General features: G+C 72.9%; 100 protein-coding genes, 1 tRNA gene, 2 pseudogenes and 1 riboswitch (1 of these 104 running past the window's edge). Of the genes and pseudogenes, 45 read left to right on the top strand and 58 right to left on the bottom strand.

Features of this window, described 5'->3' with window-relative positions; genetic code table 11:
- Both QP089_RS26645 and QP089_RS26640 read left to right on the top strand, forming a co-directional pair.
- Window positions 1-429: the 3' portion of an ABC transporter permease gene (locus QP089_RS26645; protein WP_285914920.1), read on the top strand. 390 nt of this gene lie to the left of the window's left edge; only the last 429 of its 819 coding nucleotides appear in the window; its start codon lies off the left edge, out of view; the stop codon is at window positions 427-429.
- Window positions 429-1,397, top strand: coding sequence for a glycine betaine ABC transporter substrate-binding protein (locus QP089_RS26640; protein ID WP_285914919.1), 969 nt, complete (start codon window positions 429-431; stop codon window positions 1,395-1,397). The genes QP089_RS26645 and QP089_RS26640 overlap by 1 nt, the downstream gene beginning before the upstream one ends.
- Here QP089_RS26640 and QP089_RS26635 read toward each other — a convergent pair.
- The 3 genes from QP089_RS26635 to QP089_RS26625 are packed head-to-tail and all read right to left on the bottom strand — an operon-like array spanning window position 1,390 to window position 4,551.
- Complete coding sequence (locus QP089_RS26635) at window positions 1,390-2,886, bottom strand: cobyric acid synthase (protein ID WP_285914918.1); 1,497 nt, start codon at window positions 2,884-2,886, stop codon at window positions 1,390-1,392. The two genes, QP089_RS26640 and QP089_RS26635, sit on opposite strands and share 8 nt — an antisense overlap.
- On the bottom strand, window positions 2,883-3,785 hold the full coding sequence (locus QP089_RS26630; RefSeq protein WP_446474086.1) for a cobalamin biosynthesis protein: 903 nt from the start codon (window positions 3,783-3,785) through the stop codon (window positions 2,883-2,885). Before QP089_RS26630 ends, QP089_RS26635 begins: the two co-directional genes overlap by 4 nt.
- Window positions 3,760-4,551, bottom strand: coding sequence for a phosphotransferase (locus QP089_RS26625; protein WP_285914917.1), 792 nt, complete (start codon window positions 4,549-4,551; stop codon window positions 3,760-3,762). The genes QP089_RS26630 and QP089_RS26625 overlap by 26 nt, the downstream gene beginning before the upstream one ends.
- 128 nt (window positions 4,552-4,679) lie before the next feature.
- Here QP089_RS26625 and QP089_RS26620 point away from each other — a divergent pair.
- Window positions 4,680-4,756, top strand: a tRNA-Arg gene (locus tag QP089_RS26620).
- A 190-nt stretch (window positions 4,757-4,946) separates the two neighbouring features.
- Here the strand turns inward: QP089_RS26620 and QP089_RS26615 are convergent.
- Both QP089_RS26615 and QP089_RS26610 read right to left on the bottom strand, forming a co-directional pair.
- Entirely contained in the window at window positions 4,947-5,555 is a 609-nt protein-coding gene (locus tag QP089_RS26615; RefSeq protein ID WP_285914915.1) for a cysteine dioxygenase family protein, read from the bottom strand.
- Between the two features lie 14 nt (window positions 5,556-5,569).
- Window positions 5,570-6,220: a dihydrofolate reductase family protein gene (locus QP089_RS26610; RefSeq protein WP_285914913.1), complete on the bottom strand. Its 651-nt coding sequence runs from the start codon at window positions 6,218-6,220 to the stop codon at window positions 5,570-5,572.
- Between the two features lie 67 nt (window positions 6,221-6,287).
- Between QP089_RS26610 and QP089_RS26605 the strand changes: the two genes are divergently transcribed.
- The gene (locus QP089_RS26605; RefSeq protein WP_285914911.1) at window positions 6,288-7,157 is read left to right on the top strand and encodes a LysR family transcriptional regulator; all 870 of its coding nucleotides are present in this window, start codon (window positions 6,288-6,290) and stop codon (window positions 7,155-7,157) included.
- 50 nt (window positions 7,158-7,207) lie between these two features.
- Here QP089_RS26605 and QP089_RS26600 read toward each other — a convergent pair whose 3' ends face one another.
- Window positions 7,208-8,155, bottom strand: a complete 948-nt coding sequence (locus QP089_RS26600; RefSeq protein ID WP_285914909.1) for a MerR family transcriptional regulator — start codon at window positions 8,153-8,155, stop codon at window positions 7,208-7,210.
- A gap of 40 nt (window positions 8,156-8,195) precedes the next feature.
- Complete coding sequence (locus QP089_RS26595) at window positions 8,196-9,116, bottom strand: LysR family transcriptional regulator (RefSeq protein ID WP_285914907.1); 921 nt, start codon at window positions 9,114-9,116, stop codon at window positions 8,196-8,198.
- Between the two features lie 71 nt (window positions 9,117-9,187).
- Between QP089_RS26595 and QP089_RS26590 the strand changes: the two genes are divergently transcribed.
- The 3 genes from QP089_RS26590 to QP089_RS26580 are packed head-to-tail and all read left to right on the top strand — an operon-like array spanning window position 9,188 to window position 11,710.
- Window positions 9,188-10,384: a thiolase family protein gene (locus QP089_RS26590; RefSeq protein ID WP_285914905.1), complete on the top strand. Its 1,197-nt coding sequence runs from the start codon at window positions 9,188-9,190 to the stop codon at window positions 10,382-10,384.
- Window positions 10,381-11,076 carry a 3-oxoacid CoA-transferase subunit A gene (locus QP089_RS26585; protein ID WP_285914903.1) on the top strand — a complete coding sequence of 232 codons (696 nt, stop codon included), beginning with the start codon at window positions 10,381-10,383 and terminating at the stop codon, window positions 11,074-11,076. Before QP089_RS26590 ends, QP089_RS26585 begins: the two co-directional genes overlap by 4 nt.
- A gap of 1 nt (window position 11,077) precedes the next feature.
- A complete protein-coding gene (locus QP089_RS26580; protein ID WP_285914901.1) occupies window positions 11,078-11,710 on the top strand; it encodes a 3-oxoacid CoA-transferase subunit B in 633 nt (210 codons plus the stop codon).
- Here the strand turns inward: QP089_RS26580 and QP089_RS26575 are convergent.
- Window positions 11,697-12,358, bottom strand: a pseudogene (locus QP089_RS26575) (cupin domain-containing protein); the annotation flags it as partial. The gene QP089_RS26580 and the pseudogene QP089_RS26575 overlap by 14 nt on opposite strands.
- Here QP089_RS26575 and QP089_RS26570 point away from each other — a divergent pair.
- On the top strand, window positions 12,344-12,562 hold the full coding sequence (locus tag QP089_RS26570) for an IclR family transcriptional regulator domain-containing protein (protein ID WP_285914897.1): 219 nt from the start codon (window positions 12,344-12,346) through the stop codon (window positions 12,560-12,562). The pseudogene QP089_RS26575 and the gene QP089_RS26570 overlap by 15 nt on opposite strands.
- A 29-nt stretch (window positions 12,563-12,591) precedes the next feature.
- On the opposite strand, the gene QP089_RS26565 is transcribed toward QP089_RS26570, so the two are convergent.
- From QP089_RS26565 to QP089_RS26525, 9 genes are all read right to left on the bottom strand, one after another.
- On the bottom strand, window positions 12,592-13,623 hold the full coding sequence (locus QP089_RS26565) for a saccharopine dehydrogenase family protein (RefSeq protein WP_285914896.1): 1,032 nt from the start codon (window positions 13,621-13,623) through the stop codon (window positions 12,592-12,594).
- Between the two features lie 175 nt (window positions 13,624-13,798).
- The gene (locus QP089_RS26560) at window positions 13,799-14,203 is read right to left on the bottom strand and encodes a hypothetical protein (protein ID WP_285914895.1); all 405 of its coding nucleotides are present in this window, start codon (window positions 14,201-14,203) and stop codon (window positions 13,799-13,801) included.
- A gap of 106 nt (window positions 14,204-14,309) precedes the next feature.
- Window positions 14,310-19,790 carry an ATP-binding protein gene (locus tag QP089_RS26555; protein ID WP_285914893.1) on the bottom strand — a complete coding sequence of 1,827 codons (5,481 nt, stop codon included), beginning with the start codon at window positions 19,788-19,790 and terminating at the stop codon, window positions 14,310-14,312.
- A gap of 179 nt (window positions 19,791-19,969) precedes the next feature.
- A complete protein-coding gene (locus QP089_RS26550) occupies window positions 19,970-22,018 on the bottom strand; it encodes a SpoIIE family protein phosphatase (protein ID WP_285914892.1) in 2,049 nt (682 codons plus the stop codon).
- Window positions 22,019-22,087: 69 nt separating this feature from the next.
- A complete protein-coding gene (locus QP089_RS26545) occupies window positions 22,088-22,744 on the bottom strand; it encodes a GntR family transcriptional regulator (RefSeq protein ID WP_285914890.1) in 657 nt (218 codons plus the stop codon).
- A 132-nt stretch (window positions 22,745-22,876) separates the two neighbouring features.
- The gene (locus QP089_RS26540; protein ID WP_285914888.1) at window positions 22,877-23,707 is read right to left on the bottom strand and encodes an ABC transporter ATP-binding protein; all 831 of its coding nucleotides are present in this window, start codon (window positions 23,705-23,707) and stop codon (window positions 22,877-22,879) included.
- A 1-nt stretch (window position 23,708) separates the two neighbouring features.
- Window positions 23,709-24,482, bottom strand: coding sequence for an ABC transporter permease (locus QP089_RS26535; RefSeq protein WP_285915000.1), 774 nt, complete (start codon window positions 24,480-24,482; stop codon window positions 23,709-23,711).
- A gap of 5 nt (window positions 24,483-24,487) precedes the next feature.
- On the bottom strand, window positions 24,488-25,318 hold the full coding sequence (locus QP089_RS26530; RefSeq protein WP_285914887.1) for an ABC transporter permease: 831 nt from the start codon (window positions 25,316-25,318) through the stop codon (window positions 24,488-24,490).
- A complete protein-coding gene (locus tag QP089_RS26525) occupies window positions 25,315-26,271 on the bottom strand; it encodes an ABC transporter substrate-binding protein (RefSeq protein ID WP_285914885.1) in 957 nt (318 codons plus the stop codon). Before QP089_RS26525 ends, QP089_RS26530 begins: the two co-directional genes overlap by 4 nt.
- 320 nt (window positions 26,272-26,591) lie before the next feature.
- Between QP089_RS26525 and QP089_RS26520 the strand changes: the two genes are divergently transcribed.
- Together QP089_RS26520 and QP089_RS26515 are read left to right on the top strand one after the other, a co-directional pair.
- Entirely contained in the window at window positions 26,592-28,403 is a 1,812-nt protein-coding gene (locus QP089_RS26520; protein WP_285914883.1) for a tannase/feruloyl esterase family alpha/beta hydrolase, read from the top strand.
- Between the two features lie 178 nt (window positions 28,404-28,581).
- Window positions 28,582-29,376 (top strand): SAM-dependent methyltransferase, encoded by a 795-nt coding sequence (locus QP089_RS26515; protein WP_285914881.1) that lies wholly within the window; start codon window positions 28,582-28,584, stop codon window positions 29,374-29,376.
- 14 nt (window positions 29,377-29,390) lie between these two features.
- Here QP089_RS26515 and speB read toward each other — a convergent pair whose 3' ends face one another.
- A complete protein-coding gene (speB, locus tag QP089_RS26510; protein WP_285914879.1) occupies window positions 29,391-30,416 on the bottom strand; it encodes an agmatinase in 1,026 nt (341 codons plus the stop codon).
- Window positions 30,417-30,502: 86 nt separating this feature from the next.
- A complete protein-coding gene (locus tag QP089_RS26505) occupies window positions 30,503-31,423 on the bottom strand; it encodes an SDR family oxidoreductase (protein WP_285914878.1) in 921 nt (306 codons plus the stop codon).
- A 187-nt stretch (window positions 31,424-31,610) separates the two neighbouring features.
- Here QP089_RS26505 and QP089_RS26500 point away from each other — a divergent pair, with 187 nt between their 5' ends.
- Window positions 31,611-32,324 (top strand): TetR/AcrR family transcriptional regulator, encoded by a 714-nt coding sequence (locus QP089_RS26500; protein ID WP_285914877.1) that lies wholly within the window; start codon window positions 31,611-31,613, stop codon window positions 32,322-32,324.
- A gap of 101 nt (window positions 32,325-32,425) precedes the next feature.
- Entirely contained in the window at window positions 32,426-32,830 is a 405-nt protein-coding gene (locus tag QP089_RS26495) for a hypothetical protein (protein ID WP_285914876.1), read from the top strand.
- Between the two features lie 107 nt (window positions 32,831-32,937).
- Here the strand turns inward: QP089_RS26495 and QP089_RS26490 are convergent, their stop codons facing one another.
- Both QP089_RS26490 and QP089_RS26485 read right to left on the bottom strand, forming a co-directional pair.
- A complete protein-coding gene (locus tag QP089_RS26490; protein ID WP_285914874.1) occupies window positions 32,938-33,654 on the bottom strand; it encodes a response regulator in 717 nt (238 codons plus the stop codon).
- A complete protein-coding gene (locus tag QP089_RS26485) occupies window positions 33,651-34,919 on the bottom strand; it encodes a sensor histidine kinase (RefSeq protein WP_285914872.1) in 1,269 nt (422 codons plus the stop codon). The genes QP089_RS26490 and QP089_RS26485 overlap by 4 nt, the downstream gene beginning before the upstream one ends.
- A 225-nt stretch (window positions 34,920-35,144) precedes the next feature.
- On the opposite strand from QP089_RS26485, the gene QP089_RS26480 reads away from it, so the two are divergent.
- Both QP089_RS26480 and QP089_RS26475 read left to right on the top strand, forming a co-directional pair.
- Window positions 35,145-35,837 carry an ABC transporter ATP-binding protein gene (locus QP089_RS26480; protein ID WP_285914870.1) on the top strand — a complete coding sequence of 231 codons (693 nt, stop codon included), beginning with the start codon at window positions 35,145-35,147 and terminating at the stop codon, window positions 35,835-35,837.
- On the top strand, window positions 35,834-38,233 hold the full coding sequence (locus tag QP089_RS26475) for an ABC transporter permease (protein WP_285914868.1): 2,400 nt from the start codon (window positions 35,834-35,836) through the stop codon (window positions 38,231-38,233). The genes QP089_RS26480 and QP089_RS26475 overlap by 4 nt, the downstream gene beginning before the upstream one ends.
- Window positions 38,234-38,299: 66 nt before the next feature.
- Here QP089_RS26475 and QP089_RS26470 read toward each other — a convergent pair whose 3' ends face one another.
- Window positions 38,300-39,232 (bottom strand): oxygenase MpaB family protein, encoded by a 933-nt coding sequence (locus QP089_RS26470; RefSeq protein WP_285914866.1) that lies wholly within the window; start codon window positions 39,230-39,232, stop codon window positions 38,300-38,302.
- 84 nt (window positions 39,233-39,316) lie between these two features.
- On the opposite strand from QP089_RS26470, the gene QP089_RS26465 reads away from it, so the two are divergent.
- Complete coding sequence (locus QP089_RS26465) at window positions 39,317-39,934, top strand: TetR/AcrR family transcriptional regulator (protein WP_285914864.1); 618 nt, start codon at window positions 39,317-39,319, stop codon at window positions 39,932-39,934.
- On the opposite strand, the gene QP089_RS26460 is transcribed toward QP089_RS26465, so the two are convergent.
- Window positions 39,931-40,593, bottom strand: coding sequence for a phosphatase PAP2 family protein (locus QP089_RS26460; RefSeq protein ID WP_285914862.1), 663 nt, complete (start codon window positions 40,591-40,593; stop codon window positions 39,931-39,933). The genes QP089_RS26465 and QP089_RS26460 overlap by 4 nt on opposite strands.
- Window positions 40,594-40,767: 174 nt before the next feature.
- On the opposite strand from QP089_RS26460, the gene QP089_RS26455 reads away from it, so the two are divergent.
- A complete protein-coding gene (locus QP089_RS26455; protein WP_285914860.1) occupies window positions 40,768-42,021 on the top strand; it encodes an extracellular catalytic domain type 1 short-chain-length polyhydroxyalkanoate depolymerase in 1,254 nt (417 codons plus the stop codon).
- 42 nt (window positions 42,022-42,063) lie between these two features.
- Here the strand turns inward: QP089_RS26455 and QP089_RS26450 are convergent, their stop codons facing one another.
- Both QP089_RS26450 and QP089_RS26445 read right to left on the bottom strand, forming a co-directional pair.
- Entirely contained in the window at window positions 42,064-42,984 is a 921-nt protein-coding gene (locus tag QP089_RS26450; protein ID WP_285914859.1) for an NADP-dependent oxidoreductase, read from the bottom strand.
- A gap of 29 nt (window positions 42,985-43,013) precedes the next feature.
- Window positions 43,014-44,219, bottom strand: a complete 1,206-nt coding sequence (locus QP089_RS26445) for an MFS transporter (RefSeq protein WP_285914858.1) — start codon at window positions 44,217-44,219, stop codon at window positions 43,014-43,016.
- 61 nt (window positions 44,220-44,280) lie between these two features.
- On the opposite strand from QP089_RS26445, the gene QP089_RS26440 reads away from it, so the two are divergent.
- A complete protein-coding gene (locus QP089_RS26440) occupies window positions 44,281-45,306 on the top strand; it encodes a transcriptional regulator (RefSeq protein WP_285914857.1) in 1,026 nt (341 codons plus the stop codon).
- Here the strand turns inward: QP089_RS26440 and QP089_RS26435 are convergent.
- Both QP089_RS26435 and QP089_RS26430 read right to left on the bottom strand, forming a co-directional pair.
- Complete coding sequence (locus QP089_RS26435) at window positions 45,281-45,715, bottom strand: hypothetical protein (protein WP_285914856.1); 435 nt, start codon at window positions 45,713-45,715, stop codon at window positions 45,281-45,283. The genes QP089_RS26440 and QP089_RS26435 overlap by 26 nt on opposite strands.
- A gap of 202 nt (window positions 45,716-45,917) precedes the next feature.
- Window positions 45,918-46,535, bottom strand: a complete 618-nt coding sequence (locus tag QP089_RS26430; RefSeq protein WP_285914855.1) for a TetR/AcrR family transcriptional regulator — start codon at window positions 46,533-46,535, stop codon at window positions 45,918-45,920.
- Between the two features lie 152 nt (window positions 46,536-46,687).
- Here QP089_RS26430 and QP089_RS26425 point away from each other — a divergent pair, with 152 nt between their 5' ends.
- Window positions 46,688-47,857: an acyl-CoA dehydrogenase family protein gene (locus QP089_RS26425; RefSeq protein WP_285914853.1), complete on the top strand. Its 1,170-nt coding sequence runs from the start codon at window positions 46,688-46,690 to the stop codon at window positions 47,855-47,857.
- Window position 47,858: 1 nt separating this feature from the next.
- Entirely contained in the window at window positions 47,859-49,964 is a 2,106-nt protein-coding gene (locus QP089_RS26420) for an acetate--CoA ligase family protein (RefSeq protein WP_285914852.1), read from the top strand.
- A 58-nt stretch (window positions 49,965-50,022) separates the two neighbouring features.
- Here the strand turns inward: QP089_RS26420 and QP089_RS26415 are convergent, their stop codons facing one another.
- Together QP089_RS26415 and QP089_RS26410 are read right to left on the bottom strand one after the other, a co-directional pair.
- The gene (locus QP089_RS26415) at window positions 50,023-51,162 is read right to left on the bottom strand and encodes a thiolase C-terminal domain-containing protein (protein WP_285914851.1); all 1,140 of its coding nucleotides are present in this window, start codon (window positions 51,160-51,162) and stop codon (window positions 50,023-50,025) included.
- Complete coding sequence (locus tag QP089_RS26410) at window positions 51,159-51,626, bottom strand: Zn-ribbon domain-containing OB-fold protein (RefSeq protein ID WP_285914850.1); 468 nt, start codon at window positions 51,624-51,626, stop codon at window positions 51,159-51,161. Before QP089_RS26410 ends, QP089_RS26415 begins: the two co-directional genes overlap by 4 nt.
- 134 nt (window positions 51,627-51,760) lie before the next feature.
- Between QP089_RS26410 and QP089_RS26405 the strand changes: the two genes are divergently transcribed.
- Window positions 51,761-53,269 carry an MFS transporter gene (locus QP089_RS26405; protein WP_285914849.1) on the top strand — a complete coding sequence of 503 codons (1,509 nt, stop codon included), beginning with the start codon at window positions 51,761-51,763 and terminating at the stop codon, window positions 53,267-53,269.
- A gap of 49 nt (window positions 53,270-53,318) precedes the next feature.
- On the opposite strand, the gene QP089_RS26400 is transcribed toward QP089_RS26405, so the two are convergent.
- Both QP089_RS26400 and QP089_RS26395 read right to left on the bottom strand, forming a co-directional pair.
- Entirely contained in the window at window positions 53,319-56,117 is a 2,799-nt protein-coding gene (locus QP089_RS26400; RefSeq protein ID WP_285914847.1) for a hypothetical protein, read from the bottom strand.
- Between the two features lie 60 nt (window positions 56,118-56,177).
- On the bottom strand, window positions 56,178-57,335 hold the full coding sequence (locus QP089_RS26395; RefSeq protein WP_285914845.1) for a M20/M25/M40 family metallo-hydrolase: 1,158 nt from the start codon (window positions 57,333-57,335) through the stop codon (window positions 56,178-56,180).
- Between the two features lie 155 nt (window positions 57,336-57,490).
- Here QP089_RS26395 and QP089_RS26390 point away from each other — a divergent pair, with 155 nt between their 5' ends.
- Window positions 57,491-58,279: a GNAT family N-acetyltransferase gene (locus QP089_RS26390; protein WP_285914843.1), complete on the top strand. Its 789-nt coding sequence runs from the start codon at window positions 57,491-57,493 to the stop codon at window positions 58,277-58,279.
- Window positions 58,279-59,397 (top strand): o-succinylbenzoate synthase, encoded by a 1,119-nt coding sequence (menC, locus tag QP089_RS26385; protein ID WP_285914842.1) that lies wholly within the window; start codon window positions 58,279-58,281, stop codon window positions 59,395-59,397. The genes QP089_RS26390 and menC overlap by 1 nt, the downstream gene beginning before the upstream one ends.
- Before the next feature lie 59 nt (window positions 59,398-59,456).
- On the opposite strand, the gene QP089_RS26380 is transcribed toward menC, so the two are convergent.
- From QP089_RS26380 to QP089_RS26365, 4 genes are all read right to left on the bottom strand, one after another.
- Window positions 59,457-60,269 carry a serine hydrolase gene (locus QP089_RS26380; protein WP_285914840.1) on the bottom strand — a complete coding sequence of 271 codons (813 nt, stop codon included), beginning with the start codon at window positions 60,267-60,269 and terminating at the stop codon, window positions 59,457-59,459.
- A gap of 72 nt (window positions 60,270-60,341) precedes the next feature.
- Window positions 60,342-61,748, bottom strand: coding sequence for an SLC13 family permease (locus tag QP089_RS26375; RefSeq protein WP_285914838.1), 1,407 nt, complete (start codon window positions 61,746-61,748; stop codon window positions 60,342-60,344).
- A 49-nt stretch (window positions 61,749-61,797) separates the two neighbouring features.
- The gene (locus tag QP089_RS26370) at window positions 61,798-63,429 is read right to left on the bottom strand and encodes an N-acyl-D-amino-acid deacylase family protein (RefSeq protein ID WP_285914837.1); all 1,632 of its coding nucleotides are present in this window, start codon (window positions 63,427-63,429) and stop codon (window positions 61,798-61,800) included.
- Complete coding sequence (locus tag QP089_RS26365) at window positions 63,426-64,148, bottom strand: MurR/RpiR family transcriptional regulator (protein WP_285914836.1); 723 nt, start codon at window positions 64,146-64,148, stop codon at window positions 63,426-63,428. Before QP089_RS26365 ends, QP089_RS26370 begins: the two co-directional genes overlap by 4 nt.
- A 257-nt stretch (window positions 64,149-64,405) precedes the next feature.
- On the opposite strand from QP089_RS26365, the gene QP089_RS26360 reads away from it, so the two are divergent.
- The gene (locus tag QP089_RS26360) at window positions 64,406-65,653 is read left to right on the top strand and encodes an acyltransferase family protein (RefSeq protein ID WP_285914834.1); all 1,248 of its coding nucleotides are present in this window, start codon (window positions 64,406-64,408) and stop codon (window positions 65,651-65,653) included.
- Between the two features lie 63 nt (window positions 65,654-65,716).
- The gene (locus tag QP089_RS26355) at window positions 65,717-66,646 is read left to right on the top strand and encodes an SLAC1 family transporter (RefSeq protein WP_285914833.1); all 930 of its coding nucleotides are present in this window, start codon (window positions 65,717-65,719) and stop codon (window positions 66,644-66,646) included.
- A 2-nt stretch (window positions 66,647-66,648) separates the two neighbouring features.
- On the opposite strand, the gene QP089_RS26350 is transcribed toward QP089_RS26355, so the two are convergent.
- From QP089_RS26350 to QP089_RS26320, 7 genes are all read right to left on the bottom strand, one after another.
- Window positions 66,649-68,058, bottom strand: coding sequence for an MFS transporter (locus tag QP089_RS26350; protein WP_285914832.1), 1,410 nt, complete (start codon window positions 68,056-68,058; stop codon window positions 66,649-66,651).
- Between the two features lie 127 nt (window positions 68,059-68,185).
- Window positions 68,186-69,766 (bottom strand): DHA2 family efflux MFS transporter permease subunit, encoded by a 1,581-nt coding sequence (locus QP089_RS26345; RefSeq protein ID WP_285914831.1) that lies wholly within the window; start codon window positions 69,764-69,766, stop codon window positions 68,186-68,188.
- Between the two features lie 222 nt (window positions 69,767-69,988).
- Window positions 69,989-70,114, bottom strand: a complete 126-nt coding sequence (locus tag QP089_RS26340; RefSeq protein WP_285914829.1) for a hypothetical protein — start codon at window positions 70,112-70,114, stop codon at window positions 69,989-69,991.
- A gap of 11 nt (window positions 70,115-70,125) precedes the next feature.
- Window positions 70,126-70,677 (bottom strand): MarR family winged helix-turn-helix transcriptional regulator, encoded by a 552-nt coding sequence (locus QP089_RS26335; protein ID WP_285914828.1) that lies wholly within the window; start codon window positions 70,675-70,677, stop codon window positions 70,126-70,128.
- A gap of 34 nt (window positions 70,678-70,711) precedes the next feature.
- Window positions 70,712-71,416 (bottom strand): hypothetical protein, encoded by a 705-nt coding sequence (locus QP089_RS26330; protein WP_285914826.1) that lies wholly within the window; start codon window positions 71,414-71,416, stop codon window positions 70,712-70,714.
- A complete protein-coding gene (locus tag QP089_RS26325) occupies window positions 71,413-72,012 on the bottom strand; it encodes an ATP-binding cassette domain-containing protein (RefSeq protein ID WP_285914824.1) in 600 nt (199 codons plus the stop codon). The genes QP089_RS26330 and QP089_RS26325 overlap by 4 nt, the downstream gene beginning before the upstream one ends.
- A complete protein-coding gene (locus QP089_RS26320) occupies window positions 72,009-72,446 on the bottom strand; it encodes a hypothetical protein (protein ID WP_285914822.1) in 438 nt (145 codons plus the stop codon). The genes QP089_RS26325 and QP089_RS26320 overlap by 4 nt, the downstream gene beginning before the upstream one ends.
- Window positions 72,447-72,509: 63 nt before the next feature.
- On the opposite strand from QP089_RS26320, the gene QP089_RS26315 reads away from it, so the two are divergent.
- Window positions 72,510-75,191, top strand: coding sequence for an ATP-binding protein (locus QP089_RS26315; RefSeq protein ID WP_285914821.1), 2,682 nt, complete (start codon window positions 72,510-72,512; stop codon window positions 75,189-75,191).
- A gap of 4 nt (window positions 75,192-75,195) precedes the next feature.
- On the opposite strand, the gene narI is transcribed toward QP089_RS26315, so the two are convergent.
- Window positions 75,196-75,939: a respiratory nitrate reductase subunit gamma gene (narI, locus tag QP089_RS26310; RefSeq protein ID WP_285914820.1), complete on the bottom strand. Its 744-nt coding sequence runs from the start codon at window positions 75,937-75,939 to the stop codon at window positions 75,196-75,198.
- Window positions 75,936-76,655, bottom strand: a complete 720-nt coding sequence (narJ, locus tag QP089_RS49060) for a nitrate reductase molybdenum cofactor assembly chaperone (protein ID WP_446474088.1) — start codon at window positions 76,653-76,655, stop codon at window positions 75,936-75,938. The genes narI and narJ overlap by 4 nt, the downstream gene beginning before the upstream one ends.
- Window positions 76,656-77,085: 430 nt before the next feature.
- Here narJ and QP089_RS26295 point away from each other — a divergent pair, with 430 nt between their 5' ends.
- Window positions 77,086-77,715, top strand: a complete 630-nt coding sequence (locus tag QP089_RS26295) for a nucleoside/nucleotide kinase family protein (protein ID WP_285914818.1) — start codon at window positions 77,086-77,088, stop codon at window positions 77,713-77,715.
- On the opposite strand, the gene QP089_RS26290 is transcribed toward QP089_RS26295, so the two are convergent.
- A complete protein-coding gene (locus QP089_RS26290) occupies window positions 77,712-78,101 on the bottom strand; it encodes a DUF6221 family protein (protein ID WP_285914816.1) in 390 nt (129 codons plus the stop codon). The two genes, QP089_RS26295 and QP089_RS26290, sit on opposite strands and share 4 nt — an antisense overlap.
- A 63-nt stretch (window positions 78,102-78,164) precedes the next feature.
- Between QP089_RS26290 and lipB the strand changes: the two genes are divergently transcribed.
- Window positions 78,165-78,875 carry a lipoyl(octanoyl) transferase LipB gene (lipB, locus tag QP089_RS26285; RefSeq protein WP_285914815.1) on the top strand — a complete coding sequence of 237 codons (711 nt, stop codon included), beginning with the start codon at window positions 78,165-78,167 and terminating at the stop codon, window positions 78,873-78,875.
- 52 nt (window positions 78,876-78,927) lie between these two features.
- Here the strand turns inward: lipB and QP089_RS26280 are convergent, their stop codons facing one another.
- Together QP089_RS26280 and QP089_RS26275 are read right to left on the bottom strand one after the other, a co-directional pair.
- Window positions 78,928-80,196, bottom strand: a complete 1,269-nt coding sequence (locus QP089_RS26280) for a lipase family protein (protein WP_285914812.1) — start codon at window positions 80,194-80,196, stop codon at window positions 78,928-78,930.
- A gap of 152 nt (window positions 80,197-80,348) precedes the next feature.
- Window positions 80,349-81,182: an SAM-dependent methyltransferase gene (locus QP089_RS26275; protein WP_285914810.1), complete on the bottom strand. Its 834-nt coding sequence runs from the start codon at window positions 81,180-81,182 to the stop codon at window positions 80,349-80,351.
- A gap of 139 nt (window positions 81,183-81,321) precedes the next feature.
- Here QP089_RS26275 and QP089_RS26270 point away from each other — a divergent pair, with 139 nt between their 5' ends.
- The 11 genes from QP089_RS26270 to QP089_RS26220 all read left to right on the top strand — a co-directional run bounded on the left by QP089_RS26270 (window position 81,322) and on the right by QP089_RS26220 (window position 95,583).
- Window positions 81,322-82,767 (top strand): type I restriction-modification system subunit M, encoded by a 1,446-nt coding sequence (locus tag QP089_RS26270; RefSeq protein ID WP_285914808.1) that lies wholly within the window; start codon window positions 81,322-81,324, stop codon window positions 82,765-82,767.
- Between the two features lie 4 nt (window positions 82,768-82,771).
- Window positions 82,772-83,845: a restriction endonuclease subunit S gene (locus QP089_RS26265; protein WP_285914806.1), complete on the top strand. Its 1,074-nt coding sequence runs from the start codon at window positions 82,772-82,774 to the stop codon at window positions 83,843-83,845.
- Window positions 83,842-84,636, top strand: a complete 795-nt coding sequence (locus QP089_RS26260; protein WP_285914804.1) for a class I SAM-dependent methyltransferase — start codon at window positions 83,842-83,844, stop codon at window positions 84,634-84,636. Before QP089_RS26265 ends, QP089_RS26260 begins: the two co-directional genes overlap by 4 nt.
- A 134-nt stretch (window positions 84,637-84,770) precedes the next feature.
- Window positions 84,771-87,002 (top strand): transcriptional regulator, encoded by a 2,232-nt coding sequence (locus QP089_RS26255; RefSeq protein WP_285914803.1) that lies wholly within the window; start codon window positions 84,771-84,773, stop codon window positions 87,000-87,002.
- Window positions 87,003-87,212: 210 nt separating this feature from the next.
- Entirely contained in the window at window positions 87,213-87,725 is a 513-nt protein-coding gene (locus QP089_RS26250; RefSeq protein WP_285914801.1) for an ATP-binding protein, read from the top strand.
- A complete protein-coding gene (locus QP089_RS26245) occupies window positions 87,722-88,549 on the top strand; it encodes an SAM-dependent methyltransferase (protein ID WP_285914798.1) in 828 nt (275 codons plus the stop codon). Before QP089_RS26250 ends, QP089_RS26245 begins: the two co-directional genes overlap by 4 nt.
- A 167-nt stretch (window positions 88,550-88,716) precedes the next feature.
- Entirely contained in the window at window positions 88,717-89,715 is a 999-nt protein-coding gene (locus tag QP089_RS26240) for a hypothetical protein (protein WP_285914797.1), read from the top strand.
- Window positions 89,716-89,817: 102 nt separating this feature from the next.
- Window positions 89,818-90,591, top strand: a complete 774-nt coding sequence (locus QP089_RS26235; protein WP_285914795.1) for a class I SAM-dependent methyltransferase — start codon at window positions 89,818-89,820, stop codon at window positions 90,589-90,591.
- A 9-nt stretch (window positions 90,592-90,600) separates the two neighbouring features.
- Window positions 90,601-91,245 carry a class I SAM-dependent DNA methyltransferase gene (locus QP089_RS26230; RefSeq protein WP_285914794.1) on the top strand — a complete coding sequence of 215 codons (645 nt, stop codon included), beginning with the start codon at window positions 90,601-90,603 and terminating at the stop codon, window positions 91,243-91,245.
- Between the two features lie 187 nt (window positions 91,246-91,432).
- Entirely contained in the window at window positions 91,433-92,569 is a 1,137-nt protein-coding gene (locus tag QP089_RS26225) for an FKBP-type peptidyl-prolyl cis-trans isomerase (RefSeq protein WP_285914792.1), read from the top strand.
- 263 nt (window positions 92,570-92,832) lie between these two features.
- On the top strand, window positions 92,833-95,583 hold the full coding sequence (locus QP089_RS26220) for a transglycosylase domain-containing protein (protein ID WP_285914789.1): 2,751 nt from the start codon (window positions 92,833-92,835) through the stop codon (window positions 95,581-95,583).
- A gap of 66 nt (window positions 95,584-95,649) precedes the next feature.
- On the opposite strand, the gene QP089_RS26215 is transcribed toward QP089_RS26220, so the two are convergent.
- Window positions 95,650-96,030 carry a DUF8711 family protein gene (locus tag QP089_RS26215; protein ID WP_285914786.1) on the bottom strand — a complete coding sequence of 127 codons (381 nt, stop codon included), beginning with the start codon at window positions 96,028-96,030 and terminating at the stop codon, window positions 95,650-95,652.
- Window positions 96,031-96,080: 50 nt separating this feature from the next.
- Window positions 96,081-96,197: riboswitch (SAM riboswitch) on the top strand.
- A gap of 44 nt (window positions 96,198-96,241) precedes the next feature.
- On the opposite strand from QP089_RS26215, the gene QP089_RS26210 reads away from it, so the two are divergent.
- The 4 genes from QP089_RS26210 to QP089_RS26195 all read left to right on the top strand — a co-directional run bounded on the left by QP089_RS26210 (window position 96,242) and on the right by QP089_RS26195 (window position 102,979).
- Entirely contained in the window at window positions 96,242-97,531 is a 1,290-nt protein-coding gene (locus QP089_RS26210) for an aminotransferase class V-fold PLP-dependent enzyme (protein WP_285914783.1), read from the top strand.
- 148 nt (window positions 97,532-97,679) lie between these two features.
- Window positions 97,680-101,450, top strand: coding sequence for an SseB family protein (locus QP089_RS26205; protein WP_285914781.1), 3,771 nt, complete (start codon window positions 97,680-97,682; stop codon window positions 101,448-101,450).
- Window positions 101,447-101,815 (top strand): UCP033725 family protein, encoded by a 369-nt coding sequence (locus tag QP089_RS26200; RefSeq protein WP_285914780.1) that lies wholly within the window; start codon window positions 101,447-101,449, stop codon window positions 101,813-101,815. Before QP089_RS26205 ends, QP089_RS26200 begins: the two co-directional genes overlap by 4 nt.
- A 273-nt stretch (window positions 101,816-102,088) precedes the next feature.
- The gene (locus QP089_RS26195) at window positions 102,089-102,979 is read left to right on the top strand and encodes a hypothetical protein (protein ID WP_285914779.1); all 891 of its coding nucleotides are present in this window, start codon (window positions 102,089-102,091) and stop codon (window positions 102,977-102,979) included.
- 389 nt (window positions 102,980-103,368) lie between these two features.
- Here QP089_RS26195 and QP089_RS26190 read toward each other — a convergent pair.
- A pseudogene (locus QP089_RS26190) lies at window positions 103,369-103,806 on the bottom strand (TrmH family RNA methyltransferase); the annotation flags it as partial.
- Window positions 103,807-103,836: 30 nt separating this feature from the next.
- Between QP089_RS26190 and QP089_RS26185 the strand changes: the two are divergent.
- Window positions 103,837-105,336 carry a recombinase family protein gene (locus QP089_RS26185; protein WP_285914777.1) on the top strand — a complete coding sequence of 500 codons (1,500 nt, stop codon included), beginning with the start codon at window positions 103,837-103,839 and terminating at the stop codon, window positions 105,334-105,336.
- A gap of 318 nt (window positions 105,337-105,654) precedes the next feature.
- Here the strand turns inward: QP089_RS26185 and QP089_RS26180 are convergent, their stop codons facing one another.
- The 6 genes from QP089_RS26180 to QP089_RS26155 form a co-directional block, all read right to left on the bottom strand.
- Window positions 105,655-107,475: an FtsK/SpoIIIE domain-containing protein gene (locus QP089_RS26180; RefSeq protein WP_285914775.1), complete on the bottom strand. Its 1,821-nt coding sequence runs from the start codon at window positions 107,473-107,475 to the stop codon at window positions 105,655-105,657.
- A gap of 11 nt (window positions 107,476-107,486) precedes the next feature.
- Window positions 107,487-107,819, bottom strand: coding sequence for a hypothetical protein (locus QP089_RS26175; protein ID WP_285914773.1), 333 nt, complete (start codon window positions 107,817-107,819; stop codon window positions 107,487-107,489).
- A gap of 51 nt (window positions 107,820-107,870) precedes the next feature.
- A complete protein-coding gene (locus QP089_RS26170) occupies window positions 107,871-108,065 on the bottom strand; it encodes a hypothetical protein (protein WP_285914772.1) in 195 nt (64 codons plus the stop codon).
- A gap of 20 nt (window positions 108,066-108,085) precedes the next feature.
- Window positions 108,086-108,817: a DUF2637 domain-containing protein gene (locus tag QP089_RS26165; RefSeq protein WP_353070621.1), complete on the bottom strand. Its 732-nt coding sequence runs from the start codon at window positions 108,815-108,817 to the stop codon at window positions 108,086-108,088.
- A 149-nt stretch (window positions 108,818-108,966) separates the two neighbouring features.
- Complete coding sequence (locus tag QP089_RS26160; protein ID WP_285914770.1) at window positions 108,967-109,191, bottom strand: hypothetical protein; 225 nt, start codon at window positions 109,189-109,191, stop codon at window positions 108,967-108,969.
- A gap of 3 nt (window positions 109,192-109,194) precedes the next feature.
- A complete protein-coding gene (locus QP089_RS26155) occupies window positions 109,195-109,542 on the bottom strand; it encodes a hypothetical protein (protein ID WP_285914769.1) in 348 nt (115 codons plus the stop codon).
- 139 nt (window positions 109,543-109,681) lie between these two features.
- On the opposite strand from QP089_RS26155, the gene QP089_RS26150 reads away from it, so the two are divergent.
- Window positions 109,682-110,575, top strand: coding sequence for a GntR family transcriptional regulator (locus QP089_RS26150; RefSeq protein WP_285914767.1), 894 nt, complete (start codon window positions 109,682-109,684; stop codon window positions 110,573-110,575).
- A gap of 175 nt (window positions 110,576-110,750) precedes the next feature.
- Here QP089_RS26150 and QP089_RS26145 read toward each other — a convergent pair whose 3' ends face one another.
- The 3 genes from QP089_RS26145 to QP089_RS26135 all read right to left on the bottom strand — a co-directional run bounded on the left by QP089_RS26145 (window position 110,751) and on the right by QP089_RS26135 (window position 112,660).
- Window positions 110,751-111,509, bottom strand: coding sequence for a GntR family transcriptional regulator (locus QP089_RS26145; RefSeq protein ID WP_285914765.1), 759 nt, complete (start codon window positions 111,507-111,509; stop codon window positions 110,751-110,753).
- 117 nt (window positions 111,510-111,626) lie between these two features.
- Window positions 111,627-111,821 (bottom strand): DUF397 domain-containing protein, encoded by a 195-nt coding sequence (locus tag QP089_RS26140; protein WP_353070623.1) that lies wholly within the window; start codon window positions 111,819-111,821, stop codon window positions 111,627-111,629.
- An 11-nt stretch (window positions 111,822-111,832) separates the two neighbouring features.
- Window positions 111,833-112,660: a helix-turn-helix domain-containing protein gene (locus QP089_RS26135; RefSeq protein ID WP_285914763.1), complete on the bottom strand. Its 828-nt coding sequence runs from the start codon at window positions 112,658-112,660 to the stop codon at window positions 111,833-111,835.
- Window positions 112,661-112,886: 226 nt separating this feature from the next.
- Here QP089_RS26135 and QP089_RS26130 point away from each other — a divergent pair, with 226 nt between their 5' ends.
- Complete coding sequence (locus QP089_RS26130) at window positions 112,887-113,282, top strand: ATP-binding protein (RefSeq protein WP_285914762.1); 396 nt, start codon at window positions 112,887-112,889, stop codon at window positions 113,280-113,282.
- The last annotated feature ends 335 nt before the right edge of the window (window positions 113,283-113,617 follow it).

Below are 113,617 nucleotides of genomic sequence, written 5' to 3'. Positions count from 1 at the left end.
GTGGTCGTGCTGCTCGCCGTCATCTGGGGCATCGGCTTCTGGACGGCCGTCGTCGCGCTCGTCGCCTACGGCGTGCTGCCCGCGCTCCGCAACACCATGGTCGGGCTCCAGCAGGTCGACCCGACCCTCACCGACGCCGGCCGGGGCATCGGCATGCCGCCGGCGACGGTGCTGCGCCGCGTCGAGCTGCCGCTGGCCGCGCCGGTCATCCTGGCCGGCATCCGCACCACGCTCGTGCTGATGGTCGGGACGGCCAGCATCGCCGCGTTCATCAGCGGCGGCGGGCTCGGCGACCTCATCACCAGCGGCGTCAGCACCCAGCGCACCCCTGTGCTGCTGACCGGCTGCGTCCTCATCGCGCTGCTCGCCCTGCTGGTCGACTGGCTCGGCGGGATGGCGACCCGGCTGCTGGTGCCGAAGGGGCTGTGATGCGGCGGAGGTTCCTCGCGGCGGCGCTGGTGCCGGTCCTCGCGCTCGCCGGGTGCGGGCTGAAGCCGGCGTCGGCGTTCATCCCGCACATCGAGCCCGCCGGCATCCGTCCCATTCCGGGCCTCAAGGACGCGACGATCCGGGTGACCTCCAAGGAGTTCACCGAGCAGATCATCCTCGGCAAGATCGCGGTGCTGGCGCTCACCGCCGCCGGCGCGAACGCCGAGGACCACACCAACGTCCAGGGCAGCGTCACCGCCCGCAAGTCCATCACCAGCGGCGACAACGACCTCGCCTGGGAGTACACCGGCACCGGCTGGATCACCTACCTCGGTGAGGAGAACCCGATCGCGGACCCGCAGAAGCAGTTCGAGGCCGTCCGCGACCTGGACCTGAAACGCAACCGCATCGCGTGGCTCGCGCCTCCGGCGCCGCTCAACAACACCTACGCGATGGCCGTGACGACCGCGACCCAGAAGAAGTACGGGCTGTCGGACCTCTCCGACATGAGGAAGGTCCCGGCGGGGCAGCGGACGTTCTGCGTCGACCCCGAATTCTTCACCCGCAATGACGGGCTGCGCGGAATGCTCAAGACGTACGGGCTCTCCTACGGGTCGAGCGTCGCCGCCACGAACGTCCGGCAGATGTCGTCCGGCGTCGTCTACAACGCCACCTCCGGCGGGAAGTGCACCTTCGGCGAGGTGTTCACGACCGACGGCCGCATCGAGGCACTGCACCTGCACGTGCTCAGCGACAGCAAGCACTTCTTCCCGAACTACAACCCGGCCATCACCGTCCGCGAATCGGTACTGCGCGCGCATCCCGAACTCACGGCCCTCTTCGCGAAGATAAGCCCGAAGCTCACGACGAACGTCATGCGGGGCCTCAACAGCAAGGTCGACGTGAACGGCGACGACCCCGTCTTCGTGGCCCGCGACTGGATGCGCGAGCAGGGGCTCATCAAATAGCCGGGGCACCGCCCGGCGGCACGACCGGCAGGTCCTTCGGCGCGCCCTTCTCGATGAGCCGCCACACGGCGTCGGTGTCGAGATGCTCTTCGACGAGGTCGCCGAGCGCGTCCATCGTCGCCTCCCGCAGCGCGGCGAACTCCACGTCGGGGGCGGGGGTGAAATCCCGTCCGGCCGTTTGCGCGATGTCCTTCAGGAAGGCCCGCCTGAATCCGTCGCTCTCCATGGCGCCGTGCCAGGTCGTGCCCCAGACGGCGCCGACGCGGCAGCCGTCCAGGAATGGCTCGCCGCTCTCGACGGTCACGATTCCGTGGTGGATCTCGTAGGCCTCGACGTCCTCGCCATAGGCGCTGCCGCGCGGCCGTCCGAGCGTCTTGTCACCCTCGAAGACGGCCCGCGCGGGCAGCAGTCCGAGCCCTTCGACGCGTCCGGTCTTCGATTCGACGTCGTCCACGATCTCGCGGGCCAGCATCTGGTGGCCGCCGCAGATGCCGAGCACCGGAAGCCCTTCCCGGGCCCGCCGCACGATCTCGTCGGCCATTCCGCGCTCGCGCAGCCACGCCAGATCGCTGACCGTCGCCCGCGTCCCCGGCAGCACGACCAGATCGGCCTCCGCCAGGTCTCCGGCGCTCGCGGCATAGCGCACCACGACGCCGGGTTCGCAGGCCAGCGCGTCCAGGTCGGTGAAATTCGAGATGCGCGGGAAACGGACGACCACCACCCGCAGCGTCTGCCTCCCGTACGGGCCTCTCGCCTCGGGACGCGGCGCGTCGAGCGCGAGCGTGTCCTCGGAATCCAGATAGAGCCCCAGCGTCCACGGCAGGACACCCAGCACCGGACGCCCGGTCAGCTTCCTCAACTGTTCGAGGCCCGGCTCCAGCAGTTCCTTGGCGCCGCGGAACTTGTTGATGACGAATCCCGCGATGAGCGCCTGATCGGCCGGCTCCAGAAGGGCGACCGTCCCGAACAGCGAGGCGAACACCCCGCCCCGGTCGATGTCGCCGACCACGATGACGGGCAGGTCCGCCATTCTCGCCAGCCCCATGTTGACGATGTCCCCGGCCCGCAGGTTGATCTCCGCCGGGCTTCCGGCGCCCTCGCAGACCACCACGTCGTATTCGCTCCGGAGTTCGTCCAGGCTGTCCTTCACGACGGTGCGGAGCCATTCCTTGTGGTCGCCGTACTGGAGCGCGTCCACCTCGGCGACCGGCCGCCCCAGCACCACGACCTGGCTGCGCCGGTCGCTGCCCGGCTTCAGCAGCACCGGGTTCATCACCGCGCGCGGCTCCACCCCGGCCGCCTGCGCCTGCATGTACTGCGCCCGCCCGATCTCGGCGCCGTCCGCCGTCACCATCGAGTTCAGCGACATGTTCTGCGCCTTGAACGGCGCCACCTTCACGCCCCGCCGCGCCAGCCACCGGCACAGTCCGGCGGTCACCACGCTCTTTCCGGCGTCGGACGTCGTCCCCGCGACCAGCAGACCGCTCACCGCGCACCCCACACCAGCGCCGCCGCCGCGAACGTCACCGCCGCCGACAACCGCACCGCCCGCCCGATGTCGCGGACCTCCGGAGCCCGTCCGTCGCCCATTCCCGGCCGCCGCTCCACCGAACCTCCGTACGAATTCGTCCCGCCGAGCCGGACGCCCAGCGCGCCCGCGAAAGCGGCCTCGCACCGTCCGGCATTCGGGCTCGGGTGATTGCCTCCGTCACGTCGCAGAACGCGCCAGGCGTCCCGTCCCGCGCACAGCGCGACGAGCATTCCGGTCAGCCGCGCCGGCACCCAGTTCGCCGCGTCGTCGAGCCGGGCCGCGGCCCATCCGAACCGCTCATAGCGCGCGTTCCTGTATCCGACCATCGCATCGAGCGTGTTCACCGCCCGGTAAGCGAGCAATCCCGGAACACCACCGATCGCTCCCCACACCAGCGGGGCGATCGCGGCATCGGACGTGTTCTCCGCGACCGACTCGACGGTCGCCCGCGCCAGTTCCGCCTCGTCCAAACCCTTGGGATCGCGCGCGCACAAATGCGAAAGCCTTCCCCGCGCGCCCTCCAGATCCCCGTCCTCCAAAAGCCGCTCCATGGCGAGCCCTTCGCGTCCCAAAGACGTCCCGCCCAGAACGGCCCACGTGACTCCCGCGGTGAGAGCGACCCGCCAGGGCCCCCGCGCGACCTTTTCCAGGATCACGCCCGAAGCCACGGCACCGCCCACGAGAACCCCGGCATAAAGGACGCCCGCCGCCCGCGAATCCCGGTAGACGAGCCGTTCGAGCCTCGACGCCAGCCTCCCGAACCCCGCGACGGGATGCCCCCTCCTCGGATCCCCGAGAAGCGCGTCCAGCGCCACCCCCAGAACCAGCCCCTCAGCAGAGCCGCGCATCAAGCTCATCCCAGTGACGCTCCAACCAGTCCTGCGCCCGCCGGATCCGCGGGCCCGCCCCACCCTGCCAGATGCGCGCCCAGCCGCCGCCGCGGGCCGCCCGCGCCCGCATCGCCTCGTACGACCGCTCGAACCGCACCCGCGCCGCAGGCAGCAGCTCCCGCCGCCGGTCCGGGTCCAGCCCGTACGCGTCGCAGAAGATCCGCACCCTGCGCGCGACGTCCGCCTGGTAGAGCAGCGCGTCCCGGTCGGCCGGATCGGCGATCGGCGCCCAGTGCCGCAGCGCCGTCACCACGTCGTACAGCCGCGTCGTCGGCCGCGCCAGATCGAAGTCGATCAGCGCCGCGGGCGCCCCGTCCCGGAACACCACGTTCTCCGGCGTCACGTCGCAGTGCCCGATCAACTCAGGAGGCCCGTCCAGGTTGGACGCCTCCCGGTCCCAGCCGCCCTCGGGCACCCCGTACGAGACCACCGCGTCGTGGTACCGCCGCAGCAGCGCCCCGACTCCCCTCAGCGCGTCCTCCGACACCGCGTACCTCGGCAGCGGCCGGTGCGGCACGTCCCCCGGCACCCAGCTGAGGACCTCCCGCCGCTGCTCGTCCACCCCGAGCACGCGCGGCGCGCCGTCGAACCCGGCCTCCTCCAGATGCCGCAGCAACCCGTGCACCGCCGCGCTGTGCGCCCGAAGCGGCCTGCGCACCGTGTCCCCCACCCGCACCAGGCCCTCCGTCACGTCCCCGCCGGAGAGCGGCACCTCGTCGTACTCCACCGCCACAACACCACAAGATATGACCCCGCGCCCACCGCCGCGGCCCGACGCGTCGCCTGGTAGCACCGTTATGGATGTGGAGCCGGAGGACGCTCCGCCTTACACTGTGTCCCGGCGTCCCGCCGGGCCGCCGAGCGCCCGTAGCTCAGCTGGATAGAGCATCGGTCTTCTAAACCGACGGTCGCGGGTTCGAATCCTGCCGGGCGCGCCACCCCTGACCAGGGTAAACGTATGCTTACAGGCTAAGATCCGCGCCCGGAACGACCTCGTGTCCGCTCGGATTTCGCCTCCGTGTCGTCAGCCGACTCCAGGCAGGCCCCGATCTGGCCGTCGTCGTTCACGCGGCCCAGCCCCACTCATCGACCGGCACCGCATGTCCGGCCGCCCCCTGGACCAGCCGTTCAAGGGCGTAGACGGCGTCGAGCCGGACCTCCATTAACTCCGGGATCTGGGGCGTCCCAGTCGGAGACGAACCAGGTGGCCGCTCCGGTCGCCGGGTCGTAGGAGCGCCGTTCGATGGCGCAGATGTCGGCTCCATAGACGTGGATCCCGACGGTGGGCACATCGCCGACGGCCGCGACGGCGTGGACGTCGTCGTCGGTCGTGCAGCAGACGGTGACCTGGCCGGGCTCCCACACGTTCTCCCCGGCGGGCTTGAGAGGGCGGCCCGCATCGGCGGCCGTGGGCTTGTGGTAGCGGAACTCGTGTTCGGATCCCGAGTAGATTCCGGCCACGCCCCACGTCTGGTGTCCGTGCACGGGCGTGCGTTGACCGACGTTCCAGACGACTGCGGCCAGGCACCAGCCGTGATCGGGAGCGATGTAGAGCGGGTAGTTGACGTGGTGATCGTTCGAGGGCCGTGTGACCTCGGGTGGGAGCCGGTAGTCGCCCGCCAAGAGGGCGGACAGCAGGTCCGCGACCCGCTTGACGATCTCGTGCTCGTCATCGGTGCCGGCGACCACGGACTCCACATCGTCGATGAAGGTCTGCAGGGCGCCATCGGGTCTCATGGTGATCTCCCTTGTCACGCCAGCACGCGATAGGTCAGGTGCGTGATCGGGCCTGGCGCTCGCGACTCCACCTGCTCGAGGTTCAGCGACCGAACGCCGTCGAACAGCCGCGTGCCGGCGCCGAGCGTGATCGGCATGATGCGCAGCCGCAACTCGTCGATCAGGCCGGCGGCGAGGTACTGATTGATGGTGGTCGCACCGCCGTGGATGGAGATGTTGCCGTCCCCCGCCGCCTCGCGCGCCCGTTCGAACGCGGCCTTGATCCCGTCGGTGACGAAGTAGAAGGTGGTGCCGCCCTCCATCGGCTGCGGGTCGCGCGGGTAGTGGGTGAGCACGAAGACCGGGCCGTGGTAGGGCGGGTTGTCCCCCCACCAGCCCTTCCACAGCCGATCCCACTCGCCGCGCACCGGGCCGAACATGTTGCGGCCCATGATGAACGCCTTGGACTCGGCCAGCCAGTCGGCCTGGAGCCGGGCCTCCTGCGGATCATCCATCCATGAGTGGAGCTTGGAGCCCCAGCCGTCGCCGCCGTCGTCGCCGAACGGGCGTTCCTGGGTCTGGTTGAGCCCGGCCGAGTATCCGTCGACCGAAATCGAGAGATCACAGGTCACCTTGCCCGAACGTGTGGTCATCGCTTCGTCCTCCTCGTGCTGGATCTCGCTCAAGGATGGAGCAGGCAAGACATGACGTCTAATGGCAATTCTGCGGGAATCGCATCGATATTCTCGATCAATGCTCAACCTGGTCCACCTGAAGGTCCTGTCCGCTGTGGCCCGGCACGGCTCGGTGACCGAAGCGGCGAAGCACCTGCACTACTCCCAGTCCTCGGTGAGTCACCACCTGTCCCGCCTGGAGGCAGCCACCAGCGCCAAACTCGTTCAGCGGATCGGCCGCGGGATCCGGCTGACACCCGAAGGCCACCTACTGGCCAACCGCGCCGCCGAGATCCTCGGACGCGTCGACGCGGCGACCAACGAGCTGGCGGCACAGGTCGGCCTGCAGTCCGGCCGGGTCCGCCTGGCCGCCAACGCCTCCACGCTGAGCACGATCGTGCCGAAGGCGCTCGCCTCACTGACCGAGGCGTACCCAGGAATCGAGCTGAGCCTCTTCGACCGCCACCCCGTCGAAGCGCTGCAGATGCTGCGGCACGGCGAAATCGACGTCGCGCTCGTCTTCCGCCACGCCGACGGCCCGGTCCAAGACGAGGGATTCCGCCTCGTCCACATCGGCGATGACGCCATCTACCTCATCAGCCGGCAACCAGACGACAGCCTCGCCAGCCACCGCCTCTCCTCCTGGATCGGCGGTTGCAGCCGGTGCCAGGCCGAGCTGAACGCGATGTGCCGGCACGAGGGCTTCACCCCCCGCATCGGCTCGCACAGCGACGACATGGTCGTCGTGCAGTCCCTCGTCGCCGCCGGCGCGGGCGTCACCACCCTGCCCGGCTATGCGCTGCAAGCCCACCGTCGCGAGGACATCCACGCCACCGACACCGGCTTCCGCCGACAGATCCACGCCGCGACCTACGGCGACCCACCCGACCCACCTGCCGTGGCCGCCGTCCTGACCGCCCTGACCGAGGCGGCCAACCCACCCGAGTAGGGCCACTCCGCCGGGGCAGGAGGATCCCGGGCGGACCGATCGCCAGCGGTTCAGTGTTGGGCCGATTGCAGGGTGGCGAGTGCTTCGCACATGGACGTGGCGAAGGAGGTTTCGGGCGGGAGGCGTTCGCGGTCCCAGCCGGGGCCGCCGACCACCACCCGCAGCGGAGGGCGCGGGGCGGGCAGGTCGGCGAGCCAGGACGGGTCGCCGGTTTCGGTGGTCTGCGACCAGACGAAGACCGTGTGCGCCGCAGCCCGGCGGATCGCCGCGGCGAGGGCCGAGGCCGGGACGCGCGCCCCCAGCATGAGCCTCGGGGCGCCGGACTCCGCCAGCGCGGCGGACAGCGCGAGGATCGGCAGGCTGTGCTGCTCGTCGGGGGCGCACGCCAGCAGGACGGGGCCGCGGCCCTGCCGGCCCGGGGTCACGGCCTCGGGCGGCGACACCGCGACCAGGCAGCGCGACACCACCGCCGACAGCAGGTGCTCCACCTCCACGTACTTGCCGGTGGCCGCGTGCTTGCGTCCGATCCCGACCAGCACCGGCACCAGCACCTGGTCCCACGCCTCCGCGACGCCCTCCTGCCGCAGGGCGGAGCGCACCGCCTCGGTCATCGCGAGCTCGTCCAGCGCCATCGCCGCGCGTGCCAGCCCGTTGATCTGCGCGGCTCGTTCGGGGTCGCGCTCGGCGGCCGGGGCGTCCAGGGGGATGTCGTCGGCTCCGGCCTCGTGGCCGCGCGGCGCCGGGGGCTCGCCGGGCGGCGCGTCCAGGGCGGCTCCCGCGGCCTCGGCGGGCGGCGTCCCGTCAAGGATCAGCCGCTGCATCCGCTCGAGCCGGGCGAGGTCGGCGGAGGTGTAGCGGCGCTGCCCGGCGGGGTCGCGGCCGGTCGGGCCGACGCCGTGCCGGCGGTCCCAGGCGTGCAGGGTGGAGGCCGCCACGCCCAGCCGGCGGGCCACCTCGTCCGCCCCGAGCCCGGTCTCTTCGCCTGCCGCGTCCCCCATGCTCACCCAATACCCTCGTCCGGCCGGTCCATTAACGGCTTCACCAGGGCTTTCGTCCACCGTCCACAGCCGGCGCGCCGTGCACGATCCGCTGGACGACGGAGACGGCGCGGACGAGGTGGGGTTCCGTGCGGTCGGTCCGGTGGGCGATCGCGAGGTCGACGCCCGCGGCGGGGCGCACCAGCGGGCGGAAGGCGACGCCGTCGAGGGCCAGGGCCGTGACGGGTTCGGGGACGACGGCCACGCCGAGCCCGCCCGCGACGAGGGTGACCAGCGTGGAGGTCTCGCCGACCTCGTGCCGGATCCGGGGTTCGACGCCGGCGTCGCGGAAGAGCCCGAGCACGACGTCGTACATCACCGAGCGGCGGTCCGCGGAGTGCACGATGAGGTCGGCGTCCGCGATGTCGGTGATGCCCACCCGCGGGAGGGTGGCCACGGGGTGGTCGGCGGGGACGGCGACGACGAGCCGGTCCCGGCGCAGCGGCAGGACGGTCAGGGACAGGTCGGCGATCGGGGGGCGCAGCAGCGCGAGGTCGATCTCGCCGGTGCGCAGCGCGGCGGCCTGATCGGGCACCAGCATCTCGCCGCGGAAGGAGAAGTCGACACCGGACAGCTCGCGGGACAGACCCCGGGAGAGGGCGGGCAGCAGGCTGTAGGTCGCCGAGCCCACGCAGCCGATCGTGAGGTGGCCGACCGCGCCGGCCGCGATCCGGCGGGCCTCGTGCGCCGCCTCGTCCACCTCGTCGAGGATCTTCCGGGCGCGCGCGAGGTAGCCGCGGCCCGCGTCGGTGAGGTCGACCCGGCGCGTGCTGCGGTGGAGCAGTTCGACGCCGAGGTCGGCCTCCAGGCGGCGGATCGCCTGCGACAGCGGCGGCTGGGCCATGCTGAGCCGCTCGGCGGCGCGGCCGAAGTGGAGTTCCTCGGCGACGGCGACGAAGTACCGCAGCTGACGTAGATCCATATGGAGCGCGTATCAATCGGAGCGAATATTGATACTTCACTGTATCAAGGGAGGTCACCTAGCCTCGGGGCATGAGCTCCTTCCTGTACTCGGCCGTCCGGACGCCGTTCGGGCGGTTCAACGGCGCCCTGGCGGGCGTCCGGCCCGACGACCTCGCGGCGGGCGTGATCACCGCGCTGCTGGAGCGGGCGCCCGGGCTGGACCCCGCGGCGGTCGGCGAGGTCGTCTGGGGCAACGCGAACGGCGCGGGCGAGGAGAACCGCAACGTCGGCCGGATGGCCGCGCTGCTCGCCGGGCTGCCGACGAGCGTGCCCGGCACGACCGTCAACCGGCTGTGCGGGTCCAGCCTCGACGCGGCGATGATCGGGTCCCGGACGATCGAGACCGGCGACGCCGGCGTGGTGCTGGCCGGCGGGGTCGAGTCGATGACCCGGGCGCCGTGGGTGCTGCCGAAGCCGCCCAAGGGCTTCCCGGCCGGCGACCTCACCGCCGTGTCGACCACGCTCGGCTGGCGGCTGGTGAACAAGCGCATGCCCAAGGAGTGGACCGTCTCCCTGGGCGAGGCCAACGAGCTGCTCCAGGAGAGGTACGGCGTCGGCCGGGAGCGGCAGGACGCGTTCGCCCTGCGCTCGCACCGGCTCGCGGCCGCCGCCTGGGACGAGGGCTTCTACGACGACCTGGTCGTCCCGGTCGAGGGGCTGAAGCGCGACGAGGGCATCCGCGCCGACACCTCGCTGGAGAAGCTGTCCGGGCTCAAGCCGAGCTTCCGCGCGGACGGCACCATCACCGCGGGCAACGCCTCGCCGCTGAGCGACGGCGCGTCCGCCCTGCTGCTCGGCTCCGCCGAGGCCGCCGACCGGATCGGTCTGGAGCCGATCGCGCGCATCGCCGGACGGGGCGCCTTCGCGCTCGACCCGCAGGACTTCGGCTACGCCCCGGTCGAGGCGGCCAACCGCGCCCTCGCACGGGCCGGGATCGGCTGGGACCAGGTGGGCGCTGTCGAGCTGAACGAGGCCTTCGCCGTCCAGTCGCTGGTCTGCGTCGACGCCTGGGGAGTCGATCCGGAGATCGTCAACACCAAGGGCGGCGCGATCGCGATCGGCCACCCGCTCGGTGCCAGCGGCGCCCGCGTCCTCGGCACGCTGGCCAAGGTGCTGCGCGAGCGCGGTGAGCGCTGGGGCGTCGCCGCCATCTGCATCGGCGTCGGGCAGGGCCTGGCGGTCGTCCTGGAGAACACGAGCCCGACGAACAAGGGGGCGGGAGCGTGAGCCGCGCGGAGATCTTCGAGAGCGTCGACGAGGCCGTCCGCGGCATCGAGGACGGCAGCACCGTTCTGGTCGGCGGCTTCGGCTTCGCGGGCATGCCGTTCGACCTCGTCGACGGGCTGATCCGGCAGGGCGCGAAGGACCTCACCATCGTGTCCAACAACGCCGGCAACGGGGACGTCGGGCTGGCCGCGCTGCTCAAGGCCGGACGCGTCCGGAAGGTGATCTGCTCGTTCCCCCGGCAGAGCGACTCCTACGTCTTCGACGAGCTCTACCGGGCCGGGAAGATCGAGCTGGAGGTCGTCCCGCAGGGCAACCTCGCCGAGCGGATGCGCGCGGCCGGCGCGGGCATCGGCGCGTTCTACTGCCCGACCGCCGTCGGCACGCCGCTGGCCGAGGGCAAGGAGACCCGGACGATCGACTGCCGCGTCCACGTGCTGGAGTACCCGATCAAGGGGGACGTGGCGCTGATCAGCGCGCACCGCGCGGACACGATGGGCAACCTCGTCTACCGCAAGACCGCCCGCAACTTCGGTCCCGTGATGGCCACGGCCGCGACCACCACGATCGTGCAGGTGGGCGGGGTCGTCCCCGCCGGTGACCTGGACCCGGAGGCGGTCGTCACGCCCGGCATCTTCGTCGACCGCGTGGTGCGGGTCGAGGAACGCCACTACACCGTCCAAGGAGCGCGCTGACATGTCCCTCACCCCGGACGAGCTCGCCGCGGTCGTCGCCCGCGACATTCCGGCCGGCTCCTACGTCAACCTCGGCATCGGCCGTCCGACCAAGGTCGCCGACCACCTCCCGGACGGCTCGGGCGTCGTGCTGCACACCGAGAACGGCATGCTCAACATGGGGCCCGCCGCGACCGGCGACGAGATCGACCCGGATCTCACCAACGCCGGCAAGGTCCCGGTGACCGAGCTTCCCGGAGCGTCGTACTTCCACCACGCCGACTCCTTCGCCATGATGCGCGGCGGCCATCTCGACGTGTGCGTGCTGGGCGCGTTCCAGGTGTCGGCCACCGGCGACCTCGCCAACTGGAGCACCGGCGCGCCCGGCGCGATCCCCGCCGTCGGCGGCGCGATGGACCTGGCCATCGGCGCCAAGCAGGTCTTCGTGATGATGACGCTGTTCGACAAGGAGGGCCGGTCGAAGCTGGTGCCCGAGTGCACCTACCCGCTGACCGGCGTCGGCTGCGTCAGCCGCGTCTACACCGACGTCGCCGTCATCGACGTGGGCCCGGACGGGGCGGCGGTGCGCGAGACGTTCGGCATCACGCTCGACGAGCTGCGCGACCGGCTCCCCGTCCCCCTCACGTCCGCCTGACCGCGGAGGGGAGCGTGTCCGGGGTCGCGGACGACAGAGGGATCGGCGTGAACATCGGGGGCTCGTCGGCGGGGTCCAGCGCGGTCGGCCCGTAGAGCCAGTCCACGAACGCGTAGTCGTAGGTGTCGCGCTCGCGCAGCAGGACGTTGCGCTGCCGCCGGGCGAGCCCGTCGAGGTGCCACAGCTCGCCCCAGGCGCGCGAGGTCGTGACGACGCGGCGGCAGTGCTCGGGCCGGACGGCCTGGTAGGCGGCGAGGACGGCGGGCCAGCCGCCGTCGGCGAGGTGCCGGGCGACGTGCTCGCCGAGCACCCAGCCGGCCTGCGGGAGGAAGTCGCCCCGGTTCATCGGCACCGGGTCGCCGCCGACGACCGTCCACACCCCGGAGCCCTCGACGACGAAGCGGAAGGCGTGCTGGGTGTGGCGGTGCTCGGGCGCGTCCTCGCCGGGCATGAGGTACTGGATCGCCGCCCACAGCGTCGGGGCGGCGAACGGGCGGCGCCCAGCCCCGGGTTGGCGAGCGCGATCGCGCGGCGCTCGCCGCCGCGGCCGACCGGGACGATCCGGCCCGCCTGCTCGGCGAGGCGGACCGGCCGGTCCCACTTCCACAGGTGCGGGACGGCGCTGGAGCGCGGATGAGGCGGCATCAGACCAACGGATTCGTGGTCAACCAGGGACGGTCCGAGCGGGGCGCCGTCGCTATCGGCGTCCCCGTCCACGCACCGGACGGCGAGGTCGTGGCCGGTCTGTCGGTGTCGATGCCGAGCGCGCGGTACGAGAAGGAGCGGCTGCCCGCGCTGGTCGGCACGTTGCGCACGGTCGCCGACGCACTGGAGCGCGACCTGACACGCTGAGCCCGGACGACCGGACGGCGTCCCGCCGATCAGTGCGCGCCGAGCAGCCCGTACGGAAGGTCGACGGTGATGTGGGGGGTCAGGGCTTGGAGGAAGGCGGGGGCGTCGAAGAGTTCGCCGGCGGAGGCGACGCCGGTCGTCCTGGTGCGGCCGGTGAGGATGCGGTCGACCGCCTCGACGGCGAGCGGCGCGGTCACGGCGTAGATGTCGCGGCCCCTGGCCACCGCGCGCCGCTCGGTGCCGCCGGAGCGGACGAGGACGTCGACCATGAAGGTCTGCTCGGACCGTCCGCGCTCGTCGGCGGCGGCCGGGGGCGGGGTGTCCGGGTTCGCCATGTCCCTGGCCGCCTCGACCGTCATGTAGGTGCGGACCTCGGGGACGGACAGGTGGCTGGGGACGGTGACGACGTCGGCCATGGCGTACTCCCCGATGACGGCGCGGGGGCCCAGCGGGGCGGGGAAGGGCCATTCGAGGGTCGGCGGCTCGTCATCGCGGTACTCCAGGCGCCCGCCGGTGTAGCGAACGCGGCGCCCGTCCCGGCGGCCGCGGGAGACCGCGCCGGCGGCGCGCGTCCCGCGGGTGGGGTGCCAGCCGCTCAGCCCGTAGGCGACGTGCACCTCGTCGGCCTCCGTCCGGCCGTCCAGGGCCGCGGTGGCCAGCAGGTCGCCGAAGCCCCCGAAGAACGCCATGGCCGGGACGATCACCGATCCGCCGGCGCGGTCCGCGAAATGCGCGAACGTGTCGGCGTTGGCCTCGATCTCCGCCGCCACGTCCACGTACGGGATCCCGGCGCGCAGGGCCGCCTCGATGACGGGCGCCGCCGTCGCGGCGAAGGGCCCGGCGGTGTTGATCACGGCCGCCGCGCCGGCGAGCGCCCGGTCGAGTGAGGCCGGGTCGTCGATGGAGGCCGGACGTGGCTCCAGGTCCAGCTCGGCCGCAAGGGCCTTCAACTTGCCGGTGTCACGGCCGGACGGCACCGGGACGAACCCGCGCTCCCGCAGCTCGTCCACCACGAAACGCCCGGTGTGCCCGTACGCGCCGAACACCGCGACCTTCTGCATGGTTCCCGCCTCATGATCCGCTTCGATCCGTCGTGAACATCCTGGTCAGCGCGGGCATGGGCACCGGCACGACGCTGCGCCGGCACTTCAACCGCTCGGTCGGCGTCCCTCCGGACGCCTACCGCCGCACCTTCCGCGCGCGAGCGGACGCCCTACCCGCGCGCCCTGATCGGGCTTAGCTCCTCGTCGCGTCGCCGCGGCTGTCGCTGGCGCCCGTGCCCATGTGGCGGACGCGCCGCTCGACGTCCTTCCTGGCCCCGTCGGTGCCGGGCACCGCGTGCCCCAGGAGGTCCCCGCCGTGCCCGCTCGCGCCCGTCCCGACGTGCCCGACGCGCCGCCGGACGTCCGCCCGGGCGTCCGCGGTGCCGGGGCCCGCGTCCGGCGGAACGCGTCCGACGTGGTCGTCGCCGCCCGTGCCCATGTGCCGGACGCGCCGCTCGACGTCGCTCTCGGCGCCGCCGGCGTCCGGGACGTCGTCCGCCCCGAGCGTCCCGCGGTCACCGCTCGCGCCGGTGCCGACGCGCTGGACGCGCCGCCGGACGTCGGTCTCGGCGTCCGCCCTGCCGGATCCGTCGTTCATCTCCCGCTCCCCCCATCGGCGCGCCGCCGCCCGACCGGCGGCACAGTCCGCTGGTACCCGGCTGACCAGGGCACATGCATCCGGCGCGCGCGACGGGAGGCCGGGCTCACGGCCGGCGGGCCCCGATGGCCTCGATGATCCGCGGGCGCAGCTCCGCCGCGCTGATGACGGCGTCGACCGAACCGACCTGCACGGCGCGCCGGATGTCGTGCACCCGGTCGAACTCCGCGGCCACCTCGCCGAGCTTCTCCGCGCGGACCGAGGAGCGCAGCTCGTCCAGCTCCGCGGTCAGCGTGGCGCGGACCGCGCCGGTCGCCGCCGCGACGCGGGACTCCAGGTCGCGCACCCGCGGGTCGGCGGCGGTGCGGGCGTCGACGTCGCGGGAGAACACCGCCGCGGCGGCGGGGGCGCCGCCGAGCACCGAGGCGAACGAGCCCTCCAGCGCGAACACGGTCATGTTCGGGTTCAGCGCCTTGGAGAACACCACGAACGCGCCGCCGTGGTACCGCGAGATCACGCAGAACACGATGGGGCCGCGGAAGTTCACGATCGCGCGGCCGATCTCCGCGCCGTACTCCAGCTGGAGCTTGCGCATCGACTCCGGCGAGCCGTCGAAGCCCGACAGGTTCGCCAGCACCACCAGCGGCCGGTTGCCGCTGGCCGCGTTGATCGCCCGCGCCGCCTTCTTCGACGACCGGGGGAACAGCGTGCCCGCGGTGTAGGAGTCCGGGCCGTCGGTGGGCGGGAAGCCGCGCCGCGGCACCGCCCGCGACTCGATGCCGAGCAGGCACACCGGCATGCCGCCGAGGTGGACGTCCTGCACCACCGCGGTGTCGGCGTCGGCCATGCCCGCCCAGCGCTCCAGCACCGGGTGGTCCTGGTCGGACAGCGCCCGCATCACCGTGCGGATGTCGAACGGCTTCTTGCGGTCCGGGTTGGCCGCGGCGGAGAAGATCTCCCCGACGGTGGCGAAGTCGCTGCCCTCCACGACGTGCGGGAAGTCGGAGACGTCCCGGTCGACGGGGTCGGTCGTTTCGGCGCGGCGCGGCGCCTGCTCGCCGGGCGCGACGTAGGTGTGGTCGTAATGCGCCATCAGGATGTCGCGGGCGGCGGTCAGGTTCGGCGCCCAGTACTGCGCCTGCCCGTTCGGGCCCATGACCCGGTCGTAGCCGCCGATGCCGAAGTTGTCCTCGGCCGACACGCCGCCGGAGAAGTCGAGCGCCTGCTTGCCGGTCAGCACCATCGCCGAGTCCGGCGTCATCACGAGGACGCCCTTGGTGTGCATCAGCATCGTCGCCTCGGCGTTCCAGTACGGCTGGGCGCCGACGTTGATGCCCGCGACCACGATGTTGATCTCGCCGCCGTCCTGGGTGAACTCGACGATCCGCTTGAGCGCCGCGGCCACCCAGTCCATGTTCTCCGTGCCGGACTCCATGGAGATCCGGGCGCCGGCGGACAGCGCGTACCACTCCAGCGGCACCCGCATCCGCTCGGCGAGGTCCAGCGCGGCGATCACCCGGCGGCACTCCGGCTCCGACAGCGCGCCGAGCGCCTTCGTCGGGTCGCCGAGCAGCACGACGCGGGTGACGCCCTCCGGGTGCCGCTCGGTCGGCGTCGTGACGACGCCCGCGACCATCGCCGCGGTGTTGCGTCCCTTCGGCCGGTCGACCGGCACCAGCGCGTGGTCGTCATCGAGGTCGTGCTCGACGAAGTCGCCCAGCATCGCGGTCAGCTCGTACGGGTAGACGGTGTTGCGGGCGCTCGCGCGCAGCACCTTCTGCCGGTAGCCGTCGACCGGTTCGATCGGCTCGTCCGACGGCTCGCCGACGCTCAGCCGGACGCCGCCCGCCGCGTCGAAGGACAGCCGGACGGCGATCTTGGTCAGCTCGCCGGTGCTCCGGTCGCGCTGCCGCCCGATGAGCAGGATCTCCTCCAGCCCGGCGCCCGCGGTCGTCGGCAGCACGCGTCCGACGATCGTCTCCAGCTCCGCGCGGGTGAGGTCGATCGGCGGCCAGACGTACAGCACGATCCGGTTGGTGTTGAACCGCTTCTTGGACGGCCGCCGCGACTGCGCGCGGCGGATCGAGTCGACGCAGGTGGCGATGGAGTACTCGGCCATCGGCAGCGTGGCGAGCCTGCCGTCGTTGTCGCGCAGCTCGGTCAGGTCCCGCACCTGCGCGAACGCGACGAGGCGCTCGTCGGCGGGGTTCTCGCGCGCCACGCACTGGAACAGGTAGACCTCCTCGTCCGCCGACCGCAGCCGGGTGAGGTCGAACTTGCTGAGCCGCTCCAGCTGCATCCGCTGCGCGATGTAGGGGTGCAGGCCGCGGATCAGCCTCTCCTCCGCCATGCCCGTGGTGGACGGGCGGAAGGTGAAGTGGTGGTGCATGACCGCGCCGGCGCTGCCCGCGACGGTGGCGGTGAGCCTGCGGACCTGCCGCGGCAGCGGATGTTCGGCGATGACGTCGTGCAGCGCGGCCGCCATGGCGTCGAAGTCCTCGGGCTGGTTCTCCCAGGCGAGGTAGATGTCGGCGTCGAGGGCGTCCTCGCCGGCCGCCAGCTCCGCCAGCCCCTCCAGGGCGCCGCCGAGCGACTCGAAGCGGACCGCGGCCGACACCAGCGACGACCCGGCGCGCTCGGCGACCACGAACCGGCAGCCCGCGCCCTCGCCGGGGGTCCCGGTCGTCACGGTGCGGACGCCGGTGAGGCCCTTGTTGCCGTAGTACCGCCGGGTCAGCACCTCCAGCATGACCGAGTTGTCCTGGTCGCCCTGGCCGCGGCGGACGAGCCGCTGCCCGAGCAGCCGCACCAGCGGCTCGGTGCTGCGCACCATCTCGGCGATGCGCTCGGCGCGGTCCGGGGCACCGGGGTTCGCGTCCAGGTGGCGCAGGTGCCGGCGGACGCGGGCGTAGACGCGGGCGCGGTTGCGGCGCAGCAGCGGCTGGGCGAACCAGGCGAACACCACGCCGCACGCGAGGTCGTAGACGACCGGGAAGCGGACCTGCGCCGCGGCGACCAGCCGCTCCAGCGCGAGACCGACGGGCTCGCGCAGCGCCTCCTGCGGCGGCGGCTCCTGCAGCCACGAGCGCAGCAGCGCCAGCACGACCGCTGCGTCGGCGGACGCGCGCTGCTGGGCGAGGAAGATCCGGAACACCGCGGCCTCGAGCTCGGGCGTGCGGTCCAGGTCGGTGACGCCGTAGTGCCCGAGCGCCTTGGCGAGCCTGGCCTGGAACGACTCCGGCAGCCCGGCCCGCTCCACGTCCAGGCTCTGCAGGTAGGTGTGGAAGTACTCGCGGGCGCTGTGCACGTGCCCGTCGCCGTGCGCACCGTCGGCGCCGTCGCGGCTCAGCTCGGCGAGGTCGGCGAACACCTCGACCAGCGCCAGCTCCGCGGCCAGCGGACGGTGGCCGTCCGCGGCGGCGGCCCGGCGCGCGGCGAGGTAGTCGTCCAGCGCCCGCCGCTCGTCGTGCGGGTCGGCGTCGAAGCCGAGCAGCCGGCAGCGCAGGTCCTCCAGGGCGCGGGCGGCACGCTCCGCCGCCGGGACCTCCCGGGGCTCGGCGGGCAGGTCCAGCTCGACAGTGCCGGTGGCGGCCTCCTCGGCCTCGGCGGCGTCGGCGAGCGGCTCCAGCCGCAGCAGCGGCGCGCCCGTCTCCACCTGGCCGCCCACGGAGACGAGGCACTCCTTCAGCCGCGCCTTGAACGGCGCGCGCAGCACCGTCTCCATCTTCATGCTCTCCAGCACCAGCACCGGCGCGCCCGCCTCGACCTCGCCGCCGACCTCCAGCGGCGTCGCGACGACCAGCGCGGGCGCGGGCGAGCGGACGACGCCGCCCTCGTCGCGGCTGACCCGGTGCGTGACGCCGTCCACCTCGACCAGGTGGACGGGCCCGTGCGTGCCGGTGACCAGGCGGTACCGGGCGCCGTTGACCACGATCTGGCCGGTGTGCCGGTCGAAGCGGTCCAGCTCGACGACGGCGGTGCGGACCTCGCCGTCGCCCGCCTCGATGGCCGCGCGGAAGCGCTGCGCGCCGACCCGCGCGACGCGCACCCGGTAGCCGGCGCCGCGCAGCTTGAGGTCCAGCGGCCGGCCGCTCTCGTGCCGGACCTGCGGGCGGCCGCCCGACGCCGTCGACAGCAGCTGCCCCCGCCCGGCGGCCTCCTCCGCCTCGTAGGCCTCGATGGCGGCGGCGGCGAGCGCGACGGCCGAGTGCCGGTGCGAGACGAGCCCGCCCTCGGCGCGGACGCGGTCGATCCAGCCGGTGTCGGCGCTGCCGTCGATCACCTCGGGCCGGTCGAGCAGGTCGAGCACGAAGCTCTTGTTGGTGGCGCCGCCCTCGATGATCACGGTGGTCTCGGCCATCGCGCGGCGCAGCCGGCCGAGCGCCTCGCCGCGGTCGCGGCCGTAGGCGATGATCTTGGCGATCATCGAGTCGAAGTCGGCGGGGATGGTGTCGCCCTCGCTGACCCCGGTGTCCACCCGGACGCCGGGGCCCGCGGGCAGGTCCAGCCGGGCGATGCGGCCCGGGGACGGGGCGAAGTCGCGGTCGGGGTCCTCGGCGTTCAGCCGGGCCTCGATGGCGTGCCCGCGCTCGGCCGGCGGCGCGCCCTCCAGCCGTCCGCCGGACGCCACGTGCAGCTGCGCCCGGACCAGGTCGAACCCGGTGGTGGACTCGGTGATCGGGTGCTCGACCTGGAGCCGGGTGTTGACCTCCAGGAACGCCAGCAGGTCGTCGCCCGGGTGGTAGAGGAACTCCACGGTGGCGGCGCCGCGGTAGCCGACCGCGACCGCCAGCCGCTCGGCGGACGCCTTGAGCTCGGCGGCCCGCGCGGGGGGCAGCACCGGCGACGCCGACTCCTCGATGATCTTCTGGTTGCGGCGCTGCACCGAGCAGTCGCGCACGCCGAGCGCCCACGCGCTCTCGCCGTCGGCGATGACCTGGACCTCGACGTGCCGGGCGCCGGTGACCAGGCGCTCCAGGAACACCACGCCGCTGCCGAACGCGCGCGCGGCCTCCTGGCTGGTGCGCTCGTAGGCGTCGTCCAGCTCGGCCTCGCTGGTGATGACGCGGATGCCGCGTCCGCCGCCGCCCGCGGTCGCCTTGAGCATGAGCGGGTAGCCGATCTCGGCCGCCGCGGCCCGGGCGGCCTCCAGCGTCTCGACCGCGCCGCGGCTCCACGGCGCGACCGGCACGCCGACCTCCTCGGCGATCAGCTTCGCGCCGATCTTGTCGCCGAGCCGGCGCATCGCCTCCGGGCTCGGCCCGACGAAGGCGACGCCGATCCGCTCGCACAGCTCCGCGAACGCGGGATCCTCGGCGACGAATCCCCAGCCGACCCAGGCGGCGTCGGCCCCGGTCTCCACCAGCGCGCGCTCCAGCGCCTCCAGGTCCAGGTACGGGCGCGCGGACGCGGGACCGAGGTCGTAGGACAGGTCGGCCTCGCGGACGAAGGTGGCGGTGCGGTCCACGTCGGTGTACAGGGCGACGGTCTCGATCCGCGTCCCGGTCTCCGCGGCGATGTCCCGTACGGCGTGGATGAGCCGCATGGCGGCCTCACCACGGTTGACGATGGCGACACGAGTGAACACCCGACCGAGCCCTCCTGATAGACCACGATGTCCGCCGGGAACGACGGCCCTCGGCTGTGCCCACCCTTCCGGTTACCCGCGGGTAGCTCCATGTCGCTGACATCGCAGGCTCGGCGGCTCGAGTTGTGGGAATCGTGCAAAAGCCCGTCGGCCGGAGCGGCCGCGGCGGCCGGGCGCGGCTAGCCGCCGGCCGCCGGGACGCGGAGGGCGATCAAGGCGAGGTCGTCGATGCCGGCGGTCGGCAGGCCGGTGAGCAGGCCGTCGCAGAAGGCCGGCAGGGGGCGGCGTGCGAGCCGGCCCGCCTGGTCGCAGAGCCGGTGAAGGCCCGCGGTCAGGTTCTCGCCGGGCCGCTCGACCAGGCCGTCGGTGTAGAGCACGAGCGTGGAGCCGGGCCGCAGCGGCAGGGCCGCGCTCTCGTAGGGCCCGTCGTAGAGCAGGCCGAGGCCGAGGAGGGGGTTGGCGGCGTCCTCCAGCAGGCGGCAGCGGCCGTCCGGGCCGACCAGCAGCGGCGGCGGGTGGCCGGCCGCCGCGTAGTCGAGCCGCAGCTCGCCCGTCCCGGTCTCCTGGACGCGGGCCAGGGCGCAGGTCGCCGAGCCGTCCGGGATCAGGGTCTCCATCGCGATGTTCAGCCGCCGCAGGATCTGCCCGGGCGGCTCGCGGCGGTCGACGACCAGGGCCCGCAGGATGTTGCGGAGCTGGCTCATCGCCACCGCGGCGGCCAGGTCGTGCCCGGTGGCGTCCCCGATGGCCAGCACGGCGGCGCCGTCCGGCAGCACGAACGAGTCGTACCAGTCGCCGCCCACCTCGGCGGTCGCGGGGCTGGCCCGGTACCGCGCGGCGATCTCCAGGCCCGGGACCTCGGGCGGCTCGGCGAGCAGGCCGTGCTGCAGGGCCAGGGCCACCCGCTGGGTGCGCTGGTACTCGATCGCGCTGCTCAGCGCGTCGTGGGCGTGGTCGAACATCTGCCGCATGAGGTCGACGTCGTCCCGGCTCAGCGGCTGGCGGTCCCCGCAGACGGCGGCGGTCACCACGGCGGCCACGGCCCCGTCCACGGTCACCGGCAGCACCACCACGCTGTTGGCGTTCGCCGCGGCCAGCCAGGCCGCCGTGCCCTCGGGCAGCATGTCCGCCGGCGGCTCGCCCGGCGCGAACGTGTGGTGCAGCGGACGGCCGCGCTGCACGGTCCGGGCGAACCCGCTGTCGGCGGCGTACCACTCCTGGCCGAACGGGGGCTGGCGCGGCAGGCCCGGCCGCGCGGCCGTGGCGACGCGCTCGGTGAGCAGCGGGGCGTCGTCGGGGCGGTCGACGTAGTCCGGCAGCAGGTGCACGCCGCAGCCGTCGGCGATCGCCGGCACGATCACGTCCGCCACCGCGCCGAGCATCTCCCGCGGCCCGGCGTGCTCGGCGGTCGCGGCGGCGGTGCGGTCCAGCAGCCGCCGGCGGCGGTCGCGGCGCCACCGCTGCTCGATGTCGGCGCAGGTCCCGACCCATTCGACCACGTCGCCGTTCTCGTACACCGGGGCCGCGTTGACCTCGAAGTGCCGGTAGGCGCCGCCGACCGTCCGCAGCCGGTAGACGTACCGCCAGGGACGGGCCTGCGAGATCGCCCGCTTCCACGACCGCACGGCCGGCTCGCGGTCCTCGGGGTGCAGCGCCCGCGCCCAGCCCATCCCGCGGAACCCCTCCCAGGTCTGACCGGTGACCCGCTCCCAGCCCGGGCTCGGTTCGAGGGGCTCGCCCGCCGTGTTCGTCACCCACACGATCTCGGCGCTCACCCGGACGAGGCTCTGGAACCGGCGCAGGACGCGGCGCTGCTCCTCGGCGCTGTCGCCGGCCCGCCGGATCGCGGTGACGTGCTCGGTGACGTCCACGGCCACCGACAGCACCGCCGGGTCCGTCCCGGGCGCCCGGGACAGGCTGAAGGAGAAGAAGCGCTCCTCGTACCCGCTGCCGGGGAAGAACAGGCTCACCGGGGCCTCGGCGAGGGTGACCGGCTCCCCGGTCTCCAGCACGCGGTCGAGGAGGTCGAAGTAGCCGCGCTGCACGAGGTCGCGGAACGCCCAGCGGACCTGCTGCCCGACCGGGCGCTCGCCGAAGATCTCGCGGAAGGCGTCGTTGGTGTAGGCGAGGCGGTGCTCCGGCCCGGTGATCAGGGCGACCGCGACCGGCGCCCGGTCGAACGCCTCCAGCGCCGGCCCGCCGAGCCCCTCCCCCCGGTCGCCGGGCAAGGCGCCTCCCCCAAGTCGCCGTCCGGGCCGCTAGCGGCTCCCCCTCACCTCAACATACATCGCGGCTGGTCAGATGCTTTTGAGGGCGTCGATCACGCTGAGCAGGTGGCGGCGGGCCGCGCGTTCGGCGGCGTCCGGGGCGCGGGCGCAGATCTCGTCGATGATCGCCAGGTGCTCGGCCACGGACACGCCGGGGCGGCCGGGGACCAGCGCCAGCTGGAACTGGTGCCGGACGTTCTGGGCGCGCAGCCGCCGCAGCACCCCGGCCGCGGTCCGCTGGCCGCTGATCTCGACGATGCGCAGGTGCAGCGCCCTGTTCAGCTCCGAGTACTCCAGGACGTGGCCGCGCGCCACCGCGGCGCGCATCGCCTCGCCGAGGCCGCGCAGCTCGGCGGTCTCGGCGTCGGTGACGCGCTCGGCGGCCTTGGCGGCGCACAGCCCCTCGACCACCATGCGGATCTCGGAGATCTCGATCGCCTCCGCCACGGTCACCGCGCGGACCCGGGCGCCGCGGTTCTGCACGCGCTCGACCAGGCCCTCGTTGGTCAGCTCGAACAGCGCGGCGCGCACGCTGCTGCGGCCGACGCCGAACATGTCCGACAGGTCGGCCTCGACCAGCCGCTGGTTGGGGGCGAAGTCGCCCCGGACGATGGCCTCGCGGATCGCGCCGGCGACGTCGGGGCGTCCGGCCCCCGGGGCGTCCGTGGTCTGCTCGTGCGCTGCCATGCTTCCTCACTCGCGGGCTCCGCCGGGCCCGCGCCCGGCGCGTCGCCGCGTGGATCGTCGCGGGATCCGGCGATCGATTCTAGAGCGCGCGGCCCCTCCCGGCCCGCGCCCGCGGGCGGGCGCCCCGCGGCCTCACTCCGCCGGCCGGTACCCGTCCTTGGCCTGCTGGACGAGCTTGTAGATGCGCGTCCGCAGCTCGGCGAAGCGGGGGTCGGACCGGGTGGTGAGCTGGTCGCGCTCGCCGGGCAGGTCGATGGCGACCTCCTCCAGGACGACGGTCGGGGAGTTCGACAGGACGATGACGCGCTCGCCGAGGTAGACCGACTCGTCGATGTCGTGCGTGACGAACAGGACGGTCACCCCGAGGCGCTTCCACAGGGAGCGGACGAGGTCCTCCAGGTCGGCGCGGGTCTGCGCGTCCACCGCGGCGAACGGCTCGTCCATCAGCAGGATGTGCGGCTCGTAGGCGACCGCGCGGGCGATCGCCACGCGCTGCTGCATCCCGCCCGACAGCTGCCAGGGGTGGGCGTCGTGGACCTTGGCGAGGCCGACGGCCTCCAGCGCGTCGTCCACGAGCCGCCGCCGCTCGGCCTTCGCGATCCGCTTCTCCTTCAGCGGGCGCTCGACGTTCTGCCGGACGGTCATCCAGGGGAACAGGCTGCGGCCGTACTCCTGGAAGACCACGGCCATCCCGGCGGGCGGCCCGGTGACCTTCTCGCCTTCGAGCACCACCTCCCCGGAGGTGCATCCCAGCAGGCCCGCGACGCAGCGCAGCAGCGTGGTCTTGCCCGCGCCGGACGGCCCGACGATGCAGACCATCTCGCCCGCGCCGACGGTGAACGTCAGGTCCCGGACGGCTTCGACGGCGCGTCCGCGGCCCTGGTACACCTTCCTCAGCCGCCGGACGTCCAGCAGCGCCGTGGAGGTCCCCGGGGTCCCGGCGCCGGTCGGTGCAGTGGTCATCTCAGCCCTCTCGCTGTGCCCGGCGCAGGCCGGTGTACCAGCTCAGCACCCGGGTCTCCACGATGTGGAAGGCGGCCGACAGCACGATGCCGATCAGGCCGAGCAGGATGATCCCGCTCCACATCTGCGGGATCGAGAAGCCGCGCTGGAACTGGATGATGGTGAAGCCGACGCCGTTGCTCGCGGCGAACATCTCGCTGATGACCATCAGGATGATCCCGATGGACAGCGCCTGCCGCGCGCCGGCGGTGATCTGCGGGCTGGCGCCGCGCAGCACGAGGTGGACGAGCCGCGAGTGCGGGCGCATCCGGTAGCAGCGGGCGGTGTCGCGCAGCACCTCGTCCAGCGCGCGGACGCCCTCGACGGTGTTCAGCAGGATCGGCCAGACGCAGCCGGAGACGATGACGAGGATCTTCATCCCGCTGCCGATGCCGGCGAACAGCATCAGGACCGGCACCAGCACCGGCGACGGGATCGCCCGGAAGAACTCCAGGACCGGTTCGAGCAGCGCCCGCAGCACCCGGACCGAGCCGATCGCGACGCCGAGGCCGACGCCGAGGACCAGGGCCAGCAGGTAGCCGGCGAGCAGCCGGCCCAGGCTGGGCAGCACGTCGGTGCCGAGCCGGCCGTGGAACCAGGTGTCGTCGAACGTGCCGAGGATCGTGCTGAGCGGCGGCCAGAAGAAGTCGGTGCTGTTCGCCGTCGCCAGCCACCAGGCCGCGACCAGCAGCACCGGCATGCCGAGCAGCAGCAGCGCCTTCCGCGCCGCGGTCAGGACCGTCACGAGACCACCTCCCGGCGGACGGAGGGATGCCAGCGCAGCGCCCGGCGCTCGACCGCCCGCACGACCACGTTCACCGCGACCCCGATCAGGCCGACCACGATGACCAGGGCGTACATCGACGCGACGGCGTTGGAGCTCTGCGCCACCGCGATCTGCTTGCCGAGCCCCGGCGACCCGATGACCAGCTCGCCGGTGATCTCCAGGATCAGCGCGACCGCGGCGGCGAGCCGGAACCCGGTCATGACGTAGGGCAGCGCGGTCGGCCACAGGACCGTGCGGACCTGCGTCAGCGCGCGGAACCGGTAGGAGCGCGCGGTCTCGCGGGCCACCGGATCGACGTCCCGCACCCCGTAGAGCACCTGCACGAGGACCTGCCAGAACGAGGCGTAGACGACCAGCAGGAGGGTGGAGCGCATCGTGGTGCCGTACAGCAGGACGGCCAGCGGGATCAGCGCCACCGACGGGATGGGGCGCAGGAACTCGATCGTCGACGACATCGCCGCCCGCACCAGCGGGAGGCCGCCGATCACGATGCCCAGCACCACGCCCGCGGTGGTCGCGATCGCGAGCCCGATCGCCCAGCCGCGCAGCGTCTCCAGCAGCGCGCGCCAGAACGCGCCCGTCCCGGCCTCGTCGGCCAGCGCGGAGACCATGTCGCTGAAGGGCGGCAGGAACCGCTTCTTCACCAGCCCCGCGCGGGGCACGGCCTCGACCAGCGCCATCACCCCGGCCAGGCCGGCCAGGCCGAGGAGCCAGGCGGGCACGGGGCGGTGACGGCGGCCGCCCCCGCCGTCCGCCACGGCGTCCGCCGTCACCGCCGCCGTCACGGCAGCAGGTCCTTGACGTCCGGGGCCTTCTTGATCAGGCCGTCCTGCACCGCGAGATTCTCCAGCGTCCGGAGTCCGGCCTGGTCGACCCGGGTCGGGAACTTCGGCAGCGTCAGCGCGCCCGCCACCGACGGGTCGATCTTGGTGTACGTGCCGAGGATCTTGCGCACCGCGTCGGGGTTCCGGTCGGCGTACTGCAGCGACTTCTGCATCGCCGCCGCGAACCGCTTGACCAGGTCGGGCTTGGACGCGGCCGTCTTCTGCGAGGTGAAGTACGCGGCGATGGTCAGGTTCGGCGCGGTGTCGACGTAGTTGGACGCGACGAGCCGCCCGCCGTTCTTCAGCGCGGTGGTGAGGAACGGCTCGACGACCTGGACCGCGTCCACGTTCCCCTTGTCGAGTGCGGCGAGCATGTCGGGAAAGGCCAGTTCGGTGAACTTCACGTTCTTGGCGTCGCCCCCGGCCTTGCGGATCGAGGCCCGGACGGTCGTGTCGTTGATGTTGTTCAGGGTGTTGACCGCGACGCGCTTGCCGACCAGGTCCTTGGCCGTCTTGATGGGGCTGCCGGACTTGACCACGACGCCGCCGAAGTCCTTCTTGTCGGCGCCGGTCGAGGCGTTGCCGGGCGCGACGGCCTTGAGCGGCAGGCCCTTGGACCGGGCGAGGATCAGCGAGGTGTAGTTGCTGAACCCGAAGTCGACCTGGCCGCTGACGACGGCCGGCACGATCGCCGCGCCACCCTGGGCCGTCTCGAACTGGAGCTTCAGCTTTTGCTCGGCGAAGAAGCCCTGCTGGGCACCGAGGTAGATGGGCGCCACGTCGACGATCGGGATGACGCTCACCTTCACCGTCGCGGGGCCCTTGTTCGAGGCGTTGGAGGAACCGCCGCCCCCGCCGCACGCTGCGAGGAGGAGTACGGAGGCGGCGGCCAGAGCCGCCCGGATTCTGTTCACGGTGCTTCTCCTGGGCGTCGGTCGGGTGGGTCCCCTCTGGCGTGACGGCGATGCTAAGGACCGCCACACAAGATTGTCAACGATTTGGCGACCAAAGTGCGGATCGATCCTGAGCGCTCGCCCACGTCACAGCAGGTCGGCTTGCTGCATGGCCAACCGCTCACTCCGAATCCGCACCTGCCCCTCGGCGGTATGTCCAGTCCTGTCTCCGAGATTGCTTGTCGGATTGTCACCATTTTTGTAGCATCCGGCTGCGGTTCAACCCGGCCGCGGCGGCGCCCCGCGGCGGCGGGGCCGCCCATCCGAGGAGGCGGTACGCCATGCAGGGGTTCTTCACTCGGGGCACGGTGTTCGGAGCGGGCGTCCTGAGACGCGCGCGCGGCCGGTTCCGGCCGATCGTCGGTTCGCTCGTCGCGGCGGTCCTGGTGGCCGCCGTGGTGTCGGCGCTGGGGGCCGGCGGCGCGTCCGCGCAGCCGCGGCACCAGCGGATCACGGCGGACGGGCTGGCGGACCTGCCCGCCGTCGAACCGGCGATGGACTGTGCCGACCTGGCGGGCCTCCGCCTGGGCGGCGTCACCGACGCGCCGGTCACGATCACGTCCGCGACAGTGTCGACCGCGGGCGCGCCGGCGCCGTACTGCGACGTCCGGGGCACCATCGCCCCGGCGGACACCATCGTCATGCGGCTGCCCGTGCACGGCTGGACGCAGCGCTACCTGCAGACCGGCTGCGGCGGCGAGTGCGGCAGCTCGAACATCGACTACACGCAGGCGGCGACGTGCGCGCCGGTCGCGGACGGCACCATCGCCAGCGCCACGACCGACATGGGCCACCAGGGCTCACCGGACGGGTCGTGGGCCGCGAACAACCGGCAGGCGCAGATCGACTTCGCCTACCGCAGCGTGCACGTGACCTCGCAGGCGGCCAAGGCGCTCATCAAGCGGTTCTACGGCCGCTCCCCCGCCTACTCCTACTTCGACGGCTGCTCCGACGGCGGGCGCGAGGCGCTGATGGAGGCGCAGCGCCACCCCGGCGACTTCGACGGCATCGCCGCCGGTGCACCCGCGAACGACATGGTCGTCCAGAACACCTTCCACCACGCGTGGAACGTCCTGACCAACCTTGACGGCGACGGGCGCTACATCCTGCTCGCCGGCAAGCTGCCGCTCGTCCACCGGGCCGTGCTGTCCGCCTGCGACGGGCTCGACGGTCTCAAGGACGGCCTGATCGGCGACCCGCGGCGCTGCGACTTCGACCCGTCCACGCTGCTGTGCAGGTCCGGGCAGGACCCGGCGACCTGCCTGACCAAGGCCGAGGCCGGTGTGGTCCGGCGGCTGCACGACGGCGCGGTGGACGAGCACGGCAGGCGGCTGGAGCCCGCGATCTCCCACGAATGGGGCTCCGAGCTCGAATGGACGCTGTTCGTCCCGTCCAGGCAGGGGCAGACCGTCGGCAGCCAGAACTTCGTGGAGTCCTTCGCAAGGTATCTCGGCTACACCGACCAGGTGAGACCCGACTGGAAACTGTCCGATCTGAAGCTCACCGTCGAGTCGTTCTGGAACACGGTGCAGTCGTCGAGCTACCTCGCCGCCATGGACCCCGACCTCGGCCGCTTCCAGCGCGGCGGCGGCAAGCTCCTGCTCTGGCACGGATGGAGCGACCAGCACATCTCGCCGCAGAGCACGCTCGCCTACTACGACGCCATGCAGAAGAGCATGGGCCGCAAGGCCGTCGACGACTTCGCCAGGCTCTACCTCTTCCCCGGCGTCGCGCACTGCGGCGGCGGTGAGGGACCCGACACCTTCGACGTCCTCACGCCCGTGATGGCCTGGACGGAGAGCGGCCGACGCCCCGGGAGGATCGTCGCGTCGAAGGTGGCGGGCGGCACCGTGACCCGCACCCGTCCCGTCTACCCGTATCCGCAGGTCGCGCGCTACGACGGCACGGGCAGCACCGACGACGCGTCGAACTTCGGCGCCGCCACGCCCCGCCGCGAGCCGCGGACCGACTACCGCTGGCTGGGCGAGCGGCTGTACTCCGGCGACTACCAGACATGGTGCCGGGCGGACGGCACACGCCTGGCCTGCCGCCCGGAGCAGACCTGGCTGACGCGCAAGGCGACCCGAGCCTGACCTCGGCATCGCGGCGGACGACGCGCCGTTCCCCTCGCCGAACCGGGGAACGGCGCGCGCGGCGTCGCCAAAGGCCGGTTCAGGCCGGAAATCGATTCGATGCGGCGGCGAATCGCGCGCCCCGCCCATCGCGGCTAGTTTTACCGGGAAAGCCCGACCGCGAATTGGGGAGTGTGCCGTGGCCGAAGAGGCGGGCAGCATCATCGACACGTCCGTGCCGCATTCCGCGCGTATCTGGAACTACTGGCTCGGCGGCAAGGACAACTATCCCGTCGACCGGGAGGCCGGCGACCAGTATCTGCAGGTCTACCCGGGAATCGCGGACGTCGCGCGGGCCGGCCGCAACTTCCTCGCCCGCGCCGTCCGCTACCTGGCGGGCGAGCAGGGGATCCGGCAGTTCCTCGACGTCGGCACGGGACTGCCGACCGTCGACAACACCCACGAGGTCGCCCAGCGCGTCGCGCCGGAGGCGCACATCGTCTACGTCGACAACGACCCGCTCGTCCTGTCGCACGCGCACGCCCTGCTCACGAGCCGTCCCGAGGGCGAGACCAGCTACATCGAGGCCGACATGCGCGACCCGGAGCAGGTGCTGCGCGCGGCGCGGGACAAGCTCGACTTCGACCGGCCGATCGCGGTGATGCTCATGGGCGTGCTCGGCCATATCGACTCCTACGACGACGTCCTGCACATCATCCGGACGTTGACCGGCGGCCTCTCTTCCGGCAGCTTCCTCGCCCTTTATGACGACACCGACACCGACGAGGCGCACAACAAGGCGCAGCAGGAGTACGACGACACCGGCGCCGTCCCCTACCGGCTCCGCCCGCCCGAGCAGATCATCGGCTATTTCGACGGACTGGAGCTGGTCGAGCCCGGAGTGGTGGCCTGCGAGAAATGGCGTCCGGAGCCGAATCCGTTCGGTGACACGCCGAACACGTCCACGCTCTGCGGCGTCGCGCGAAAGCCCTGACCGGCATTACCGCTTTACCGGCCGTCCAGAAGGGGGCGCCGGGGATCCCAGGCGGTGCCGTCGCGGGCGTCGCGGCGGCGGCGGGCGATGCCCGACAGCGCCTCCAGGACGACGCGGTTGGCCAGCGCCGAGGTGATGTCGGCGTGGTCGTAGGGCGGTGACACCTCGACCACGTCGACGCCGGCGACCGGGAGCTCGTAGGCGACGCGCCGCACCGCGTCGAGGAGCTGGCGGGCGGTGAGGCCTCCGGGTTCGGGGGTTCCGGTGCCGGGGGCGTGCCCGGGGTCGCAGACGTCGATGTCGACCGACAGGAACACCCCGTCGCAGGCGTCGGTGGCGATCGCGAACGCCTCGGTGAGGCATTCGTCCAGCCCGCGCGCGACGATCTCGGTCATCTCGTAGGAGCGCATGCCCTGCCCGGCCATCCACGCCAGCGTCTCCGGGCCCGGCCAGTAGCCGCGCAGGCCGAGCTGCAGGAACCGGTCGCCGCGCACCGCCCCGGACTCGATCAGCCGGCGCATCGGCTGCCCGTGCCCGACCAGCGAGCCGAACGCGACGTCGCCGGTGTCGGCGTGCGCGTCGAAGTGGACCATCGAGACGCGGCCCTGCCCGAGGTGCCGCGCCACCCCGGCCGCGTCGGGCCAGGCGATGGTGTGGTCGCCGCCGAGGACCAGCGGGATCGCCCCGTTGCGGGTGACGGTGAACACCGCCTCCTCCAGGTCGCGGACGGAGCGCTCGGCGTCGCCGGAGTACATCTCGACGTCCCCGGCGTCGTAGACGGTGAGGTCGCCGCGCAGGCCGTCCACGCGCAGCGCCAGCGACGGCCGCGACCCGTCCTGCGGCAGGTAGCAGCTCTGCCGGATGTACTGCGGGCCGAACCGGGTGCCGGGCCGGTGCGAGGTGCCGCCGTCGAACGGGGCGCCGAGGACGACCACGTCGGCGTCGGCGTAGGTCGCGGGGTCCGACCAGGTGCAGCGCGGCACTCCGAGAAAGGTGATGTCGGGGCCGAACTGCGGTCCGTACCGTTCCTGCGGGGTCATCCGCGTCCTCCCTGGCGCGACGGCGGTGCCCGGTTCTCCTTCCCCGTCCGGGACGGGCCGTCACCTGGGCGCGCGGAGCGGCCCGATCATGCCTCGGGTTCGGGGGTGACGCCGTCCGGCATGACGTTCGGGCGGGCCTTCTCCACCAGGGCGGGGATGACGTCGTCCAGCTCGTGGGGGTCCCAGCGGGCGCCCTTGTCGACCACCGGCCCGGCCCGCCAGCCCTCGGCGACGCTGATCCGCCCGCCCCGCACGTTGAACACCCGGCCGGTGATCCCGCGCGCGCCCGGGCTCGCCAGCCACACCACCAGCGGCGCGATGTTGGACGGGTCCGCGGGGTCGAAGCCCTCGCTCGGGCGCTCGCGTCCGGGCATCAGGTTCTCGGTCATCCGGGTCAGCGCGGCGGGCGCCACCGCGTTCACCGTCACGCCGTAGCGCCGCAGCTCGCGGGCCGCGATCACGGTCAGCGAGGCGATCCCGGCCTTGGCCGCGCCGTAGTTGCCCTGCCCGGCGTTGCCGTAGATGCCGGACGAGGAGCTGGTGTTGATGACGCGGGCGTCCACCTCGTGCCCGGCCTTGTGGCGTTCCCGCCAGTACGCGGCGGCATGCCGCAGCGGCGCGAACGTGCCGCGCAGGTGGACGTTGACGACCGCGTCCCATTCCTCGGCGGACATGTTGACCAGCATCCGGTCGCGGAGGATCCCGGCGTTGTTGACCAGCACGTGCAGGTCGCCGAACCGCTCGACGGTCGAGGCGACCAGCCGGCGGGCGCCCTCGAAGTCGGACACGTCGGTGCCGTCGGCGACGGCCTCCCCGCCCATCGCGCGGATCTCGTCGACGACCTCGCCCGCCGGGCCGTCGGACGAGCCGGTGCCGTCCACCTGCGCGCCGAGGTCGTTGACGACCACGCGGGCGCCGTGCCGGGCGAACTCCAGCGCGTGCTCGCGGCCGATGCCGCGGGCCGCCCCGGTGACGATGACCACCCGTCCGTCGGCGATTCCGGTCATGGTCGCTCCCTTCCGGCCCGGCGGACCGGGCGTCCGGTTCCGGCGCGCGCGGGACTAGAGTCAATTTCTAGAATTAGTTTTCAAAACGATGCGACGGGATCACCCGGTTGTCAATGGCCCGGCACCCGCCGGACCGGACGGACGGGGGCACCGGCGCCGCAGGTCCCGATGGGATAGCTTTCCAACGGTGGAGACCGCTGGAGTGTCCCTCGGCGGGGCGCGGCGGCCCGGCGGGGACGACGGCACGCACGCCGCCGCCGACGACGCGGCGCACGCCGGTGACGCGGCCTCGTTCCGCGGGCGGCTGCTGGCGGGGCTGGCCGACTCGATCCGCGAGCGCGGCTTCCGCGAGACCACCGTCTCCGACATCGTCCGCCACGCCCGCACGTCCCGGCGCACCTTCTACGAGGAGTTCCCCTCCAAGGATGCCTGCTTCGTCGAGCTGCTCCAGGTGACCAACCGGATGCTGCGCCGCCGCGTCACCGAGGCGATCGACCCGGCCGCCCCGTGGGAGACGCAGATCCGCCAGGGCGTCGAGGCGTACGTGGAGATGGTCGCCTCCGAGCCGGAGATCACGCTGAGCTGGATCCGCGAGCTGCAGGCGCTCGGCGCCGGCACCGCCCGGCGCATGCAGCGCGAGGCGGTCGACGCGCTCTTCCGGCTGCTGCGGGACGTGACCGGGAACGCCGAGATGGTCCGGGCCGGGGCCCGCCCGATGACCCGCCCGTTCGCGCTGATGCTGATCGGCGGGCTCCGCGAGCTCACCGCCACCCTCGTCGAGGACGGCGCGGACGTCCGCGACATGACCGAGGTCGCGGTCGAGGCGACCGTCGCGCTGTTCCGCCCGGTGCCGGGAAACGGCCGCGGGCCGGCGCCGAATTTCCCTTCTCCGGCACGGTAGGCGCGCGTTCCGCACCGTGGTACCGTCCCGTACCACATCACCTCCGTGCCCTTCGGCACGCGGTGCCGCCATGCCGAGAGCATCGTCCAGAAGAGCGCGCGATGACCGACATTGACGAGGACGACTTCACCGAGCACGCCGTCCACCTGGAATACACATGGCGGACCTGGCGGTACATGCTCACCGGCACCGCGGTGCCCGCGCTGCTGTGCGTCAGCGCGAACGGCATCCTGCGGCTCGGCAGCTTCGTCGACCACGCGGCCGCCGAGCGCGTGTTCTGGGACGTGGTCACGCTGGCCATCCAGGACGCCGGCGACCACCTGGCGGACATGCGGGTCAACCGCACCCGGGCGGCGGTCGTCCTGGAGGGCCCGCCGGACGGCCGCGCGCACCTGGCGGTCCGCTCGGCGTCGGGGTTCCACCTCGCGCACTGCTACGACACTTCCTACGACGCGCTCGACGCGTGGGCGCAGATGGCGAGCGAACTGGCGCTCCGGCCCTGCTGACCATTCGGGCCGATGATCTTTCCGCAATTGCGGAAGATCACCTTCGGCCGCGCCGGAATACGGAGATCGATCCGGTGAATTCACCGGGCCGGGAAATTCCGTGCGGGTCAGGTGCGGGAATCGCCGCTTCCCGATGAGCCCCGGCCCGCGGAGACCAGCCCGGTCTCGTAGGCCAGCACGACGGCCTGGACGCGGTCGCGCAGGTTCAGCTTGGACAGGATGCGCGCGACGTGCGTCTTGACGGTCGCCGCGCTCAGCGTGAGCCGCTCGGCGAGCTCGGCGTTCGACAGCCCGGTGGCGAGCAGGCTCAGCACCTCCAGCTCCCGCGGCGTCAGCTGGGACAGGTCGCGGTGCACCGCGGGCCCGGGCGCGGCGCCGGCCTCCTCGCGGGGCGCGAACCGCTCGATGAGGCGGCGGGTGATGGCGGGGGCGAGCAGCGCGTCTCCCGCCTGGACGAGCCGGACCGACGCGGTGAGCTGCTCCGGCGTCACGTCCTTGAGCAGGAAGCCGCTGGCGCCCGCGGTGAGCGCCGCGTAGACGTAGTGGTCCAGGTCGTAGGTGGTGAGGATGAGCACGCGGGTGCCGCCGCCGGCCGCGGTGATCTGCCGGGTCGCCTCGATCCCGTTCGTCTCCGGCATCCGGACGTCCATCAGCACGACGTCGGGGCGCGTGCGGCGGACGGCGGCGACCGCGTCCGCACCGTCGGCGGCCTCGGCGACGACCTCGATGCCGTCGGCCGCGAGGATCATCCGGAAGCCGGTCCGGACGAGCGCCTGGTCGTCGGCGATCACCACCCGCAGGCCGGTCGCGTCCGCTCCGCTCATGCGGTCCTCCAGGGGATGCGGGCCGTGACGCGGAAGCCGCCGGCCAGGGTGGCGCCGGACTCCAGCGTCCCGCCGTAGACCGCGAGCCGCTCGCGCAGGTTGATCAGGCCGCGGCCGTGGCCCGTCCGCGCGCCCGCCCCGCCGTCGCCGGGCCCGCCGCCGGTGTCGGTGACCTCGATCCGCAGGTCGCCGCCGTCGCAGCGGACCGCCACCGCGGCCGACGCGCCCGACGCGTGCTTCATCGTGTTCGTCAGCGCCTCCTGGACGACCCGGTAGGCGGTGAGGTCGATGCCGGGCGGCAGGGGTCCGGGCGGCGGGGCGATGTCGGCGGTGACGCGCAGCCCGGTGGCGCGGACGCGGTCGATCAGCGGGCCGAGCCGGTCCAGGCCCGGCTGCGGGACCGGCACGCCGGCCTCCTCCTCGCCGGACGGCGCCAGCAGTCCCATGACGTGCCGCAGCTCGGCCATCGCGGCGCGCCCGCTCGCCTCGACGTCCAGCATCGCCTTCTTCGACAGTTCGGGGTCGGCGTCGACGACCTTGCGGGCCGCGCCGGTCTGGATCACCATGACGCTCACGTTGTGGGTCACCACGTCGTGCAGTTCGGCCGCGATCCGGGCGCGCTCCACCTCGACGGCGCGCCGCGTCGCCTCGTCCCGCTCCCGCTCGATCTCGGTGATCCGGCGCCGCCACGACCGCACGGACGTCGCCAGCACCCCGGCGGCGAGCAGCACGAAGAACGGCGCGGACCAGTCCGGCAGCGAAACCGAGGTGCCCCGGTAGAGGAGGCCGGCGAGGACGGCGGCGGCCCCGAGGCTCGCGACGGCCTGCGTACGGTAGCGGGTGTAGGCGATGGCGCTGAAGCCGCCGATCAGGCAGGCCAGCACCGTCGCCCAGGTCATGCCGTGGCGCAGCGCCCAGGCCGCCAGCAGCACCACCCAGAACGTGCTGAGCGGGTACACGCGCCGGAGGGCCAGCGGCAGCACCGACAGGACGGTCAGGCTCCAGGACGGATGGCCCGCGCCGGGCCTCGCGTCGAAGCCGTCGGGCGGGACGGGCGGGGCGGGCGGGGCCTCCGGACCGAAGTCGATCTTCTGGGGATGGTCGCCGCCCGTCTTCGCCGCCACGAGCAGCGCCACCGCGGTCAGGGCGAGGGCGAACGCCGCGTCCCTGGCGAGGGCGCGGCGCGAGGGCGGCTCCTCCGCCGGCTCGGGCCGGAGGAGCCCGCGCAGCCCCCCGCGCCAGTCGCGCGGTCTCTCCACCTGCATGCCCCACATTGTGTCCCCCGCCGCGCCGGCCCGGTATCGGCTGAGCGGGCGGGGTCCTCGCCCGTGCGGCGTACATCGCGAGGATGACGCCCGGCGGGGTCGGCCGCACGGGGTACGGAATGTCGGTGCGGCGGCGGACGCCCCGGACGCCCCGCCGCCCATAGCTTCACGTCCGCTGACACCGGGCGGCCCGCAGGCCGCCCGCACGCGGAGGGCGGGAGCCTCATGGGACATGTGATCGAACTGGACGCCGCGACGAAGGACTACGGCGGCGCGGGGGCGCCGGCGCTCGGGCCGGTGTCGATGGCCGTCGAGGAGGGCGAGGCGCTGGCGGTCGTCGGGCCGTCGGGCAGCGGGAAGTCGACGCTGCTGAACCTGGTCGCCGGGCTGGACCGGCCGTCGTCGGGGACGGTGACGGTGGACGGGCGGCGCGTCGACCGGCTCGGCGAGGCGGCGCTCGCCCGGTTCCGGCGCGAGCGGATCGGGTTCGTGTTCCAGTTCTTCAACCTGCTCGACGACCTCACCGTCGCCGACAACGTCCGGCTGCCCGCGCAACTGGCGGGGACGCCGCGCCGCAAGGCCGCGGACCGCGCCGACGAGCTGCTCGGGATGCTCGGCATCCACGCGCACGCGGACGCCTATCCGGGGCGGCTGTCGGGCGGCGAACGGCAGCGCGTCGCGGTCGCGCGGGCGCTGGTGAACCGGCCGGCGCTGCTGCTGGCCGACGAGCCGACGGGCGCGCTGGACACCGCGTCCGGCCACGAGGTGCGCGAGCTGCTCGCCGAGGTGCACCGGGGCGGGCAGACGATCGTCCTGGTCACCCACGACATGACGCTGGCGCGGTCGCTGGCGACCCGGACGGTCGTGCTGGTCGACGGCGCGATCGCGGCCGACGACCGGGCGGGGGTCACCCGATGAGCGCGCTGGGCCGGGTGGTGCGATCGGGCGTCGGGCGGCGGCGCGTCCAGACGCTGGTGGTCGCGCTCGCCACGCTGATGTCGGTGGCGTCGGCGGTCGTCGCCGGCTCGCTGGTCGTCGCGTCGTCGGCGCCGTTCGACCACGCGTTCGCGCGCGGGCACGGCGCGCACCTGACCGCGCAGATCGACGCGGGGAAGGCCACCGCGGCGCAGGCCGCTGCGACGGCGCACCTGCCGGGCGTCAGGGCGAGCGCCGGGCCGTTCCCGGTCGCGGTCGTCTCGCTCACGGCGCGGGGCGGGGAGCCCCTGCCCGAGCTGACCGTGGCCGGGCGCTCCTCCTCCGGCGGCCCGGTCGACCGGCTGGAGATCACGGCGGGCCGGTGGCCGTCCGGGCCGGACGAGATCGTGATGCCGGCGCAGGTCCCGCCCGACGCGGGCGTCGGGTCGACGCTGACCGCGCCGGGCGGGCGGACGCTGAAGGTCGTCGGGCAGGCCCGCTCGGTCACCGGCTCCGCCGACGCGTGGACGACACCGGCCGGGGTGGCCGCGCTCCGCTCGGCGAAGGCGCCCGCGACGACCCAGATGCTGTACCGGTTCTCTGGGTCGCCCGCGAAGTCCGCGCTGGCCGCCGACCGCGCGAAGGTGGCGGCGGCCCTGCCGAAGGGCGCGCTGGCCGGTACCCAGTCGTATCTGGACGCCAAGTACGTCGCCGACCGGGAGGCGGCCACGTTCGTGCCCTTCCTGATGGCGTTCGGCGCGCTGGGCCTCGGGATGTCGGTCATCGTCGTCGCGGGCGTGGTCGGCGGCATGGTCGGGGCGAACCTGCGCCGGATCGGGATCCTGAAGGCCATCGGCTGCACGCCCGCCGAGGTCGTCCGCGCCTATGTCGCGCAGGCGCTCGTCCCGGCCGCCGCGGGCACCCTGCTGGGCGTGGTGCTCGGGAACCTGATCGCGTACCCGCTGCTCGGCGACGTGCAGCAGGTGTACGGGACGACCGGCCTCTCGGTCGCCTGGTGGGTGGACGCGGCCGCCGCGGCGGGCGCGCTGCTGGTCGTGGCGGCCGCCGCTCTCGTCCCGGCGCTGCGGGCGGGACGGCTGCGGACCGCGGCGGCGATCGCGGTCGGCCGGGCGCCGGGCACGGGCCGCGGCCGGTGGGCGCAGCGGAGCGCCGGGCGGCTGCCGCTGCCGCGCGCGGTGACGCTCGGGCTGGCGACGCCGTTCGCGCGTCCCGTCCGGTCGGCGTCGATGCTGGCGGCCGTGGCGTTCGGGACCGCCGCCGCGACGTTCGCGATCGGCCTCGCGGCGTCGCTGAACACCATCGGCGCCGCCCGCGACCCCGCCGCGAACGCCGCCGTCAGCGTGATGGGAGGCGAACCCGCTTCGCAGGGACCGGGCCCGGCGCCCGCGCAGGCACCGCCACCGGGTCAGGGGCCGGGACAGGGGCCAGAGCAGGGGCCGGAGCAGGGGCCGCCTTCGGTGGACGGCGCGAAGGTGGCGGCCGCCATCTCCGCCCAGTCCGGCACGGCGTCGTTCTACGGGGTGCGCTCCGCGCAGGTGACCGTGGCGGGCGTCGTGGGGGCGGTCGAGACGCGCCTCTACCAGGGCGACCTCCGGACGGCCGCGTACGAGATCATCGCGGGGCACTGGATCACCGGCCCCGGCCAGGCCGTGGTGCCGACGCACTTCCTCGACGTGACCGGCCACCGCGTCGGCGACACGATCACCGTACTCGACCAGGGCGCCGCGGTGCGGCTGCGGATCGTGGGCGAGGCGTTCGACCTCGAGAACGACGGGATGCGCGTGCACACCGCCGCCTCCACGTTCTCCGGAATCGAGAAGCAGGGCGGGGCCGACGAGTATCTCGTGCGGCTGAAGCCGGGGGTCTCGACGGAGTCCTACCTCAGCGGGCTGAACCGCGCGCTCAAACCCCTCGGCACGCAGGCGACGGCGGCCGCCGACGACGTCAGCAGCACGATCATCGTCCTGGACACGCTGGCGGCGCTGCTGACGCTGATGCTGGTCACGGTCGCGGGGCTCGGCGTCCTCAACGCGGTGGTGCTGGACACCCGGGAACGGGTGCACGACCTGGGCGTCTGCAAGGCGATCGGGATGGCGCCGCGGCAGACGGTCGTCATGGTGCTCGCGTCGGTCGCCGGGCTGGGCGCCGTCGGCGGGCTCGCCGGCCTACCCGCGGGCATCGCCCTGCACCACCTGGTCATGCCGCTGATGGGGAACGCCGCGGGCACCCGGCTGACCCACGCCATGGTGTCGGTCTACGGCCTGCCGATGCTCGTCCCGCTGGCGCTCGGCGGCATCGCGATCGCGATGCTCGGCGCGCTGCTGCCGGCCGGCTGGGCCGCGAAGGCCCGCACCGCCACCGCCCTGCGCACCGAGTGACTCGTTGAGTTGCGGCGAGTCGTTGCTATTAGGCCGCTCATAACAACGACTCGCCGCAACTCAACGTCAGAGGGGGCGGGTGTCCAGGACTTTCTGGAGCTTCTCCTGAGCGCGGGCGGCCTGGCGGGCGCGGTAGGCGATCGGCATGTACCGGAGGCGTTCGGGCAGCAGCGGCGTGCTGCGCCCGATGACCTGCCCGACGGCGCGCAGCCGCCGCTCGTCGGCCTTGCTCCACGACAGCCCGAGCTTCTCGCGGGCGGCCGGCGGCAGCGTGCCGACGGTGATGAACCGGCCGAGCCGTCCGCTGGTCGCGACCAGCGGCGTGACCACGGGACGCAGCGCGGTGGGAACGCCGGGCGGGAGCTTGTCCATCCGGTCGAGGACCTCCAACGCCACCTTGTGCGGGACGAGGGTGTTCTCCACCATGTCGTCGAAGTACGCCCAGTACTCCTCGATGGTGCCGGGCAGCATCCGCTCGGGCACCTGCAGGATCCGGCCGAGGTTGAGGAACTCGTCGAACACCTGCTGCTGCTCGTCCGGCGTCATCGGCTCCGGCGCGAAGTACCTGGACGCGGTGACGGCGGCGTAGAAGCCGGTGAGGTGCACCCACGCCCACGGCTCGGCCGACAGCGCATGGTGGCGGTTGCCCTCCTCGTCCTGCGCGCTGAGCGGCTTGTGCATCTCGCGGAGCCGCCTGCCCTCCTCGATCGCCGTCCGCCCGCCGTACACCCACGTCTGGACGGACGCGAAGCTGCGCGCGGCGCGGCCGAGCGGGTCGCGGCGGAAGCTGGACAGCCGGTCGACCACGGTGCCGATCGCCGGGTGCATCGTCTGCAGGATGAACACGCTGTTGCCGGCGATCGCCGAGGTGTAGAGCCCCATGGTCTCCCACAGGATCGAGCCGGGCTCGAACGGGACGGGCTCGGGGCGCGCGGCGACGCGGGCCGCGGGCGCGGCGTCCGCGGCGGGCGCGGCGGCCGCGTTCTCGGTCATCGTCATGGTCTCGCCTCCCGACGGGTCTCGTACTACAGTGAAACGCGAATAAGCGGTCGCTTACAAGTCGCGTTCGGGGAGGGCCCGCCGATGCCCCGCTCACCTGGCCTGTCGCCCCGCCGGACGCCGCGCCAGGACCGGTCGCGGCGGATGGTGGAGCGCATCCTGGACGCCGCCACTCGCGTTCTGTCCGAGCACGGCTACGACGGCGCGTCCACCAACCGCATCGCCCGCGCGGCCGGGATCAGCAACGGCTCGCTCTACCAGTACTTCCCCAACAAGGACGCGATCGTCATCACCGTCATCGACCGGTTCGCCGACCATCTGGCCGACCGGCTCGGCGCGCAGATCGAGTCGACCATGCACGCCTCGTGGCAGGAGGCCGGCCGCGCGCTGCTGGACGTGCAGATGCGGCTGTTCGAGGAGCACGCCGACCTGCTGCGGATCATCGTCGAGCAGATCCCGCGGCTCGGCCCGTTCGACAAGCTGGCCGCGCTGCAGCGCCGGCTGACCGACCTGGTCCGGGTGTACCTGCTGGTGAACCGGGACGCGTTCCGCGACGACCTGGACGTGGACGCCGCGCTGTGGATCCTCGCCGAGACCGTCGGCGAGCTGTCGATCAAGTACGTGCTGGACCGGCCGCCGATCCCCCGCGAGCGGATGATCGACGAGCTGGCCGAGCTGGTGATCCGCTACATCCGCGGTTAGGCGGCGCGCGCCGGCCCCTCCGGCCGCAGCCGGCGGCTGAACGGCCCCGCCGCCGCCAGCCCGGCCAGCAGCACCGGGCCGAGTGCCAGGCTGAACAGCACGTCGGTCAGCCAGTGCTCGTCGGCGAGCGTGAGGGCCGCCCCGGTGAGGAACCCCGCGGCCAGCGCGGCGCCGCGCCGCGCCCGCGCCGTCAGCCACCGGTCCAGGGCCGGGACGACGATGACGACCAGCTCGACCGCGACCCAGATGAGCAGGAATCCGTTCAGCGTGTGGCCGGACGGATACGCGTCGCCGTGCGTCCACAGAACGTCGGTGTTTCCGGACGGAAACGTTCGCGGAATCACCGACTTCACTCCCACCTGAAGCAGCGACAACAGGCCCACCACCACGACCGGCACCAGCAAGGGACGCGGCGAACGCGCCCGGACCATCCCGAGCACCGCCAAGGGGACGAGCACGTATTTCACGATGACGCCCCGCTGCCCGAGCTGGCTGAAGACGTCGACGACCGGCATCCAGGCGCCCTTGGCATTGGCGTCGCAAAATTTGTGGACCGTCCAATCGAGATGGCGGAGCGGACCGTCCGCCAGCACGTCGGCCGTGACGGCGGCCATGACGACCACGGCCAGGACGTACCAGCCCCACGACCGCCGGCGCATACCAGGGGTCTTCCCCGCTCACCACCCGTGACGCATGGGGAACGGCACCATAACCGCCCGGTGCCGACATGGGCGCCCCGCACATTTCGGAACGGCGCGGCATTGGCTTGACTGCCGGATGGGCGCCCCTCCTTCCCGATCCCCACCCCGTTCGACCGATCCGGGAGAGCCCTCATGCACCGACCACCCCCGCGCATTCTGCGGCGCCTCGCGAAATGGATCGCGGCGGCCGCCGCCCTCACCCTTCCCGCCGCCGCGCTGGGCGCGGCCGCCACGACAGCGCCGGCGCGCGCCGCGACCGGCACCTACCAGCAGGTCACCGGGTTCGGCTCCAACCCCGGGAACCTGCAGATGTACGAGTACGTGCCGGCCGGGCTGCCGTCCGGCGCCCCGCTCGTGGTGGCGCTGCACGGCTGCACCCAGAGCGCGGACGACTACTACTCCCATTCCGGCTGGCCGAAGTTCGCCGACCAGTGGAGGTTCGCGGTCGTGTTCCCGCAGACGACCGCGTCCAACAACATCCAGAAATGCTTCCAGTGGTTCGATCCCGCCAAGGACGCGCGCGGCGGGACCGAGTCGGCGTCGATCGTCCAGATGGTCTCCTACGCCGAGCAGAAGCACGGCTCCGATCCGCGCCGGGTGTTCGTCACCGGGCTTTCGGCGGGCGGCGGAATGACCGCGGACCTGCTCGCCGCCTATCCGGACGTCTTCGCCGGCGGCGCGGTCGACTCGGGCCTTCCCGCGCAGTGCGCGACCAGCCTCACCGCCGCCTCCGGCTGCCAGATGAACAACCAGAACCTCACGCCCGCGCAATGGGGCGACAAGGTCCGCAACAGCCATCCCGGCTACACCGGGCCGTGGCCGCGCGTCGCCGTCTGGCAGGGCACCTCCGATTACACGGTCTATCCGGTGAACGCCACCGAACTGCGCGACCAGTGGACGAACGTCTGGGGCATTTCACAGACGCCGTCGAGCACCCGCAGCCTGCCCGGCGGCACCACGCAGAGCGACTACAACGACGCGAACGGGAAACCGGCCGTCGAGGTGTACTCCATTTCCGGGATGGGCCACGGCCTCGCCGTCGACCCCGGCTCGGGCGCCGACCAGTGCGGCACCACCGGCGCGTACTTCCTCGACGCCATCTGCTCCACCTCGTACACGGCGAGGTTCTGGGGGCTCGACGGCTCGGACGGCAGCGACCCGGGCGACCCCGGCGATCCAGGTGGCCCCGGCGATCCGGGCGGGTCGCAGCAGTGCTTCACCGCCACCAACTACGCGCACGTCACGGCCGGGCGCGCGCACATGAGCGGCGGCTACACCTACGCCAACGGCTCCAACCAGAACATGGGCCTCTACAACGTGTTCGTCACGCACACGCTGAAGGAGACGTCCGCGAACTACTACGTCATCGCCGATTCCGGCTGCTGAACCGGGACCGGGCCGTCCGCCGGGCGGCCCGGTCGTCCCGGATCACGGCGTGATGACGAGCTTCCCGCGCGTGTGGCCACTGCGGCTCTCGTCGAACGCGGCGCCGACGTCGTCGAGGGAGAACGTCTTGGCGACGTCGACGCGCAGCGCTCCGCGCTCGGCCATGGCGGCCAGGTCGGCGAGCTTCGCGCCGTCGGGACGGACCCAGATCCAGTGGCCGCCGTGCTGCTCGACGCTGTTGTCGGCGACGGACACGTGCCGTCCGCCCGGGGCGAGGACGGCGAGCGTCGCGTCCAGCTGCCCGCCCACGAAGTCGGCGACCGCCGTGACGCCGTCCGGCGCCAGCTCGCGGACCCGCTCCACGAGACCGTCGCCGTAGGCGACCGGTTCCGCGCCGAGTTCGCGCAGGTGGTCGTGGTTGGACTCGGACGCGGTGCCGATGACGCGGGCGCCCCGGTCGACGCCGATCTGCACCGCGAAGCCCCCCACTCCCCCGGACGCGGCGTGCACCAGCAGCACGTCGCCCTTGCCGACCTCCAGCCGGTCGAGCGAGCGCTGCGCGGTCATCCCGGCGAGCGGCAGCCCGCCCGCCTCGTTCCAGCCGAGCGCGGCCGGCTTGCGCGCGCAGTGCACGGCCGGGACCGCGACGAGCTCCGCGAACGTCCCGGCGTGCACGACGTTCTTGCGGGCGTAGGCCATGACCTCGTCGCCCGGCGCGAACTCCGGCGTGTCCGGGCCGGTCGCGCGGACGACCCCGGCGACGTCCCAGCCGGGGATCACCGGGAACACCGCGTCCATCATTCCGTCGAGCCCGCCGGACATCACCTTCCAGTCGACCGGGTTGACGCCCGCCGCGCGCACCTCGACCAGCACCTCGCTCGGGCCGAGCTTGGGGTCGGGCGCCTCGCCGGCGGTGAGGCGGGAGTTGTCGGAGGCATAGGAGTCGTAGGTGACGGCACGCATGTCCCTCAACCTGCCTCCGCACCCGCCCGCTAAACCCGCTCGGTCGCGGGTGCGGGCGCGGGGCGCACGCGCAGGCCCGGCATGAGCGAGACGGTCACCGCGACCGACGCCGCCGCCATCAGCGTCATCCCCACCGCCGGGGAGGTGACCTGCGCGACCGCGCCTGCGATCGCGGCGCCGACCCCTTGCATGGCGAGCATCCCCGACGAGTGCAGGCCGAGCGCGTGGCCGCTCAGCTCGTCCGGCGTGATCGCCAGCAGCCGGTCCTGGAGCAGCAGGGTCGCGCAGTACCCGACGCTCGCCGCGGCGATCGCGGCCACCGCGACGGGCAGCGGCGGGCCCAGCGCGAACACCAGGTACGGCGCGGCGAGCAGCAGCCGCATCGGCGCGTCGAGGCGCTTGCGCCAGGCCGGCGGGACGAACCGCCCGGCCAGCGTGTCCCCGGCGAGCATCCCGACCGCGCCGGCCGCGAACAGCAGGCCCGCGTGCCGCGGCGCGTACGGGACGAACAGCGACTCGCAGCCGACGATCAGCCCGTTCGGCACCCACAGCGCCAGGTAGACGGCACGGCGCTGCCGCGACGACCACAGCCGGACGTTGTTGCGCCACGTCTCGCCCGCGGTCGCGCACCCGGTCGCGCGCGGCGCGCGGGCGCTCAACCCGAACCGCGCGACGGCCGCCGCCGCGAGGTACAGGGCGGCGCCGGCCAGCAGCGTCCCGCGCGGCGAGAGCGCGTTGACGAGCACGCCGCCTGCCGCGAACCCGATGATCTGCACGAGCCCGATGATCTGCACGAGCCCGACCGACATGTTCATCACCGACCGGCCGAGCAGGTACCCCTCCCGGTCGAGGATCTCGTTCAGCAGCCCGTACCGCACCCCGCCGCCCACCGCGCTGGCCACCCCGAGGACGAGGACGAGCGCGAACACGCCCCACACCGGCAGCCCCGGCACCGCCTGCGCGGCGGTGCCGGCGGCGAACAGCAGCGACAGGCCCGCGAGCGCGGCGCGCGGCGGCAACCGGTCGGCCGCCGACAGCAGCGTCAGCGCCCCGACCAGCTGGGCCAGCATCGGCCCGAACATCGCCAGCGACGACAGCAGCGGCGAGCCGGTCCTGGAGTACACCAGCGTGCCGAGCGCCAGCCCGCTCACCGTCTGCGCCGCGACGTTGCCCGCCGAGGCCAGGAACAGCGGCGTGAACTCCGGCGTGCGGAGCAGATCCCCGTAGGTGCGCATGATCGGAAGTGTCCGGTGCGTCCCGCCGGGCCCGTTACTCTTTCGCGGGGAGGCGAAACCATTGGGCTGGTGGGAGATCAACGCGGACACGCTCGCGGGGAGCCGGTTCGTCGTCTCGCCCCTGGCCGAGGCCACCGCCTGCCTGAAGACGCTGCGCTGGGAGCGGGCCGGGAACCCCGCCGAGCGCGCGTGGCTGGAGGAGCACCTGCCCGCCTACCGCGCGCGGACGGCCGCCGATCCGGTGACGGCGCGGCTCGTGCGGACGGCGTTCGTGCAGGGGTGGAACGCCGATTTCGTCACGCCCACTCCGACCGGCGAGCCCGAGGCGTCGTTCGAGGCCGAGCTGGAGCGGATCCGCCGCACGCCGCCCGAGGCCGCCCGCGCCGACCTGACCGTCTGCCTGAACGGACCGCTGCCGCCCGTCCTCGACCGGGACGACCTGCCGGAACGCATCGCCGACCTGCTCACCTGGGTCTGGCGCGAGACGGTCCTGCCCGGCTGGCCGCGGCGGCGCCGGATCATCGAGGCCGACATCGTCTCCCGCGTCGCGCACCTGAGCCAGGGCGGCTGGGCGGCCGCGCTGGACGACATGCGCCCCGGCATGCGCTGGCTCGGCGAGAACCGTCTGCAGATCAACACCTACGACTACCCGCCGCGCGACCTGTCGGGCAAGCCGCTGGTGTTCGTGCCGGTCACGCACGGCCAGAGCTGGGTCTCCTGGAACCGGGAATCGTCCCGGTACGCCGTCATGTACCCGTGCTCGGGCACGCTGGCCGACGCGGACGCCGTCCCGGTGCCCGACGCGCTCGGTGCGCTGCTCGGCCCCGTCCGCGCGTCGGTGCTGGTGCTGCTGGACACCCCGAAGAGCACGACCCAGCTCGTGGCCCTGACCGGCCACGGCCTCGGCAGCGTCGGCCGGCACCTGAAGATCCTGCTGGACGCCCGGCTCGTCCGCCGCCGCCGCGCCGGGCGCTCCGTCCTCTACTACCGGACGGAGGCGGGCGAGGGCCTCGTCGCGGCCCAGCGCGACACGCCCGCCCGGCGCGGCACGGCGGCCGGGATCAGCAGCGGACCGTCGTCAGCTTGATCTTCCCGGCGCGGTCCCAGTCCACGTCGGCCGTCGCGGTGCCCGCCGCGACGCATTCGATCTCGGCGCCGGACCGGTCGTAGATCCTGGCCGCGGCGCCGCCCGCCTGCTCGTTGGAGAGCCCTCCGCGACCGTGCCAATCGCTCAGCCCGTAGGTGCCGTACCGGTAGAAGTCGAAGACGTGGTATTTCCCGCCATGGGCGACGGTGGCGCAGGCATAACCCGGGCGGCATTTCGGAATATCCCCCGCGTTCCCGTAATGCTTGTGCGTGACGGACGGGGACGTCGCCGGAGCGGACGGCGCCGCCGGCGGCGCGGCGGCCACGGTCGCGGTCACGGCCGCGGCGGCGACGAGGACGGCTCCGGCCCCGCGCCGCCCGCATCCGACGGTCCCACGAAATACCCTCACGAATTCCCTGCCTTCATCTCCACCCGAGCCCACGGCCCGGCAGCGCTTTGCGCGCGTTACGAGCGATCGACATCGGCGACTATAAAGGCATGGGACATGGCTCGCAAAGGCAAGCCAAAGCATTTGCCGAGGCGATCGAGAATGGCCGGAAATCGCCTGGTTTCTCACCTCTGGCGCGGGCCGGAGCGGAGGTCGGTGGCGGTCAGGGGGTCGCGGTCGCGCGGTCGAAGCGGCGGATCAGCTCGATCGCCGCGTCGATGACCTCCTGCGCCTCCGCCTCGTCCTCGCTGGTGGCGACCTCGCGTCCGGCCTCGCCGATGACCGTGGTCAGGACGGCGACGGTGAGGCGGTCGATGGGCTCGCCGCCGAGCGCGAGCAGCACGGCGTTCTGCCGGACCCAGTCGCGGCGGCGGGTGCGGCGCATCAGGTCGAAGCCGGGCGGGCCGTCGCCGTCCATGAACAGGCGGGCGAGGTCGCGGCGCTCCCAGGAGCCGGCGAGGAACGCGCGGGCGCCGGCGATGAACAGCTCGACCGGGTCGTCGACGCCGGCGCCCTTGGCCTCGGCGACACTCGCGGTGGCGGCCTTCTCGTGCGCGCCCTCGTGCTCCTCCCACAGGGCGAGGAACAGCTCGGTCTTGCCGCCGAAGTGGTGGTAGAGGCTGCCGACGCTGGAGCCGGCGCGCTCGACGACCTCGGAGATCGCGGCGTCGGCGAAGCCGTGCGCGCAGAACACCTCGCGCGCCGCCTCCAGCATGGTGCGGCGCGTCTGGGCGGTGCGGCTCCATTCCCATCCGCCCCTGCCGCTGGGCCTGCGGGCCATCGGTCCCCCGTCCGGTGCGGCGGCCGCCGTCCGGCCGTCGATGGAACAGATTCTAGAAAGCGGGCCGGGCGCCTTGACGCCGGGACGGCCCCGCGCGCAGCCTAGAACCGATTCCTAGAAATGGATTCTAGGATTGATCGGAGGACCGGTCCATGGACTTCTCGCTGAGCGCCGAGGAACGCCAGATCCGCGACACCGTCCGCTCGTTCGTCGAACGGGAGGTCGTGCCGCTGGAACCGGAGGTGCTGCGCAACGAGCGCGCCGGGCGCCCCGGGCTCGATCCCGGGACGCTGCGCGACCTGCGCGGCAAGGCGCGCAGGTCCGGGTTCTGGGGCATCAACACGCCCGAGGAGTACGGCGGCGCCGCGCTCGGCCCGCTGATGTCGGCGATCGTGGCGATGGAGACGGGCCGCACGTTCGTCCCGTTCAGCTTCGGCGGCACCGCCGACAACATCCTGTACGCCTGCGACGAGGCGCAGAAACGCGCCTACCTGGTCCCGACGATCGAGGGCGAGCGGCGGTCCTGCTTCGCCATCACCGAGCCGGGCGCCGGGTCGGACGCGCGCAGCATCCGCACCCGCGCCGTGCGCGACGGCGACGACTGGATCATCAACGGCGAGAAGACGTTCATCACCGGCGGCAACGAGGCCGACTTCGTCATGGTGTTCGCGGTGACCGACCCGGCCCTCGGCGCGGACGGCGGCGTGACGTGCTTCCTGGTCGACCGGGACATGGGCTGGAAGTCCGAGCCGATCCCGACCATGGGCGAGTGGGGGCCGGCGTCGCTGGTGTTCGAGGACGTCCGGGTGCCCGGCGCGAACGTGCTCGGCGAGGTCGGCAAGGGCTTCGACCTGGCGATGCGGTGGATCGGGCAGGGCCGCTACATGATCCCGGCGCGGGCGATCGGCGCGGCCGAGCGGATGCTGCAGATGGCGATCGACTACGCCGGGGTCCGGGTGTCCATGGGCCATCCGATCGCCGACTACCAGGCCATCCAGTGGATGATCGCCGACTCGCAGGTGGAGATCGAGGCGGCGAAGTGGCTGACGCTGTACGCGGCGTGGCGGGTGCAGGAGGGGCTGGACGCGCGGCACGCCTCGTCCATCGCCAAGCTGAACGGCGCGGTGATGGCGAACCGGGTCGTGGACCGGGTGCTGCAGATCCACGGCGGCATGGGGTACACCAAGGAGCTGCCGATCGAGCGCTGGTACCGGGAGCTGCGGCTGCTGCGGATCTTCGAGGGCACCGACGAGATCCAGCGCCGGACCATCGCCCGCAACCTGCTCAGGGGGCACGTCCGCCTGGGCGCCATCGGGGAGTGAGATGACCCCTCGCGATCCGCGGGCCGGGGTCCGCGCGCTGTTCAACCCGGGCTCGATCGCGCTGGTCGGGGCGAGCGACAAGTCCGGCTGGTCGGTGAGCACGTTCGGGAACCTGCGGGCGCACGGGTTCGCCGGGCCGGTGCACCTGGTCAACCCGCGCGGCGGGCTCGTGCACGGGCACGCCGCGTACCCGAGCCTGGCGGAGCTGCCCGGGCCGATCGACCTGGCGTACGTGATGGTGCCGACGCGCGCCGTCCTGCCCGTGCTGCGGGACGGCGCCGGGGCCGGGATCCGGAACTACGTCGTGCTGACCGCCGGGTTCGGCGAGGCGGGCGAGGAGGGCGCGCGGCTGGAGGCCGAGGTCGTCGCGTTCGCACGGGAGGCGGGGCTGACCGTCCTCGGCCCGAACGGCAACGGCTACATCAACGCCGCCGCCGGGATCACCCCGTACGGGCTGCCGATCCCCCCGCCGCTGCTGCGCGGGCCGGTCGGCGTGGTGCTGCAGAGCGGCGCGCTGGCCAGTTCGGTGCTGGCGTTCGCGCAGGCCCGCAACGTCGGGCTCAGCCTGCTGACGTCGATGGGCAACGAGTCGCTGGTCACCGTCCCCGACGTCATCGACTACCTGGTGGACGACCCGGCGACCAGGGTCGTCGCGCTGTTCCTGGAGTCGGTGCGCGACCCGGAGGCGTTCGCGCGGGCGGCGCGGCGGGCGCTGGAGGCGGGCAAGCCGGTCGTCGCGCTGAAGATCGGGCGCAGCCGGCTGGCGTCGCGCACCGCGCGGGCGCACACCGGCGCGCTCGTCGGCGACGACGGCGTGGTGGACGCGGCGTTCCGGCGGCTCGGGGTGATCCGCGTCCGGTCGCTGGAGGACCTGATCGTCACCGCCGGGCTGCTGGCCTCCACCGGGCCCCTGCCCGGCCCGCGGATCGGCGTGGTGACCCCGTCCGGCGGCGCGTCGGAGATCATCGCCGACCGCGCCGAGGACGAGGGCCTCGAACTGCCCCCGTACACGCCGGAGACCGCGGCCGCACTTGCGGAGATCCTGCCGCCGTTCGCGACCGTGCAGAACCCCTTGGACGTCACCGGCTACGTGCTCATCGACCGGACGCTCCTCGGCCGCGCGCTGGAGATCGTCTCCGCCGATCCGGGCATCGACGCGGTGATGCTGCTGACCGACCTGCCCCGCTTCGCACCGCCGGACCCGTCGGTTCCGATGGCGAACTTCGAGGCGCACGCCCGGCGCATCGCCGCGTCGCCGCGTCCGGTCGTGGTGGTCGGCAACACGCTGACCGACGTGTCGGAGTTCGGGCGGACCGTCCAGGAGAGGACCGGGTTCCCGCACGTCGTCGGCGGGATCGAGCACGGGATGCAGGCGATCGGCGCGGCCGTCCGCTGGTCGGCCGAACGGGAGCGCGCGCTCGCGCAACGCCCCGCGGCGGGCGAGCGCGTCGCGGTGGACGGCGCGTCCGGCGTGTGGGCCGAGCACCGCGCCGCCGCGCTGCTCGCCGGGGCGGGGCTGCCCGTGGTGCCGTCCGAGCTGGTCGGCGGCGAGGACGCGGCGGTCGCGGTGGCGGACCGGTTCGGGTACCCGGTCGTACTGAAGGCGGCGGCGGACGGCCTGGCCCACAAGAGCGACATCGGCGGCGTCCGCCTCGGCCTGGCCGGGCCGGACGCCGTCCGCGCCGCCTACCGCGAGGTCATGGCCGCGCTCGCGGGGCACGCCGGTGCGGGCGCGCTCGTCCAGCCGCAGCGGACGGGCGGCGTGGAGCTGCTCGCCGGGGTCGTCCGCGACCCGGCGTGGGGCCTCACGCTCGCGGTCGGGCTCGGCGGCGTGTGGGTCGAGGTGCTGCGCGACTCCGCGCTGCGCCTGCTGCCGGTGGACGCGCGCGACGTCCGGGAGGCGCTCGGCGAGCTGCGCGGCGCCGCGCTGCTGAACGGCGCGCGCGGCGCCAAGCCCGCCGACCTCGCCGCGGTCGCTGACGTGGTGGCGCGCGTCGCGGCGGTCGCCGCGTCCCTCGGCGACCGTCTGGAGGCGCTGGAGATCAACCCGCTGCGCGTCGACGGCGCGGAGGTGGAGATCCTCGACGCCCTCATCACCTGGCACTGACGCCGTGGCGGCGTGCCGCCCCCTGTGACGGCCGGCCTCGGGGGCGGCACGCCGCGGCTCAGCGGTGCGAGGCCAGCACGAGCACGGCGGCGGACATGAACATGCCGCCGTTGCCCAGCACCACGCTGACCTCCGCGTCCGGGACCTGCGCGGCGGCCTCCTTGCGGAGCTGGCGGACGGCCTCCTGGATCGCGAACATCCCGTACATGCCGGTGTGGGTGTAGGACAGGCCGCCGCCGTTGGTGTTCAGCGGGAGCCGGCCGCCGGGCGAGGTGTGGCCCTCGGCGATGAACGCGCCCGCCTCGCCCCGCCCGACGAAGCCCATGTCCTCCAGGCCGTAGATCGGCAGGTGCGCGAACGCGTCGTAGATCATCACGTGGTCGACGTCGCCGTGCCCGATGCCCGCCTCGGCGAACGCGGCGCGGGACGCCCGGCGGAACCCCGCCGAGCTGGTCAGGTCGGCCATCTGCGAGATGATCGGCGACTCGGCCGACTCCCCCGCCCCCAGCAGGTGGACGAGCGGGCGGCGGGTGCCGAGCGCACGGGCGCGGTCCTCGGACGTGACGACGAGCGCGCCGCCGCCGTCGGTCACCAGGCAGCACTCCAGCAGGTGGAACGGGTAGGCGACCATCCGGGACGCGAGGACGTCCTCGACCGTGATGGGGTCGCGGTACATCGCACGCGGATTGAGGTTCGCCCAGCGCCGCTGCGCGACCGGCACCCCGGCGAGCTGCTCGTGGGTGAGGCCGGTCTCCTTCATGTAGCGCAGCGCGGTGAGGGTGAAGGCGCTCGTCGGGCCGAACACGCCGTACGGCGCCTCGAACTGGCCGCTCAGCGAGTCCGGCGTGCGGGCGTAGCGGGGCGCGCCGACGCGGGAGCGGCCCGACTCGCCGTGCGTGATGAGGACGGTGCCGCACATCCCGGCGCGGATCGCGGCGGCGGCGTGCCGGACGTGGAACAGGAACGACGAGCCGCCGACCTGCGTGCCGTCGAGCCAGGCGGGCTCGATCCCCAGGGAGTGCGCGATCTCGACCGGTCCGGGGGTGCCGACGGTGGCGACGCCGTCGATGTCGTCCTTGGTCAACCCCGCGTCGGCGAGGGCGTTGCGGGCGGCTTCCAGGTGCAGCTGCCGGGTGGAGTGATCGGGCAGCCGACCGATCGCGTCGGTCTCGGCCGCGCCCGCGATGACGATGTTCACCGGGCCTCCGCGGGGGTGAAGAGCGGCAGGTGCACGTCGCCGCGCGGCTCGAAGACCGCCCGCAGCGGCAGGTCGAGCGGCAGGTGCTCGGGGTCGGCGGGGACGCCGACGATGTTGCTCATCATCCGCACGCCCTCCTCCAGCTCGACGATGGCGATGACGTAGGGCGCCTCGTCCTCGAAGCCGGGCGCCGGACGGTGGTTGATCACGTACGAGTGCAGGGTGGCGCGCCCGCTCACCGCCACCCACGCGACGTCGCCGGAGCCGCAGTGCGGGCAGGCGGGGCGGGGATAGAAGAAGTGCCGGGCGCAGGCCCGGCAGCGCTGGACGCGCAGCTCGCCGGCGGCGGTGCCGTCCCAGAACGGCCGGGTGTCGGGGGTGGGTCTCGGGACGGCCTTGGACGGTGCCTGAGACGGCGCCTTGGACGGTGCCTTGGACGGTGCGGGCCTGGAGGCGGTGGACATCGCCCTCCTCGGAGAGAGTTCTAGATCGAGATTCTAGAACTTAGCTCTGGAAATTTTAAGGTCCCGAACCTAGAGTTCGCTTCTAGAACAGCGGGCCGAAAGCCCCCTGCCGGGACAACCGGAAAGAGGTGCCCATGACCACCCTCGATCACCCGGCCGCCCCCGAGTCCAGAGCCGGGTTCGACCGCCTCTGGAAGCGCGACCTCGACCGCTATCCCGAAACCGGCCCCCGCGTGTGGTACCTCGCGGTGGTCGTCCTCGCCACGATCGTCCTGTACTGCGAGCAGTACGTGACCGGCGGCGTGGCGCCGCTGGTGCTCGCCCACTTCGAGATGTCGTTCCTCTTCTACGTCAACGCGCTGGTCATCGGGGGCCTGGTCGGCGCGTTCGGCGCCCTGGCGGCGGGACTCTGCGACAAGTGGGGCCGGGCGAACCTGGTCGCCTACGGGCTCGGCGTCACCGGCGTGCTCACGCTGTTCATCCCCTCGATGCCGAACAAGTGGGCGTTCGTCGTGCTGCTCACCGTCATCGGGATGGTCGAGGGCGTGATCCTGGTGGCCACGCCCGCGCTGGTCCGGGACTTCTCCCCGCAGCTCGGCCGCGCGTCCGCGATGGGCTTCTGGACGCTCGGCCCGGTCGTGGCGAGCCTCATCGTCAGCTTCGTCGCGAACCGGACGCTGGAGCGGCTCGACGACAGCTGGGCCAGCCAGTACTACATCATGGGCGCCTTCGGGCTGGTCGTCTTCGCTATCGCGCTCGGCGGCCTGCGCGAGCTGAACCCCGGCCTGCGCAGCCAGGTCATGGTCAGCGCCGAGGACCGCGCGAAGGTGGAGGCGCGCGCGGCGCAGGCCGAGGCGAGCGCCGACCTCGGCCGGCCGTGGACGCAGATGCTGAAGCTCGACATCCTCGCCCCGGCCGCCGGGATCTCCGTCTTCCTGATCATCTACTATACGGCGGTCGGGTTCTTCACCATCTACCTGACCACCACGTTCGGGTTCTCCACGTCCCGCGCCAACGGCATCAACACCTGGTACTGGGCGATGGACGCGATCGCGCTGGTGGTCGTCGGGGTCGTGTCGGACCGGACGCGGGTGCGCAAGCCGTTCATGGCCGCCGGGACCGTCCTCGCGGTGGTCATGACGTACGTGTTCCTGACCCGCGCCACCCATCCGGACACGAGCTTCGGGGCGCTGGCGACCATCGTCAGCCTCCTGGCGGTCGGCCTCGCCATCGCGTACGCGCCGTGGATGGCCGCGTTCACCGAGACGATCGAGCGGCGCAACCCGGCGCTGATGGCGCACGGCCTGGCCGTCTGGGGCTGGACGACCCGGATCGCCGTCGCCGGTTCGGTCTTCGCGCTGCAGTACGTGGTGAGCAGCGCGAACACCCTGGTCGACGCCCCCGGCAAGCTCGCGGAGGCCAAGGCGGCGCAGGAGGCGGGCCACGCGCCCTCGGCGGCGCTGATGCACCAGCTCGCCGACATCAAGCAGGCGGCGGCCGACGCGCCGCACCAGTGGCAGCACTGGTGGTGGGTGTGCATCGTCGCCCAGCTGCTGTTCTTCGCGCTGATGCTCCCGCTCGCCGGACGCTGGAGCCCGCGCGCCGCCAAGGCCGACCTGGAGGCGGCCGAGGCAGAGAGGTAGAGGTTCCCCGGACGGCCGTTCCGCGGGCCCACCGCCGGCGGGACGGCCGTCAGCGGTGGCTGTGGGCGCGCGACCACAGGGCCGTCCAGCCGCCCGCGCCGAGCCAGGACGCGGGGACGCGCAGCCCGCGCGCCGCGACCTCGTCCCAGAGGAGCGCGGTGTCGGCGCCGAGCTCGGCGGCGTCGGGCAGCGCGCGCCGCCACGGACCGTCCTCGTCCTTGAGGGTGGTCGCCGGGTAGCCGGGGACGGCGATCTTGCGCGGCGGCACCACGATCGCGAGCGGGACGTCCGGCGCGGCGCAGGTGACGAGGACGGCCAGCGCGCACAGCAGCGGCTCGGTCGGCCGGTGCGCCACGGCGCGGGCGACGGCGGGGTCGTCCTGGACGGCCAGCCGCCCGATCGCCGCGCGGACGCGGCGCGCCACCAGGTCCAGCGCGTACGGTTCGGCGATCGCGGGCAGCCGGACGAGCCTGCGCAGCGTCTTCGGCAGCGGCGGCTCGCCGAGCAGCAGGGGAAGCTGGTCGTAGCGCTGCCGCAAGGCCGGATCGAGGCCGTCCAGCGCGGTGGCGAGCGGCCGTTCCCCCGTCGCGTCCCACAGCCCGGCGAGCGTGACCGAGCCGGTGTCGAGCGCGCGGCGGACGGCGGCGGTGAGCTGCGCGGATCCGAGCCGGCGCAGCTTGGGGAGCGCCGCGTCCGGCGGCGTCGAGGCGACCGCGGCGAACGCCTCGCGCGTCGCGGCGCCGGTGCCGTCCCAGGCGGCGCGGCCGAGGTCGCCGAGCGCCGGTCCCACCTCCTCGACCAGGCGCGGCGCGGGTCGGCGGCGCGACGGACGGACGGGCGGCACCTCGTCCGGCACCGGGTCCTCGGGCGGCCTGGTGCCGGGGATCGCGGCGACCCACGCGGCGAACCGGCGGTCGAGCTCCTCGTCGGGGGACGCGTTGAAGCGCGCCGCGATCTCGGTGACGCGCCAGCCGCGCGACTGCGGGCGGCGCGGGCCGACCTCGGCGTTGGCGACGAGCACGCCGTCCTCGCCGTACAGGCCGAGCAGGGCGACGCGTCCCTGGCGGGCGTCCTCGACGTACCAGTGGGAGGCGATGCAGTTGCCCATGTAGTCCGACCATTCGGCGAGGTCGCGCGCGCTGCGGGCCACCTTCACGCGGACCTTCGCGCCGGGCACCGCCGTCCCGTCGACGGCCGCCAGCGCCGCCGGGACCTTGAACTCGCCGGTCAGCGCCTCGCTGATCGCCGTCCCCGCGGTCAGGCCCTCGGTGAACCCGCTCCAGGTGCGCACGCCCTTGGGCGGGACGCCGCCGAGCGCGACGAGCTGCGCCGCGCCGGACACCGCGAGCGTCACCGAGTCGAGCCGGGGCGTGAGCGGCTCGGGGTCCTGCGGGGGCGGGTCGTGGTCGAACCAGGGGGCGCCGGTGCCGTCCACCGAGCGCGCCGCGTCGTGCCCGTGCAGCTGGGCGAGCGCGTCGATCAGGTCGACGTACCAGAGCAGGTCGCCGAGGAGCTCGTCGCGGTCGCGCAGCGGTTCGCGGTCGCCGAGGAGCGGGCCGGTCCACGGCGGGATGCCGTCCCATCCGGCGGGCGGCCGTACCGGGCTGTACCCGACGGCGGCGCGCCAGTCGCGCAGGTCGCCCGCGCCCCAGTCGCGCAGGAGATCGCCGTGGTGGCCGATCATCCGGTCCATGACCGTCTCGACGGTCTCGATGACCAGGAGCGCGAACTCCTTGGCGCGGGTCAGCCGCGGTTTCACGTAGCCGATGAGCCGGGCGTCGACCGGCTTTCCGGCGGACAGCCTGCGGTGGATCTCCCCCACGTGGACGGTGGGCCGGGCGGGCAGCCCGCCGGAGCGGTGACGGCCGTCCGCCCACCCGGGGCACTGCTCGACGACGGCGCCGAGAAGTGCGGCGGAGCGGGACAGGCCCTCCTCGTAGCCGTGGTCGGCGACCGCGACGGCCGTGCGCAGCAGGGCGGTGGCGGCGATCGCGTCATGGAACATCCGGACGAGCTGGTCGCGCCAGTAGACGTTGGGCGGCCTCCACCGCGCGGCGTCGGCGAGCGTGGGCTCGTCCAGGCACAGCTCCGCCTTCATCCGCCGGACGACCAGCTCGTCCTCGTAGCGGGCGCGGCGCTCGCGCAGGTCGCCGAGCCGGTCGCGGCGGCCCTGCGTGGCCAGCCGGCGGTCGCGGCGGCCCCGCCGGTCCTCCTGGTCGAGCACCCGCGCCCACAGGTCGAGGAGCAGGTCGAGCCGGCGCGGGCGGGACACCCCGTCCAGCACCTGGCGCAGGTACCCGGCGAGCACGGACGGCGCGCCGGGGACGGCGGCGTCGGGGCCGTCCAGGTCGAGGACGCGTTCCAGCTGCTCGGGCCCGAGGACGTCGCTCGCGGCGGACGCCAGGTGCAGCGCGGCCCACCGCCCGTCCCCGGCCGCCTTCGCCGCCGCCGCGCCCACCCGCCTGGTGACCGACGGGCCGAACAGCGCGACGAGGAACCCGGCCCGGTCGCCGAGCCGGTGCGCGTTCTCCAGGCCGAGCGTCCGCAGCGCGGCGAGGACCGCGTCGCGCTGGTCGCCGCGCGCCCCGTCCAGGCGGGCGGAGCGGAACCCGTTGCCGAGGTCGACGCCCGCGCCCGCGGCGACCGTCCCCCCGGCCGCGACCAGCGCGGACAGCTCGGCGACCGCGCGCCGGACGTCCTCGCCGGGCGCGCCGGCGGGCCCCAGCGCGACGGCCGCGCCGGGACGCGCGCCGGACGCGTCGTCCACCCGGACCGGGGCGCCGGACGGGCCCGCCGTCCACGCGCCCATGTCCGAGGCGACGACACCGCCGGCGAGCCTGATCTTCACAAGGTCGAGTCTTGCCCGCCCGGCGCCCCGCGTCGACCGATTTCACCCCGTCCGGTCGGATCAGGGACGGTACGGGACGGCGAAGAGCGCGGCGAGGAGGGCGGCGCAGCGGGACAGGTCGGCGGCCTCGATGCGCTCGTCGGCGGCGTGCGCGCCCCGGCCGCGCGGGCCGAGGCCGTCGAGCGTCGGCAGGCCGCGGGAGCCCGGCAGGTTCGCGTCGCCCGCGCCCGCCGCCGGACGGCCCCGGACGGTCTGCCCGAGCGCGGCGCCCACCTCCGCCAGGTGCGCCAGCAGCGGGTTGTCCGGGTCGTCCTGCCAGGTCGGACGGGACGTCAGCACCTCGGCCTCGACCTGCGCGCCGTCCCGGACCGGGCGGGCGGCGCGCAGCACGTCCAGCATCCGGCGCTCGGATCCGGCGTCGGTAAAGCGGAGGCCGATCTCCGCCCAAGCGTCCCCGGCGATCACGTTGGCGCGGCTGCCGCCCTCGATCCGGCCGATGTTGAAAAGGGTGGTGCCGTCGTCGGGCACGGCGGCGCGGACGGCGGCGAGCTGGTCGAGCAGCTCGTCGATCGCCGACACCCCGCGGCCGGGGTCGAGCGCGGCGTGCGCCTCGCGGCCCCGGACCCGCAGCGCGACACGGGTGCTGCCCCGCCGCGCGGACTTCAGCGCGCCGTCGGGGTGCGGCGACTCCAGGCCGATGACCGCGGCGGCGCCCTCCATCTCTTCCTCGACGAGCGCACGGCCGGTGGGGCTGCCGACCTCCTCGTCCGCGACGACGACCGCGCGGACCGGCGCGGGCACCGCGATCCCGGCGGCGTCGAGCGCCTGGAACGCGGTCTCCAGCGCGACGAGACCGCCCTTCATGTCGAAGACGCCGGGCCCGGTGATGGTCGTGCCGTCGTCGGTGTAGGGCATGTCGGCGAGGCGCCCGACGGGCCAGACGGTGTCGTAGTGGCCGACGACGAGGAGGTGCCCGCCGCCGTCCGGCCCCCAGGACGTGACCAGGTGGTCGCCGCTCGGGGACGGCACCCGCCGCACCCGGCCGCCGGCGGCGGCCTGCCCGGCCTCGACCAGCCCGGCGCAGCGGGCCAGGGCCGCGGCGTCGCCGCTGGGCGACTCGGCGAGGGCGTATGCGCGCAGGCGTGCGCGGGAAGGGTCCAGGAGTGCGGCGGCGGCCTCGGTGATCCGGGCCGCCGCGGCGGGGTCCAGGGCGGTCATGTTCCTCCGGCTCCCGACGATCGGTGACGAACATAGGAATCGTATGTCCGTCACGATCCTCGCAATATTTGACGCTGACAAGGCGCGATGCTACAACGAGGACATAGATCCACAACATATCCAGGTCAGGACATGTGCCGACAGCAAGCGATGCGATGCCAGTGAGATCCCCGGCCGTCCACGTGCGGCCCCTGACCGGGCCCGCGGAGATGCGCGCCGCGGTCGCCCTGTACCGCGAGGTGTTCCGGCTCGGCGAGACCGACCCCGCGGTCAGCCCGCGGCTGCTCATCTCGCTCGCCCACAACGGCGGGTCGGTCGTCGGCGCGTTCGACGGCGGCGAGCTGGTCGGGTTCGCCTACGGCTTCGGCGGCATCGACCCGTCCGGCGCGGTCTACCACTACTCGCAGATGGCCGCCGTCCGCGAGGACCAGCAGGGCCGCGGCGTCGGCCGCGCCCTCAAGCTCGGCCAGCGCGAGCAGGTGCTGTCCACCGGCGTCACCGCGATGCGCTGGTCGTTCGACCCGGTCCGCACCCGCAACGCGCACTTCAACCTCGACGTCCTCGGCGCGGTCGCGCGCTGGTTCGAGCCGAACCTGCTCGGCGTCGAGGACGTCGGCCGCGACCGCGGCATGCGCACCGACCGGCTCATCGTCGAATGGGACCTGACCGCCGACCCGGCCGCCGCGCCCCGCCGCGCGCCCGCGCCGCCGCGCGTGCCCTGGGGCGAGGCCGTCCCCGCCGGGGACGCCGTGCTGCTCGGCCTGCCCAGCGACTGGGACGCCCGCGTCGCCGCCGACCGGGACGCCTCCGTCGCGCTCCGCGAACGCGTCGCGGGCGTCCTCGGCCGCCTGGTCTCAGGCGGCTACGCGGCCGTCTCGTGCAAGGTCGCCTCCGGCGACACCGCCGTCTACCGGTTCGTTCCCGACCCGCAGGAGAAGAACTGATGCCCGCCGTCGCCGCCGTCGAGGCGTTCCGGCTGCGCCTGCCGCTCGTGCACAGCTTCCAGACGAGCTCGCACCGCAAGTCGCACCTCGAGCACATCGTCGTCCGGGTGACCGACGGGGCCGGCGCCGCCGGCTGGGGCGAGATCGCCTCGCCGAGCGACCCGTACTACTGCCCGGAGACCGTCGACACCTGCTGGATGATCCTGCGCCGCTACCTCGCGCCCGCGCTGGTCGGGGCCGAATGGGATCATCCGTCCGAGGCCGGGCGCGCCTGGGCGCGGATCCGCGGCCACCACTTCGCCAAGGCCGGGCTCGACATCGCCTGCTGGGATCTGTGGGCCCGCACGACCGGCGCCCCGCTCGCCGCCGCGCTCGGCGGCACCCGCGAGCGCATCGCCGCCGGCGTCAGCCTGGGCATCGAGCCGACCGTCGACGCGCTGCTCGCGCAGGTCGGGCGGCACGTCGCCGACGGCTACCGGCGCATCAAGCTCAAGATCGCGCCCGGCTGGGACGTCGCGCCGACCCGGGCCGTCCGCGAGGCGTACCCGGACCTGGCCGTCCAGGTCGACGCGAACGGCGTCTACCCCGAGTCGCTCGAGGCGCTCGCGACCATGCGGGAGCTGGACGACCTCGGCCTGCTGCTCATCGAGCAGCCGTTCGCGCCGGGCGCCCTCGCCGCGCACGCCCGCCTCGCCGCCACCATCGGCACCCCCGTCTGCCTGGACGAGTCGGTCGACGACCTGGACCAGCTCGACACGGCCATCGCATTGAGCGCCGGGAGCATCCTGAACGTCAAGGTGTCCCGGATGGGCGGGCTCACGGCGGCCCGCACGGCGCACGACCGCGCCATGGCGGCCGGCTGGAAGGTGTGGTGCGGCGGCATGCACGAGTTCGGCGTCGGCCGCGCCGCGAACGTCGCGATCGCGTCCCTGCCCGGCTTCGACCTGCCCAGCGACGTGTCCGGCTCCGACAAGTACTACGCGCACGACATCGTGACCCCGCCCATCCGCGCGACCGATGGAACGGTGCCCGTCCCGACCGCCCCCGGCCTGGGCCACGAGGTGGACGAGTCGCTGATCCGCGCCGAAGCGACCGAAACCTTCCAGACCCCGCGTTGAGTTGCGGCGAGTCGTTGTTATGGCGCTGCCCATAACAACGACTCGCCGCAACTTGACGATTACGGGGCGGGGACGGGTGGGGTGGGGGGTGTAAGGCCGGTCGCGGTGTAGACGGCGCGGCCGGTGTCGGCGATGAGGGAGACGGCCTCGGCCTCGCTGTCGATGCCCTCCGTCATGACCACCAGGATGATCGGGTCGCGGTCCGGGGCGAGGACGATCCCGGCGTCGTGGCAGACGGCGGCCAGCTCGCCCGTCTTGTGGGCCAGCGTCACGCCCGGCGGCAGGTGGCGGGGCAGCCGGTCGTTGACCTGCTGGCGGGCCAGCACGTCCAGCGCGAACGCGGTGCCCTCCTCGCCGAGCAGCTCGCCCGCCACCAGGCCGGTGAGCAGCGCGGCGACGTCCGCCGGGGTGGTGAGGTTCTCCTCGCCGCGCTCGCGGGCCGCCGCGTCCATCATCACGCGGGCCAGCACGGTGCCGTGCAGCCCGTGCCGAGCGCACCAGGCGTTCACCGCGTCCCTCCCGACCAGGTCGATCAGCAGGTTCGTGGCGGTGTTGTCGCTGACGATGGTCATCAGCGTGACCAGGTCGCGGACGCTGAACTCCGCCGCGTCCGCGAGGTCCTTGATGACGCCGCTGCCGGGGACCCGGGCACCGGGCGGCACCGGCAGCCGCTCGTCGAGCGACCGGCGGCCGGCCTCCGCCTCGGCCAGCACCGCCGCCATGACCGCGAGCTTGATCACCGACGCGGAGGTGAAGCGGTGGTCCGCGCGCACCTCCGCTCGCCCGCCGGTGCCGAGGTCGTGCACGGCGACGCCGAGCGTCCCGCCCAGCCGCTCCGCCCGCCGCGCCAGTCCGTCGAGTTCGTCGCGCATGCCAGACCTCCAGGAGCAGTGTTGCCCGGGGGGGGACGACCCCCCGCACCCCCCGGGCCGACTTCGTCGGAATTAGAGCAGAAGGGCGAAAAGGACCAGGAATCCCGCCGTGTTCGCGACCATGATGGCCCAGCCGTTGAAGAGCATCATGCGCAGATCGCTGGAGCGGGCGAGTCCCATCTGGCCCATCATGTCCGCGGTCGGGTACGGGCCGAGCTGGTCGATCTGCGCCGTCCCGAGCAGCGACACCGCCCACGCCGCCGGGGGCACGCCCAGCGACGCCACCAGCGGCCCGAACAGCTTGTTGATCAGGACGACCTGGGCGACCGCCGCGCCGGGCACCGCGTGCACGTAGCCGAGCAGCACGACCAGCAGCAGGAACGCGTAGGGGCCGACGTCCGGCATGACGTCCTTGAGATGGTCGAAGATCGTGTCGAACGCGCCGGTCTTCTGGACCAGGGTCAGCAGCGGGTCCAGCAGCCAGAACAGCATGAACAGCCAGATCAACCGGGCCGCGCCCGCGTAGACGGCCTCCGCCGTCCCCTTGGCGCCGAGGCCGCCCGCCAGGCCGGTCGCGGCGGCGGTCACCACCATGACGACCAGCGCGTAGGAGTAGCCCGCCTTGACCCACACCCCGTAGACGGCGAGCGCGACGAGCACGCCGATGAAGGCGAGCGCGGCCCGCTGCCCGCGCCTGTCGGGCGCGGCGTCGGGGTCCTCGTCCTGGGCGGCGTCCTCCGGCGCGTACTCCTGGTCGGTGTGCTTCTGGATCCAGCGGGCCATGAAGAAGCCGGTCACGATCGTGATCGCGCCGACCGGCAGGCCCGCGTGCAGCAGGTAGTCGCCGTAGGACAGCTTCGCGGCGGCCGTGATCGTCACGACCGGCGGGGTGAACGGGCCGAGCATCAGCCCGGCCGCGCCCGCCGCGTGGAACATCGCCGCGACGGCCGGCGGCCGCCAGCCCATCCGCGCCGCGATGGGGATGACGATCGGCGCGATGATCGCGTTGCCGCCCGCGAGGGTGCCGAGCGCGCCCACGATGACCAGCGACGACACCATGACGCCGAGCTGGACGCGGGTGGGGGTGCTCAGCCCGATCCGGCCCATCACCGTCCGGACGAGGGTCTGCGCGGCGCCGGTCTCCTGCGCGACGTGGCCGAGGCCGGCGCCGAGCAGGATGATCAGGCCGATCACCGCGACCAGCGAGCCCATCGACGCGGCGAGCTGCTCGCCGAGCGGCACCGGCGCGGTCCTGGTCATGATCGCGGCGACGATGACCGCCCCGATGGTGGCGAGCACGACGTCGACGCCGAGCAGCGCCAGCACCGCGTACATGATGATGGGGACCAGGCCCCAGATGCCGGCCTTGCCGCCGGCGACGGCCAGCACGATGCCCGCGACGACGCAGATCGCGAAGCAGACCACCGCGGTGAGCTGCCTGCGGTCGAGCCGTCCGCCGAGGGTGACGGCGCTACTCAATCGCGCTCCTGTTCAACGGGGATCCGGGGGGATCCGGTAAACGACGCGCTCAGCCGGCGCGGCGCAGCACGCGTCCGGGACGCGCGCCGGTGGCCGTGCCGTCGCGCAGCACGGGGACGCCGCGCACGAGCACGTGCCGCACACCCGTGGCGAGCCGCCAGGGGTCTGCGAAGTCGGAGTTGTCGATCACCGCGGCGGGGTCGAACACGGCGATGTCGGCGACGCGGCCGGGCCGGATCTCGCCGCGGTCGGCCAGCCCGAGCCGGGCGGCGGGCAGGGAGGTCATCTTCCGGACGGCCTCGGGCAGCGTGAGCACCTCGTCCCGGCGGACGTAGCGGCCGAGGACGCGCGCGAACGTGCCGAAGCTGCGCGGATGGGGGCGGCCCCCGCCCGACGGCGCGAGCGTCCAGCCGTCGCTGGCCACGCTGACCAGCGGGTGCGCGAGGACGGCCGACACGTCGCCGGCGGACATCGCGTGGTTGACGATCGCGACGGTCGCGTTGTGCGCGGCCAGCAGTTCCAGCGCCGCCTCCGCGGCGTCGGTGCCGATCTCGTCGGCGATCTCGGCGAGGCTGCGGCCGATGAACCGGGAGTACGGGCCGTCCGGCAGCTCGGCGACGACCACCCCGGCCGGGTCGATGTCGCGGCCGAAGCGGGCGCGCAGCTCCGCGGCGATCCGGCTCCGGGTGGAGCGTTCCATCAGGCGTTCGAGCAGCCGCGCGGCGCCGCCGTCCATCGCCCAGCCCGGCAGCCGGGCCGTCAGCGTCGTCGACGAGGCGGTGTAGGGGTAGACGTCGGCGGCGACGTCCACGCCCCCGGCGCGGGCCGCCTCGATCTTCGCGAGCGCCTCGTGGACCGCGCCGTGGTTCGCCGGGCCCATCGCCTTGAGGTGCGAGATCTCCAGCCGCGCCCCCGACCGGCGGGCCGCGTCGAGCGCCTCGTCGACCGCCGCGAGCAGCTCGTCGCTCTCGTTGCGCATGTGCGTGGAGTACAGCAGGCCGCGCTCCGCCGCTTCTGTGGCGAGCGCGGCGACCTCGGCGGGCGAGGCGTACGATCCCGGCGCGTAGATCAGCCCGGTGGAGAAGCCGAACGCGCCCTGCTCGGCGGCGGCGGCCAGCAGCGACCGCATCCGCGCGAGCTCGTCCCCGGTGGCGGGACGCTCGTCGGCGCCCATCACCAGCGTCCGCAGCGCCTGGTGCCCGACCTGCGTCGCCAGGTTGATCGCGGGCCGGTCCGCCTCGACGGCGCGGGCGTAGCCGTCCAGGTCGCTCCACTCGAAGTCGACGCCCGCCGCCAGGAACCCGGCGGCGCCGCGCAGCTCCTCCGCCTCGGCCACCGGGAACGGCGAGAACCCGCAGTTGCCGCCGAGCAGCGTCGTCACGCCCTGGTGCACGGCCGTGTCGGCGGCCGGGTGCTCCCGGACGGTGAAGTCGGCGTGCGAGTGCAGGTCGATGAAGCCGGGCGCGACGACCAGGCCGGTCGCGTCGAGCTCCGGGCCCTCGTGCGTCTTGCCCGGCGGGACGACGTCGCGGACCACGCCCTCGCGGACCACCACGTCGGCCCGCCGCGCCGGCGCGCCGGTGCCGTCCAGCACCTCGCCGCCGGTGATGACGACGTCGTCGGCCTCGTGCCTCGCGTGCGCCGCGCGCCTCGCCTGCGCCGCGTGCAGTGCGTGCCTCATCCGTCCGCGCCCCCTCGTTCGTCGGAGTAGATCGCCAGCGCCCGCGCCAGCCCCTCGCGCCGGGCCAGCCGCCGCCGCGCCCCCTTCGCGCTGGCCGCGGTGAGCGTGGCCAGCGCGTGCACGACGGCGGAGACCGCGGTCGGGGAGTCGCTGAAGGACGCGCTTCCGGTGTCGACCACCACGGTGGTGTGCGCGGCACCGGCCAGGGGGCTGCCCGCGTCGTCGGTGATCGCCACGACGTGCCCGCCCGCCGCGGCGAACTCGCGTGCCACGACGATGGTCGGGCGGGCGTAGCGGCGGAACGAGAACGCGATGAGCACGTCCGTCGGCCGCACGTCGCTGAGCACGTCGATGGCCCGCACGGCGGCCTCGTCGATCAGGGCGACCCCGGCGAGGCTGGCCGACAGCTCCAGGTGCAGCAGGGTCGCGTGCGCGCGGCTCTTGGCGCTGCCGAGGACGAACCGGCGCCGGGCCGCGACGACCCGCGCGGCGGCCTGCTCCAGCGTCCCGTCGGCCTGCAGCGCGGTCATGGTGTGCTCGAGGTTGGCGCGGTCCGCCTCGATCACCGCGTTGAGCAGCACCGAGGCCGAGGACTGCCGCCGCAGGCGCGCGCCGTAGCGGGCGTTCGGGCTGCTCAGCCGGCGGTTCTCGGCCGCCGCCTCGTCGCGCGCCCCGTCGCGCGGGTCCGCGGCCGCGGGCCGGCGGGCGTCCTCGCTCACGAACCACTCCCGTCGCCGGATACGTACCCTATGGTGCCGCGCCCCGTTTCTAGCAGTATGGCGCAGCACACGTCAATGATGCTGTTCAATCCCGCTATGCACGGGTCGCTCGAGAACCGCACGACCCTCGTCATTCCCTGGTGATAAGGAACGTATCCCGATCGCCACCACGGCTGCCGTTTCGGCGGTCCTGGGGGTTTTCTGGAGATCTTGACGAAGTTGGCGGTGTTTCTGTCTTGGAGGTCTAGCCTGTCGGAATGATCCCGCCCTTAGGCGTTTCCACCTCCGCGACGCGGCTCGGGTGGCTGGACGTGCTGCGGGGGTGGGCGGCGCTGGCGGTGGCGCTCCACCACGCCACGTACGTGTACCTGCCGGACGTCCGGATCGCGCTGCAGGGCTGGTTCGATCCCGGCACCTACGGGGTGCTCGTCTTCTTCCTGGTGAGCGGGTACATCGTCCCGGCGTCGCTGGAGCGGCGGGAGAGCGTGCGCGGGTTCTGGATCGGCCGCTTCTTCCGCATCTACCCGCTGCTGGCGGTGGCGTGCCTGCTCGCGGTGCTGCCGTTCCTGCTGGGGGTGCGGGGCCTGCGGGCGGGGCTGGAGCAGTACCACCCGATGACGGCGATCCTCGCGCACGCCACGATGATGCAGGACCTCCTCGCCGTCCCGAACGCGATGAACGTGCTGTGGACGCTGTCGTACGAGATGGCCTTCTACCTGCTGGTCGTGGCGCTGTTCGTGGTGCGGGCGCACCGGCGCTCGGCGCCGGTGGCCGTCGGGATCGCGGCGGCGGCGCTGGCGGTGGGCGGTCTGGTGCAGCCGTGGCGGCTCACCGGGCTGCTGTCCCGGACGGCCGGGGTCGGCGCCGTCGTCGCGGTCGCGTTCGTCGCGCTGGTGGTCGCGGTCGCGGCGGCGGTGTCGCGCCGCGCGGGCGCGCGGGTCGCGGGCGGGCTGCTCGGCGGGGTGCTCGCGGCCGTCCTGGTGACGCTGAACGGCCGGGTCGACGCGTGGCAGGGCCTGGCGATGATGGCGCTGATGTTCGCCGGGACCGCCGTCCACCGCGCCGAGCACGGGCAGATCCCGCGCTGGTCCGGCGCGGCGGCGGCCGTGCTGGTGCCGGCGGGCGCGCTCGCCGCCGGACTGTGGAACCTGCACGGCTACTGGCACCCCCAGCTCGTCTGGGCGGGGACGGTCGTGGCGGCGACGGCGACGTTCGCGGCGGCGTGGCTGCTGCGGCACCGCCGGTTCCCGCGCTGGGCGACCGCCCTCGGCGCCATGAGCTTCTCGGTGTACTTGCTGCATCCGCTGCTGCTGATGGTGTCGGCCCAGTTCCTCGGCCGGTCCGGCCGCGAGGACGTGCCGGGCCTGCTGGTCTTCCTCGCCGTGCTGCTGGCGGCCGGCTGGGCGTCCCAGCGCTGGATCGAGGCGCCGGCGCAACGGCTGGGCCGCCGCCTCGCGCGGCGCGCCCCGTCCACCGCCGCCGAGCCTCCGGTGCTGGTGTCCTGAGGCCGCCGCTCTTCGGCCGGGGGCGGTTCGCGTGCGCGCGAACGCGAGGGGTAGAAGTGACCGGTGAGCGGTGGAGAGAGTGCGCGCGGTCCCCAGCCGTGGGGCGCGATGGTCATGGCCACCGGCATCGTGTCGGTGGGGCTGGACCTCGCCGGGTTCGCGTGGGCGACGCGTGTGCTGCTCGCCGCCACGGCGGTGCTGTGGATCGTGATGGCGGTGACGTTCGGCCTGCGGCTGCGGGGCGGGCGGGACAGGCGGCGCGCGCAGGAGTCCAGCCCGGTCACGCTGACGGCCGTCGCCGGCACCGGGGTGTTCGGCGTCGGCCTCCTGCTGTTCAAGCGCGACGTCGCGGCCGAGGCGCTGCTCGCGCTGATGGCCGTGGCGTGGGCGCTGCTGCTGCCGCAGGTCGTGCGGCATCTGGGACGGCGGCTGCCTGGCTCGGCCTACCTGGTGACGGTGGCGACGCAGTCGCTGGTGGTGCTGTCGTCCACGCTGTCGAAGCAGCTCTCGGTGCGCTGGCTGCTGTGGCCGGCGGGGGCGCTGCTCGCCCTCGGCCTCCTCCTGTACGCGTTCGTGCTGAGCCGGTTCGACTTCGACCAGCTGCTGCACGGGGCGGGCGACCACTGGGTGCTGGCGGGCGCGCTGTCGATCTCGGCGCTGGCCTGCGCGAAGCTCGCCCTCGCGGCCGGACCGCCCGCGCCGCGCGCGCTGGAATGGCTGACGCTGGCGATCCTGGCCGTGGCGTTCTCCTGGTACGCCCTGCTGGTCTGCGCGGAGATCCGCCGGCCCCGGACGGGCTATGACGGCCGCCGCTGGTCGACGGTGTTCCCGCTCGGCATGACGGCGGCGGCCGCGATGACGGCCGGGACGGTGATCGGCCTGCACTGGCTGACCGTGCTCGGCCGCGTGCTGCTGTGGCCGGCGCTCGCCGTCTGGGCCGTCGTCGCGGTCGGGGCCGTCCGCCATGCCGCCGCGTCCCGCACCGCGGCCTGAGGTCAGCGCCGGGGGCGGGGCAGGAAGGCGACCAGCGCGGTGCCCGCCGCGGTGATGATCGCGGCGATCAGGAACGCGGTCGCGTAGCCGCCCGCGAGGTCGGTGCCCGACCGGGCCGCCGCGGTCGCGAGGATCGTCAGGCCGATCGCGCCGCCGATCGTCCGGGAGGTGTTGACGACGCCCGCGACGGCGCCCGCCTCGGCCCGGTCGACCCCGGCCGTCGACGCCTCCACCAGCGGCGTCATCAGCAGGCCGAAGCCGGTCGCCATCACGATGCCGGGGCCGAGGATGGAGCCGGTGAACGTCCCGCCCGCGTCCAGGACGGCGCTCTGCCACGCGAACCCCGCGGCGGCCATCAGCCCGCCGCCGGCGGCCAGGAGCCGGGCGTCCATCCGGGCCATCAGCGTGGGCGCGAGCCTCGACCCGGCGATGATGCCCGCGGTGTGCGGCAGGAACGACACGCCGGTCCGGACGGCGCTGTAGTGCAGGACGTTCTGCATGTAGAGCGACAGGAAGTACCAGAGCGCGAACCCCGCCATCGTGCTGACGAGGGTGGCGAGGTTGCCGACCGCGACGCTGCGCAGCCGGAACAGCCGCAGCTGGACGAGCGGCTGCGCCGTCCGGGCCTCCACGGCGACGAACAGCGCCAGCAGGACGAGCCCGGCGAGCAGCGGCAGCAGCGAGTCCCCCGACGTCCAGCCGTGGTGCTCGGTCTGCCCGATGCCGAAGGCCAGCAGGCCGACGCCGCCGGTGACGAGCACCGCGCCGGGCAGGTCGAGGCGTTGCCGCGCGGCGGCCGCGGCCTCCTCGCGCAGCCACCGCGCCGCGACGACCGCGATGGCGGCGCCGACCGGCACGTTGATCAGCAGCACCCAGCGCCAGCTGAGGTAGTCGGTCAGCAGCCCGCCGACGAGCCCGCCGGTCGCGCCGCCGGCGGTGCCGACGGCCGTCCACATCGCGATCGCCTTCGTCCGCGCCGGCCCCTCGGGGAACGTCCCGGTGATCAGCGACAGCGTGACGGGCGCGAGGATCGCGGCGCCGAGGCCCTGCACGGCGCGGGCGCCGATGAGCATCCCGGCGTCCTGCGCGAGCCCGCCCGCGAGGCTGGCCGCGGTGAACAGCCCGAGACCGGTGATGAACACCCGCTTGCGGCCGAACAGGTCGGCGGCGCGGCCGCCCAGCAGCAGGAACCCGGCGAACGCGAGCGAGTAGGCGTTGACGACCCACTGCAGGCTCGTGGCGCCGAGCCCGAGCCCGCCGCGCATGCCGGGCAGGGCGACGTTGACGACGGAGATGTCCAGGACGACGAGGAACTGGCCGGTGGACGCGGCGAGGAGCGCGACCCAGGCCGGAGCCCCGCCGGCCTGCCGCTCCCCCGCCCGGGCGGCGTCGCTTTCGTGGATCGTGGTCATGGACCTCATGCTGTCGCCGCGGCCCCCGCCCGCGCGTCGGCCGCCGGACCCAACCCGTGGGGTCCCATCGACCTAGGTCCTCGCCTCGGCCCCGCCGCGCCGGCCGGGCGCGGCGGGGCCGAGGCGATCAGTGCGCGGGGCGGTTGCGGACGCCGATCGCGGCGACGGCGGCTCCCACCGCGCACAGCACGCCGGTGACCAGGACGGCTACATGGACGCCGTTCATGAACGCCTGCCCGCTCGCCTCCACCACGGCGGCCTTGGCCTGCGCGGGCATGGCGGCCGACGTCGGTGCGACGCCCATCGCGACGGCGTCCCGCGCCCCGGCGAGGCCGCCGGCCACGGGAGCGGGCACGCCGGCCGAGGACAGCTCGGCGGCGTAGGTCGCGCCGACCCGGGCGCTGATCAGCGACACGAGCACGGACGTGCCGAGCGCACCGCCGATCTGCAGCACGGTCGCCTGCAGCCCGCCCGCGACGCCGCCGTCCCGGACCGGGGCGTTCCCGACGATCGCGGCGGACGACGCCGACAGCACCATCCCGGCGCCGAGGCCGAGCGCGACGAACGGCGGCCACAGCACGGCGAACGGGGAGCCGGCGTCCCACCCCAGCATCGCGAAGCACGCGGCGGCCTGCAGCGCCATGCCGAGCGGCATCGTGAACCGCGGCCCGAACCGGTCGGTCAGCGCGGCGCCGAGCGGCGACGCGACGACCGACGCCAGGCTGAGCGGCAGCGTCCGCACCCCCGCCTCGACCGGCGAGAGCCCCCGGACGTTCTGCAGGTACAGCATCACGAAGAAGATCACGCCGAGCAGGACGAAGAAGTTCAGCGCGGTGATGACCGCGCCGATCGTCAGCGCGGGGTTGCGGAACAGCCGCATCGGCAGCAGCGGGTGCGCCACGCGGGTCTCGACCCAGCCGAAGACCAGCAGGACCGCGATGCCCGCGCCGATCGCGCCGAGGGTGCCGGCCGACGACCAGCCCCACGTCTCGCCCTTGACGACGCCGAACACCACCGCGAGCAGGCCGACCGCGAGCAGCACGACACCCGGCAGGTCGAAGCGCTCCTTCGCGGCGCCCTCCTGCTTGCTCTGCGGCAGGACGAACGCGCTGAACACGAGCGCGACGACGCCGATGGGCGCGTTGATGTAGAAGACGGACTCCCAGCTGACGTGCTCGACGAGCAGTCCGCCGACGATGGGCCCGAGCGCGGTGGACACCGTCGAGACCATCGCCCAGATGCCGACCGCCATACCGAACTTGCGCGGCGGGAACACCGCACGCAGCGAGGCGATGGTGTTCGGCATCAGCAGCGCGCCGAACAGGCCCTGCAGCGCACGGAAGACCAGGACACCCTCGATGGACCCGGCGAGCCCGATCGCGACCGACGCCACGACGAACCCGGCGACGCCCACCAGGTAGAAGGTGCGGCGCCCGAAGCGGTCGCCGAGCTTGCCGCCGAGGATCAACGCGGCCGCGAGGGCGAGCAGGTAGGAGTTGGTGACCCATTGCAGGTCCGCGGTGGAGGCGTGCAGGTCCCGGCCGATCTCCGGGTTCGCGATCGACACGACGGACGCGTCGAGGCCGACCATGAACAGGCCGAACGCGACGGCGATCAGGGTGAGCCACGGGTCGGCCCGCAGGCCCCCGCGCTTCCCGTGCACGGGCCGCGAGCGCGGCCCGGCGGATTCCACGGACGTGGACGACATGGATGAACCTCTGTTCTCGCGATACAGGACGGCAGCACGGCACGGGCACAGCGCGGCGCGGCACGGCGCGGCGTGACCTTGGTGCGGCACGGCAGGGCACGGCGCGGCGTGACCTTGGTGCGGCGCGGGCGGCTGCCGGTGATGGTGATGAGGGGGCGCGGCGCCGCGTCCGGCCGGGCGTCCTGCCCGGTCGGCGCGGTCAGCGGATGCGCCGAGAATGCGTCAGGAGTTCAGGGCGCCCAAAGCGGAGCCGAGCGCGTCCTTCGCGCCGTCGCTCAGGGCGCGCGGAGCTGCCGCGCCGCGCGCGCCGCTGACGGGCGCTGACGTGCGGGCCGTCCACCTGCTCATCGTCATGACGGTCACGTGACCGGGCTTTCGGAGGCCGGGGCTTCGAGTTCCAGGGGCTCCGAGGACGAGGGAAGTTCGGCGGTGGCGCGTTCGAAGGTGCGCGCGAGGAGGACGAGGGCCTCGACGACGCGCTCGCGGTCGGCGCCGAGCCCCGCGACCAGCCGGGACTCGATCTCGACCTGGCGCGGGAACAGCGCGTCGACGGCCGCCTTGCCCGCGTCGGTGACCGAGATGAGGGAGGCGCGCCGGTCGGCGGGGCTGGGGGTGCGCTCGATGAAGCCGCGCTTCTCCAGCTTGGCGAGCGCCTTGCTGATGCCGGCCCGGGACATGTGCCGGTGCTCGGCGATGCGGCGGGCGATGACGGGCTGCTCCATGTGCCGCAGCGGGATGAGCAGGTCGACCTCGGGCGCGGTCAGCGGCGCGTCGTCGTAGAGCGGCTCGATGGCGGCCTCCAGCTGGGCGGCGACGCGCTTGACCAGCTCGGCGATCTGCATGGCGGAGGCGTCCATGCCCGGGTGGCGGGCGGTCCACTGTCGGCGGACGGCCGGCGGCTGCGGCAGCACCCGCACCTCCCTTTGTAAACCAGCGAACTACTCATTACCGTTCCCCAGGGTATCCGACCCCGGCAGGGCCGCGGCGAGGCTGGCGGTCGTTGACGACCCGCACGCGGCGGTACCAGACCAGCAGCGCGAGGACGGCGAGCCCGGCGCTGTAGGCGAGCGCGTGCAGGACGAGCGGCCACGCCGCCGGGGACGGCCGCGTCACGTCGGTGAACCGCAGCAGCGCGTAGAAGGGCAGGTAGTCGCCGACCCGGCCCGGGGCGGTCGGGGCGATGCCCGCCAGCCCGATCAGCACCAGCGTGGCCTCCAGCTCGTGCGGGACGAGCACCGCGATGGCCCAGCCGAGCATCACCGACACCAGCCCGCCGAGGACGAGCCCGAGGACCAGGTCGCGCGGCCGGTCCGGATGCGAGCAGGCGACGATGAGGGCGCCGAACGCGGCGGCGACCGCCAGCGCCAGGCCCGCCAGCACGGCGAGCCGGCCCATCACCAGGTCGACGGGCCGGTACCCGGCCTGCACGAGGCGCGGGTCGGCCCGCCGGGCGCCCAGCACGGCGAACAGCGCGGCGGCGCCGCTCGTCCAGCCCATGGCGAGCGCCCCCGCGCCGATCGCCCAGGGCCGGCCGGACGCCAGCTCCGCGAGGTACCAGGTGGCGGGCAGCGCGAACAGCAGGGCCAGCGCCGGCCAGCGGCCCGCGAGGTCGCGGGCCTGCATCTCCGCCGGAAGCAGCCATCGGTTCATGCCGGCACCTCGATCACCCGGTCGGCCCGCCACAGCTCGGCGAGCATGTGCGTCACGACGACGACCGCCTTGCCGTCGTCGCGCCAGGTGCCCGCCAGCTCCCAGAACCCCGTGTAGGAGCAGTGGTCGAGGCCCTGGTACGGCTCGTCCAGCAGCAGGACGCCGGGGTCGCCCAGCAGGCTCAGCACGAGGTTGAGCTTCTGCCGGCCCCCGCCGGACAGCCGCCGGGCCGGGACCCGGGAGTGCCCGGCGAACCCGAGGGCGCCGAGCAGCCGGGTCCCGGTGCTCAGCGACCGCTCCCGGCCCCAGCCGGCCGCGCCGCCGAACAGGACGAGGTGGTCGCGGGCGGTCAGCCGCTCCAGCAGCACCGGCTCCTGCGGGCAGTAGCCGACCCGCCCCGATCGGACGACCCGTCCGGTGTCCGGGCGCAGCAGGCCCGCGCAGACGCGCAGCAGCGTGGTCTTGCCGGCGCCGTTCTCGCCGACGACCGCGACGATCTCGCCGGACCGGGCGGACAGGCCCGCCCCGTCCAGCACGACCCGGCGGCCGAAGCGCTTGCCGATGCCCGACGCCGCCAGCACCGGGCCGTCGGTCACGCCGCCGCCCTCGCCTCGCGCGCCGACCAGAGCGCGGCGATGCCGGTGAGGCCGAGGACCATCCCGACTCCGACCGTGACGTAGACCCAGGCCGGCGCGCCGATGAAGTACGTCGGCACGCCGAGGACGGCCGCCGAGGCGAGCCGGGTGCCGATCGCGAGGGGAACGCCGCCGCGCCGCCCGCGCAGGGCGAGCAGGACGCCCGCGAGCGTGCCGAGGCCGAGCAGCGCGCTCAGGATCCCGACGAACGCGGGCGGCGGGTCCGACTCGCCGAGCGAGATAACGCCGTCGACGTTGAACGCCGCGGAAAGGGCGCACAGTGTGAGTCCGGTGGTGGTGCGGTTCATGGCGGTTCCCTTCGTGCCGGATCGGGACGCGGAGCCGTAACCTGCGGGCCGTCCCACGGTGGCCACCCGCTTCTCCGCGTTCTCCATGGAGACGACGCTAGGAATCGGGCACGCTACGGACATCTGTGGAACCACTCATCGGGGTACTCAATGACGACGTTCGTCGGGCGCGAGCGCGAGATGGCCTTCCTGTCCGGGCGGCTCGCCGAGGCGCTGGCCGGTGACGGCGGGGCGGTACTCGTCGAGGGCGACGCGGGCGCGGGCAAGACCGCCCTGGCCCACGCGCTGGTGCGGCGCGCCCGCGCCGACGGCGTCCGCACCGCCTGGGGCGCGTGCCTCGAAGGCGAGGGCGCCGCGCCCTACCGGCCCTGGACGCAGGCCTTCCGCGCCCTCGGCCTCCCCTCCCCCGACCTCGCGGGCGGCAGCAGGACCCGGCTGTTCGACGAGGTCGCCGGGCTGGTCCGGGACGCCGCCGGGCCGGGGCTGCTGCTGGTGTTGGACGATCTGCACTGGGCCGACCCGTCCTCGCTGTCGCTGCTGCAGGTCGTGGCCGCCGAGGCGCCGGACGTGCGGCTGCTGCTGGTCGGCCTGTACCGCGGCCCGGAGGCGCCGCCGGCCCTGCGCCCGGTGCTGCGCGGGCGGGCCTGCTCCTCCCTGGTGCTGGGCGGCCTGACGCCCGCCGAGACGGGACGGCTCGCCGCGGACGAGCTCGGCCACGAGCTAGGCGACCGCGACCTGGCCGGGCTGCGCGAACGCTCCGGCGGCAACCCGCTGTTCGTGCTGGAGCTGCTGCGGCTGCGCAGGGCGACCGGTGACACCGCCGGCCTGCCGAGCGGCGTCCGCGACGTGATCGAGCAGCGCGCCGGGCGACTCGGCCCGGCCGCCGCGGCGGCGGTGCGGCGCGCCGCCGTCCTCGGCCGCGAGTTCGCCCTGCCGGTGTTCACCGCGGTCACCGGCGAGCCGCCCGAGGCGCTCGACGAGGCGGTGGCGGCGGGGCTCGTCCGCGTCGACCCCGGCGGGACGGCCCGGTTCTCCCACGCCCTCGTCCAGGAGGCCCTCTACTCCCGGCTCGGCACGGCCGAGCGGGAGCGGCTGCACGCCCTGGCCGCCGAGGCCGTGCGGGCGGACGGCACCGCCGAGGCCCTCGCCTACCACCTGCGCGAGTCCGGCGACGCCGGGCGGGCGCTGGAGGCGACCCTCGAAGCCGCCCGGCAGGCCGTCGCGCGGCTCGCCCACGAGCACGCCGCCGCGCAGTACCGGGCGGCGCTCGCCCTGCCAGGCGCCGCCGCCCGCCGCGCCGGGCTGCTGGTGGAGCTGGCGCGCTGCGAGTTCCGCAGCGGCGACGTGGAGGAGGGCTGGCGGCACTGCCGCGAGGCCGCCGGCCTCGGCCGCGCGTCCGGTGACGCGCGGGTCGTCGCCGACGCCGCCACGGTGCCGCGCGACCTGGCGTTCTCGCCGCTGACCGCGCAGGTCCACGCGCTGTGCCGGGACGCGCTGGCGCTGCTCGACGGTGCCGACCCGGTGCGGGAGACGCGGCTGCTCGCCCAGCTCGCGATCACCGCGGACCCGTGGGCGAGCACCGCCGCCGGCTCGGGTCCCGCGCTCGGCGAACGCGCGCTGGCGGCCGCGGAGGGCACCGGCGATCCCGACGTGCTGCTGCTGGCCTTGCAGGCACGGCACACCGAACTGGTCAACGGTCGCCACGTCCAGGACCGGCTGGCGCTGGGCGAGCGCGCCGCGCTGCTCGGCCGGACGCTGCCGGAGGCCGCGCTCTGGGGGCACACCTGGCGGATGGACGGGTTCGCCGAGCTGGGGCGCCGCGTCGAGTTCGACGCGGAACTCGCCGCGTTCACCGGGCATGTCGAACGGTCCGGCGAGCCGCTGTGGCGGTGGCGGCTGCTCCTCGTCCGCGCGGCCGTCGCGCTCGTGGAGGGCCGCTTCGCCGAGGCGCGTGCCCTCGCAGCGGAGGCGCTCGCGCTCGGGCGGCGCTGCCGGCACGGCGGCGCCGAGCACCTCGACCTGGTCTTCGCCGCGCACACCGCGATGCTCACCGGCGAGGGCCTCGCCGAGGTGGAGCCACTGGTCCGCCGGCTCAGCGAGCACGGCCCGTTCTTCGCCCGGTCCTGGCTCGCGGTCGTGCTGGCTCATCTCGGGCGGCGGGACGAGGCGGCCATGATCTGGCGCAGCGTCGCCCCGCACCTGGACCAGGTGCCCGCGCCCGCCGCCGAATGGCTGATCATCTCGGCGGGGCACGCGGAGCTGCTGAGCCTGCTCGGCGAGACGGCCGAGGCGCCCGCCGTCTACGCGACGCTGCTGCCGTTCGCGGGCCGCCAGTCGGTCGGCCCCGCCCACACGCCCTGGGGCGGGCCCGTCAGCCTGCACCTCGGACGGCTCGCCCTGCTCATGGAGGACGTCGAGGCCGCCGAGACCCACCTCACCGCCGCCCTGGCGGAGAGCGGGGCGCTCGGCTCACCGCCGTACCAGGCCATGACCCATCTGGAACTGGCCCGCCTGTGCGCGCTGCGCCGCGGCCCCGGCGACGTCCGGGCGGCGGCGACGCACCGGGAGACGGCACGTGACCTGGCCGAACGCCTGGGTATGGCGCCGCTGGCCGAGAAGGCCCGTGTCAGCGCCGACGGGCCGGGTCCGCTGTCGTCGCGGGAGCGGCAGATCGCCGCGCTGATAGCCGAGGGCCTCACCAACCGCCAGATCGCCGGCCGCCTGCACCTGTCGGAGCGGACCGTGGAGAACCACATCTCCCACATCCTCGACAAGCTCGGCGTCGGCAACCGCACCCTGATCGCCTCCTGGCACCGGCGGACCGGGGCGTGAGGGGTCAGTACCGCACGCCGATCCTCCGCCACCGGCGGCCGCCGGTGCCCGGCTCGGGCGGCGGGCCGGCGCGCCGGTCGCGGTAGACGACGTAGGGCCGCCACAGGTACCACAGCGGGTAGCTCCAGGCGTGCACGAGCCGGCTGAACGGCCACACCGCGAAGATCAACCAGGCGGCGGTGGCGTGCACCTGGTACATCACCGGCGCGTCGCCGATCGCCCGGTGGTCGGGCGCGCCCGCGAACAGGCTGCGGAACCACACCGACACCGTGGTGCGGTAGTCGTAGCCGTCCCCGAACTCCTGCACGCCGAGCGTCAGGTAGATGCCGAGCAGGCTGATGATGCCGAGCAGGACCAGCGCGAGGTAGTCGACCGCGCTCGTGGTGGCGCGCACGCGCGGCACGCCCATCCGCCGGAAGATCAGGATGCCCGCGCCGACGAGCACCCCGATCGCCGCGACCGACCCGGCGATGCCGGAAAACAGCGTGTAGGCGCGTTCCGGGACGCCGAGCCATTCGGTGAACGACCTCGGAATCAGGATGCCGATGACGTGCCCGGCGATGGCGGCGAACGTCGAGTAGTGGAACAGCGGCGCGCCCCACTTCAGCAGCCGCCGCTCCTGCAGCTGCGTGGAGCGGCTCGTCCAGCCGAACTGGTCGTAGCGCCAGCGCCAGACGTGCCCGACGACGAACACCACCATCGCCGCGTAGGGCAGGATCACCCACCACCACGTCTGGAAACCGCTCATCGCCGCGCCCCCGTTCCGCTGCCGTCGAGGTACTCCGGCGGGGCGAACGGCTCCAGCCCCACCTCCTCCTCCGGTGGTCCCTGCTCCCAGGCCCGGCGCACCAGTGCCAGGTCCCGGCGGCCCAGCTTCGGCAGCCGCGCGCACACGGCGGCCACGACGTCGGCGTAGGGGGTCCCCGCGTCGGTCAGGGCGCGGCGCAGCAGTTCCAGGTCGGCGCGGTGGCCGCGCAGCAGCTTCTCGCCGCGCGGGCCGAGCGCCGCGAAGTCGAGGACGAGCGGCAGGTAGTCGGGCAGCTCGTCCTCGGACGGCTCGAACCCGGCCGCGCGGTACGCCGCCTTGAAGCTGAGCATCGCCATCCCGCGCTTGCGGGTGTCGCCGTAGCGGTAGTAGCTGAGGTAGAGCGCGCAGCGGCGGCGCAGGTCGAACGTCTCGACGTAATGCTGCGCGACCTCGGTGGGCGGCTCGTACTCGGGCGAATCCGGGCCGACCGACGGATAGTCGGTCTGCTGCGTCTCCCAGGTGATGATGCCGTCCTTGACGTACACCTTCCACGAGCACGACCCCGTGCAGTTCACCCCGTGAGTGGAGCGGACCTCCCGGTCGTGCCGCCAGCGCTCCCGGTAGAACTCCTCGGCGCCGCGTCCGCCGTGCCGATGGAGACGCCGGTAGTCGTCGGACGGTTTTCCGGGAACGAAGAATTGCGCCTGCCGCAGCATTTTCTCGATTGGCTCACCACCGGGCAGCAGCGGCGCCATCGGCTCATGCCTTTTGGAAGGCGCTCCGTCACGCGACCGCCCCGTTGCCGATGCCATGCGTCCCCCTCGCCCCGCCGAGACCGATGCGCAGACGCACGCCGGCCCACCCCACGGCACGCGCGCATACGGCCGATGAGCTACCCGGCCCGGGAACGCTCCAATCGCCGGACGGCACGCCTGTTCGCGCAGGTCCGAGGCCACCTCCGGCGAGAGCGGACGACGTGTTGTCGCCACAGGTCCCTTGCGGCGACAACACGTCGCGGCGACGCTACAGAAGAACGGCCTCCAAACGCAGAACATCAGGGGCCATAAATGGCAAATCTCCGGTTAAGTGGCCATTATTGCCGACGTTGAATACCACGCCGGCGCGGGCGTGTTGCAGGATGGGGGGATGCGTGCGCGAGCGATCACGCCCGAGCGGGCGGTCGAGGAGGTGTGCGGCCGGATCGACGGCGCGCCGCGCGAGACGTGGCGGCGGGTCGCGGTCGACGGGGCGCCGGCGGCGGAGCCGTGGGTGCTCGCCGACGCGCTGGCCGGGCCGCTGCGCGCGGCAGGCCGCGACGTCGTGCGGGTGTCGGCGCGGGACTTCCTGCGGCCGGCGTCGCTGCGCTACGAGTTCGGCCGCGAGGACCCCGACGTGTACTACGACGAGTGGCTCGACGTGGGCGGACTCATGCGCGAGGTGCTGGCGCCGCTGGAGCCCGGCGGCACCGGGAAGGTGCTGCCGAGCCTGTGGGACAGCGAACGCGACCGGGCGACGCGGGCGCGGTACACGGCGCTCCGGCCCGGCGGTGTCCTGCTGCTGGACGGGCCGCTGCTGCTCGGCCGGGGGCTGCCGTTCGACCTGACCGTCCACCTGACGATGTCGCCCGCCGCGCTGGCCCGCCGCACCCCCGGCGAGGAGGCGTGGACGCTTCCCGCGTTCGCGCGCTACGACCGCGAGGCCGAGCCGCTGCGGACCGCCGACGTCGTCCTGAAGACCGACGACCCGCGCCACCCCGCCCTCGTCGAGTCGCCCTAGGCGCGCCATTCCACCTGGTAGTCGGGGTGGTGCGCGTACGGCAGGGCGAGGAGGCGGAGCGCCTGCTCGCGGACGGCCTGCGCGGCCTGCTGCTCGGGGGTGGCGCGGCCCTGGGCGATGATCCAGGCGTGCTTCTCGCAGTCGTCGACGAGCTGCCGTCTGGCGGCCGCGTCCTGGAGGACGCGGGACGGGTCGTGGCGGGCGATGTGCTCGGCGTACGAGGCGTTCTCGGCCGACGCGACAAAGCCGGGCTCGTCGCCGGGGCCGTCGCCGCCGTCGAGCCGGACGGTGCCGCCGGACGCGGCCGCCCAGGCGGCGCCGGAGCACGCCCGGGCGACCTGCTCGTCCTTGGCCAGCCGGGCGCGCAAAAAGTCCACCAGATCCATGCGACCATCCTGCCTCGCGGGACCGGCATCGGCGCCCGGATACACTCGCGGCGGGGAGGATTCATGTCATTGACGACGTCCCACGGCGAGCCGGGCACCGCGCGCACCGGGCTGCGGGCCCGCCGCGAGGGCGGGCCGCTGCGGGTGATCGAGAGCGAGCTCGTCGACTACGCCGAGGCGATCGAGGCCATGGAGCGGATGGTGCGGGACCGGCAGGCCGGCGCCGCCGACGACACGCTGTGGATCCTGTCGCATCCGCGCACCTACACGGTGGGGCGGCGGACGCCGCCGGAGGAGCGGCCCGACCCGGCGCACGGCATCCCGGTGGTGGAGGTCCGGCGCGGCGGGAAGCTCACCTACCACTCGCCGGAGCAGATCGTCGGGTACCCGATCCTGAAGCTCGCCGACCCGCGCGACGTGGTGGGCCTGCTGCGCGACATCGAGAACCTGCTGGTCGGGGTGCTCGGCGAGCTCGGCATCGCGGCGGAGCGGCGGGACACCCCGCCGGGCGGCCCGCTGCTGACCGGAGTGTGGACGGCCGAGGGACGCAAGATCGTCTCGTTGGGGATGCACATCTCGCGGGGCGTCAGCGCGCACGGGTTCTCCATGGACGTCGACGCCGACCCCGCGCCGTGGACGTGGGCGGTGCCGTGCGGGATGCCGGACGTGGAGATGACGTCGGTGTGCCGGGAGCGGGAGCGGCGGGGGCTGGCGCCGGTCACGCAGGCGGAGGTGCGGCGGCTGATCGTAGAGGCCTGGCGGCGCGAGGCGTGAGGGACGGGCCGTTCCCGGCCCGCCCCCCTTCGGCGTCATCTGACGGAGAGCGTCACTTGGCGGGGCAGTTGCCCTGGACGGGCTTGCCGGCGAACCGGTCCGCGAGGAAGGCCATCATGTCCCCCTCGCTTTCGAGCATGCCGGTCGCGTGCTCGGCGATCGGGTAGCTCTTGTAGGTGACGTTGGCGCCCTTGGCGCACCAGTCGCGGTCGAGGGTCTCGGCCTGCTTGGCCGGGATGATCTCGTCCAGCAGCGCCTGCCCCTGGAAGACGGGGACGCTCGGCGCGGTGGAGCCGAGCTTGTTCTCGTCCAGCCGGGCCTGCCACTGCGGGGTGTTCAGCGGGTTGGTCGTGGTGTAGTCGCTGATCTTCTTGAACGCGGTCTCCAGCACCGTGGCCGGGCCGTCGAAGCTGACCAGGCACATGTCCTTGGCCTTCGCCAGCAGCGCGCGCCCGTTGTCGTTGAGGTAGCCGTCCAGCTTCAGTTCGGGGTAGGCGGCGTCGTAGCCGACGGCGGCCATGAACATGAGCGCGACGAACGGGCTGCCGTCCAGGCTCGCGGCGACCGCGCGCAGGTCGGCGGGGACGCCGCCGGCGGCGACGCCCTTGAGGTCGAGGTCCGGCGCGTACGACCTGGCCAGCTCGGCGGCCCATCCGGCGGACGTCCCGCCCTGCGAGTAGCCCTTGATCGCGACGGGGGCGCCGGCGAGCCCGGCGTCGGGGAGGCGCTCGGCGGCCCGCGCCATGTTGAGCACGGCCATGCCCTGCGAGCGCCCGACCTCGTAGGTGTGCTGGCCGGGGGTGCCGAGGCCCTCCATGTCGGTGAGCGCGACGGCCCAGCCCTGGTTGAGCGCGTCGATGACGAACAGTTCCTCGTAGTCCAGGCCCTGGGTGAGGGTGTAGGACGGCGCGCAGGCGTCGCCGAGCCCGCGCGTCCCGACCGCGTAGGACACGACGGGGCGCTTGCCGGCGCCCGTCCACGGCTTGTCCGGGACGAGGACGGTGCCCGACACCGCCGTCGGCGCGCCGGCGGCCGTCTGCGACCGGTACAGCACCTGCCAGGACTTCACTCCCCCGTAGGGCGAGTGGCCGATCGGGTCGACCGTGAACAGCGACGGGCGGGAGCGGATGACGTCGCCGGGCTGCCCGGCGGGCAGCGGCGAGGGCGGCCGGTAGAACGGATCCTGGGCGGGAGGCTGGGCCGGAGCCGGGGCGTCCTGCGGCGCGGCGGCGGCCGTCCCCTGCAGGGCGGCCGCCGTCATGGCGGCGCCGACGCAGGACGCCAGCACGGCGCGCAGGCCCCGGCGGACACTGCTGTGCATGACCGTGAACCCTTCGTGTCGTCCCCCCGGAGCCGTCCCTGTGACGGCCTCCGGAACACTAGGGTAATTGGACACTTATTCCAATGGCCGCCGTGACGCATCGGCCGGCCCGGCCTTGTCAGCCGTGCCACAAAACCGCACGGCCGCGCCCGTCAGGACGTCTTCGCGCCGACCCCGCAGAGGAAGTAGTCGCCGCCGGCGCCGATCGTCCCGGTGGCGGGCTCGGGACGCCATTCGTCCAGCCGGACCAGGCCGGGCTCCAGCAGCGTCCAGCCGTCGAAGAAGCGCAGCTGCCGCTCGCGGCTGCGGTGCGTCATGCCGGTGTTGGCGTGGCCGTAGACCTCGGTCGAGTTCTCCGTCACCGCGTCGTCGCCGGTGATGTGCGAGATGACGACGTGGCTGCCGGACGGCAGCGCGTCGCGCAGCGCCGCGACGGACCCGTAGGGGTCCTCCTCGTCGCTCAGGCAGTGCAGGACGGCCAGCAGCATCAGCCCGACCGGCTCGCCGAAGTCGATCGTCTCCCGCAGCACCGGGTCGGCGAGGATCGCCTCGACGTCGCGCAGGTCGTGCTCCAGGACGACCGTCCGGTCGTCGGTGGCGGTGAGGGCGCGCCCGTGCGCGACCACGACCGGGTCGACGTCGAGGTAGGCGACCCTCGCGTCCGGCACGAGCTCCCGGACCACCTCGTGGACGTTGCCGCGCGTCGGCAGCCCCGTCCCGACGTCGAGGAACTGCCGGACGCCCGCCGCGGCGAGGTGCCGGGCGGCGCGCTGCAGGAAGGCGCGGTTGTGCCTGGCCAGGACGGGGGTGAACGGCGCGCGGGCGAGGATCTTCTCGGCCGCCTCGCGGTCGGCCGCGTAGTTGTCCTTGCCGCCGAGGTAGTAGTCGTACATGCGGGCCACGTTCGGCACCTGCATGTCCACTTCGCGGGGCGTCCAGCCGTCGTTCACCTCGTGCCTCTCGTCCGGCTCTGGAGCGATCTTCACCCTAACCCGCCAGGGTGAGCCGAATTCACGTTTTCCCGGACAACGCCGCACATCGCCGCCGGACGGCCGGAGGCGGCCGCTCCCCGGTCCCGCGGCCGGTGCTCGCGGGCCGGGCGCGGACTGCCTAGAGTCTGCCGATGTGACGCAAACGGGAATCGCGGAACTGCAGGACGTCCTGTGGAAGGCCGCCGCGAAACTGCGCGGGTCCATGGACGCCTCGCAGTACCGGGATTTCGTGCTCGGCCTCGTCTTCCTCAAATACGCCTCGTCCGCGTTCCCCGGCATTCCGGAAACGGCCCGCTGGCCCGCCGTCGTGTCCGGTCCGGGACCGATCGGCGCGCGGATCGACGCGGCCATGGCGGCCGTGATGCGGGCCGAGCCGTCGCTGGACGGCGCCCTCCCGACGATCTTCAGCGCGGACAACGTCGACCAGCGGCGGCTCGCCGACCTCGCCGGCGTCATCGGCGACGCGCGGTTCACCGGCCGGGACCGGGAGTCCGCCCGCGACCTGCTCGGCGAGGTCTACGAGTACTTCCTGGAGACGTTCGCCCGCGCGGAGGGCCGCCGCGGCGGCGAGTTCTACACGCCGAAGAGCGTGGTGAAACTGCTGGTGGACGTCCTGGAACCGTACAAGGGGCGGGTGTACGACCCGTGCTGCGGCTCGGGCGGGATGTTCGTCCAGGCGGAGAAGTTCGTGCTGAGCCGGCGGGGCCGCAGCGGCGACATCGCGGTGCACGGGCAGGAGGCCAACGCCCGCACCTGGCGGCTCGCCCGGATGAACCTCGCCATCCACGGGATCGCGGGCGACCTGTCCGCGCGGCACGCCGACACCTTCTACGAGGACGCGCATCCCGGCCTGCTCGCCGACCACGTGCTGGCCAATCCGCCGTTCAACCTGTCGGACTGGTACCGCGACGCCGGCGACCCGCGCTGGCGGTTCGGGGTGCCGCCGGCCGGGAACGCCAATTTCGCCTGGATGCAGCACATCGTGTCCAAACTCGGCCCGCGCGGCGCGGCCGGAGTGGTGATGGCGAACGGCTCGATGTCGTCGCGGCAGTCGGGCGAGAGCGAGATACGGGCGGCGATGGTCGAGGCCGATCTGGTCTCGTGCGTGGTCGCGTTGCCACCGCAGTTGTTCCGTACGACGCCCATTCCCGCGTGCCTGTGGTTCCTGTCCAAGGACAAGGGTCCGGACGGCGGACGCGACGACCGGCGGGGAAAGGTGCTGTTCGTCGACGCCCGTTCCATGGGGACGCTGCTCGACCGCACCGAACGCGTCCTGACCGGCGACGACATCGCCAGGATCGCGGGAACGTACCACTCCTGGCGCGGCGGCCCGAGCGCTTCGCGCCCGTACGCCGACGAGTTGGGGTTCTGCCGTTCGGCCGCGCTGGGCGAGATCCGCGACCACGGCCACGTCCTCACTCCCGGACGTTATGCGGGCGCGGCGGAAACGGCGGACGAGGAGTCCGAACCGGTCCGCGACAGGGTGGAACGGCTCACCAAGGAACTGCTCACGCGGTTCGACGAATCGGCCCGGCTGGAACAGTTCGTCCGGACGCAACTGGAGCGGCTGGACGGTTGAGGAAATGATCCGGCTCGGCGACGTCGTCGCCTTCACCAACGGCAGGGCGCGGCCCGCCGCCGGCGCCCGCTATCCGATGTACGGGGCCAACGGCGTCATCGGCACCTCCGGAGAATTCAACGCCGACCGGAACAGCACCATCGTCGGGCGCGTCGGCTCTTATTGCGGCGTCGTCCATTTCGCGCGCGAGCGGTGCTGGGTCACCGACAACGCCATCATCGCGACGGCGAAGGACGGCGTGCACCCCCGATACGTCTATTACCTGCTCAAAGGGCTCGGCCTGAACCACCATCGGATCGGGTCGGGCCAGCCTCTGCTGACCCAAACGATTCTGAACACGCTTCCCGTCAACGATCTGCCACGCTCCGGCCAGGACGCCGTGGCGGAGATCCTCGGTGCACTCGACGACAAGATCGCGGTCAACGAGCAACTCGCCACCGGCACCGACGCGCTGGTCAGGGCGCGGTACGCCGAGCTCGCCGCGTCCGCTGCGGACTCGGTCCGACTCGACGCGCTCGGCGGGCCGGTGACGGTGAACGTCCCGGCCGCGGACATCGGCGCCGACGAGAACCACATCGGGCTGGAACATATCGCGAAACGGCACATGTGGCTCTCGGAATGGGTCGGCACGTCCGCCGTGCTGAGCACCAAACGGCGATTCATCGCGGGCGACGTGCTCTTCGGGAAACTGCGCCCCTATTTCCACAAGGTGGGCCTGGCGTTCGTGGACGGCGTCGCCTCGACCGACATCCTCGTCGTCCGCCCGAAGGACGCGCGCCATCGCGGGTGGCTGCTCGCGGCGCTGTCCAGCGACGACGTCGTCGCGCACGCCTCCGCCCTCAGCGACGGCACGCGCATGCCGAGGGCCAGATGGCCCGACCTCGCCCGCTACGAGGTCCCCTGGCCGGGCGAGCCCCGCGCCCGCGAGTTCGGCGAGCTGGTGGACGCGCTCGCCGGCCGGGTGCGGGCCGCGGCGGCCGAGAGCACGGCGCTCGCCGGGCTGCGCGACGCGCTGCTCCCCGACCTGCTGGTCGGACGGACGAAGGCGGCACCACGAGCGACGAAGGCGGCTCCATGAGCGACGACCCCGAATACCTGCTGGACAACCGGCGCGCCGAGGCCGGCGTCCGGTTCCAGGCGATCTCCGAGCTGTTCGACCCGTGGACGTTCCGGCACCTGGACGACCTGGGCGCCGGGCCCGGTGCGCGGTGCTGGGAGGTCGGCGCGGGCGGGCCGTCCGTCCCGCGCTGGCTGGGCGACCGGGCCGGCGAGCGGGGCCGGGTGCTGGCGACCGACATCGACGTGTCCTGGACGCGCCCGGCGGCGGGCGGCGCCGTGGAGGTCCGCCGGCACGACATCGTCCGCGACCCGCCGCCCGCCGAGACGTTCGACCTCGTGCACGCCCGGCTCGTCCTGCTCCATCTGGCCGACCGCGACCGGGCGCTGCGCACGATGGTCGACGCGCTGCGTCCCGGCGGGGCGCTGCTGATCGAGGACGCCGACCCGGCGTTGCAGCCGCTGGCCTGCCCGGACGAGCACGGGCCCGCCGAGCGCCTGGCCAACAAGCTCCGCTACGACTTCCGCGCGCTGCTGGCCGGGCGCGGCGCCGACCTCGCCTACGGCCGCACCCTGCCCCGCCTGCTGCGCGAGGCGGGCCTCGACGGCGTCCGCGCCGACGCCTACTTCCCGATCACGTCCCCGGCCTGCGGAGTCCTGGAGGCCGCGACGATCCGGCAGGTCCGCGACCAGCTCATCGCCGCCGGCCACGCCACTCCCGAGGAGATCGACCGGCACCTCTCCGCCATTTCCGACGGCCGCCTCGACGTCACCCTGGCACCGCTCATCTCCGCCTGGGGCCGCAAACGCTGAGCCCCAGGGGACCGAAACCCTTTGCGCCGAAATGACGGCGTTCCCTACTCTGGGGCCCGACAGCGTGTAGCTCAGCAGTAGAGCATCGGGCTTCAGACCCGAAGGGCGCGGGGGCGGAACCCGCCACGCTGGCTATGAACGAGGACGTACAGGCCAATCCCGGCTACGCCGCGGGACAGATGTCCAAGGCTTTCGTGACCGCGCTGACGCACGAAAGCGCGGAGACGCGCCGGCTGGCGGAAAAGCGGTTGGAGCGCTGGAGGAGCGTCCTCTCCGGAATGGCGGACGGATCGCTGTCCATCGGCTCCCGGACGCCCGTCAAAGGGCTTCCCGCATGGGTGACGCCGGAGGTCGCGCGCGGCGGCTTCGCCACCGGCACCGCCGCCGCGAGCGGCCCGCTCCTTGCGCACGAGCAGGACGCTGCACGCCGCGCCGGCATCGCGTGCGACCGGCGCTCGCTGTTCCAGCATTACCTGACCGACGAGGGCATCGACGAGCTTTACGCGCTGCTGGACAGCGGCGAATACGAGGTCGCCCTTCCGGAAGAGGGCGCGCTGCTCACCGTCGCCTGGCTTCTGCGGGCGGGCGACCGCGCGGGCGCGCTGGAGATCCTCGACGCCATCGGCCCGTTCGCGGACCGGCTCCGTTTCACCCCCCGGCCCGGCACTCCCGTGGGCGACGCATCGCTCGTCCACCGGCAGACCGTCGGGCAGGTGCGCAGGCGCATCGAGAACAAACCGACGAACAAGGCCGTCGCCGCGATGAACGAAGCGCTCGTGGTCTGGAACCCGTTCGCCGACGAACTGCTGGAGCATTGGCTGGAGACCGTCCATGACGGACGGGTCTTCGCGGTGCTGCCCGACGGATGGGGCGAGCGCGGCGCAGAACTGCTGGCGCGGTACCGGCGGCTCGCCCGCACCCACACCCTGTGCGGCAAGCACCGCAACCCAAAGGAGAACCTCGCCATTCTCCGGATGTCCCTGGAGAGCCTTTTCGAGGGACGGGGCGTGCCGCGCCTGCTTCAGCACGCCGTCGACTCGATGGTCGCCAGGCGCGGCCTGCCCGGGTCCGCGGAGCACACGGCGCTCCGCGAGCGGCAGGCGGCCGATGGCGCGCGGCCCGCGCACCACACGCTCGCGCAGATCGTGCTTGCGCGCCTCGCGGACGTCCCGCAGGACTCCGGGGTGCCGTCCGTCGACCCGTTCGTGGCGCCCGTTACGGAGGACGAGGCGCGCCGTACGGGCGTCAAGGCCGGCACCGCGCTCCCCGACTGGCTGTGCGAGATCGTCAAGAACGCCCTCCATGCGCCGGTACCGACGCTCATCGAGCGCGGGATCGTCCCGTCGGCGGAGGTGCTCGCGGAGCTCACTCCCCAGCTCGTCGCGGCGGCCACCACGCGCGCCTATCCGGACCCCGCGCTACGCCGCCTGATGGCGGCGCAGTACACCGCGTTCCGTAACCGCCGCACCCTGCTCCTGCTCAACCTGGAAAGCCAGGTGCGGATGGAGGAGCTGCCATGGGTGCGCGCCGTGCAGCGCTACCGCCGCACGGACGGCACCGGTCAGCGCGAGGCGCGCGCCGTTCTCGTCCAGCTCGGTGAACTCGCTCTGCAGGGCTTCCCGGGAACCGTCCTGCCGAACCCGCTCCTCAGCGAGCTGAGCGTCCTCACCAAGCGCGCGGGCCTGCAGGTGCCGTTCGTGGAGGAACTGGCGGCGGACATCTTCATGGGCACGTTCTCCACCAAGTACCTGCGTGCCGCGCAGCTCGCGGCGGACGTGCTGGAAGGCACCCTCTACGAGCGCTACTACGGGATCGACTACGCGGCCGTACGCACGATGGACGGCGGCGGGCGCACGTCCGACGCCTTCGACGAGCTGTGCCGTACCCGGGCCGGTGACCTGGCGGGCCGCTCGTGGGTCGCCGCCAACGGGAAGGTCATCGAGCAGGCGCAGATCCTGACGTCCCACAACCTCGCTCCGCTCGTCCACCCCATCGGCGTGAGCCCGTCGCCCGGCTGGGACGACCTGGCGCGCCGCGCGTTCGCGGTCGCCTGCCGGCTCGTCAAGCAGGTGCAGGGGAACCCGCGCCCGCTGGGGACCGTCAAGGACGCCGCGTACGCGTGGCGGCAGGCGGTCTTCTTCCTCGCGCTGTGCGGGTTGAAGGAGCAGGTGTCCGTCATCGCGTGGATGCAGGACGAGCTGGACCGGCAGCCGCCCCACACCACCGCCCGCCTCGACCCGGTGCTCGCGGGGCTCCGCCACGTCCTGACGGGCGGGAGCCTGGACGACGCAACGGCGCCGGGCGCACGCCGGTTCACCGGCTGGGCGCCGTCCGGCGCGATGTGGCGGATCTTGGACGGACGGTGACGCTCCGCAGCGTGCCGGAAGGCCCTTGCACGCGTGCAAGCGACGGTGACTGGGCCCCGCTCCCCGCGTCAGAGTGGCTGTCGTGCGAGCGGCGTCACGGCGCTCGGAGGCCGGACCCGCTCGCGTGTTCCACGTCCACGCCCGACTCCAACAGGCCGAGAGCACATGTTCGCTTACAGCCCGACACGGAGACGTGAAGCCGTCGCTGCCATGAACGCCACAGACGCGGGGACGGGCGCGCTCGTCCCGGTACCCCCGCCCTCCCTGGAACTCGGCACCACCGCCGCCCGCAACGGCACGGCCGCCGGCCGGCTGCTCGGCGAGATCGACCTCGCCGCCACCCCCGCCGCCGTCCGGCTCGCCCGCTCCTACGTACGCGAGCTGGTCGGCCAGTGCTTCGGCGCCGGCCGCGAGGAGCTGGCCGACCTGGAGCTGCTGACCAGCGAGGCGATGACCGAGTCGGTGCTGCGGTCCCGGCCGCGGCCGGGCGGCACCGTGACCCTCGCCGTCCTGCACCTGGACCGCTACCTCCGGGTGGAGATCACCGACGGGGGCCTCCCGCCGGGCCCGCCCCGGCCGCCGGACGACCAGCTCCCCGGCGGCGGGCGGGGGCGGCTGCTGATGCAAGCGCTCGCCGCCGACCAGGGCACCCACCGCAACCGGAACGGGACGAGCACCTCGTGGTTCGGGGTGCCGGTCGGGGAGCGCTGGAGGCGCCCGTGATCCCCGGGCCGCTGCCGAGCCTGAGCCGGTGGGCCGAGCTCACCGGCGACGAGGAGAGCGGCGTCGCCGCGGTCCCCGCCCAGGCTCCGAGCGTCGCCCGCATGTACGACTACTACCTCGGCGGCAAGGACAACTACGCCGCCGACCGGGAGATGGCGGAGCGGGTCCTGGACCGGGCGCCCGTCGTCGCGCGGCTCGCCCAGGTGAACAGGGGCTTCCTGGAGTACGCCGCGGGACTGCTCGCCGAGTCGGGACTGCGGCAGTTCGTGGACGTCGGGTGCGGGCTGCCCGCCGAGCGCAACGTCGGCGACATGGTGCGGCGGGCCGCGCCGTCGTGCCGCGTCGCCTACGTCGACAACGACCCGCTCGTCCTCGTGCACGCGCGGGCGCTGCTGGCGGTCGACCGCGGCACCGGCGCGTTCGGCGGCGACGTGCGGGCCCCGGCGGCGCTGCTCGCCCATCCGGGGCTGCGCCGGCTGATCGACTTCGGCCGGCCGGTCGCGGTGCTGCTGCTCGGCGTGCTGGACTTCGTGACCGACGAGGAGGACCCGCGCGGGATCGTCCGGACGCTGCTCGACGGCCTGCCGCCCGGCAGCCACATGGTGGTCACCCACACCGAGCGGACGCCGGCCCTGGAGGCGCTGGCGGAGACGGCGCGGCGCGCCGGACTGGCGTTCACGCCGCGCCGCCGCGAGGAGATCGCGGAGATCTGCGCGCCGCTGGACCCGGTGGGCCGCTATCCGGCGGCGCTGCCGCTCGCCGACGCGGCGGGGCTGGACGGCCCGCTGCCGCTCGTCGGCTGCATCGGGCGCAAGCGGGTCTGACGGCCGCGATGCTCTCCACCCTCAGTCACAAGGCGGCCGCATATCCGTGCGAACCGTCCGCGCGGCCGTGCCCTTCGCTACGATCGGGGCGTCGACCAGTGCCGGCTCTAGGGCGAGTGATGACAGCGGACGGCGCGCCGAAGTCTCTCTCTGAGATCACCAGGGACATGGGCCTGAACATGTCCGACGTGGCCGCGTTCTCGGGACTCGACGAGAGCACGGTGTTCCGGCTCTGGGACAACGCCGAATGGCTCGACCGGGTCAGCGGGCGCTCCCTGCAGAGCCTGATGTCGTCCATTCCGGGGATCGCCGAATACTCCAAGGCGCACGCGATCCGCAAGCGCCTGGACGGGCTGGTGGCCGATCTGGGCGCCGAAGGCCTCACCGTCGACCTGGACGCGCTCGAGCGGTCCCCGGTCCCCCGGCAGCTGCTGCTGAACGCGCTGGAGGCGGGGCTGCACATCGTCCGGGGCGAGGCGAACCAGCGGACGTCGTCGTTCATCGCCCGGTTCTGGGGGCGCGAGCCCGACACGGCGCTGGAGGCGCTCTACTCCACCGAGCCCGGGCACGGCCTGCTGGCCGACCCCGGCAAGCTGTTCGAGTCGTCGGTGGAGCTGGCGCCCAGGCTGAACCGCAAGAGCTACTCCTTCCATTCGATCCTGGCCCTGAACATCCTCACCCACCAGGTCAGCAAGGTGACCGGCGAGCTGGAGGCCGACCTCGGCTTCGAGGTGCCGGGCCGGCAGACCGCGTTCATGATGCGCGGCGTGGTGATGGGCTCGCTGATCAGCTCCAACGACCTGGACCTCGCCGAGCGGTACCGCAGGGAACTGGACGCGACGCCGGTCTACGCCGCGCTCGAGGAATGGTCGTTCCCGACCTACATGCGCGACGGCCGGATCAGCTCCGACTTCACCCTGCCGAGCGCCCTGTCGCTGCGCAACACGGCCAGCGAGGTGCTGCGGGAGATCGCCGGCTACAGCGACGCCTACGTGTACTACCTGGCGTCGACGTACATCCCGCTCGCGCTGAGGCGCGACCCCGCCTTCGGCGGGCGGCTCGCCGAGCTGAGGCGGGCGCTCGAACTGCGCGCCGCCGACTGCGGCGACCGGAGGGTCAAAGAGACGTGCAACGCCCTGGTCCGGCGGCTGAAAGGGATGCCATAGCCGGGCGCTGCGCTTTCTCGGGGGTGCCCGCGCGGGCAGTGGCCGCGCACATCAGGTCGTTGACGTGAAAGGCCCGTGAGCGGGCCGGAGAATGGGGAGCCGGTGGAAGAGACGGCGGAGGCCATCGCGAATCTCACCCGGGAGCGGTGGGAGGCCAACGCGGACTACTGGGTGAAGGTGATCAGGGAGGGCCGCGACCGGTACCGCACCGAGCTCACCGACGCCGCCCTGCTGGACGCGATCGGGCCGTGCAAGGGCCTGCGGGTGCTGGACGCCGGCTGCGGAGAGGGCTACATCGCGCGGACGCTGGCGTCGATGGGCGCCGACGTCGTCGGCGTGGACGCCTGCCAGGGGCTGATCGACGCCGCCGAGGAGCTCGCCGACACCGCGGGCGCCGGCGCGGGCTCGGTGTCGTTCACCCGGGCCAGCGTCGACGCGCTGCCCGCCGGGGACGACGCGTTCGACCTGGTCGTCTGCAACCACCTGTTCAGCCACCTGCAGGACCCGTCGGGCGCGATCGCCGAGTTCGGGCGGGTGCTGAAGAGCGGCGGGCGGATGGTGTCGCTGACCCTGCACCCCTGCTTCTACGTGGAGGACTCCGAGCGCGGCGCGACCGAGAGCGTGCCCGCGGCGCGGTACTTCGCCTCGCGCGGGGTCGACCAGCGGTTCCTGGTGGACGGCCTGGAGTCGCCCTCGATGATCACATCGTGGCTGCGTCCGCTGGAGTTCTACTCTGGAACGCTCCGAGACAACGGTTTCGTCATCGCGGACCTGCGCGAGCCGCATCCGACGCCGGAGCAGCTGCGCGACGACCCGTGGTGGCGGGAGGGCTTCCCGACCGCGCTGTTCATGCTCCTGGTCGCGGAGCGCCGCTAGGGTCGTCCCATGGACTCCGGCACGGACGCGAACGAGGGCCCCGGCGCCGGGGTACCGGCGGAGCTCGCCGGGCATCCCGACCGGCTCCGGTGGAATGCCAAGTACGAGAGCGCGCCGGAGCCGTCGTTCGCGCCGCATCCGCTGGCGGTGCGGGCCCTGGAGGCGGCGCCGGGCGGGGCGCTGCCGGACGGGCCCGTCCTGGACCTGGCGTGCGGCCAGTCGGGGTCGGCGCTGCTGGCCGCGCGGGAGGGGCGGCGGGTGACGGCCGTGGACGTCTCCGAGGTGGCGCTCGGCAGGCTCGGCGCGCAGGCCCGCCGCCGCGGGCTGGACGGCCTGATCACGCTGGTCCAGCAGGATCTCGGGGCGTGGCGGCCCGGGGCGGCGCGGTACGCGCTCGTCCTGTGCACCGGCTTCTGGGACCGCGCCGTGTTCGGGCGGGCCGCCGCGGCCGTCGCCCCGGGCGGGCTGCTGGCCTGGGAGGCGCTCACCGCGCGGGCGCGGGCCGGCCGCGACACGCCGCCCGCGGACTGGTGCGTCGGCGAGGGCGAGCCCGCGTCGCTGCTCCCCGGCGGGTTCGCGGTCCTGGAGCAGGACGACGTGCCGGGCGGCCGGAAGCGGCGTTTGCTCGCCCGCGCCCCCGCGGCAGTATCCTGACGAGTCACTGTGTCCCCTAAGGGAGTGCCCTCGAGGGCACGTCCCCTGCCAGGAGCGCTCTTCCACGGCGAGTGACCGGTAGATTGCGGGTCGGCCTCCTTTGCGCGGTTTTCACGCTGTTCTTAGGCCGGTGCTGGAAGGGTGGTCACTTTCGTGATGTCGTCGACCCCGGAGCGAGTGAGGAACCATGGCCGAGGATGACAAGCCGGCGGTCAAGGCGAAGATCCCTAACGCCAAGAACATCCGCAGCCCGGAGTTCACCCCGCACGGCATCAGCGCCGGGCGCGGCAGCGGGCTGAACCGGCCGTCCGCGCTGACCGCGGCCCAGGCCCGCAAGCGGCGGATCGCGACGATCGCCGGGATCGTGGTGGCCGTGCTGGCCATCGCGGGCGGCGTCACCTACTACGTGACCCGGCCCGGCCCGAAGATCGAGGTGTCCGGCAAGTTCGGGTCCGAGGCGAAGGTGAAGATCCCGGAGAAGCTCGCGCCGAGCAAGTCGCTGAAGACGCGCACCGTGATCAAGGGGAGCGGGCCCGCGATCGCCGACGGCGACACGATGTTCGTCCAGTACTCCTTCTACCAGTGGGCGAAGAAGACCGACGCCGACGACTCCAAGAAGAAGAGCACCAGCAAGAAGATCGGCTCCTCCTACGAGCAGCAGTCGCAGAGCGGCTCGTCGGGGCCGCAGGCGCTCACCGTCGGCAAGAGCGGCGTCAAGGGGCTGGACAAGGGCCTGGTCGGCAAGACGGCCGGCAGCCGGGTGCTGGTGGAGGTCCCGCCGTCGATGGGCTTCGGCGACCAGGGCTCGCAGCTCGGCCTCGGCAAGAACGACTCGGTGGTGTTCGTCGTGGACGTCGCGGCGGTCGGGAAGAAGAACGCCGGCCCGCAGGGCACCCCGCAGAAGCTGGACGACAAGAACCTGCCCAAGGTCGAGGACCAGGGGGCCGGCAAGGCGCCCAAGGTGACGATGCCGAAGGCGGACGCGCCGTCCAAGCTCCAGGTCAAGACGCTCGTACAGGGCACCGGCCCGGCGCTGGCCAAGGGCGACGACGCCGTCGTCAACTACCAGGGGCAGATCTGGAAGGGCGGCAAGGTCTTCGACTCCAGCTGGAAGAACGCCCAGCCGGCCCTGTTCCCGATCGGCACCGGCAAGACCGTCCCCGGCTTCGACAAGGGCCTGACCGGCGCGAAGGTCGGCAGCCGCGTGCTGCTGGTCCTGCCGCCGGCCGAGGGCTACGGCAAGGCGGGCAGCCCGCAGGCCGGGATCAAGGGCACCGACACCCTGGTGTTCGTGGTGGACATCCTCGCCAAGGCGCAGAAGTGAGGGCGCGCGCCGCTTGACGGCGCGCGGCGGAGACGAGCGGCGGGCACCCGGACCTGGGTCCCCGCCGCTCGGCGTTCGGGATGCCCCGCGCGGGCCGCCGGACGCACCGCGCGGGCGTCCGGAGGGGCTTTGCGACATCCGTCACGACAACCCGGAGGACCCGGCGGCCGTCCTCCTAACGGGAAGCCAAGGATGCGCATTGGGCGGCCCAACGCATGGATCCCCTCAGGTATCGTCGGTAACGCAATAATCACGGGGGGCTTGTGAGCAGCACGGAAAAAGGTCAGGAAGACGGCACGCCGGGCGGTGCGCAGGATCTCGGGCACGACGGGGCGAAGGCCGCTGCGGCGGGCGGAGGGGACTCCGCCGCCCCGCGCCGCGACCCGGCGGACGAGGCCGTCCAGGCCGGTGACCAGGCTCGTGACCAGGCCCGCGACCCCGAGCCCGGCCGGACGGACGGACCGGCGCAGGCCCCCGCGACCCGGACGGCGACGCTCACCGTGAACACCGGAAAATCCGCCCCCAACCCGAAATCACCCCTGAACGACGACATATCTCGGAACGGCGTCAAGGCGAGCACGGCGGACACCGCCGGCGCCGCGACGGCGCAATCCCCGGCCGCGGACGCGCAATCCCCGCCGGTCGAAAAGGGCGGTTCCCCCGATACCGCCCGCGCCGGGCGGGACGTTCCGGGCGGCTCCACCGGCGCTGGTGTGAGCGACTCCGCGTCAGGAGATACCAAGACCATGCCGGCTGCTTCGACCAGGCAAGGGGGGCCTCCGGGGCGCGGCCCCGGCGGCGACTCCGGCGGCCGTGGCGGTGGCGGTGGCGGCGGCGGTAACGGAAAGGGGCCGAAGAAGCAGCGCAGCCGGCGCGTCCGGTACCTGCGCCGGATCCTGTTCACGCTGCTCGGCATCCTCGGGTTCTTCGTCGCCGCGTTCGCGATCGCCTACGTCTTCACCCCCGTCCCGTCCCCGCAGGAGCAGGCGCTCGCGCAGGGCCCGGCGTTCTACTACTCCGACGGCAAGACGCTGATCGCCAAGACCGGCATGAACCGGGACGCGGTCACCCTCGACCGGATCCCCAAGAGCACCCGCGACGCGGTCATCGCGGCCGAGAACCGCAGCTTCTACCAGGACCCGGGCGTGTCGATCCAGGGCACCGCGCGGGCGTTCTGGTCCACCGCGACCGGCGAGCAGCTCCAGGGCGGCTCCACGATCACCCAGCAGATGGTCCGCAACTACTACGGTGGCATTGGCAAGGAGCGCTCGGTCACCCGCAAGCTCAAGGAGGTCATGGTCTCCCTGAAGGTGGGCCGGGAGAAGTCCAAGGGCTGGATCCTCGAGCAGTACCTCAACACCATCTACTTCGGCCGCGACGCCTACGGCGTGCAGGCGGCCGCGCACGCCTACTACGGCAAGGACGCCAAGGACCTCACCCCCGCCGAGTCCGCGTACCTGGCCGCCGCGATCCAGCAGCCGAGCAACTTCGCCGACCCGACCGGCCAGCACCGCGTCTACGCCGAGCAGCGCTGGCGCGCCGTGGTGAACAACATGGTCCGGGACGGGGCGCTGTCGCCCGCCGACGCCGCGGCGATGAAGTTCCCGCTGCCCGGCAAGGAGAAGATCACCGACGTCCTCAAGGGCCAGAAGGGCTACATGGTCAACCTGGCCAAGAAGGAGCTGGAGGAGCGGCGCGGCTACACCGAGGACGAGATCAACCGCAGCGGCCTGAAGATCACCACGACGTTCGACCGGCGGCTGATGGACGCGGCCAAGCGCGCCGTCGACGCCAACACCCCGGACGGGATGAGCAAGAAGATCCGCACCGGGCTGGTGTCGGTCGACCCGGCCACCGGGCAGGTGCTGGCGTTCTACGGCGGCCGCGACTACCTGACCGAGGCCGCGAGCAGCGCGTTCTACGACACCGCCCAGGTCGGGTCGGGCTTCAAGCCGATCGCGCTGGCCGCCGCGCTGGAGGACGGCAAGACCCTGTCCGACACCTACGACGGCAGCTCGCCGCAGTACTTCGGCGGCCACCGCATCGAGAACGACAGCGGCGAGAACTTCGGGAACATCAACCTCGTCACCGCGACCGAGCACTCGGTCAACACCGCGTACGTGAACCTCGGCCAGGACATCGGCAACGACAAGATCGCCGAGATGGCCGAGAAGCTCGGCGTGTCCTCCTCGCAGATGACCGCCGCGCAGCGGTCCGCGGCGTCGTTCCCGCTCGGCATCGTGTCGCTGCACCCGGTGCAGCAGGCCGGGGTGTACGCGACGTTCGCCGACGAGGGCCAGTTCCGCAAGCCGTACGTGGTGAAGTCCGTCACCGACAACGAGGGGCAGACCCGCAAGTTCGCCGAGAAGGGCCAGCGGGCGTTCAGCACCCAGGTAGCGCGGGACGCCACGTACGCGATGCAGCAGGTCGTCCAGGGCGGCACCGGCACCGGCGCGCAGCTGCCCGACGGCCGCGACGTCGCCGGCAAGACCGGCACCACCGACGAGGGCCGCGCGATCTGGTTCAACGGGTTCATCCCGCAGATGGCGACCACCGTGACGATGTTCCGCGAGGACAACAAGGCGCTGAACATCCCCGGGTACGGCGCCTACGGCGGGCAGCTGCCCACCCAGATGTGGCGGTCGTACATGACCGACGCGGTCGACATCAAGGGCTACGACCCCGAGTCGTTCGGGTCGCCGTCCGAGACGCCCGGCGGCGGCTGGGACGGCCCGCCCACCGGCGGCGGCCAGACCACCGAGCCGCCGCGCACGGAGGGCCCGTCGCACCGCCCGTCCGGCGGGACGGACGAGCCGAGGGGGCCGAAGCCGTCCACCGGCCTGCCGACCATCATCCCGTCGCTGCCCGGCGGCGGTGACGGCGGTGGCAATGGCGGCGGCGGCAACGACGGCGGTGGGAACGGTGGCGGTGGCGGCAACGACGGAGGCGGCAACGACGGCGGAGGCGGTGGCGGCACCGGCGACGGCGGCGGAGGCGGCCAGATGTTCAACTAGCGGCGCGTAGCCGCGAAGGCCCGGCGGTGGACCCGCCGGGCCTTCGTCCTCTCCGGCGGTCGCCCGCTAGTCGCACGCCTTCCCGATGCGGGCGGGCGTGTCGTTGATCACGGCGCTGAGCTGCGCGGCGTCCCCGGTGCTCACGCTCGCGGCGGCGGCGCGCAGCCGGCCCGCCTCGCTCCGCAGCGCCTTCTTCAGCGCCCCGTCGCCGGTCTTCCCCGCCAGCCCGTCGAGGCGGGTCGCGAGCCGCTGCGTCGCCTGCCCCCACTGCGCCGGCTCGGCCGCCGGCACGCTCCTGACCTGGGTGACGTACTGCTGGAACGCCTTCTTCGTGTCGGTGCAGACCTGGCCGGAGTCGCCCCCCAGCGCACCGCACGCGCCCAGCAGGCCGGACACGCCGAGCATCACCACGCCCCCGGCCAGCGCCCGAACCACCCCGTACCGCATCGCACCCTCCCGCTTGATCTGCCACAGGCCCCGCATATACTTCCGCACTAGGTCATGAGCGCCAGCGCCAAGCCCCGGCTTGCTGGCCGGCAACCCTTCGTCCGCGATGGGGTGCCCCGGGTGAGGACCGGGCCGGACGCACCACCGCGTCCCGGCAAGCGCGGATCCCGCGGGCGCGTCCCCGGGGTCCCTGACCCCGGAAGGAACCGGCATGCCCACGCTCGCCCCCGCTCCGTCCCGCTTCCCGTTCACGCCTGCTGAGACGCCGGCCACCCCGGCGGAAGTTCGCATTCCGCGCGTCATCGGCGCGGACGCGCCCGTCCCGCTGGACGACGGGCGCCGCGTCCCGTACGCCAACCTGGACTACGCCGCCAGCGCGCCGTGCCTGGAGGCGGTGCACGAGGCCGTCACCCGCGCGCTGCCGTACTACAGCAGCGTCCACCGCGGCGCCGGGTACGCCTCGCAGGTCACCACCGAGGCGTACGAGAACGCGCGGGAGACCGTGCGGGAGTTCCTCGGCGCGTGGCGGCGCGCCGCGGTCGTGTTCACCCGCAACACCACCGACGCGATGAACCTGCTCGCGCACGCCGTCCCGTCCGGGACGAGCGTCGTGGTGTTCGAGTCCGAGCACCACGCGTCGCTGCTGCCGTGGAGGCGCGCGGTGCGGCTGCCCGTCCCCGCCACGCCCGCCGAGGCGATCGACGCCGCCGACCGCGCGCTCGCCGCGTCCCCGGTCGGCGCCCGGCTGCTCGTCGTCACCGCCGCGTCCAACGTCACCGGCGAGCTGTGGCCGATCCGCGAGCTGGCGCAGGTCGCCCGGCGGCACGGCGCCCGCATCGCGGTGGACGCCGCGCAGCTCGTCCCGCACCGGCCCCTCGACATGACCGCGCTCGGCCTGGACTACGTCGCGTTCTCCGGCCACAAGCTGTACGCGCCGTTCGGCGCCGGCGTGCTGGCCGGACGCGCCGACTGGCTGCGCGCCGCCGACCCCTACCTCAAGGGCGGCGGCGCCAGCGCGTCCGTCGCCGACACCGTGCGGTGGGCGCCGTCCGCCGAGCAGCGGCACGAGGCCGGCACCCCGAACGTGCTCGGCGTCATCGCGCTCGCCGCCGCCTGCGACGCGCTCACCGCCGCCGGCTGGGACGCCCTCGCCGCCCGCGAGGAGCGCCTCCTCGCCCGGCTGCGCGCCGGCCTCGCCGCGCTCCCCCACGTCCGCGAGCTCACCCTGTGGGGCGACCGGTCGCCGCGGGTGGGGATCGTGTCTTTCACCGTGACCGGCTGGAACGCGCGCGACGTGGCGCTTACGCTGTCCGGGGAGCACGGCATCGGCGTGCGGGACGGCAAGTTCTGCGCGCACCCGCTCGTCCGGCACCTGCTGGACGAGCACGGCGACGCGGGCTGCGGGCAGGGGGCGGCGGTCCGCGCGAGTTTCGGGATCGGCAGCACCGAGGAGCACATCGACCGGCTGTGCACCGCACTGGCGCGACTGGCACCACGCTGACCTGCGGACTCGCCCGCGAGCACAGACGTTTATGGCCTTTGGTCCTGTTCGCCCCTGTAGCGTAGGCAGTCGCGCTACTTCCCGCCGGAGCTCCCACCGGGACCCGGCGGGTCGGGGACGAGCACGGACGAAACAGGGGGTGGCGGCGGTGGCCGACGCGTGGCGACCCACGTCGGAACTGGAACGCCGACTGGAGGAGAGCGTTCGGGCCGGGGACCAGGAGGGCTACTTCCGCGTCCTCGCGGGCAGCGAGCTCGTGGTGCCCGTCCCGGACGACGCCGTCGACGGCGTCCTCGCCGGCCGGGCGCGGCCGGCGTGGCCGACCCGCGAGGAGGACGGCCGCGTGCACGTCCTCGCCTACACCTCCGCCGCGGCGATGCGCGCGTGCCTCGGCCCGTCCTGGCGGCACTTCATGACGCTGCGCTTCGGCGACCTCGCCGAGACCTGGCCGGACGCCCGCTGGTGGCTCGCCGTCGACGCCCCCGGCCACCCCGGCGGCACCCCGCTGCCGATCGAGGCGCGGATGCCCGCCTGGTTCGTCCGCCAGGTCGCCGACGGCGACGGCCGCCCGCCCCGGGTCGGCCGGCCCGGGATCCCGCCCGCCGCGGTGCCGGAACCGGCGCCGTCGCCGTCGCCGTCCTCGCAGGACGAGTCGCCCTGGGAGGAGCTGCAGGGCCAGCACCGGGAGCTGCCCCGCGAGGCGGCGCCCGAGCCGTCCCGTCCCGAGTTCCGGCCCGCCAACGACGTCGAGCGCGAGCTCCTGCGCGCCGCGGCGAACAACGACCACGACCTGTTCCTGCAGACGATGGCGGACACCGAGATCCTGCTGCCCGTCCCGGACGACACCGACTACACGCTCCGCCCCGGCCGCCCCGGCTTCCCGTGGCGGACCCGCGAGGTCGACGGCAACACCGTCGTCCCGGTCTTCACCTCGCCCGAACGCCTCATCGAGGCCGCGCACGCCGCCGGGACCGGCACCGAGTACATCAAGCTGCCGTTCACCGTCGCGCTGCGCTACTGGCCCGACCACGGCTGGCTGCTGGCCATCAACTCCGGCTCCCCCGCCGGCGGCACCGTCATGGCCGCCCAGCTCCCCGGCCTCGCCACCTGGGCCGACCAGCGCGCCGCCGCCCGGATGACCGACCGCTTCGAGCCGCAGAACGACATCGAGCAGCGCCTGTTCGACGCCGCCCGCCGCCGCGACACCGACGCCTTCTTCAAGATCCTGCTCGGCGCGCAGGTCCTGGTCCCCGCCGATCCCGACACCCCGTGGGGCATCCCGCCGGCGGATCCCGACTTCCCCTGGCGGCCCGTCACCGTGCACGGCCGCACGTCCGTCCAGCTCTTCACGTCGCTGAAGTGGATGAACGAGGCCATCGGCTCGTCCCGCTTCGTGATGCCGAGCCTGCTGGACGTCGTGTCCGCCTGGCCCGACCCCGGCTGGACGCTCGTCATCAACCCCGGCACCCCGATCGACGCCACGATGCCGGGCGAGCAGGTCCGCGCCCTCAGCGGCCCGCCCCGCACCGCGCCGGAGGAGGCCGCCACCCCGCCGTCCGCCTCGACGCCCCCTCCTCCGGAGAACCCCGCCGTCCCGGTGGCCCCGGCCGTCCCGTCCACCGACACGGCCCCGCCCTCCGAACCACGCCACACCGGCCCGATTCCCCAAGTCAGCGCATACGACAGCAGCGCCGACCCCAGCCCGCACACCACCGGCCCCCAACCCCAGGTCGCCCACGCGCCGGGAGACGCCGCAACCCCGCCACCGCTCCCCGGCCCGGCGGACCCCGGCACACCGCAGGGCCCAGCCGACCTGACCGCCGCACACCCCACCCCGTCGACCACCACAGGCCCGCAACCCCAGGTCACCGCGTACGAGGGCGGCGCCGACCCCACCGCCGCACTGGGCGGCCCGCAACCCCAGGTCCCCCACGCGCTGGGAGACGCCGCAGCACCTCCCCACGACGCGACGCTCCCGCCCGCCACCGATCCGGCGGACGTCAGCGGACCGCATGCCCTGCCCGGCCAAGACGCATCCGACCTGCCCAGCGCACAGCCCACCACAGGCCCGCAGCCACAGGTCACCGCGTACGAGAGCGGCGCCGACCCCACCGCTGCGCCAGGCTCGCACACCACCGGCCCACAGCCCCAAGTCGCACACGTGCCGGGGGACGCCGGAACGCCGCCGCCCACCAGCCCGCCGCCCGGTCAAGACGCGGCCGACCTCACCAGCGCACAGGCCGTCCCGCCGACCACCACAGGCCCGCAGCCACAGGTCAGCGCGTACGAGAGCAGCGCCGATCCCACTGCCGCACACGACACCGGTCCGCAACCCCAGGTGCCCCACACGCCCGGAGACGTCGGCACGTCTTCGCCTGCCGCCTCCGATTCGGTGCCCTTGGGCGGAAACGCCGGGGTCGGCGCGCCGGAGACCACGGGCCCGCAGGGACTGCCCGGCTACGAGCCGTCCAACAGCGGCAGCGGGTACCCCACGGGTGCATCGGCTGGTCCATCGAGCACCGACGCGCCAACCGAAGCAACCGAGCGCACCGATTACAGCGCTTCCCTTCCCGGCGACACCGGAGCACACGGCGGCCACAGGACGCCGGCCGAGTCGACCGGGCCGCACACCTACACCCCGCCCGACACCGGCGGCTACGGCGGCGCGGGCGATGCGCCGGTGCCGCCCGCGCAGGACGTTGCGAGCGGCGAGAACGCGTCCACCGTGACCGGCGGCCACGCGATCGCCGATCTCGGGGCGCGGACCGGACCGGCGGACGTCGGAGCCGCGGACCCGGCCTCCCCCGCACCGCACGCCCAGGAGCCCGGCCCGGCCGGGCCGGAGCGGCGGCTGCGGAGCGTCGAGGAGCCCGAGCCGGTGTTCGAGCCGGGCAACCGGATCGATCAGGAGCTGTACGAAGCCGCGGTCGGCGGTGACTCCGACGCGTTCCTGCGGGTGCTGCTGAACGCCAACGTGCTGGTGCCGATCCCGCCGGACGCGCCGCTCGAGGTCACCCCGGTGCAGCGCGAGTTCCGGTGGGACGCGGCGCTGCGGGACGGCGCGGCCGTCCGGGTGTTCACCTCCCTCGTCCGGCTGCGGGAGGTGCTGCCGGAGTCGCGGTTCGTCTACGCCGACTTCCGCGAGCTGATCGGCGCGTGGCCGCGCGAGGACTGGGCTCTGCTGCTCAACCCGGGGACGCGGATCGGCGCGTCCCTGCGCGGCGACCAGGTACGGGCGCTGAGCGAGTGGGCCGTGCGCGTCGGGCTCGTCCAGGCGCGCCCGCAGGTCCCCGCGCCTCCGCCGCCGCGGGAGCCCGCCGCGGACCTCACGGTGCAGGACGTGACGGCCGCGCCCGCGCCGCGGACCGACGACCTCGACGACCGCGTGTCGCAGCCGACCATCATGCAGAAGGTCGTCCCGCACGGACACGTGGGCTGGTATCTGGAGCAGGGCTACGACCGCGTCGGCGGATTCGTGCACCCCACGGGCGACGTCGCGGAACTGCAGACGCCCGTCCAGCTGTACGAGGCGCTGGGCCTGCTCTACGAGGGCACGTCCTTCTCCCCCGCCGACGACGGCGTCTACGTGATCCGGTGGCCCGCGTACTGCCCGGAGCTGTACCGCATCCCGTTCGGCGGGCGCGACGCCGAGGAGATGGCCGCGTGGGGCGAGGCCGGATGGGTGATCGAGCGGCCCCCGTTCGTCGGCGGCGGGTTCGCGCCGGGAAGCGCCGGCTCCATCCGCGAGTACAAGGTGGACAGCGTCCGGCTCCCCTACGGCGCGGAGATGTACTACCTGGGCACGGATCGTTCGGAGAGGTTCGTCGCGATGTACGACCCCGACCGGCTCGCGTGGCTGCGGCCCGACGCGACCACCGGCCCCGACGGCACGGACGGGCGGACGGGGGCCGCGCAGTGATCAGGGACGGCTACGTGGCGCGCTGGCTCGGCCGCGATTTCGAGGCCGCGCCGGGCGCCGACGGCGAGATCCGGCTGTACACGCCGGGGCCGACCGACGGTTTCGAGGAGCTGCGCCCCGGCCGGTTCCGGCGGATCGTCCCGGCCTCCGAGGTCGAGGAGCTCCGGTACGTCCGCACGACATGCCGGTGGCGCGGCGAGCGGTTCGTCATCGTCGGCGAGCACGAGACCTGGCTGCGCGTCGAATATGTCGGCGGGCGGGCCCCGGTGGCCGAATCCCTCGGCCTCGAGCGCATTGACCAGGGCGTCTGGCAGGCGTGGGCGCCGAGCGCCGAGGTAGAGGACGTCCGAGAGGAAGTCATGTGAACGTCCACGGGGTTGCTTTGGCCCGTTGATCCGTGTTGGCATGATTCCTGGGACGATCTCCCGGGTACAGCGGGCACAGGCGCTCAAAGGCGATGCGACGGAGGTGCTGGGGCGGTGTACTGCCGACCGGCGGTTAAACCGATCTTTGTTGGGCTCGGCGCAGCGGCCGTCCTCGCCGCCGGAGGCGCATCCGCCTCCGCCGATGTGACGCCGACGCCGTCGAAGTCGGACTCCGCGTCCCCGACGCCGACTCCGGGAACGCTCGCGATGGACGTGAGCGCCCTCTCGGACAGCGTGCGCCCAGGCGGCACCGTCCAGGTGCGGACGCACATCGTCGCGGACGGCGGCACCGTGTCGGGCATCAAGGTCGTCGGCATCACGACGTCGCCCAAGGCCACGGTCGGCGGCGACTGCGCGGCGCCCTACACCTCGGCCGGCTGCACCGTGGGCGAGCTGGCGGAAGGTCACCGCGGACTGATCGAGTCGACCGTGACCGTCCCCAAGTCCATCAAGAAGTCGGGAACGCTCACCTTCACCATCACCGTCGATGCGACCGACATCGAGGCCGTGTCGAGAGCCGTGACGTTCAAGCTCGTGGTGCCGAGTCCGTCGCCGACGAAGACGCCCACCAAGTCGCCGACGAAGAAGCCGTCGAAGTCGCCGTCCCCTTCCAAGAGCGCCTCACCGTCGCCGTCGTCATCGTCGTCGTCCGGGAGCAACCACGGCTCGTCCGGTGGCAGCGGCAGCGGGAGCGGTTCCGGTGGCAGTGGCTCCAGCGGTGGGACGTCCGGGGCCTCCGCCGCTGAGGCCGGGTCCGTGGGCGGCAGCGTGCTGCCGACACCGAACTCGTCGTTCGCGTCGAAGAATCCCCAAGTGGCCTTGCCGCCGATTGCGGCCCCCACCCCGTCGGTCGCCCCGACCACGGTGTCGGTGACGCCGAACAGCAGGCTGCGCGGGAACAAGGCGCCCGTCGCGCAGGACCTCACCTTCGAGCGGGTCGCGAGCACGCAGGTCGCGTGGCTGGCGGCGCTGATGGTGGCGATCGCGGTGCTGCTCACCCAGCTCCGGCTCGGGAAGCGCCGCGCGCCCGCCGGCGCGGCGGCCGCCGCGCACCGCGCGAAGGGCGTGCACCGCCGCACCCGCCGCGGCATGTTCGGCAAGTAGGAGAGACCGGGACCCGCCTCTTACGCCATTCTGACTGCACCCGCAACCCGCCGCGTTCCACTTCGCCGGGATTGCATGTCAGCCCCTAGTTCCATCCGGGCGTTCTCCTGCCTTCCGCACAGCCGACGGAGCCGCAGCAAATAGAGGGCGAGAAACGCTGACAGAGAACCCGCCCGGTCGCGATATCGCCCTGGCCGTGGCCGTGCACGCGGTGCGGGTGTTCGCCTTGCTCGCGGGCTTGATGACGAGTTAGTACCGGGCGCGGCTGATCATTACCTGGCCGGTCGTTCGAGCGGCGGCGATCCCGTCTCTGGGCTTCTCCAAATGGACCGAAATCGGACAGAGGATGAGATATAGCCATCTTGACCACGGAGTAATAGGGGCGGGGTCTATGCGCGGAGGAGGGTGTAGCAGGCAATGGCGGCGGCTGCAGTGACGTTGAGGGAGTCGACGCCGCGGGACAGGGCCGTGTCGTTCATGGGGATGCGGACGCGGTGGTCGGCCTCGTCGAGCCAGCGGGAGGAGAGGCCGTCGCCTTCGGAACCGAGGAGGAGGGCGCGGCGGCCGGCGGGCGGGACGGAGTCCAGCGGGAGCGCGTCCGAGGACGGGGTGAGGGCGAGGATCTGGAAGCCGTGGGCGCGCAGCCCGGCGAGGCCGTCGCGCCAGTCGGTCATGCGGGCGTACGGGAGGGCGAACACCGCGCCCATCGAGACCTTGACCGAGCGGCGGTAGAGCGGGTCGGCGCAGCGGGGCGCGAGGACGGCGGCGTCGACACCGAGGGCGGCCGCGCAGCGGAAGATCGCGCCGACGTTCGTAGACTGCACTAAACGACACACCGATCGGAGCAGGTGAGCGGGATGCCCCCTTCCAAGCGCGCCGACGACTCCCCCGTCGTGGCGGTCGCCTACACGCGAGTGTCCACCAAACGCGAAGAGATGGTCAGCCCCGAACTTCAGGCGCACGAGCAAGAGACCTACGCCGCGCGCCACGACATCCCGATCGTTGAGCGCGTCGAGGATCTCGACCTGTCCGGACGAGACTTCGCTCGCCGGTCGGTGAACTACATCGTCGAGGGCATCAAGGAGGGACGCTGGAACACCGTCCTCCTGTGGAAGTGGTCCCGCTGGGGACGCAACCTCCTACAGTCACGCCTCTACCTCTCCGAGGTGGAACAGGCGGGCGGACAGGTCATCGCGGTCACAGAGGACTTCGACACGACGACGAGCGTCGGCAAGTTCACCCGTGACCAGATGCTCGCCATTGCGGAACTCCAGTCCAACCAGATGGCGGAGAGCTGGCGTGAGGCGCACTCCCGCCGGCGCCGTCTCGGTCTCCCCCACACGACCGCCCCGCGCTTCGGCTACGAGTACGTGAAGGAGAAGGGCAAGGCGCCGCGCTACGTCATCGACCCCGAAACCGCGCCCGTCCTCAAGTCCTGTTACGAGAGGTTCGTGAACGGCGAATCCATGCGGTCGCTGGTGTTCGACCTCAACGCCAACGGTCATCGATCGACGCGCGGAAACATCTTCACCCCCACCGCTCTCGGTCGGCTCATGGATACGGGGTTCGCGGCCGGCCTCATCCGCGAACGCTCCACACCGCCCGATGCCGCAACGAACGGCCGCACGATCGCAGGGTTCGACGTCTGGCGCGAAGGAGCGCACGACGCGATCATCTCGGCGGACCTCTGGGAGCAGTACCGAGACAAGCGGATCGCTAACGCCCGGAAGACGCCACGTCTCCGCACGGTCGCCCACACCTTGTCCGGCCTTGTCGTCTGCAAGGAATGTGAAACGACGATGATCAGTGCTCGCAACGGAGCGCGGCAGTATCACGTCTGGCGATGCCGGAAGCGCCAGGAGTCCAAGTCCTGTCCGGGCGCCGTCGCCAGCAACTCCCGGCTTGAGGCCAAGGTTCTTGAGTGGGTCCTTGAGAAGGCGCAAGGCGGAGAGACGATCGAGGCGGACGCGCGCCGTGAGATCGCTGCGCGTACGGCGACGACGAACCTCGAAGCGGCGCGCGCCGAGATCAAGCGTCTGAAGGCGAAGCGCAAGCGTCTCGTCGACCTCCACACAGACGGGGACATCGAGCGCGAGGACTACAACGAGAAGAAGGCCGAGATAGACGAGGCACTGGCAGCGGCAGAGACGACCGAACGCACGGCCAGAGCGGAAGCCAAGGAACTCGACGTGGATTACCGATCCATGTTCACGACCCTTGCCGACCTCTGGGACGACGCGACTCCGCAGGAGCGCCACGAGATGCTCACGAGGGTCGTCAAGAGGATCGAGATCCAACCGGGCACGTGGGCGAACCCCGAGAAGGCGCGCATCGTGCCGCGCTGGGCTGATGAGTGATCCGAGAACGCAACTGCCCCCGGCCGTGATCCATCGGCCGGGGGCAGTCTCAACGCCTGGCGTCGTCTCGTGGTCGTGTCTCCCGATCGCGCCGCCTGCGTTCGACATTGGCGAGCACATGAGCGGCTACCTTCCAGAACTCATCCCAACACTCCCGTTCGGTGGGTGCGGGCCCCGTCGTCCGTCTCCCCGTCTGGCCTCACCTCCCTCACACTGCGTGTCCGAGAACCGGGTCAGGTCTGTGCACGTGCAATGTGCAAGCGCGTCCTATACGTGCAGACGCGGGCGGGAGTGCACTTGCACAACATCTGTGCACGACTACGGAGAGTCGCCAGTCTCCGGCGTGACCGCGCGCCAGCGACCCCGAGTCACCTGGATTGCGCGCCCCGACTCGGCCAGCCCGTTGAGTTGGTAGTAGACCCACCGCCGGCTCTTGCCGCTTGCCTGGATGAGAAGCGGCACAGGTACCCCCTCATCGGGCGCGGCCACCAGCATGGCCCAGAGAGCCGCTTCCGGGCTCTCCTCGTCCGCTGAGCCGTCGAGCACCTCCGGCTCGTCGAGGAGACGCTCTACGCCTCTCTCCGGCGCGTCCGGGCTCACGAGGGTCACAGCCTCTTCGGGTGCTCGCCGAGAAACCTCGTCGAGGGTGGGGCGGTTATGCGCGTGCCCCCTCACGGCGTCACTCACGGCCTGGTCGCTGAGCAGGAACGCGCGAGCCCGACGAGGGATGTCGTGCTCGGGTGCGGACAGGAGGAACTTGCCGGGCGCGTTGAGGGTGTGCGCGTGCCAGCCGGCGCTGAGCATCCCCTGTCCAAGGATGAGGTCGACGTCCTTGCGCTCCCGGACGCGAAAGCTCATGCGGACGTCCATCTGAGAGCGCACCGCGCCCTTGCCCATGGCCTTCTGAGTGGGACGTTGGGTAGCGGCTACGAGCGTTACCGCGACGGCCCGCCCACGGCGCGCGATCGAGTCAGTGAACGTCGCGGCTTCCGGCGCGTCATCGGCCAGCTCTGCGTACTCGTCGATGATGATCACCAGTGCGGGCATGCGTGCGGACGGCTCCCACACCCGCCGTCCCGTCGAGGTGAGGAAGTCTGCACGCGCCTCCAGGATCGCGACGGCGTCTCGCAGTAGCGCGCAGGCTTGTTGCGGCGTGGTGGCGAGTCGATCGATGCAGGGTGCCCACGGCTGCAACTCCATACCGCGCTTGAGGTCGATGGCCCAGATCACCACATCTCGGCACGCGGACAGATTGCCCATGAGGACGTTGATGCCGCCGCTCTTGCCCGATCCTGCGATTCCTCCGATGAGGGTGTGACGGCGTAGAAGCAGAACGCGGGCGGGCGATGCGTCCTCGAAAGGTCCGAGGTCGATGGGCTCCGTGATGGTGGCGACGGACGGTCCGGGCCATGGGATGGAGTTGGCGTGCGGGTCGATGTTGAGAACCCGCAACTCGAAGCGGTTGGCCTTGTCGTCGCGCGTCGGGTAGATGCGTACGGCGCCCCGGAACGTGCCGAGTGCCGATTCGAGCGCCGGAATCTTCCCGATCACGTCTTGGATCGTCTGTCCGCGCGCCAGCCCGAACCGGGCGCGCCAGCCCCACATGTCGACCATGGCGGACATGACGCGTGATCCTGGCAGCCCTACGGACTTCGAGATGTCCGGCCATGCCGCAAGGGTGCGCTCGACACGGACGCGAGCGCGCCGACGACGATGCGCCCACCAGGGCACGGCGAGAACGGGTGTGGCGACGAGGAGGATTTGCGGGAGCGGCCGGCACGTCACGCCGATGGCCGTCGCTGCGGCAACCCATGTGCCGACGCTCATCGTCACGGCTGCGGCGTAGAGCCGTTCGACGCGTAGTGAGAGGCCGATGCGGTCTCCGACGAGCGCGAGGAGGGACGAGACGCCCGTTGCGGCGATGAGGAGACCGATCCACCATCCGGGGTGCGTGCGATGGAGGACGAGAGCCGTGATCATCGCGGCGAGAGCGAGCGCGATCGGAGCCAGTTCGGACCGGTACCGCCACAGGCCGCGGGCGACCACCACGGCGACGATGTCGGGAAGCTGGTCGTTGGAGTCGATGACCACCATGGGTTGCAGGCCGTTGCGACGCATGCGGCGTGCGTGGCGCTTCATCTGTCGGTTCCTCATGCGCGCCCCTCTGCCGCATAGCCCTGAGCTTCGAGTTCGTCTCTCAGGAACGCGAGCGGGTCGGGCTCTCCGTCGTGGTGTGCGGCGAGCGTGGCGCGTGCGGCGGCAGCGAGGTTCGCGCGGCGAATGCGCGTGTCTCGGAGTTCGGTGCTAAGGCGCACGATCTCTGCGGCAAGGGCGGGGATGGAGTCGAGCGCGGTTTCGACGGTCTTGCGGACGATGCCGGGAAGCTCGTCGGGGAAGCTGTGGGCGACGATTCGGCGGGCGGTGCGGCTGCGGGTCGTGGCCTCCTGGAGGTCGATCTTCGGGTGATACGGGGCGTTGGTCACTAGGCATCCCCTCCTTCGGGTCGGGTGCGGTTGACGAGTTGGCGGACGACGTCAGTGCGGAGAGGTTCCGAACGACTCGACGAGGGCGACCACCAGGTGACGGATCTCAGGTGCGGCGTTGGTCGCTGCCAGGAAGAACCCGAACAGCAGGCAGATGACGGCGTGCCAGACGCGCAGGCCCATGTAGCGCCACGCCACCCAAGCCACGATGCCGAGGATCAGGACGAGCGGGATAGAGACGGTCATAAGGGCATCACCTCCGTTCGTTATGAGTGGTCGGAGTCATCTGGTTCGGGCACGTCGGGGTCGTTGAGTTGCCGCCGGAGTTCGGTTGCGCGGGGCGTGCTGATGCGCAGGGCGGTTCGAAGCGCGTCCCGCGTGATCGGCCGGCCGTGAGCCTTCCGGTACTCCGCATCGGCGAACCGGGCCGCGTTGATGAGTTCGTTCTCGGTCCGGCGGGGCGGCCGCCGCCGTACCCGCCGTTTGGGACGGCGTGACGGTCCGTCCTTTGGCTCGTCCTCCCTGACGGGGTCCGTCTCGACTCGGCCGCGCAGCGCGTGAAGGTGCGCGGTGAGTCCGAGGACGGCGGCCGGTACGGCTCCGACGATGACGACGATGGGCCATGACAGGTCGAGCAGGCCGGTACTGATCGCGTGGTACGCCGCGTTGCCGGCGATGCTCGTCGTGATCGCGCCCAGAGCGTTCGTCCGGGCGAAGCGGCGGGCCGCCCGCGAACGGGTGGAGTTGGCCAGCCACACGCGCGCCGACGTCATGGCGTAGGCGTCGATGGTGATCGGCAAGAGCCACGCCAGCCGGACGGGCCAGCCCGCAACGGTCGCCAGCCCGTAGAGCCCGGCGAAGCTGGCGACCGCTGCGGACACGGCCGCAATCGTCATGCCGATCAGGACCCACCAGTCCCGTACCGGACCGTCCTTAGCCGTGTCGGTATTCGGTACGGCCGCCGGTACGGGACTGAGGTCGGTTGCGGTCCGGGGCATTCGAGCGTCCTCTCAGATTCCGTCGTGGCGGGACTTGCGGCGGCGCCAGCGAGAGCGGCAGCGGCACTTGTGACAGCGCCGGCTTCCGGGCTCGATGCGGGCTCCACAGGGGCAGGAACGTCCTCGGACGTCGTTGGGAATGCGCACGTTCACCTCTGAAGGCTGTTGGGCTTGTTCGTCGTGTCCGGGGTCTGGTTCCGGACGGTCACGCCGAGGAGCCGGCGCGTTGAGGTCGTGGTCCGCGACCGCGATGCGCTCGTCAGGCTCATCCGGTGCTCTTCGAGGTGGATGCCGACGAGGAGGAAGAGGAAGACGGCGACGGCCGCGCCGGAGAGGAACACGGCGAGCAGGAGCATGAAGATCGCGGAGTTCATCGCTCACATCTCCTTCGAGGCGTCCGCGATGACGGCGCCTTCGTACGACATCAGGGCGTTGTAGTCGGCGCGCGCGGCGCTGAGGATGCCGATCGCGCTGTACGTCACGGGGCCGAACGTCCTTCTGGACGTGTAGTGGCCGTGCGGCGAGTTCTCGGCGTTGGCACCCGCGCCGATCAGGGACGAGATGTGGTCGATCTCGCTCCTGATCGCCTCGTCGCTGCCCCGGGCGAAGATGGAGACCTCTGCCCATCGGGGCGCCGGCACGTCCGGGTGGGATTCGAAGAAGGTGGCCAGCGCGCGAAGTCCGTCGATGAGCTTCCGGCGCTGGTCGGGGTCCGCGTACGCCATGGAGATCACTCCCTTCGGTTCGTCGCGCCCTCGGGGAGCGCGTCCGGTCTCCATAGTGTGCGCGCACACCTGTGTGCGTCAAGACGTACGCGCACACTTTTACGTGACCAGCTTCGCGCGTCGAGATGTGCGCGAACGCGTGGACGCATACAGCCGTGCGCGCTACAGTGGCGGGAAGCCAAGCATTGACGCAGGTGAGAGGAGCCAGACGATCATGGCTGGCACGGCATCGCCCGAACGTGGCGCGCGTGCGGCGGGCTCCAAACCGAACCTCTACGAGGTCATTCGGGATCAGCTCATCGGCGAGATCGAGTCAGGCCGTTACCCGGCCGGATCGCTCCTACCGTCCGTGCGGGAACTCACGGCACAGAAGGCCATCAGCACCACCACCGCGCGCAAGGCACTCGCCGAGGTGGTCTCGGCCGGCTACGCGCGTTCGGAGGGGACCCGTGGGCACGTCTCAGTCGGCCCGCGCACACAGGACTCTCTGAGCGCCAGCGACGAGCCCAGGGAAGCTCCCGACAGCGTCTCCGGAACGCTGGTGATCCGCCCGGCCGTAGTCATCCCGTCCGGCGGGAACGCAGGACCCGAGACGTCCCGGACCACGGTAGACGTGCGCACGGAACCGGCATCGGACGCAGCGGCACTTGCACTCTCCCTCGAAGACAGCTCAACGCCCGTTATCGTCCGCAGGCGGCTGACACTCGACGAGCACGGAACACCCATAGAGCTGCGGACGAGTCATCTCGTCCGCGCGTTCGCTGAGGGGACGTCGCTCGCAGCGCAAGAGCAGATCAACGGCACATGGCGAGACGCACTTCTCAGCGCGCACGGTGGGCCGTTGGCCGAAGCTTCGAGCCACGTGACCGCCCGGCATCCCGTCGACGCGGAAGCGGCCATGCTGGGACTCAGACCAACCGCCTGTGTCCTCGTCCGCACTGAGACAACCCGTAAGCAGGACGGGAGCCCCGTCGACTACACAGTCACAGTCTGGCCTGGAGAAAGCACACGGCTAGAATTGAGCGACGACTAATGGACAACGAGAGAAAGCCACAGCCACGGTGCCCGCGATGCGGATCAACCGATGTGGAGATTTCCACAAAAGTTGATCTAGCGTTCGGCGAGGAAGTGCCGTTCCGTTCCTGCGGAAACTGCGGCAACGAGTACGACCATGGCCTTCCGGAGGCCGGCCCGGCCCGCGATGAGGACTAGGCGATAACCGTCCTGTACTGGAATTCGTACCGGTCGGCCCGGAATATGATCTTCGCGACTTCCACCGGAACGTCGTTGGCCCAGAAGGTTTGCCAGACCTGAATGACCGGAACACCGGCCGGCATCTCGAGCTGAATCTCTTCGTGCGGCTCAGGCATGCGCACCTGAAGAACCTCTTCCTCCAGGTCGACCGCGTAGCCGATCGCATCGAACCGAGGAACGATGCCTTTGCCGCCGTGCGGCCCTTCGTGAGGTAGCTCGATGTCAGTACCGCCGGTGATGGCGAGAGGCTCCCAGGCCACACTGAACGAGACCGGCTTACCGCCCATGCTGATGAAGTAAGAGGTCTCCGTAACTGGCGCGCCCTCGTCGATGCCGAGCCGTTCGGCAACGCCCGCCGGCGCCTCTGCCCGCTCGGTGGAGTGCTCCATCTGGAGTTCCATGCCTGCTCGATCGGCCTCTTGCCGGTAGGTCGGCTGCGTATGGGGCCGCTGGAACCGGTCCCAGTGAGTACGGACGAGCGGCGGGTTCTTGGCCACAAAGGCGCCTTGACCACGCCGGAAGTAGATGGCCCCCACGTTGCGGAGCGCGATCAGCGCTCGTCGAGCGGCACTCGGTTCACAGCTCCACTGCGCGGCGAGCTCGTCTTCACTCGGCAATCGAGTATCGGGCGGGAGATCGCCGCTCTTGATCTTTGCCTGTAGATCATCAAGGATCGCCTGATGTGGGGAGTTGTGTTGATCGCGCTCGACCATGAGCGGATTCTCTCACACAGGGCAGGCCCCACACCGGCGATGCCGTGGCCGAATACGCCCGGACCTCCGACCGTCACGCACCCGGCCTACCGCCGCACGGCCCAGTGATGCTCCGACTCAGGCCGGAGCGTGGTCACCTGCACGAACGCGACGCACAAACGTGCGCCACTCATCGGCAGGGAAGAACAACCTCGGGCCGTCCGGGTCTCGGGAGTCGCGAACGCCGACCAGCAGGGCCACGCTCGCGACCTCAACGCAGGCGCCCCCGTGATGGTCACTGTGACTCGACTTGCGCCAGCGGGCCGCCGACATGTCCGGTCCGGTCATCTTCCAACATCCTCCATGATCTTGCTGATCAGGCTTCGGGACTCCTCGACCCGGAGCGCATCACCTCGAAGCAAGTTGTACAGCACCGCGTACTCCGCCACGGCGCTCTTCTCCTGGAAAAGGATGCCTTGCCCGCCCGCCTCGATATAAGCGACGTCGGGGAGATCGACAAAGCCGAGCATCATAAAGCTACCGCCCAACCCCGGATAGTACCCGGCATTCTGGGGAACGACATCGATCCAGACGTTCGACAACTCGCCGATGGTGAGCAAGTGCCGCAACTGCTCGCGCACCACCTCAGGTCCCCCGACCATCCGACGTAGCGCGTACTCATCAATGGTGAACCAGGCTTGAGGAGCGTGCTCGGCGACAAAAATCTCTTGCCGCTTCAAACGATCCTTCACGAGATCGTCGACTATATCGACCCGCTGATTCCTCCCCAACACCGTCCGCATGTAGCTCTCCGTCTGAAGAAGCCCATTCACCATCGCTACGTCGAAGGCGCGCAACGTACTGGCTTCGACTTCCAGTTCGAGGTAGTGAGAGAAGCCGGGTGGCCTGACGATCCTGTGACGGGTCTCGACAATACGTTTCCAGAGTCGACGGAACAGACCATTGGTCTTGAAGAACGTGTCGAGGTCCTTGGCGAAGTTCTCCGAAGGAGAGTTCTTACCGGCCTCGATCTGCCCGATCCACTGCGACGTGTATCCAAGCTTCTCAGCCAACTCCAGTTTGTTCAACTGAGCCTCTGTGCGCCAGAACGTCACCTCCGCAGCGAACGTCAGGATTGCGGGAGATTCGTACGATTCGCGCCGTGATCCCATGGGGGGCTCCTCTGTGAAACCTCGGGCCGAGGTTTCGTAGGTCCGGGAGGTGGTTTAACGGGAACCGCCTCAGGGTTCCTAGCCGATGGTAACTCCGACTGGAACGCTGGTCACGACATTTCAACAGGAAGATCGGAAGCGCAGGTTTCCCGTGATGAGCACACGGCCGCCCCCGTCTGATCTTTCTCCCGGTGCAAGGCACCGGAGACGCACAAAGGTCGTACCGATGCACGCAACCGTTCTCACCCCCGATCTATCTACGCTGATCCTCGACCCGACCCGTAGGGCACCGGCACTCGCCCGCCGTTTCCTCGCGGACCGCTTCCGCGAATGGAAGATCGAAGACGACTCCGACGCGCGCCTTGTCGTCTCCGAGCTGGTGACCAACGCCCTGTTGCACGGCGCCGGACAGATCATCGTCCGGCTCTTCCGCGACGAGACGGGCGGCGCCCCTGTCCTGGAGGTCTGGGACCAGGGACAAGGACAGCCCGTGGTACAGCCCGAGAGCGATACCCGGATCACCGGTCGCGGCCTGCTCACGGTCACGAACCTCACGACCAAGTGGGGAACCCGGCCGATCACCGAAGGGGGCAAGGTCGTATGGGCGCACCTAGCGGCGTAGCCGGCCACCTCGCCACCACAGCGCGCCACCTCGTCCAGAACTACGCCCTACGATGCCGGACACGCATCGGCCACAACACCGCGATACGGCATCTCGACGTCCTCTCGATCGCTCTCATGGCCGCTGGCTGGCGATGCGTGAAGCTGTACCGCCCAGAGGAGTTCCCCACCGCCGTCCCTCTGCTTCGCGTTTATGCCCCAGGAGTCGAAGACGCCGAGATCTGGATTCGAGTGCGCGCCGAACCTCAAGGTCGCTGGGCATACCACGAGGCTCTTCGAACGCACGGCGCTACTCAGCGCGTGCACGACTGCGGCGATGCCAAGGGAGCCGCCGAG

The sequence above is a fragment of the Actinomadura opuntiae genome (assembly GCF_030283205.1).
Classification (GTDB): Bacteria; Actinomycetota; Actinomycetes; order Streptosporangiales; family Streptosporangiaceae; genus Spirillospora.
The sequence above is the reverse complement of the archived record's forward strand: the minus strand, read 5'-3'. Positions and strand labels throughout refer to the sequence as shown.

Bases quoted from the DNA above. Each gene is read 5' to 3' on its own strand.
- QP089_RS26545 (WP_285914890.1), bottom strand. From the start codon at position 22,744: ATGGCAGCGCACGAGCAGACCACGGACGCCCCGGGGGCCGGACGCCCC.
- QP089_RS26345 (WP_285914831.1), bottom strand. From the start codon at position 69,766: ATGTCGTCCACGTCCGTGGAATCCGCCGGGCCGCGCTCGCGGCCCGTG.
- QP089_RS26605 (WP_285914911.1), top strand. From the start codon at position 6,288: ATGCTCAACCTGGTCCACCTGAAGGTCCTGTCCGCTGTGGCCCGGCAC.
- QP089_RS26295 (WP_285914818.1), top strand. From the start codon at position 77,086: ATGCGTGCGCGAGCGATCACGCCCGAGCGGGCGGTCGAGGAGGTGTGC.
- QP089_RS26290 (WP_285914816.1), bottom strand. From the start codon at position 78,101: ATGGATCTGGTGGACTTTTTGCGCGCCCGGCTGGCCAAGGACGAGCAG.
- QP089_RS26350 (WP_285914832.1), bottom strand. From the start codon at position 68,058: ATGACCACGATCCACGAAAGCGACGCCGCCCGGGCGGGGGAGCGGCAG.
- QP089_RS26430 (WP_285914855.1), bottom strand. From the start codon at position 46,535: ATGGCCCGCAGGCCCAGCGGCAGGGGCGGATGGGAATGGAGCCGCACC.
- QP089_RS26455 (WP_285914860.1), top strand. From the start codon at position 40,768: ATGCACCGACCACCCCCGCGCATTCTGCGGCGCCTCGCGAAATGGATC.
- QP089_RS26640 (WP_285914919.1), top strand. From the start codon at position 429: ATGCGGCGGAGGTTCCTCGCGGCGGCGCTGGTGCCGGTCCTCGCGCTC.
- QP089_RS26170 (WP_285914772.1), bottom strand. From the start codon at position 108,065: ATGACCGTCTCTATCCCGCTCGTCCTGATCCTCGGCATCGTGGCTTGG.
- QP089_RS26145 (WP_285914765.1), bottom strand. From the start codon at position 111,509: ATGGTCGAGCGCGATCAACACAACTCCCCACATCAGGCGATCCTTGAT.
- QP089_RS26380 (WP_285914840.1), bottom strand. From the start codon at position 60,269: ATGCGCGACGAACTCGACGGACTGGCGCGGCGGGCGGAGCGGCTGGGC.
- QP089_RS26485 (WP_285914872.1), bottom strand. From the start codon at position 34,919: ATGCAGGTGGAGAGACCGCGCGACTGGCGCGGGGGGCTGCGCGGGCTC.
- QP089_RS26590 (WP_285914905.1), top strand. From the start codon at position 9,188: ATGAGCTCCTTCCTGTACTCGGCCGTCCGGACGCCGTTCGGGCGGTTC.
- QP089_RS26160 (WP_285914770.1), bottom strand. From the start codon at position 109,191: ATGAACTCCGCGATCTTCATGCTCCTGCTCGCCGTGTTCCTCTCCGGC.
- QP089_RS26340 (WP_285914829.1), bottom strand. From the start codon at position 70,114: ATGAGCAGGTGGACGGCCCGCACGTCAGCGCCCGTCAGCGGCGCGCGC.
- QP089_RS26155 (WP_285914769.1), bottom strand. From the start codon at position 109,542: ATGGCGTACGCGGACCCCGACCAGCGCCGGAAGCTCATCGACGGACTT.
- QP089_RS26560 (WP_285914895.1), bottom strand. From the start codon at position 14,203: ATGAACGACGGATCCGGCAGGGCGGACGCCGAGACCGACGTCCGGCGG.
- QP089_RS26255 (WP_285914803.1), top strand. From the start codon at position 84,771: ATGAACGAGGACGTACAGGCCAATCCCGGCTACGCCGCGGGACAGATG.
- QP089_RS26595 (WP_285914907.1), bottom strand. From the start codon at position 9,116: ATGGATCTACGTCAGCTGCGGTACTTCGTCGCCGTCGCCGAGGAACTC.
- QP089_RS26180 (WP_285914775.1), bottom strand. From the start codon at position 107,475: ATGAAGCGCCACGCACGCCGCATGCGTCGCAACGGCCTGCAACCCATG.
- speB (WP_285914879.1), bottom strand. From the start codon at position 30,416: ATGACCCCGCAGGAACGGTACGGACCGCAGTTCGGCCCCGACATCACC.
- QP089_RS26495 (WP_285914876.1), top strand. From the start codon at position 32,426: ATGACCGACATTGACGAGGACGACTTCACCGAGCACGCCGTCCACCTG.
- QP089_RS26405 (WP_285914849.1), top strand. From the start codon at position 51,761: ATGACCACCCTCGATCACCCGGCCGCCCCCGAGTCCAGAGCCGGGTTC.
- QP089_RS26580 (WP_285914901.1), top strand. From the start codon at position 11,078: ATGTCCCTCACCCCGGACGAGCTCGCCGCGGTCGTCGCCCGCGACATT.
- QP089_RS26460 (WP_285914862.1), bottom strand. From the start codon at position 40,593: ATGCGCCGGCGGTCGTGGGGCTGGTACGTCCTGGCCGTGGTCGTCATG.
- QP089_RS26420 (WP_285914852.1), top strand. From the start codon at position 47,859: ATGACCCCTCGCGATCCGCGGGCCGGGGTCCGCGCGCTGTTCAACCCG.
- QP089_RS26360 (WP_285914834.1), top strand. From the start codon at position 64,406: ATGATCCCGCCCTTAGGCGTTTCCACCTCCGCGACGCGGCTCGGGTGG.
- QP089_RS26215 (WP_285914786.1), bottom strand. From the start codon at position 96,030: ATGCGGTACGGGGTGGTTCGGGCGCTGGCCGGGGGCGTGGTGATGCTC.
- QP089_RS26615 (WP_285914915.1), bottom strand. From the start codon at position 5,555: ATGAGACCCGATGGCGCCCTGCAGACCTTCATCGACGATGTGGAGTCC.
- QP089_RS26445 (WP_285914858.1), bottom strand. From the start codon at position 44,219: ATGCGCACCTACGGGGATCTGCTCCGCACGCCGGAGTTCACGCCGCTG.
- QP089_RS26135 (WP_285914763.1), bottom strand. From the start codon at position 112,660: ATGGGATCACGGCGCGAATCGTACGAATCTCCCGCAATCCTGACGTTC.
- QP089_RS26165 (WP_353070621.1), bottom strand. From the start codon at position 108,817: ATGCCCCGGACCGCAACCGACCTCAGTCCCGTACCGGCGGCCGTACCG.
- QP089_RS26225 (WP_285914792.1), top strand. From the start codon at position 91,433: ATGGCCGAGGATGACAAGCCGGCGGTCAAGGCGAAGATCCCTAACGCC.
- QP089_RS26185 (WP_285914777.1), top strand. From the start codon at position 103,837: ATGCCCCCTTCCAAGCGCGCCGACGACTCCCCCGTCGTGGCGGTCGCC.
- QP089_RS26505 (WP_285914878.1), bottom strand. From the start codon at position 31,423: ATGACCGGAATCGCCGACGGACGGGTGGTCATCGTCACCGGGGCGGCC.
- QP089_RS26390 (WP_285914843.1), top strand. From the start codon at position 57,491: ATGCCAGTGAGATCCCCGGCCGTCCACGTGCGGCCCCTGACCGGGCCC.
- QP089_RS26565 (WP_285914896.1), bottom strand. From the start codon at position 13,623: ATGCAGAAGGTCGCGGTGTTCGGCGCGTACGGGCACACCGGGCGTTTC.
- QP089_RS26330 (WP_285914826.1), bottom strand. From the start codon at position 71,416: ATGAACCGATGGCTGCTTCCGGCGGAGATGCAGGCCCGCGACCTCGCG.
- narJ (WP_446474088.1), bottom strand. From the start codon at position 76,655: ATGCTGCGGCAGGCGCAATTCTTCGTTCCCGGAAAACCGTCCGACGAC.
- QP089_RS26250 (WP_285914801.1), top strand. From the start codon at position 87,213: ATGAACGCCACAGACGCGGGGACGGGCGCGCTCGTCCCGGTACCCCCG.
- QP089_RS26630 (WP_446474086.1), bottom strand. From the start codon at position 3,785: ATGAGCTTGATGCGCGGCTCTGCTGAGGGGCTGGTTCTGGGGGTGGCG.
- QP089_RS26450 (WP_285914859.1), bottom strand. From the start codon at position 42,984: ATGCGTGCCGTCACCTACGACTCCTATGCCTCCGACAACTCCCGCCTC.
- QP089_RS26600 (WP_285914909.1), bottom strand. From the start codon at position 8,155: ATGGGGGACGCGGCAGGCGAAGAGACCGGGCTCGGGGCGGACGAGGTG.
- QP089_RS26210 (WP_285914783.1), top strand. From the start codon at position 96,242: ATGCCCACGCTCGCCCCCGCTCCGTCCCGCTTCCCGTTCACGCCTGCT.
- narI (WP_285914820.1), bottom strand. From the start codon at position 75,939: ATGAGCGGTTTCCAGACGTGGTGGTGGGTGATCCTGCCCTACGCGGCG.
- menC (WP_285914842.1), top strand. From the start codon at position 58,279: ATGCCCGCCGTCGCCGCCGTCGAGGCGTTCCGGCTGCGCCTGCCGCTC.
- QP089_RS26260 (WP_285914804.1), top strand. From the start codon at position 83,842: ATGAGCGACGACCCCGAATACCTGCTGGACAACCGGCGCGCCGAGGCC.
- QP089_RS26320 (WP_285914822.1), bottom strand. From the start codon at position 72,446: ATGGAGAACGCGGAGAAGCGGGTGGCCACCGTGGGACGGCCCGCAGGT.
- QP089_RS26410 (WP_285914850.1), bottom strand. From the start codon at position 51,626: ATGTCCACCGCCTCCAGGCCCGCACCGTCCAAGGCACCGTCCAAGGCG.
- QP089_RS26540 (WP_285914888.1), bottom strand. From the start codon at position 23,707: ATGACCACTGCACCGACCGGCGCCGGGACCCCGGGGACCTCCACGGCG.
- QP089_RS26475 (WP_285914868.1), top strand. From the start codon at position 35,834: ATGAGCGCGCTGGGCCGGGTGGTGCGATCGGGCGTCGGGCGGCGGCGC.
- QP089_RS26520 (WP_285914883.1), top strand. From the start codon at position 26,592: ATGCAGGGGTTCTTCACTCGGGGCACGGTGTTCGGAGCGGGCGTCCTG.
- QP089_RS26470 (WP_285914866.1), bottom strand. From the start codon at position 39,232: ATGACGATGACCGAGAACGCGGCCGCCGCGCCCGCCGCGGACGCCGCG.
- QP089_RS26395 (WP_285914845.1), bottom strand. From the start codon at position 57,335: ATGACCGCCCTGGACCCCGCCGCGGCGGCCCGGATCACCGAGGCCGCC.
- QP089_RS26490 (WP_285914874.1), bottom strand. From the start codon at position 33,654: ATGAGCGGAGCGGACGCGACCGGCCTGCGGGTGGTGATCGCCGACGAC.
- QP089_RS26140 (WP_353070623.1), bottom strand. From the start codon at position 111,821: ATGTCGGCGGCCCGCTGGCGCAAGTCGAGTCACAGTGACCATCACGGG.
- QP089_RS26480 (WP_285914870.1), top strand. From the start codon at position 35,145: ATGGGACATGTGATCGAACTGGACGCCGCGACGAAGGACTACGGCGGC.
- QP089_RS26130 (WP_285914762.1), top strand. From the start codon at position 112,887: ATGCACGCAACCGTTCTCACCCCCGATCTATCTACGCTGATCCTCGAC.
- QP089_RS26280 (WP_285914812.1), bottom strand. From the start codon at position 80,196: ATGCACAGCAGTGTCCGCCGGGGCCTGCGCGCCGTGCTGGCGTCCTGC.
- QP089_RS26465 (WP_285914864.1), top strand. From the start codon at position 39,317: ATGCCCCGCTCACCTGGCCTGTCGCCCCGCCGGACGCCGCGCCAGGAC.
- QP089_RS26315 (WP_285914821.1), top strand. From the start codon at position 72,510: ATGACGACGTTCGTCGGGCGCGAGCGCGAGATGGCCTTCCTGTCCGGG.
- QP089_RS26570 (WP_285914897.1), top strand. From the start codon at position 12,344: ATGAGGCGGCATCAGACCAACGGATTCGTGGTCAACCAGGGACGGTCC.
- QP089_RS26425 (WP_285914853.1), top strand. From the start codon at position 46,688: ATGGACTTCTCGCTGAGCGCCGAGGAACGCCAGATCCGCGACACCGTC.
- QP089_RS26240 (WP_285914797.1), top strand. From the start codon at position 88,717: ATGGGCCTGAACATGTCCGACGTGGCCGCGTTCTCGGGACTCGACGAG.
- QP089_RS26230 (WP_285914794.1), top strand. From the start codon at position 90,601: ATGGACTCCGGCACGGACGCGAACGAGGGCCCCGGCGCCGGGGTACCG.
- QP089_RS26370 (WP_285914837.1), bottom strand. From the start codon at position 63,429: ATGAGGCACGCACTGCACGCGGCGCAGGCGAGGCGCGCGGCGCACGCG.
- lipB (WP_285914815.1), top strand. From the start codon at position 78,165: ATGTCATTGACGACGTCCCACGGCGAGCCGGGCACCGCGCGCACCGGG.
- QP089_RS26265 (WP_285914806.1), top strand. From the start codon at position 82,772: ATGATCCGGCTCGGCGACGTCGTCGCCTTCACCAACGGCAGGGCGCGG.